Source organism: Stenotrophomonas sp. (assembly GCF_059505245.1).
This window is the reverse complement of sequence record NZ_JCACKF010000015.1, coordinates 1-97,975: the sequence shown is the minus strand read 5'-3', so window position 1 is coordinate 97,975 and position 97,975 is coordinate 1. Positions and strand designations below refer to the sequence as shown.

93 protein-coding genes are annotated in these 97,975 nt (G+C 67.4%); 51 read left to right on the top strand and 42 right to left on the bottom strand.

Going from position 1 to position 97,975, the window contains the following annotated elements:
• Positions 1-104: 104 nt before the first annotated feature.
• Positions 105-425: a hypothetical protein gene (locus AC5JLE_RS06300; RefSeq protein ID WP_032960776.1), complete on the bottom strand. Its 321-nt coding sequence runs from the start codon at positions 423-425 to the stop codon at positions 105-107.
• A 153-nt stretch (positions 426-578) separates the two neighbouring features.
• On the opposite strand from AC5JLE_RS06300, the gene AC5JLE_RS06295 reads away from it, so the two are divergent.
• Positions 579-1,526, top strand: coding sequence for a nucleoside hydrolase (locus tag AC5JLE_RS06295; RefSeq protein ID WP_024956998.1), 948 nt, complete (start codon positions 579-581; stop codon positions 1,524-1,526).
• 4 nt (positions 1,527-1,530) lie between these two features.
• Here AC5JLE_RS06295 and AC5JLE_RS06290 read toward each other — a convergent pair whose 3' ends face one another.
• The 6 genes from AC5JLE_RS06290 to AC5JLE_RS06265 all read right to left on the bottom strand — a co-directional run bounded on the left by AC5JLE_RS06290 (position 1,531) and on the right by AC5JLE_RS06265 (position 7,453).
• Positions 1,531-2,790 (bottom strand): MFS transporter, encoded by a 1,260-nt coding sequence (locus AC5JLE_RS06290; RefSeq protein ID WP_262216611.1) that lies wholly within the window; start codon positions 2,788-2,790, stop codon positions 1,531-1,533.
• A gap of 78 nt (positions 2,791-2,868) precedes the next feature.
• Positions 2,869-3,882 (bottom strand): hypothetical protein, encoded by a 1,014-nt coding sequence (locus AC5JLE_RS06285; protein WP_262216610.1) that lies wholly within the window; start codon positions 3,880-3,882, stop codon positions 2,869-2,871.
• 125 nt (positions 3,883-4,007) lie between these two features.
• Complete coding sequence (locus AC5JLE_RS06280) at positions 4,008-5,321, bottom strand: sensor histidine kinase (protein WP_262216609.1); 1,314 nt, start codon at positions 5,319-5,321, stop codon at positions 4,008-4,010.
• Positions 5,318-6,058 (bottom strand): response regulator, encoded by a 741-nt coding sequence (locus AC5JLE_RS06275; protein ID WP_032960784.1) that lies wholly within the window; start codon positions 6,056-6,058, stop codon positions 5,318-5,320. The genes AC5JLE_RS06280 and AC5JLE_RS06275 overlap by 4 nt, the downstream gene beginning before the upstream one ends.
• Positions 6,059-6,115: 57 nt before the next feature.
• The gene (locus tag AC5JLE_RS06270) at positions 6,116-6,661 is read right to left on the bottom strand and encodes a redoxin family protein (RefSeq protein ID WP_481478724.1); all 546 of its coding nucleotides are present in this window, start codon (positions 6,659-6,661) and stop codon (positions 6,116-6,118) included.
• Positions 6,662-6,664: 3 nt separating this feature from the next.
• Positions 6,665-7,453, bottom strand: coding sequence for an alpha/beta fold hydrolase (locus AC5JLE_RS06265; protein ID WP_197562040.1), 789 nt, complete (start codon positions 7,451-7,453; stop codon positions 6,665-6,667).
• Between the two features lie 341 nt (positions 7,454-7,794).
• On the opposite strand from AC5JLE_RS06265, the gene AC5JLE_RS06260 reads away from it, so the two are divergent.
• The 5 genes from AC5JLE_RS06260 to AC5JLE_RS06240 all read left to right on the top strand — a co-directional run bounded on the left by AC5JLE_RS06260 (position 7,795) and on the right by AC5JLE_RS06240 (position 11,360).
• Positions 7,795-8,439 carry an HvfX family Cu-binding RiPP maturation protein gene (locus AC5JLE_RS06260; protein ID WP_496065128.1) on the top strand — a complete coding sequence of 215 codons (645 nt, stop codon included), beginning with the start codon at positions 7,795-7,797 and terminating at the stop codon, positions 8,437-8,439.
• A gap of 95 nt (positions 8,440-8,534) precedes the next feature.
• The gene (locus tag AC5JLE_RS06255; RefSeq protein ID WP_100449598.1) at positions 8,535-9,011 is read left to right on the top strand and encodes an HvfA family oxazolone/thioamide-modified RiPP metallophore; all 477 of its coding nucleotides are present in this window, start codon (positions 8,535-8,537) and stop codon (positions 9,009-9,011) included.
• 54 nt (positions 9,012-9,065) lie between these two features.
• Positions 9,066-9,911, top strand: coding sequence for an HvfB family MNIO-type RiPP peptide maturase (locus AC5JLE_RS06250; RefSeq protein WP_496065127.1), 846 nt, complete (start codon positions 9,066-9,068; stop codon positions 9,909-9,911).
• Positions 9,904-10,638, top strand: a complete 735-nt coding sequence (locus AC5JLE_RS06245; protein WP_496065126.1) for an HvfC family RiPP maturation protein — start codon at positions 9,904-9,906, stop codon at positions 10,636-10,638. Before AC5JLE_RS06250 ends, AC5JLE_RS06245 begins: the two co-directional genes overlap by 8 nt.
• 83 nt (positions 10,639-10,721) lie before the next feature.
• Positions 10,722-11,360 carry a ferric reductase-like transmembrane domain-containing protein gene (locus AC5JLE_RS06240; protein WP_496065125.1) on the top strand — a complete coding sequence of 213 codons (639 nt, stop codon included), beginning with the start codon at positions 10,722-10,724 and terminating at the stop codon, positions 11,358-11,360.
• A 55-nt stretch (positions 11,361-11,415) separates the two neighbouring features.
• On the opposite strand, the gene AC5JLE_RS06235 is transcribed toward AC5JLE_RS06240, so the two are convergent.
• The 5 genes from AC5JLE_RS06235 to AC5JLE_RS06215 form a co-directional block, all read right to left on the bottom strand.
• On the bottom strand, positions 11,416-12,552 hold the full coding sequence (locus AC5JLE_RS06235; RefSeq protein ID WP_496065124.1) for a metallophosphoesterase: 1,137 nt from the start codon (positions 12,550-12,552) through the stop codon (positions 11,416-11,418).
• Positions 12,553-12,672: 120 nt separating this feature from the next.
• Entirely contained in the window at positions 12,673-14,214 is a 1,542-nt protein-coding gene (locus tag AC5JLE_RS06230) for a TerC family protein (protein WP_032960799.1), read from the bottom strand.
• A gap of 43 nt (positions 14,215-14,257) precedes the next feature.
• Positions 14,258-14,482, bottom strand: coding sequence for a helix-turn-helix domain-containing protein (locus tag AC5JLE_RS06225; RefSeq protein ID WP_012479411.1), 225 nt, complete (start codon positions 14,480-14,482; stop codon positions 14,258-14,260).
• The gene (locus tag AC5JLE_RS06220) at positions 14,482-14,949 is read right to left on the bottom strand and encodes a DUF2975 domain-containing protein (protein WP_041864087.1); all 468 of its coding nucleotides are present in this window, start codon (positions 14,947-14,949) and stop codon (positions 14,482-14,484) included. Before AC5JLE_RS06220 ends, AC5JLE_RS06225 begins: the two co-directional genes overlap by 1 nt.
• Positions 14,950-15,158: 209 nt before the next feature.
• Positions 15,159-15,740 carry an NMCC_0638 family (lipo)protein gene (locus tag AC5JLE_RS06215; RefSeq protein WP_046429431.1) on the bottom strand — a complete coding sequence of 194 codons (582 nt, stop codon included), beginning with the start codon at positions 15,738-15,740 and terminating at the stop codon, positions 15,159-15,161.
• Between the two features lie 129 nt (positions 15,741-15,869).
• Between AC5JLE_RS06215 and AC5JLE_RS06210 the strand changes: the two genes are divergently transcribed.
• The gene (locus tag AC5JLE_RS06210) at positions 15,870-16,181 is read left to right on the top strand and encodes a metalloregulator ArsR/SmtB family transcription factor (protein WP_004147836.1); all 312 of its coding nucleotides are present in this window, start codon (positions 15,870-15,872) and stop codon (positions 16,179-16,181) included.
• 24 nt (positions 16,182-16,205) lie between these two features.
• Positions 16,206-17,600 carry a DUF2867 domain-containing protein gene (locus tag AC5JLE_RS06205; RefSeq protein WP_496065123.1) on the top strand — a complete coding sequence of 465 codons (1,395 nt, stop codon included), beginning with the start codon at positions 16,206-16,208 and terminating at the stop codon, positions 17,598-17,600.
• 38 nt (positions 17,601-17,638) lie between these two features.
• On the opposite strand, the gene AC5JLE_RS06200 is transcribed toward AC5JLE_RS06205, so the two are convergent.
• Complete coding sequence (locus AC5JLE_RS06200) at positions 17,639-18,070, bottom strand: pyridoxamine 5'-phosphate oxidase family protein (protein ID WP_032961543.1); 432 nt, start codon at positions 18,068-18,070, stop codon at positions 17,639-17,641.
• A gap of 285 nt (positions 18,071-18,355) precedes the next feature.
• Between AC5JLE_RS06200 and AC5JLE_RS06195 the strand changes: the two genes are divergently transcribed.
• Both AC5JLE_RS06195 and AC5JLE_RS06190 read left to right on the top strand, forming a co-directional pair.
• Positions 18,356-18,793, top strand: coding sequence for a hypothetical protein (locus AC5JLE_RS06195; protein WP_049418964.1), 438 nt, complete (start codon positions 18,356-18,358; stop codon positions 18,791-18,793).
• A gap of 36 nt (positions 18,794-18,829) precedes the next feature.
• A complete protein-coding gene (locus AC5JLE_RS06190; protein ID WP_262216606.1) occupies positions 18,830-19,336 on the top strand; it encodes a PaaI family thioesterase in 507 nt (168 codons plus the stop codon).
• Positions 19,337-19,345: 9 nt separating this feature from the next.
• Here the strand turns inward: AC5JLE_RS06190 and AC5JLE_RS06185 are convergent, their stop codons facing one another.
• From AC5JLE_RS06185 to AC5JLE_RS06170, 4 genes are all read right to left on the bottom strand, one after another.
• Positions 19,346-21,088, bottom strand: coding sequence for a GGDEF domain-containing protein (locus AC5JLE_RS06185; RefSeq protein ID WP_049418973.1), 1,743 nt, complete (start codon positions 21,086-21,088; stop codon positions 19,346-19,348).
• 164 nt (positions 21,089-21,252) lie between these two features.
• Complete coding sequence (locus AC5JLE_RS06180) at positions 21,253-22,278, bottom strand: AI-2E family transporter (protein WP_072168658.1); 1,026 nt, start codon at positions 22,276-22,278, stop codon at positions 21,253-21,255.
• A 116-nt stretch (positions 22,279-22,394) separates the two neighbouring features.
• Positions 22,395-23,447: a sensor domain-containing diguanylate cyclase gene (locus tag AC5JLE_RS06175; RefSeq protein ID WP_312546838.1), complete on the bottom strand. Its 1,053-nt coding sequence runs from the start codon at positions 23,445-23,447 to the stop codon at positions 22,395-22,397.
• A 148-nt stretch (positions 23,448-23,595) separates the two neighbouring features.
• A complete protein-coding gene (locus tag AC5JLE_RS06170) occupies positions 23,596-24,600 on the bottom strand; it encodes a LacI family DNA-binding transcriptional regulator (RefSeq protein WP_111191525.1) in 1,005 nt (334 codons plus the stop codon).
• Positions 24,601-24,695: 95 nt separating this feature from the next.
• On the opposite strand from AC5JLE_RS06170, the gene AC5JLE_RS06165 reads away from it, so the two are divergent.
• The 5 genes from AC5JLE_RS06165 to AC5JLE_RS06145 are packed head-to-tail and all read left to right on the top strand — an operon-like array spanning position 24,696 to position 29,331.
• Positions 24,696-25,748 (top strand): sugar phosphate isomerase/epimerase family protein, encoded by a 1,053-nt coding sequence (locus AC5JLE_RS06165; RefSeq protein ID WP_164282915.1) that lies wholly within the window; start codon positions 24,696-24,698, stop codon positions 25,746-25,748.
• Positions 25,749-25,775: 27 nt separating this feature from the next.
• A complete protein-coding gene (locus AC5JLE_RS06160) occupies positions 25,776-26,993 on the top strand; it encodes a nucleoside permease (RefSeq protein WP_049416508.1) in 1,218 nt (405 codons plus the stop codon).
• Between the two features lie 12 nt (positions 26,994-27,005).
• On the top strand, positions 27,006-28,130 hold the full coding sequence (locus AC5JLE_RS06155) for a Gfo/Idh/MocA family protein (RefSeq protein WP_496065122.1): 1,125 nt from the start codon (positions 27,006-27,008) through the stop codon (positions 28,128-28,130).
• A gap of 19 nt (positions 28,131-28,149) precedes the next feature.
• Positions 28,150-29,016, top strand: a complete 867-nt coding sequence (locus tag AC5JLE_RS06150; RefSeq protein WP_496065121.1) for a sugar phosphate isomerase/epimerase family protein — start codon at positions 28,150-28,152, stop codon at positions 29,014-29,016.
• Between the two features lie 18 nt (positions 29,017-29,034).
• Positions 29,035-29,331 carry a c-type cytochrome gene (locus tag AC5JLE_RS06145; protein ID WP_032961525.1) on the top strand — a complete coding sequence of 99 codons (297 nt, stop codon included), beginning with the start codon at positions 29,035-29,037 and terminating at the stop codon, positions 29,329-29,331.
• Between the two features lie 30 nt (positions 29,332-29,361).
• Here the strand turns inward: AC5JLE_RS06145 and AC5JLE_RS06140 are convergent, their stop codons facing one another.
• From AC5JLE_RS06140 to AC5JLE_RS06115, 6 genes are all read right to left on the bottom strand, one after another.
• Positions 29,362-30,120, bottom strand: coding sequence for a 3-keto-disaccharide hydrolase (locus AC5JLE_RS06140; RefSeq protein WP_046429464.1), 759 nt, complete (start codon positions 30,118-30,120; stop codon positions 29,362-29,364).
• Complete coding sequence (locus AC5JLE_RS06135) at positions 30,120-30,695, bottom strand: gluconate 2-dehydrogenase subunit 3 family protein (RefSeq protein ID WP_197561530.1); 576 nt, start codon at positions 30,693-30,695, stop codon at positions 30,120-30,122. The genes AC5JLE_RS06140 and AC5JLE_RS06135 overlap by 1 nt, the downstream gene beginning before the upstream one ends.
• Positions 30,695-32,380, bottom strand: a complete 1,686-nt coding sequence (locus tag AC5JLE_RS06130) for a GMC oxidoreductase (RefSeq protein ID WP_046429409.1) — start codon at positions 32,378-32,380, stop codon at positions 30,695-30,697. Before AC5JLE_RS06130 ends, AC5JLE_RS06135 begins: the two co-directional genes overlap by 1 nt.
• 26 nt (positions 32,381-32,406) lie before the next feature.
• Positions 32,407-33,303 (bottom strand): hydroxypyruvate isomerase family protein, encoded by an 897-nt coding sequence (locus AC5JLE_RS06125; protein ID WP_049404955.1) that lies wholly within the window; start codon positions 33,301-33,303, stop codon positions 32,407-32,409.
• A gap of 210 nt (positions 33,304-33,513) precedes the next feature.
• Positions 33,514-34,296, bottom strand: a complete 783-nt coding sequence (locus AC5JLE_RS06120; RefSeq protein WP_496065120.1) for an SDR family oxidoreductase — start codon at positions 34,294-34,296, stop codon at positions 33,514-33,516.
• Positions 34,293-34,619, bottom strand: a complete 327-nt coding sequence (locus AC5JLE_RS06115; RefSeq protein ID WP_496065119.1) for a nuclear transport factor 2 family protein — start codon at positions 34,617-34,619, stop codon at positions 34,293-34,295. Before AC5JLE_RS06115 ends, AC5JLE_RS06120 begins: the two co-directional genes overlap by 4 nt.
• A 98-nt stretch (positions 34,620-34,717) precedes the next feature.
• On the opposite strand from AC5JLE_RS06115, the gene AC5JLE_RS06110 reads away from it, so the two are divergent.
• On the top strand, positions 34,718-35,629 hold the full coding sequence (locus tag AC5JLE_RS06110; RefSeq protein WP_049404958.1) for a LysR family transcriptional regulator: 912 nt from the start codon (positions 34,718-34,720) through the stop codon (positions 35,627-35,629).
• A gap of 121 nt (positions 35,630-35,750) precedes the next feature.
• Here the strand turns inward: AC5JLE_RS06110 and AC5JLE_RS06105 are convergent, their stop codons facing one another.
• Entirely contained in the window at positions 35,751-36,326 is a 576-nt protein-coding gene (locus tag AC5JLE_RS06105) for a single-stranded DNA-binding protein (protein WP_006423759.1), read from the bottom strand.
• 291 nt (positions 36,327-36,617) lie between these two features.
• Here AC5JLE_RS06105 and AC5JLE_RS06100 point away from each other — a divergent pair, with 291 nt between their 5' ends.
• The 3 genes from AC5JLE_RS06100 (at position 36,618) to AC5JLE_RS06090 (ending at position 42,279) form a co-directional block, all read left to right on the top strand.
• Positions 36,618-37,649, top strand: coding sequence for a LacI family DNA-binding transcriptional regulator (locus AC5JLE_RS06100; RefSeq protein WP_329856218.1), 1,032 nt, complete (start codon positions 36,618-36,620; stop codon positions 37,647-37,649).
• A gap of 130 nt (positions 37,650-37,779) precedes the next feature.
• Complete coding sequence (locus AC5JLE_RS06095) at positions 37,780-38,682, top strand: ABC transporter ATP-binding protein (protein ID WP_046429400.1); 903 nt, start codon at positions 37,780-37,782, stop codon at positions 38,680-38,682.
• Positions 38,683-38,694: 12 nt separating this feature from the next.
• Positions 38,695-42,279 carry an ABC transporter permease/M1 family aminopeptidase gene (locus AC5JLE_RS06090; protein WP_496065118.1) on the top strand — a complete coding sequence of 1,195 codons (3,585 nt, stop codon included), beginning with the start codon at positions 38,695-38,697 and terminating at the stop codon, positions 42,277-42,279.
• 115 nt (positions 42,280-42,394) lie between these two features.
• Here AC5JLE_RS06090 and AC5JLE_RS06085 read toward each other — a convergent pair whose 3' ends face one another.
• The 5 genes from AC5JLE_RS06085 to AC5JLE_RS06065 form a co-directional block, all read right to left on the bottom strand.
• Complete coding sequence (locus AC5JLE_RS06085; RefSeq protein ID WP_032960678.1) at positions 42,395-42,712, bottom strand: hypothetical protein; 318 nt, start codon at positions 42,710-42,712, stop codon at positions 42,395-42,397.
• 142 nt (positions 42,713-42,854) lie between these two features.
• Positions 42,855-43,241 carry an SseB family protein gene (locus tag AC5JLE_RS06080; RefSeq protein WP_262216596.1) on the bottom strand — a complete coding sequence of 129 codons (387 nt, stop codon included), beginning with the start codon at positions 43,239-43,241 and terminating at the stop codon, positions 42,855-42,857.
• A 121-nt stretch (positions 43,242-43,362) separates the two neighbouring features.
• Entirely contained in the window at positions 43,363-45,078 is a 1,716-nt protein-coding gene (locus AC5JLE_RS06075) for an alpha-amylase family glycosyl hydrolase (protein WP_262216595.1), read from the bottom strand.
• Positions 45,078-46,565 (bottom strand): MFS transporter, encoded by a 1,488-nt coding sequence (locus AC5JLE_RS06070; protein WP_069117476.1) that lies wholly within the window; start codon positions 46,563-46,565, stop codon positions 45,078-45,080. The genes AC5JLE_RS06075 and AC5JLE_RS06070 overlap by 1 nt, the downstream gene beginning before the upstream one ends.
• Positions 46,562-48,754 carry a glucosidase family protein gene (locus tag AC5JLE_RS06065; RefSeq protein WP_495229828.1) on the bottom strand — a complete coding sequence of 731 codons (2,193 nt, stop codon included), beginning with the start codon at positions 48,752-48,754 and terminating at the stop codon, positions 46,562-46,564. Before AC5JLE_RS06065 ends, AC5JLE_RS06070 begins: the two co-directional genes overlap by 4 nt.
• Positions 48,755-48,991: 237 nt before the next feature.
• On the opposite strand from AC5JLE_RS06065, the gene AC5JLE_RS06060 reads away from it, so the two are divergent.
• Both AC5JLE_RS06060 and AC5JLE_RS06055 read left to right on the top strand, forming a co-directional pair.
• A complete protein-coding gene (locus AC5JLE_RS06060; RefSeq protein WP_496065117.1) occupies positions 48,992-51,046 on the top strand; it encodes a glycoside hydrolase family 97 protein in 2,055 nt (684 codons plus the stop codon).
• A 275-nt stretch (positions 51,047-51,321) separates the two neighbouring features.
• On the top strand, positions 51,322-54,078 hold the full coding sequence (locus AC5JLE_RS06055) for a TonB-dependent receptor (RefSeq protein WP_241884098.1): 2,757 nt from the start codon (positions 51,322-51,324) through the stop codon (positions 54,076-54,078).
• Positions 54,079-54,289: 211 nt separating this feature from the next.
• Here AC5JLE_RS06055 and AC5JLE_RS06050 read toward each other — a convergent pair whose 3' ends face one another.
• Positions 54,290-55,903 (bottom strand): alpha-glucosidase family protein, encoded by a 1,614-nt coding sequence (locus tag AC5JLE_RS06050; RefSeq protein WP_032957799.1) that lies wholly within the window; start codon positions 55,901-55,903, stop codon positions 54,290-54,292.
• A gap of 214 nt (positions 55,904-56,117) precedes the next feature.
• Here AC5JLE_RS06050 and AC5JLE_RS06045 point away from each other — a divergent pair, with 214 nt between their 5' ends.
• Positions 56,118-57,116: a polyprenyl synthetase family protein gene (locus tag AC5JLE_RS06045; RefSeq protein WP_005408451.1), complete on the top strand. Its 999-nt coding sequence runs from the start codon at positions 56,118-56,120 to the stop codon at positions 57,114-57,116.
• 129 nt (positions 57,117-57,245) lie between these two features.
• On the opposite strand, the gene AC5JLE_RS06040 is transcribed toward AC5JLE_RS06045, so the two are convergent.
• The gene (locus AC5JLE_RS06040) at positions 57,246-58,037 is read right to left on the bottom strand and encodes a dienelactone hydrolase family protein (RefSeq protein WP_126411811.1); all 792 of its coding nucleotides are present in this window, start codon (positions 58,035-58,037) and stop codon (positions 57,246-57,248) included.
• A gap of 133 nt (positions 58,038-58,170) precedes the next feature.
• Here AC5JLE_RS06040 and AC5JLE_RS06035 point away from each other — a divergent pair, with 133 nt between their 5' ends.
• Positions 58,171-58,764 (top strand): SMI1/KNR4 family protein, encoded by a 594-nt coding sequence (locus AC5JLE_RS06035; protein ID WP_496065116.1) that lies wholly within the window; start codon positions 58,171-58,173, stop codon positions 58,762-58,764.
• A 111-nt stretch (positions 58,765-58,875) separates the two neighbouring features.
• Here the strand turns inward: AC5JLE_RS06035 and murD are convergent, their stop codons facing one another.
• The 3 genes from murD to AC5JLE_RS06020 form a co-directional block, all read right to left on the bottom strand.
• Positions 58,876-60,285 (bottom strand): UDP-N-acetylmuramoyl-L-alanine--D-glutamate ligase, encoded by a 1,410-nt coding sequence (gene murD / locus AC5JLE_RS06030; protein ID WP_496065115.1) that lies wholly within the window; start codon positions 60,283-60,285, stop codon positions 58,876-58,878.
• The gene (gene murL, locus AC5JLE_RS06025) at positions 60,266-61,618 is read right to left on the bottom strand and encodes a UDP-N-acetyl-alpha-D-muramoyl-L-alanyl-L-glutamate epimerase (protein WP_014646280.1); all 1,353 of its coding nucleotides are present in this window, start codon (positions 61,616-61,618) and stop codon (positions 60,266-60,268) included. The genes murD and murL overlap by 20 nt, the downstream gene beginning before the upstream one ends.
• Before the next feature lie 76 nt (positions 61,619-61,694).
• Complete coding sequence (locus AC5JLE_RS06020) at positions 61,695-64,289, bottom strand: bifunctional aspartate kinase/diaminopimelate decarboxylase (RefSeq protein WP_046429381.1); 2,595 nt, start codon at positions 64,287-64,289, stop codon at positions 61,695-61,697.
• A gap of 75 nt (positions 64,290-64,364) precedes the next feature.
• Here AC5JLE_RS06020 and AC5JLE_RS06015 point away from each other — a divergent pair, with 75 nt between their 5' ends.
• Both AC5JLE_RS06015 and AC5JLE_RS06010 read left to right on the top strand, forming a co-directional pair.
• Positions 64,365-65,237 carry a PhzF family phenazine biosynthesis protein gene (locus AC5JLE_RS06015; RefSeq protein ID WP_014646278.1) on the top strand — a complete coding sequence of 291 codons (873 nt, stop codon included), beginning with the start codon at positions 64,365-64,367 and terminating at the stop codon, positions 65,235-65,237.
• Positions 65,238-65,367: 130 nt separating this feature from the next.
• Entirely contained in the window at positions 65,368-66,246 is an 879-nt protein-coding gene (locus tag AC5JLE_RS06010) for a PhzF family phenazine biosynthesis protein (protein ID WP_100449582.1), read from the top strand.
• Between the two features lie 166 nt (positions 66,247-66,412).
• On the opposite strand, the gene AC5JLE_RS06005 is transcribed toward AC5JLE_RS06010, so the two are convergent.
• Entirely contained in the window at positions 66,413-66,844 is a 432-nt protein-coding gene (locus tag AC5JLE_RS06005) for an OsmC family protein (protein ID WP_014646276.1), read from the bottom strand.
• A 371-nt stretch (positions 66,845-67,215) separates the two neighbouring features.
• Here AC5JLE_RS06005 and AC5JLE_RS06000 point away from each other — a divergent pair, with 371 nt between their 5' ends.
• The 4 genes from AC5JLE_RS06000 (at position 67,216) to AC5JLE_RS05985 (ending at position 69,458) form a co-directional block, all read left to right on the top strand.
• Entirely contained in the window at positions 67,216-67,614 is a 399-nt protein-coding gene (locus tag AC5JLE_RS06000; RefSeq protein ID WP_010483539.1) for an HU family DNA-binding protein, read from the top strand.
• Positions 67,615-67,868: 254 nt separating this feature from the next.
• Positions 67,869-68,177 (top strand): DUF3861 family protein, encoded by a 309-nt coding sequence (locus AC5JLE_RS05995; protein WP_014646275.1) that lies wholly within the window; start codon positions 67,869-67,871, stop codon positions 68,175-68,177.
• 56 nt (positions 68,178-68,233) lie between these two features.
• Positions 68,234-68,779 carry a hypothetical protein gene (locus AC5JLE_RS05990; RefSeq protein ID WP_414614207.1) on the top strand — a complete coding sequence of 182 codons (546 nt, stop codon included), beginning with the start codon at positions 68,234-68,236 and terminating at the stop codon, positions 68,777-68,779.
• A gap of 82 nt (positions 68,780-68,861) precedes the next feature.
• Complete coding sequence (locus tag AC5JLE_RS05985; RefSeq protein WP_014036282.1) at positions 68,862-69,458, top strand: YceB family lipoprotein; 597 nt, start codon at positions 68,862-68,864, stop codon at positions 69,456-69,458.
• 72 nt (positions 69,459-69,530) lie between these two features.
• Here the strand turns inward: AC5JLE_RS05985 and AC5JLE_RS05980 are convergent, their stop codons facing one another.
• A complete protein-coding gene (locus AC5JLE_RS05980) occupies positions 69,531-70,073 on the bottom strand; it encodes a type 1 glutamine amidotransferase domain-containing protein (protein WP_032957815.1) in 543 nt (180 codons plus the stop codon).
• A 127-nt stretch (positions 70,074-70,200) separates the two neighbouring features.
• Positions 70,201-70,668, bottom strand: a complete 468-nt coding sequence (locus AC5JLE_RS05975) for an SET domain-containing protein (RefSeq protein WP_012479369.1) — start codon at positions 70,666-70,668, stop codon at positions 70,201-70,203.
• A gap of 209 nt (positions 70,669-70,877) precedes the next feature.
• On the opposite strand from AC5JLE_RS05975, the gene AC5JLE_RS05970 reads away from it, so the two are divergent.
• The 5 genes from AC5JLE_RS05970 to AC5JLE_RS05950 all read left to right on the top strand — a co-directional run bounded on the left by AC5JLE_RS05970 (position 70,878) and on the right by AC5JLE_RS05950 (position 76,180).
• On the top strand, positions 70,878-71,333 hold the full coding sequence (locus tag AC5JLE_RS05970) for an SUF system Fe-S cluster assembly regulator (RefSeq protein ID WP_005408436.1): 456 nt from the start codon (positions 70,878-70,880) through the stop codon (positions 71,331-71,333).
• A 17-nt stretch (positions 71,334-71,350) separates the two neighbouring features.
• Positions 71,351-72,826, top strand: a complete 1,476-nt coding sequence (gene sufB / locus AC5JLE_RS05965; protein ID WP_111205821.1) for a Fe-S cluster assembly protein SufB — start codon at positions 71,351-71,353, stop codon at positions 72,824-72,826.
• 74 nt (positions 72,827-72,900) lie between these two features.
• Positions 72,901-73,665 (top strand): Fe-S cluster assembly ATPase SufC, encoded by a 765-nt coding sequence (gene sufC, locus AC5JLE_RS05960; protein ID WP_032957818.1) that lies wholly within the window; start codon positions 72,901-72,903, stop codon positions 73,663-73,665.
• On the top strand, positions 73,665-74,927 hold the full coding sequence (gene sufD / locus AC5JLE_RS05955) for a Fe-S cluster assembly protein SufD (protein ID WP_049405940.1): 1,263 nt from the start codon (positions 73,665-73,667) through the stop codon (positions 74,925-74,927). Before sufC ends, sufD begins: the two co-directional genes overlap by 1 nt.
• Positions 74,924-76,180: a cysteine desulfurase gene (locus tag AC5JLE_RS05950; RefSeq protein ID WP_032957821.1), complete on the top strand. Its 1,257-nt coding sequence runs from the start codon at positions 74,924-74,926 to the stop codon at positions 76,178-76,180. Before sufD ends, AC5JLE_RS05950 begins: the two co-directional genes overlap by 4 nt.
• A gap of 269 nt (positions 76,181-76,449) precedes the next feature.
• Here AC5JLE_RS05950 and AC5JLE_RS05945 read toward each other — a convergent pair whose 3' ends face one another.
• Positions 76,450-77,100, bottom strand: coding sequence for a transposase (locus AC5JLE_RS05945; protein WP_032957823.1), 651 nt, complete (start codon positions 77,098-77,100; stop codon positions 76,450-76,452).
• A 208-nt stretch (positions 77,101-77,308) separates the two neighbouring features.
• Between AC5JLE_RS05945 and AC5JLE_RS05940 the strand changes: the two genes are divergently transcribed.
• The 13 genes from AC5JLE_RS05940 (at position 77,309) to AC5JLE_RS05880 (ending at position 90,734) form a co-directional block, all read left to right on the top strand.
• A complete protein-coding gene (locus tag AC5JLE_RS05940; RefSeq protein WP_014646266.1) occupies positions 77,309-77,848 on the top strand; it encodes a GNAT family N-acetyltransferase in 540 nt (179 codons plus the stop codon).
• Positions 77,845-78,177 carry a non-heme iron oxygenase ferredoxin subunit gene (locus tag AC5JLE_RS05935; RefSeq protein WP_014646265.1) on the top strand — a complete coding sequence of 111 codons (333 nt, stop codon included), beginning with the start codon at positions 77,845-77,847 and terminating at the stop codon, positions 78,175-78,177. Before AC5JLE_RS05940 ends, AC5JLE_RS05935 begins: the two co-directional genes overlap by 4 nt.
• A gap of 176 nt (positions 78,178-78,353) precedes the next feature.
• The gene (locus AC5JLE_RS05930; RefSeq protein WP_262216586.1) at positions 78,354-78,755 is read left to right on the top strand and encodes a hypothetical protein; all 402 of its coding nucleotides are present in this window, start codon (positions 78,354-78,356) and stop codon (positions 78,753-78,755) included.
• Between the two features lie 151 nt (positions 78,756-78,906).
• On the top strand, positions 78,907-81,201 hold the full coding sequence (locus AC5JLE_RS05925; protein ID WP_496065114.1) for a TonB-dependent receptor: 2,295 nt from the start codon (positions 78,907-78,909) through the stop codon (positions 81,199-81,201).
• 68 nt (positions 81,202-81,269) lie between these two features.
• Positions 81,270-81,989, top strand: a complete 720-nt coding sequence (locus AC5JLE_RS05920; RefSeq protein ID WP_329858580.1) for a tetratricopeptide repeat protein — start codon at positions 81,270-81,272, stop codon at positions 81,987-81,989.
• Between the two features lie 10 nt (positions 81,990-81,999).
• A complete protein-coding gene (locus AC5JLE_RS05915; RefSeq protein WP_100449577.1) occupies positions 82,000-82,677 on the top strand; it encodes a Fe2+-dependent dioxygenase in 678 nt (225 codons plus the stop codon).
• A gap of 163 nt (positions 82,678-82,840) precedes the next feature.
• Positions 82,841-83,242, top strand: a complete 402-nt coding sequence (locus AC5JLE_RS05910) for a hypothetical protein (RefSeq protein ID WP_495233375.1) — start codon at positions 82,841-82,843, stop codon at positions 83,240-83,242.
• A 145-nt stretch (positions 83,243-83,387) separates the two neighbouring features.
• Positions 83,388-85,808, top strand: coding sequence for a TonB-dependent receptor domain-containing protein (locus AC5JLE_RS05905; protein WP_496065113.1), 2,421 nt, complete (start codon positions 83,388-83,390; stop codon positions 85,806-85,808).
• Positions 85,809-85,999: 191 nt separating this feature from the next.
• Positions 86,000-86,638, top strand: coding sequence for a PepSY-associated TM helix domain-containing protein (locus AC5JLE_RS05900; protein ID WP_014646258.1), 639 nt, complete (start codon positions 86,000-86,002; stop codon positions 86,636-86,638).
• Between the two features lie 26 nt (positions 86,639-86,664).
• Positions 86,665-87,183 (top strand): DUF2271 domain-containing protein, encoded by a 519-nt coding sequence (locus AC5JLE_RS05895; protein WP_005408420.1) that lies wholly within the window; start codon positions 86,665-86,667, stop codon positions 87,181-87,183.
• 122 nt (positions 87,184-87,305) lie between these two features.
• Positions 87,306-88,109, top strand: a complete 804-nt coding sequence (locus tag AC5JLE_RS05890; RefSeq protein ID WP_014646257.1) for a DUF4198 domain-containing protein — start codon at positions 87,306-87,308, stop codon at positions 88,107-88,109.
• A gap of 52 nt (positions 88,110-88,161) precedes the next feature.
• Positions 88,162-89,133, top strand: coding sequence for an FAD:protein FMN transferase (locus AC5JLE_RS05885; RefSeq protein ID WP_069117612.1), 972 nt, complete (start codon positions 88,162-88,164; stop codon positions 89,131-89,133).
• The gene (locus AC5JLE_RS05880; RefSeq protein WP_496065112.1) at positions 89,130-90,734 is read left to right on the top strand and encodes a sulfite reductase subunit alpha; all 1,605 of its coding nucleotides are present in this window, start codon (positions 89,130-89,132) and stop codon (positions 90,732-90,734) included. Before AC5JLE_RS05885 ends, AC5JLE_RS05880 begins: the two co-directional genes overlap by 4 nt.
• Before the next feature lie 147 nt (positions 90,735-90,881).
• On the opposite strand, the gene AC5JLE_RS05875 is transcribed toward AC5JLE_RS05880, so the two are convergent.
• From AC5JLE_RS05875 to AC5JLE_RS05860, 4 genes are all read right to left on the bottom strand, one after another.
• The gene (locus tag AC5JLE_RS05875; protein ID WP_100449572.1) at positions 90,882-91,490 is read right to left on the bottom strand and encodes a HutD/Ves family protein; all 609 of its coding nucleotides are present in this window, start codon (positions 91,488-91,490) and stop codon (positions 90,882-90,884) included.
• 34 nt (positions 91,491-91,524) lie between these two features.
• Complete coding sequence (locus AC5JLE_RS05870) at positions 91,525-92,250, bottom strand: murein L,D-transpeptidase catalytic domain family protein (RefSeq protein WP_032957373.1); 726 nt, start codon at positions 92,248-92,250, stop codon at positions 91,525-91,527.
• 17 nt (positions 92,251-92,267) lie between these two features.
• Positions 92,268-93,350: a L,D-transpeptidase gene (locus AC5JLE_RS05865; RefSeq protein ID WP_041863141.1), complete on the bottom strand. Its 1,083-nt coding sequence runs from the start codon at positions 93,348-93,350 to the stop codon at positions 92,268-92,270.
• 351 nt (positions 93,351-93,701) lie between these two features.
• The gene (locus AC5JLE_RS05860; RefSeq protein WP_024958219.1) at positions 93,702-94,028 is read right to left on the bottom strand and encodes a ComEA family DNA-binding protein; all 327 of its coding nucleotides are present in this window, start codon (positions 94,026-94,028) and stop codon (positions 93,702-93,704) included.
• 199 nt (positions 94,029-94,227) lie between these two features.
• Between AC5JLE_RS05860 and AC5JLE_RS05855 the strand changes: the two genes are divergently transcribed.
• The 4 genes from AC5JLE_RS05855 (at position 94,228) to murU (ending at position 97,857) form a co-directional block, all read left to right on the top strand.
• On the top strand, positions 94,228-95,721 hold the full coding sequence (locus tag AC5JLE_RS05855) for a M20 family metallopeptidase (RefSeq protein WP_032957377.1): 1,494 nt from the start codon (positions 94,228-94,230) through the stop codon (positions 95,719-95,721).
• A gap of 69 nt (positions 95,722-95,790) precedes the next feature.
• Positions 95,791-96,060 carry a GlsB/YeaQ/YmgE family stress response membrane protein gene (locus AC5JLE_RS05850; protein WP_005415577.1) on the top strand — a complete coding sequence of 90 codons (270 nt, stop codon included), beginning with the start codon at positions 95,791-95,793 and terminating at the stop codon, positions 96,058-96,060.
• A gap of 64 nt (positions 96,061-96,124) precedes the next feature.
• Positions 96,125-97,150 carry an aminoglycoside phosphotransferase family protein gene (locus AC5JLE_RS05845; RefSeq protein ID WP_164111233.1) on the top strand — a complete coding sequence of 342 codons (1,026 nt, stop codon included), beginning with the start codon at positions 96,125-96,127 and terminating at the stop codon, positions 97,148-97,150.
• Positions 97,147-97,857, top strand: coding sequence for an N-acetylmuramate alpha-1-phosphate uridylyltransferase MurU (gene murU, locus AC5JLE_RS05840; protein ID WP_496065111.1), 711 nt, complete (start codon positions 97,147-97,149; stop codon positions 97,855-97,857). Before AC5JLE_RS05845 ends, murU begins: the two co-directional genes overlap by 4 nt.
• Positions 97,858-97,975: the final 118 nt, after the last annotated feature.

Sequence of the window (97,975 nt, the reverse complement as noted above, 5' to 3'; positions counted from 1 at the left end):
CGCGGTTTTTTTTGGTTTTTTCTCTGTTGTTTTTTTTTTTCCGCCGGGGGGGGGGGCTTTGTTCCTTGGGGCTGCGCGGCGGCCCCCCCCCCGCTACAGGGACCTCAATCGCCGCAGCTGCCGCCGTCCCCCCCACCACCATCACTGCTGCAGTCGGAGCTGCTGTAGCTGTGATGGCTGTGGCTGTCACCGGAATAGCCAACGGAGGTGTCATGGCTTGCGCCGCCATCCCCCCGGCTGCCCGAGCCATCGGCCGTGGCCACTGCCAGGCACAGGATGGCGCCGACCAGCGGCAGCAGCCAGACCAGCAGCAGCTGCACTGCGCGGCCACCCGCCGACAGGCCATCACGCCTGACGATCACCACGGTAGCCGCCACGTTCAGGCCCAGCACCAGCAGGACCAGCAGAAGGGCAACGATCAGCATTCGGTGGCTCCATGCCTGGACTGGAGGGCATTATGGGCCTGCCAGCCCGGCAATGGCCCTGCCCGTCATGAAGATGGGACAATGCAGGGCGCGCCGGCCTGCTTCCAGGCCGCCGGCGCCCCCCGCACCACACGGAAGAAGAAGAACAACAACATGCTGAAAGTCATTTTCGATACCGACCCGGGCGTCGACGACGCCCTGGCCCTGCTGTACCTGCACAAGCACGCCCAGATTGACCTGATCGGCGTCACCACCACCTTCGGCAATGCCTCGGTGGAGTCGACCACGCACAACGCGCTGTACCTGAAGCAGGCCTGGGGCTTCGCCGCCCCGGTCGCGCGCGGTGCCGGTGGCCCGCTGCAGCCGGAAGCCACCCCGGAAGCCTGGCCGGTGCACATCCACGGCCACAACGGCCTGGGCAACCACCCGGTGCCGGCCGAACTGGACGTGGCCGCCGACGCGCGCCCCGCTCACCAGCTGATCATCGACCTGGTCCGCGCCCATCCGGGCGAAGTGACCCTGGTCGCGGTCGGCCGCATGACCAACCTCGCGCTGGCCCTGCAGCAAGCCCCGGACATCGCCGGCCTGGTGCGCGGCGTGGTGATCATGGGCGGCGCCTTCCACGTCAACGGCAACATCACCCCGGCCGCCGAAGCCAACATCTGGGGCGATGCCGAAGCGGCCGACGTGGTGTTCACCGCCAGCTGGCCGGTGACCGCCATCGGCCTGGACGTGACCACCCGCGTGGAAATGGACCGTGACGGTCTGGACAAGCTGGCCGCCATCGGCGGTGCCGATGCCGAACTGGTGCGTGCGCTGTCGCAGGATTACGTGGACTTCTACCTGCAGGCCGGCCACAAGGGCATGGTCGTGCACGACTGCTGCGCCTGCATCGCGCTGACCCGTCCGGAGCTGTTCCAGTTCGAGCGCGCCAGCGTGCGCGTGGCCACCGACGGTGTTGCCCGCGGCATGACCATCCCCAAGCCGGAAGGCCTGGCGTTCGGCCCCAGCGTGTGGGACGGCCACGTGGTGCAGTCGATTGCCATCGGCGTGGATGCGGCTGCAGTACTGGCCGACATCGAGCAGACCCTGAAGGTCTGACCGGCTAGCGCCTGGCCCTGCCCGGGACCGTCTCGGGCAGGGTCCACAGCACCGGCAGCACCAGCACCGCCACCAGCGCGATCATCGCGCCTGGCGCTGCTGCCCACCCGCTGCGTTCCACCCACCATTGCGCCAGCCATGGCGTTGCCCCGCCGAAGAAGGCCGTGGCCATGGTCACGCCCAGTGCCAGCCCACTCACCCGCCCTTCGCCGGGGAACTGCTCGGCCGTGGCCGGGGCCGCCACCGCGCTCACGCCACCGGCCACGCAGGCCAGCAACACCGCGGCCAGCGCGATGCCCAGCGGCGTCGCCTGCGCCATCCACGCGAACAAGGACAGCGGCAGCAGCGCTGCCAGCACGGTCAGGCCCAACAGCACCGGCCGTCGTCCGACACGGTCGGACAATGCGCCGCACAGGGGCGTGATCGCGATCACCGCCACGGCCGCAATCGTCGACAGCCACAGCGCATCGCCCTCATCGTGGCCCCGCGCATGCAGGAATGCGGGCACATAGGTGATGCCGACGTAGTAAGTAATCGAGCCCAGCGCCGAGATCGCGAACGTGCGCGCCACCGCCAGCGGATGGTTGCGCAGCACATGCTTCAGCGGCGTCGCGGGAATGCTGCCCTCGCGGCGCTGCCGCTCGAACTCCGGCGACTCGTGCATGCCCGAGCGCGCGACCAGGATCACCAGTGCCAGCGCAGCGCCGACGAAGAACGGAATACGCCAGCCCCAGCTGTCCAGCTGCGCGGGCGCGAGCAGCGCCACGGTGACCGCCGAGATCGCTACCGCCAGCAGTGCGCCTACTTCACTGGCGGCCGAGGCCAGCGAGGTCACCAGGCCACGCCGCCGCGCCGGTGCGCTTTCCAGCAGATATGCCACCACGCCGGTGTACTCACCGCCCACCGAAAACGCCATCACGCAGCGCAATACCAGCAGTAGCACGCCCGCCGTGGTACCTGCGGTGGCCGCGGTCGGCAGCAACGCAGTGGCCAGCATCGCCGCCGCCATCAACGCCATCGAAGCCAGCAGCATCCAGCGCCGGCCCAGGCGGTCGCCCAGGTGGCCGAAGCACAGCGCGCCCAGCGGGCGCATCAGGTAGGACACCGCGAAGCCTGCCAGCGTGACCAGCAGCGCCTGTTCGCCGCCGCCGAAGAACACCCGCGACAGCACCGTGGCGAAATACAGGTACAGGGTGAAGTCGTACCACTCCACTACCGTGGACAGGCCCGCCACCCACATCGAGCGCTGCCGCGCCGCGGTCATTGCGTGTTCGCCTTCAACAGCCTCGGTCCCGGTTGCGCAGGTTCGGGGCAGGATGTCATGGCCCGGGTGAAATACCGGTCATCGGCCATCCGCTGCCTGCATGTACTGGGTTTCATGGCCGGTGAAGCGCTCACCGTCAAAACCGAAGCAGAAGCGCCCTTCCTCGAACACGCGGTAGACCAGCAACGCGCCATCGAGGCAGAACTGCTGCCGGTCCACGCCCGTCTCCAGTGTCCCGTAGCCGGTAGCATCACCGCCCTTTCCCGCCGGCCCGGTGGAGGCATCGAACGGCAGTGGCGTCGCCCTGCCCGTGCGGGTATCGACCAGCACCAGCGTGCGCTGGAAATACTCCGGACGATCATCGACCTGTACCAGCAGGTAGTGCCGGTTGAAATTGGGTTTCTGATGCTGGAGGGCATCTTCGATGGCTGCGCGGTGCCGCGCATCGCAGAAGTCGACCGGGCTGTAGCGGTAACTGCAACCGTCGTGGTCGTAGGGCAGGTTCATGCCGGAATAGCTGATGCTTCCCTCGCTGTCCACGTCGTGGCCCAGTTCCGGGGTGCTGCACAGCAGCCACGAACGCTGCGCATCTTCGGGATCGGCCATCAGCTTCGGCTCGCGGCCCGCCTCGTAAGCCGCATCACCCGGGAAGTCCTGGCCGAAACGCTGGCGGACGATGGGACGTGCCTTCTCCAGCGGCAGGCCGATCCTGGCCCCACGGAACGAAACGAATGTCATCGTCGGCAGGATCACCTCTTCCACCGGCAGCCCCTTCCACTGCCCCTGCACGCAGAACGTGGCGATCTCGTTCTCCACGTCTTCCTTGCAGGGCTTCGGCGCGTTCGCCGCCAACCAGGGATGGGCCGGGCGCCCGGTCTGCTGATCGATGTACCAGCCGTCCAGCGCGCAGGTCGGCAAGGCGTCGAGCAGCGGAGAGAGATCTGTTGCGGTGGCCGGGGCGGCAGGCGGTGTGCCCGCTGCGGGTGCGTCGGTCGGTGCGTCCGGTGTGCGCTGGCAGGCCGCCAGCGCGAGCAGACCGACCAGCAGCGCGACGTGGCGCGGGCGCTGGATTGAATGCTGCGTTCCCTGCATTGCGTGCTTCCTGGTTTCGACACTCCCTGCAGATGATCGCCGATCCCAAGGCCGTGCAGGAACGTCACAGATCCCACATCGGGGTCAGAGCCCTTCGCTCCCGCAAAGGGATCCGACCCCGCCCGTTACCCCGGCAGCTGCAGCTCAGCCATCAGCCCGCCACCCTCGCGGTTGCGCAACCGCAGCGAGCCGCCCAGCGACTGCGCCAGTTGCACCGCGATGGCCAGTCCCAGGCCAGTGCCACCGGTATCGCGATTGCGCGAGCTTTCCAGCCGATGGAACGGCGCCAGCACTGCCTGCAGCTGGTCCTCGGGGATGCCCGGGCCACGGTCGGAAATTCCGATCCATACCCTTCCGGCCTCGTCACGGCCGGCCTCGATCTCGGCAGCGCCGGCGTAGCGGAGTGCATTGTCGACCAGATTGCCGACCACCCGGCGCAGCGGCTGCGGCCAGGTCTGCACGACCAGTCCAGCGGGTGCTCCGCCACTGACCGGCTTGCCCATGTCCTCGTAATCGCCGACCACACTGGCCAGGAACGCGCCCAGGTCCATCGACACCGGCGCGCCACTGGCGACGTGGCTGCTGCGCGCATAGGCCACACCCTCGCGCACCAGTTGCCCAAGGTGGTCGAGGTCGGCCAGCAGCCGCTGCTGGGTGCTGTCTTCAGGCAGGGTCTCCACCCGGAGCTTCATGCGCGTGATGGGGGTCTGCAGGTCATGCGAGATCGCGGCCAGGATCTGCAGGCGTTCACTGACATGGCCACGAATGCGTGCCTGCAGTGCGTTGAGCGCGGCTGCTGCGCCGCCCACTTCCGCCGGGCCATCTTCAGGCAGTGCAGGCCCGTCCTTGCCCGGCTGCAGATGCTCCACCGCATGCGACAACTGCTGCAGCGGGCGCATGGCCAGGCGCACCGCCAGCCACGCGCACACCAGCAGCAGCGCCAGCTGCACCAGCAGCACGGCGGGCAGCCAGCGCGCCAGCGGCAGGCCCGACGGGGTGACTTCAATGGTCAAGGGAGTGCCGTCGTGCAGGCGCAGTTCCACCTCGAACCGCTCCGGCAGGCGAGCCACCTGGCGCGCCTGCAACGGATAGCGGTGCTGCAGGCTGTCATCGATGATCGCCGTGACCTGGCGTGCACGATCGGTCTGCAGCCCCGGTCCGGCCGCGGCCGGGCGCAGCAGGTAACGGTAGGTGCGCCGCTCCAGCCGCGGCACCCAGGCATCGCGCTGGTCCGCGGGCAGGTGCTCCAGCAGCGCGACACTCACGGCCACGTCTTCGTCCAGATTGCGCAGCATCATGCTGCGGGTGGACTGGTAGCGTTCGAAGAACAGCAGGCCGAAGGACAGTGCGTGGGCCAGCGCCAGTCCGCCCAGCAGCACCAGCAGCAGCCGCGCCGACAGCGTGCGCGGCCAGCGTGGGCGGCGCGCGGTGGTGTTCATTCGTCCGGCCCCAGCAACTGCACCGGCACGCTGAACACATAGCCTTCGCTGCGCACGGTCTTGATGTAGGTCGGCTCGCGTGCGTCGTCACCCAGGCGCTGCCGCACGCGGCTGACCAGCAGGTCGATCGAGCGATCGAACAGTTCGGCATCGCGGCCCTGGGTGAGGCTGAGCAGCTGGTCGCGGCTGAGCACCCGATTGGCGTGATCGAGGAATACGCGCAACAGGCGGAATTCGGCGCCACTGAGTGGATACGCGGTGTCCTGTGCATCCAGCAGATGGCGTGCGGTGGTGTCCAGGCGCCACTCGCCGAAGGCCAGCTGGCGACCGGCTTCGCTCACCTGCAGATTCGGCGGCAACATCCGGGTGCGGCGGATCACCGCATTGATGCGTGCCAGCAGTTCGCGCGAAGAGAAGGGCTTGGTCACGTAGTCATCAGCGCCCATTTCCAGGCCGATGATGCGGTCGGTTTCGTCGTCGCGGGCAGTCAGCAGCACCACCGGCACCGCACGATGCTTGCCGGCGCGCAGGTTGCGGCACAGGCTCAGTCCGTCCTCGCCCGGCATCATCACGTCCAGCACGACCAGATCCACGGCATGGGTATCCATCAGCGCGCGCATGGCCCGGCCACCGTCGGCCTGGCTCACGCGCAGGCCGTTGCGTTGCAGGTAATCGGCCAGCATCTGGCGGATCTCGCTGTCATCGTCGACGACCAGGATGTGCGGTACGTGGTTCATTGCGTTCTCGATGAGGACGAAGGTCAAGGCCGCGCGGTGCGGCCATGGTAGCGCGGCTCAGGGGTTGGCCAGCAGGCGCTGGATCTCGCTTTCGGTACGTGCGTAGTCGCCCTCGCCGTAATGGCGGTAGACCACCCGCCCCTGCCGGTCGAGCAGGTACAGTGCGGGCCAGAAGCGGTTGCCCCAGGCGTTCCAGATCCGGTACTGGTTGTCCTGCACCACCGGCCAGGCGATGTCCAACCGTGCGATGGCCTTGCGCACGTTGCCAGGCAGCCCTTCATAGGCGAACTCCGGCGTATGCACGCCGATCACCCTCAGGCCCTGCGACGCGTAGCGTGCATGCCACTGGTGGACATACGGCGCCACGTTGAGGCAGTTGCTGCAGGTGTAGGTCCAGAACTCGACCAGCACCACCTGCCCCCGCAACTGCTCCAGTGTGAGCGGCGGGCTGTTGTGCCAGGGCCCGCCACCGTCGAACCCGGCGGCGGGAACGGCCTGTGCCGGCTGCGCATCGGCCTCCGGGCTGGGCCAGGCCATCAACAGCGCAGCCCCACCCAGCACGCCCATCAGCAACGGCAGCACGTACGCACGCAGGCCGGCCATCGCTCAGCCCCCCTGCTCGGCCAGTGGCAGTTCCGCCGGCTTCACCCCCGCCGCTTCCAGGATACTGTCGGCCACCTGCGCCGGATGCGAAAGCAGCGACACATGGCTGCTGCCGATCGATTGCAGCTGCGCGCCAATGCGCTTTGCGGTGGCGGCCTGCAGCTGCGGCGACAGCATGCGATCGTCACGGCTGAGCACGTACCAGCTCGGCTTGCTGCGCCACGCCGCAACGTTCACTACTTCGCCCAGCGCGCTGGCCTTCAACGGGACCTGCGTGCTGTACAGCAGTGCGGCCGACTTCTTCATCACGTCCGGCGCGAAGTCCTGGGCGACAGCGTCAGCCGGCAACGTCAGGTAGCCGTCCCTTTCCTGCAGGCGGGCCAGGCCCGGACCGACCGGGAAGCCTTCGCCCTGTTGCGCCGATGATTGCCCTGCATCCGGTGCGAACGCCGCCACATACACCAGCGCCTGCACCTTCGGGTCATTGCCCGCTTCGGTGATGACCGTGCCACCCCAGCTGTGGCCGACCAGCACCACCTTGCCAGGCGCAGCGGCAATCGCACGACGGGTGGCGGCGACGTCGTCGGCCAACGAGGTGAGCGGATTCTGGACGGCCACCGCCGGCAGCTTCCAGTCATGCAGGGTGCTGATGACCTTGCTCCAGCTGGAGCCATCAGCGAACGCGCCGTGCACCAGGATGACGGTGGGCGGTGCAGCGGTATCGGCCCGGGCAGCGAAGGCAGGGGCGGCGGCAAGGGCGAGAGCGGCGGCCAGCAAGCAGGTACGGATCATGGGGGCACTCCGGAGTTGGGAGTGGCCATTTCCGCCTGCCGGTGTATCGGCGCTGTTTCTCCGCAGCGCGGAGTTGTACCGGACTGTAGGGCGCAGGCGGGTTTCTACAGTGGGATACATTCGCGCGCCGGTCCTGGCCGGGCGCTTTCGGGTGGATATCGCTGCCCGCACGCGGGCGCGCAACGCCCCGATGCGCATCAGCGCATCGTCTTTGTATCTGACTGTACGAAACCCCGGCCGCGGCCACAGTCGCTGACAAAACCCCTGGCAACGGCACACGTTGCCGATACCTGCGCCGCCTGGAATGGCTTCCATCGACCACTGGCCCGCAGGACACCAACATGATCAGCATCGCTTCTTCCGTGTATACGCCCCGCCTGGACGCCGTCGGCCGCTGGCTCTCGCCGTTGGCGCTGCGCACCCTGCCGGCCTGGGAGTTCTTTGAATCCGGCCGCGAGAAGCTGGGCGGCCAGAACTGGTTCGCCGACCTGGAAGGCCGCTTCCCGTTCCCGTTCTCCACACTGCCCGCGTCGCTGAACTGGCAGCTGGCCACGTGGCTGGAACTGGTGGGTGCAGTGATGCTGCTGCTCGGCCTGGCCACGCGCTCGGTGGCCTACGTCTTCTGGGTACTCACCATCGTTGCCATCGCCGCCGTGCACTGGCCCGACCAATGGAACGGCCTGGGTGAACTCTGGCAGGGCTATGCGATCACCGACCAGGGCTACGGCAACTTCAAGCTGCCGTTGCTGTTCCTGGCCATGCTGCTGCCACTGATCCTCAACGGCGGTGGCGCACTCAGCGTGGACCGGCTGCTGGCCGGCCCCGGCCGTGCCACGGCACGCGATGACGGCCTGGGTTGGGGCGTCAGCCTGATCGCCCTGCTGCTGCCGGTTGCCGCGCTGTTGCCCGGCATCGGCTTCGGCGGTGCCCTGCTCGGCGGTGTGCTGGTGCTGGGCCATCTGCTGCGCCGTCGCCGCGCCGCCTGAGCCGACTCCCCTGTTCCCGCGCGTTTCGCTTTCCGTCGCCTCTTCGGCGGCGTCCATCCCGCACGCCCCGCGTGCTTTCCCAAGGAGTCACCACCATGTCCATCTCGACCAAGAACACCTCTTCCTCCCGCCAGCCGCGCATCGGTGCCATCGGCATCGCCCTGGCCGGTGGCCTGCTGCTGGCCGGCCAGGCCGCGGCGATCCAGCCGCTGGCGATCAGCGCGGTGGCCATGAGCGCCGCCGCCGAAGGCAAGTGCGGTGAAGGCAAGTGCGGGGCCAACAAGGCCACCACCGGCAAGCCCGCCGGCAAGGCCAAGGTGGCCGAGGGCCAGTGTGGCGAAGGCAAGTGCGGCGACGCCTCGTTTGCCCGCACTGATCGCGACCACGACGGCAAGGTCTCGCGTGCCGAGTTCAATGCTGTGGCCGCCAAGCGTGCCGCCGAGTTCGACCGCATCGACACCGACCACGACGGTTACATCAGCGAGCAGGAAGCGCACGACTACCTGCGCAGCGTCTACACCGCCAACGGCAAGCCGATGCCGAAGGGCCTGTTCTCCCGCGTTGCCGATTGATCGACGTTCACCCGGCGCCGCCTTCAAGGCGGCGCTCTCTGTGGAGCATCCGCCATGTCCCTGCCCCTGCCCACCCATGCCGCCGGTCTTGGCCTGCGCCGTGGCCTGATCGACGAACTGCTGGCCATGCCGGCCGGTGCCATCGACTTCCTCGAAGTCTCCCCCGACAACTGGATCGGCGTCGGCGGTGCACACGGCGACGCGCTGCGCCAACTCAGCGAGCGCCACCCCTTGACCTGCCACGGCCTGTCGCTGTCGCTTGGCGGTCCTGATCCGCTGGACCGCACCCTGCTGGCACAGACCCGTGCCTTCCTCGACCTGCACCAGGTGCAGCTGTACAGCGAACACCTGAGCTACTGCGCCGCCGGTGGCCATGTCTACGACCTGCTGCCACTGCCGTTCACCGCCGAGGCCGTTCACCATGTCGCCGGCCGTATCGCCCAGGTGCAGGACATGCTGGGCCGACGCATCGCCGTGGAGAACATTTCCTACTACGCCGTTGCCGGCGCGGACATGAGCGAGATCGACTTCATCAACGCCGTGCTCGCCGAAGCCGACTGCGACCTGCTGCTGGACGTCAACAACGTCTTCGTCAATGCCTGCAACAACGGTTACGACGCCTTCGAATTCCTGGCCCACGTGCCGTCCCACCGTGTCGCCTCGCTGCACGTAGCGGGCCACTTCGATGAAGACGACGGCTTCAAGATCGATACCCATGGTGCGCCGGTGAAAGGCGTGGTCTGGGCGCTGTTGCGCGAGGCCTACATGCGGGTGGGCGTGCGTCCCACGCTGCTCGAGCGCGACTTCAACTTCCCGCCGCTGGCCAGGTTGCTGGCCGAGGTCGCGCAGATCCGCCAGGCACAGGCTGAGGCACGTTGGCCGGAGGTGGCCCATGGCTGAGTCGCTGGCTACCCTGCAACGGCGCTGGGCCGATCATGTGCGGGACCCTGCAAAGACCGCACCCGATGGCGTGGAGGCGCGCAGGCTGGCGGTATACCGCCGCCTGTGCATCGACAGCCTGGACACCCTGCTGGCCGGCAGCCTGCCGCGCCTGCAACAGCAGTTGGGCACGTCGCGCTGGCGCGACACCGTGGCGCACTACTACGCCCACCACACCTGCCAGACCCCGTTGTTCCCACGGATCGCCGGCGAGTTCGCGGCCTGGCTGGCAGTGCAGGACACGCTGGCACTGCCGGGCTGGGCGGCGGAACTGGCGCACTACGAGAGCACGCAGCAGTCGCTGCACATTGAACCGCGTGGCGCTGGGTGTTTGCTGCAGCGCGTACCCGAGGACAGTGATGTGCTGGCGGTTTCGCCGCTGGTGCGGGTGCTTGGGTACCGGTGGCCGGTGCATGAGGACGAGGGGCTGGAGCCGGTGTTGGGCGCAGCTCCCACGCTGCTGGTGATCCAGCGTCGCGCCGATTTCAGCCTGAAGGTCGAGCAACCGTCACCGCTGGCCTACGCGCTGCTTTCGGTCTTCGGTGACGACGGCGCGCGTGTGGATGAGGCACTGCAGGCGCTGTCCGAAACACATGACGTGGCAGCGGACGCATTGCGCATGGCCTGCGTGCCTGTTCTGGGCGAGCTGTGCGCGGCGGGCGTGCTGGTTGCATTGCCCGCTTTCTGAGGTTGCCGGCCAGCGGCCGGCACTACCCGTTCCTTGGCCGGCCGGCGGCCGGCACGACCCGCCCCCTACTTCGAGGTCTCACCATGGCTGCATCCAATACTCCCTTCCTGCACGGCTGGCGCCTGTTCGTGGCAATCGCCGTGGTCCTGATCGCGTTCGCGCTGGCTGCCTTCGCCCTGTATCCCGATGCAGCCGAAGGCAGCCGCGCGGCGATCCGGCTCACCGCCCGCACATCGTTCCTGCTGTTCCTGGGGGCATTCACGGCATCCTCCTTCGCCACCCTGCTGCCCGGCCCGTTCACCCGGTTCCTGCTGCGCGAACGGCGCATCATCGGTCTGTCCTTCGCGTTCTCGCACCTGCTGCACGCAGTCGCCATCACCAGTTTCGGCATCCTCAACCCGGCGTTCTGGCCAGCACGCTCCGCGCTGGCCAACCTCCCGGGCACGGTGGGCTACATCGCCATCCTGGCGCTGGCCATCACCTCGCACCGGGGGCTCGCCCGGCGCATGGGACCCACCGCCTGGCGTCGCCTGCACGTCACCGGCATGTGGATCATCGCGGCGGTGTTCACCTACTCGTACTTCAAGCGCGTGCCCGGCAACTTCTGGTATGCGGTGCCGTCGGCGCTGCTGTTCACCGCCTTCGTGGTGCGCTGGATCGCCAAGCGGGCGCAGGCCCTGCGTCGAAGTGCGCATGCGCGGCCGCCGCTGCGGGCGGCCTGACGGGCCGGGGTCAGATCCCTTTGCCAAAGGCAAAGGGATCTGACCCCACTTCAGGTCACGGCGCGCGGCGCAGCGTGATCAGGGTGATCTCCGAAGGCACGCCGATGCGCGCCGGGAAACCGGCCCAGAGGCCCGCGCCGTTGCCCACGTACAGCGTCATCCCATCCACGTCGTAGCGGCCGGACACGAAACCGCCATTGGCCCGCTTCACCAGCTGGTCCATGCCAATGATCTGCCCGCCATGGGTATGCCCGGACAATTGCAGCTTCACCCCGCGCGCCGCCGCCTCGCGCGCGTTGCGCGGGCGGTGGTCAAGCAGGATCACCGGTGCAGAGGGATCGGCACCGGCCAGTGCAGCGTCCAGATCCGGCAGCGGCAGGCCGTAGCGTGCGGCCACCGGATCGGTGACACCGGCGATGGTCAGCGCCGCATCGCCGCGCCGCACCTGCAGGTGGCTGTTCTCAAGCACCTGCATGCGCAGCGCGCGGAACGCCTGCATCCATTGCTGATACTGCGCGTAGTACTCATGGTTGCCGGTGATGGCAATGACGCCGTCCGGCGCCTGCAGATCGGCCAACGGGCGCGCGTCGTCACGGCGGGCCTCGACGCTGCCGTCGATCAGGTCGCCAGTGATCACGATCAGGTCCGGCTTCAGCGCGTTGCTCTCGTCCACCACGCTGCGCACCCAGTCGCCGGTCAGCAGGCGGCTGGCGTGGATGTCGGTCAGCTGCAGCACGCGATAGCCGTCGAACGCAGCAGGCAGATCCTTGATCGCCACGTCGATCTGCCTGGGCTGGGGCACGGCCATGCCCTGGCTGATGCCATAGCCACTCACAAGCAGCGCCAGCAGGCCGGCCAACGGCCGCAGCTTCGAGGCGCGCAGGGCCGATACGATGCGCGGCCAACGCAGCAGGCGCGAAAGCAGCAGGCCCACATCCAGCACCAGCATCAGCAACGCCAGCAGCAGCACCGCCGTGGAGCCGGTGGCCAGGACGGCGATGGCCATCTTCGGGATTTCCGGTGATGCCATCGTGCCCCAGAAGGTGGCCACGATGCGCAGCTGCACGGCCATGGCCACCACCAGCAGCGACAGCACGACCTTCAACCCGATGGGCATGCGCAGCGGCCAGAACAGGCGCCAGGCCACATACAGGCCCATCAACAAACCGATCGTACTCAGCACTGCAACCATCCATGACAGAAAGCGGGCCCGCCATGGTGACGGCTGCGGGCCGTGTTGTGTAGCGCCACGCCCATGCTCGGCTTCTCGACACGCAGCCGGGCATGGGCCTGGCTCTACAACAACGGGTGGTCAGGCCATTCCGTCGAGGCGCTCCACCCGCAGGCGGGCGATACGGCGCTTCTCCATTGCCAGCACGGTGATGCGCACGCCGGCCACCTCCACCGCGTCGCCGACGTCCGGCAGGCGGCCCAGCTGCTCCAGCACCAGACCCGAGATGGTCATGTAGTCGGCACTGCGGGGCAGCGACACGCCCGCCAAACGCTGCAGGTCGTCCAGGGTCAGCGCACCATCGGCCTCCCATTGATCCTCGCCCTGCGCCACCACGCCATAGCGCTCGTCCTGGGTATCGACCAGGTCACCGGCAATCGCCGCCAGCAGGTCGTTGGCGGTCACCAGGCCCTCCACGCTGCCGTACTCGTCCACCGCCACCGCCAGCGGCACCGGATGCTGGCGGATCAGTTCCAGCGCCTGCAGCGCACTGGCAGTGGACAGAACGTACTGCGGTTCGCGCAGGTTGCCCTCCAGCTGCAGTGGCTTGCCCTGCAGCAGGTCGGCCAGCACGTCCCGGCTCTGCACCACGCCACGCAGGCTGTCCAGGTCACCGTCGCCGACCAGCAGGCGCGTATGCGGCGAGGCCACCAGGCGCGCCACCACATCCTCCTGACCACGCGCCAGGTCGATCCATTGCACGTCGGCACGCACAGTCATCACGCTGGACACCGGACGATCGGCCAGGCCCAGCACGCTGCGGATCATTTCGTGCTCCGCCGGCTGCAGGCGCTCGTCGGCGTCCACCTGCTCGTCCACGCCTTCGTCCTCGTGGCCGTTCGCTGGACGCGCGCCCAGCATCCTCAGCACGGCATCGGCGGTGCGCTGGCGGAACGGCTGGCGGCGCTCGTTGCGCTCACGGTTGAAACGCACCCACTGGTTGAACGCCTCGACCAGGATCGAGAAAGCGATCGCTGCGTACAGGTAGCCCTTCGGGATCTTGTAGCCCAGGCCTTCAGCCACCAGGCTGAAGCCGATCATCAGCAGGAAGCCCAGGCACAGCACCACCACGGTGGGATGCTTGTTGACGAAGCGGGTCAGCGGCTTGCTGGCCAGCAGCATCAGCGCCATGGCGATGGTCACGGCCGCATACATCACGCCCAGGTTGTCGACCATGCCGACGGCGGTGATCACCGAGTCCAGCGAGAACACCGCGTCGAGCACCACGATCTGTGCCACCACCATCGCGAAGCTGGCATAGACCTTCTTGCCATCCTCGTGATGCGCGCGGCCTTCCAGCCGTTCGTGCAGTTCCATGGTGCCCTTGAACAGCAGGAACAGGCCACCGCCCAGCAGGATCAGGTCGCGCCCGGAGAAGCTGTGGTCGAACAAGGTCACCAGCGGCTCGGTCAACTTCATGATCCAGGCCAGCGCCGCCAGCAGCACCAGCCGCATCAGCAGTGCCAGCGCCAAGCCGATCACCCGCGCGCGGTCGCGCTGGTGCGGCGGCAGCTTGTCGGCAAGGATCGCAATGAACACCAGGTTGTCGATGCCGAGAACGATCTCCAGCACGACCAGGGTTGCAAGGCCCATCCATATCGAGGGGTCAGCCAACCATTCCATTTCAGGTCCGTTTTGTCAGTGGGTAAGGGAAAAGGGCGTCCACTCAGTCGGCATCCTGCGCCTGCGCCGGGTCATGCCCAAGCAGGTCGCCGGGCGTGCACTGCAGCTCGCGGCAGATCGCATCCAGCGTGGAAAAGCGGATGGCTCGCGCCTTGCCGGTCTTCAGGATCGACAGGTTCGCCAGGGTGATGTCGATGCGCCCGGCCAGCTCGGACAGGGTCATGCCCCGTGCCTGCAGCATGCGGTCCAGGGTGATGACGATCGCCATCAGATGACACCATCAAGGTCATCGCGCATCGCCGCGCCCACGGCGAACACGCGTGCGAGCACGAACAGCATCAGCACCGCCACCAGCCCGGTGATCGACATGCCGCCGCCCACCTCCATCCAGGTGAAATCCGGGCCCATCCAGGCCGCGTAGGCACCGATCAGGATCGACAGCAGTTCCATTGCCAGCATCAGCCAGGCCATGCGCTGCAGGCGCTGTGCATTGGCATGGGTGAACGGCCGCTCGCGCGCCGCCGACTTCAGCAGCCTCAGCAGATGGCGCAGGAACAGCAGGCACAGCACCAGCAGCGCGACGATCGCGCCCAGGCCCAGGCAGAAGTGCAGGAACAGGTCGTTGCCATGCGCGGCGGCGGCCTCGGCGTCATGCACGCTGTCGAGCAGCCAGCGGCGGTCATGGGCGACCAGTGGCACCGCCAGCAGTGCGGCCAGGATGCCCAGCCAGCACATCGCCCGGACGGCCTGTACGGCGGCCTGGGCCAGGGTGAACAAGCCTCGCGCGGGTCTGGCGCGGGCGGGACGAGCGGTCAAGCGGCCTCCGGCATTGGGGTGGCCTCGCCGCCCCAGGGTGGATTTATCGATAAACGATATACCACATCCTGCGTGAAAGGCTGAATCGCGGGCATGGTCCACCGGCTGGGCGCGGGCCCCGGCAGGCGTTACGGGGTGGGAGCCGCGGGTTCGAGCATCGCGTCCCCCGGCGTCACCGAGGCCATCGCCTGTACGCCGGCCTCGGCCGCCTGCCGCGTCACCAGCCGGAAGCGCACCTGCAGCTTGGCCTGCCCCGGCGTGGCCCAGCCGTATTGGATCGCCACCTGGTCGGCCGACAGCGGACCACGGCCCGGCAGCGAGCGCGCCTGCAATGGCTTCGGTGCCGCCTGCACCAGCCGTGCGAAGCCCTTCTGCACCACCGCCGCATCGGCCTTTTCCGCATACACCGAGCAGGTGCCGTCGTCGGCCCAGCTGACCGCATAACGGCCGCTGGCCAGCGGCACCATCCAGGCCACGCCCGACTGCCCCTGCAGCAACGTTGCCGCTTCGGCAGGCTGCAGCGGTGACAGCCCGTTGGATTCCATCAGCGACTGCAACCGCGCCGGCGCGCCGATGTGCTGCATGCAGGCGGTATCGAACAACTCGCTGAAGGGATCCTGCGCCGGGGCCTTGGCCTTGGGAGTACGCGCGGGTTGCGCCACCGCCAGGGTGGGCAGCAGGGCCAAAGCCAGCCAGAACGCAGGACGCATCGGGATTCCACGCTACGGAAAACAGCAGGGAGGATGGCAAAGCCCGGGCGCGCCGCGCAATGGGTCATGGCTTGACAGTCCTAAGCTGCGGGAGCAACATGAATTAACGAATTAGTTAACTAGCTCTCCATGGACCGCATCTTCGAAGCCCTTGCCTCCACCGCCCGCCGGCAGATCCTGGCCTATCTCAGCGCCGGCGAGCTCAGCGCGGGCGAGCTGGCCGAGCGCTTCGACTTCAGCAAGCCGGCGTTGTCCAGCCACCTGCGCATCCTCGAGGAAGCCGGACTGATCGAACGCGAGAAACGCGGCCAGTTCGTGTACTTCAGGCAGGTACCCGACCGTTTGGCCAACACGTTGTTCTCGTGGGCGGCCGAAGTCTGCCCGGTCGGCGGCCCGCTCAAACGTGAAGCCCGCGCCCGCCGCAAGTCCCCCGCCCGCTGATCCGCCCCGCCAAGGAGCATGACCATGCCTGGTTCGACCCGCGATCGCCGTTCGTTTCCAGCAGTGCAGCTTCCGGCACAGGACGGCGTCAGTCCGACCGAAGTCACCCTGATCGCGCAGCTCGGCATCGGTGCCGGCGACGCGCTGGTGAGTGACGCCGGCCAGCGTCAGCGCCACCACCCGGCCTTCATCGATGCGTTGGATGAACCTTCGGCGCGACTGGGTGGCATGCACCTGCAGCACGGGGATGCCTCCTCGCTGTACAGCTTCACCGTCGGTGCCGGTGGCCACCCGTTTCATCGCCATGCAGGCCCGCGCATGTTCACCGCCATCGCCGGCAGCGCGGGAGCCGAGCTGCGTTTCGCTACCGCCTCCGACGCGCAGCTGGCAGCAGGTCCTGGTGCCTTCGCGCGCACGCTTCGGCGCGTCCGCATCCCACCGGACTGCCTGTTTACCGTGCGCTTCGGCGGCGGCACCTGGCACCAGTTCGCGTCGAACCATCCTGCACATCCGGCGCTGTTTGCGCTGTCCTGCCACAGCGATGAACTGGCAGGCCGAATGAGCGAGCAGACCCGTGCGCAGGTGGAGCGCAATGCCGCCGATATCCCCAGCCTGACCGAGGTGCTTCCGGAATCGCACTGGCCTTCGTGCACCTCGCTTGCGGCGGCACCGCTGTTGCAGCTGTCGCTGCAGGCGGCACCTCCCAGCGTGTGCGCGCTCCTGTGCGCGCGTACCCGTGCCGTGCTCGGCCCGCTGCGCCGCATCCCAATACGGCCGCTGCGCGGGTTCGTCGAACGTGCCACACCGGCCTATCCCATCCATTCGCGGCCCGCGCCCACCGATGGCCTGCTGACCACAGCGCTGCCGCACAGCCACTACCAGGACCTGACCACCCTGTGCCTGGAACCCTCGCAGGTGGTCCACCGTTCCGCGTCGGCGCTGCTGGCCGACGTACTGGAGGGCTTCCTGCGCAATCCACCCAGCGGCGTAGGCCATCTGATGGCGCTGCGAAACCGACTGGTGGCACCGCTGCGGTTGCGCACGTCGCCGCTGGGATGCCCGGTGTCGTCATTGCTGTCGACCGATCGCAGCCGGTTGTTCGCTGGTCGATTCCCGGTGCTGGATTCGCACATCGATACGCAGGACAACGACGCCGAAGTCCTGCTCGGCGCCGACGATCGGCACCTGCGTTTCCGCAGCAGCGTGCGCGTGCAGCGGCATCGCGATGGACACGTCGAGATCAGCCTGGGCTCACGCGTGCAGACCCTCAATGCGTTCGGCGGCATGTACATGGCCCTGATCGACGCCGGGCACCGGCACTATGTCGCACCGGCACTGCTGCGGCGCGCGGTGGAGCACGCCTTGGCACCGGAACTGGCCAACCTTGAGGGTCCGGCAGCACACCCTGCGCACTGCTGACCCTGGAACGCGATGCGCCGGGCGCTGCGCGGTTCCGGTCAGATCACGATTTCGCCCTCGTCCTCGCCATCCCAGTAGTGGATGCGGCTGGCGCGCACATGGATCAGCACCAGTCCCGGTGTATCCACGCCCTGTTCGAACCAGCGCTCCAGGTCCTTCACCCAGTGCTGGCTCATCGTGGCCCGGTCGCGCACCAGCACAGCCCTGCCCTGCACGTGCACGAACAGCGGCGGCTTGCCCAGCAGCGACTTGCTGCCGGAAAAACCCAGCGCAACGGCGGGGTCAGCTTCAATCTCGCGCACCATGTCGGTGTCTTCGGTGGTGAAGAACCAGCTGTCACCGTCATAGTCCACGTCGCCATTGTTGCTCATCGGACGGCCGGCAATCTCTCCACCGGCGTGGGTCTGCAGCAGGGTGAAATCAATGCCGGCCATTTTCCTGGCCAGTTCGGGCAGGGTGAGCTGGGTCATGGCGTCGTCCTTCATGGAATGGGATCCCAGCGTCTGCGCAGCGCGGTGACCTGGGCGTGGACGGGTAGTTGCGGCCTCTTCACAGGAAACGAGATAGAGCGCATGGCGCGTACGTGACGCATTCCTCACCACCACACTGGCGTTAACGGCAGATGGAGGAACGGCCCTGCAAGCCGCGACACGCCCCTAACGGCGTGCTGCCCCAGAATCGCGCAACCCCGTGGCGCGACCGGCATGGCTGCCGGTACAAACGCGGCCTTTCCTCCGCAACCGCATGGCCTCCACATGGACCTGTCCGCCTGGCTCGCGTTCGGCTGCTACCTGTTGGCGTTCTTCATTGTCTCCCTGTTTGCTGCGGCCTATCTGAAACGCTCCGACTTCATGCCCTACCACGGCCAGGCCGTGGACAGGCCGTGGGCACAGATCGACCCCCGCATGCAGGTGCTGCTGATGGCACTCATCCGCGTGGTCGGCGCTGCCTGGATCGCACTGGCCGGTGCCGGCGTGATGCTGGCCTGGTTGATCTTCTTCGGAGGTCACTTCGCACTGCCGCAGCTGCTGGCGTTCCAGCTGTTCTGCCTGGTCGCCACCCTGCCGCCGGTCCTGGTCGCTTCCGGCGTGCGGCGACGCACCGGTGCGCGTACACCGGTGCCCGCCGGCGCCGCGGTGGTGCTGCTGTCGGTCATCGGATTCGTGCTGGCCCTGTTGTCGCTACCGCAGTGAGTTCTTTTTCTCTCCTCTCCCCCGCGAGGCTCCACGATGAATCCCGAATCGATCTTCTACAGCGTGGTCAACGGTGATCTTCCACGCTCCCAGGCCGGCACCCTGCTCGGCTGGCGCTTCGTCGGTTACGACGATGCACTGCGCCGCATCCAGGTCGAGTTCGAGGCCGGGCCGGTGCTCACCAACCCGATGGGCAACGTGCAGGGCGGTTTCCTGTCAGCGATGCTGGACGACTGCATGGGGCCAGCGATCTACGCCACCCTGCCTGCCAACCGCATCGCGGTCACGGTCGAATCCAAGGCCAGTTTCGTCCGCCCCGCTCGGCCCGGGCGGATCATCGGCTGGGGCGAAGTCGAGCACAGCAAGGGCAGCATCGCCTTCACCCGCGGCTGGCTGACCGACCCGGCCGGCAAGGTGCTGGCCACTGCCAGCGCCACCTTCCGCGTGGGTGCGCTGCGCTGGCGTGGACTCTCGGTGCCGCGTCCCATCGCACGCCGGATGATTGCGCGCACGCTGCGGCGCGTGCATGCGCAGATCGGCTGATGGGTGCCGTCAACGTGCGTTGCGGCCGCCGCCGGCCACGCGCACGCGGTCGCGGCCCTGCGCCTTGGCCTGGTACATGGCCGCGTCGGCGGCACGAAGCAGGGTGCGCCAGCCCAGCGCGTCGGTGCCGCCCTCGGCCACACCGAAGCTGGCGGTAACCCGCAGCACCTTGCCACCGACCAGGGCGATGTCCAGCCGCTGCAGCGCCACCCGCAGCGACTCGGCCAGCTGGCGGCCACCGGCCAGATCACCGTCGGCCAGCAACACAAGAAACTCCTCGCCACCATAGCGGGCAATGCTGTCGCTGCGGCGCAGGTGGCGCTGCAGCAGCTGTGCCACCTGCACCAGCACCTCGTCACCGGCGTCATGCCCGTGCCCATCGTTGATCGCCTTGAAGCGGTCCACGTCCAGCAGGATCACCACCGCGCTGTTGCCGCCGTCGGCATGACGCTGCTGCACCAACTCGTCCAGCGCGCGCCGGTTCAACAGCCCGGTCAGCTCATCGGTGCCGGCCAGCTGGCGCAGCTCGCTGGTCAACGCCGAGCGCTCGCGCGACTTCTCGCGCAGCACTTCGATAGCATCGAACAGGCGCTGCATCTCGGCCAGCGGGTGGGTCACATGCTGCTCCGGGCCGGGCGCTTCCGAGGCGATCTGGATGACCTGCTTCTGCGCCTGCAGCAGCGGCCGCAGGATCTGAAGATGCGCGATGCGCAGCGCCACGCCCAGCACCACCAGCGTGCCCAGCACCGTCGCCACCAGCACCACCAGGCGCGTCGCTTCGCGATTGCGGGTGCGCTCGAAACGGGCGATGGACACGCTCAGGTAGCCGTCCCGCAGCGCTTCCAGCGACCGCAGGGTCGGCACGTAGCGAGTGGTGAATTCGGCGGTGGTCCACGGCGGCGGCACGCCGCGCCGGCCATCCTCGATCAACTGTTCGATCATCGGCAGCGATTCGCCGAAGAACTGCCGGCGCGCCATGTCCCAATGCCAGGACAGCGCCGGATCACTGCGGAACACCGCTTCATGGCTGCCTGCCAGCCGCCACAGCTCCAGCAGGCGGCCTTCGGTCTGCAATGCCGCCCGCACCTGTTCGTCACGCCAGGCCCCCGGTACCGCCACCGGCGCCATCACGTTCGAGGCCAGGCGGCCGCCATGCTCGCGCAGGTCGATCAGCACCTGGCCCTGCATCGCCGGAATCGCCGCTTCGCGGTCGGCGCTGACCAGCACGTTGATCTGCGCCGAGGTCAGCACGTGCAGGCGATCAACCACGGCGAACATGCTGCTGATCGCGCGCTCCACGTCCTCCACCTGGCGCGCGCCATGCGGCTGTGCCGCCACCCGGTCCACCGCGGCCCGCGCCGATTGCAGGCGACGTTGCGCATCGGCCAGCAGCCCGTGTTCGTCGACCACGCCCGGGTCAGCGTTGAACACGGTGTCCAGGCGTTGCAGGGCGGTATCGACCCGCTTGCGCGCGACTGCCAGCTCCGCCGCCAGCCGGGCCTGTTCGCCCGCATCGGCCGTGTCGGCCCCGAGCAGGCTGTTGGCGGGGCCGCGCTCGGCCGACACCAGGTTGGCCAGGTCGAAGGTCTGCCGCAGCTGGCGCAGGCTGACCAGGTTGTCCTCGGCGGCAGTGAAGCGCAGCGTGCCCTGCACCAGCGCGATGGCCATCAATGGCAGCGTACAGACTACGAACAGCCCGGCCAGGATCCAGACCCAGGTCCGCAATCCGATGGGCGACGCCTTGCGGGCCATGCACATTTCCCCTGTAGTGCACAACACTGTAGCGGCCGCCTGCACAGGCGCCAAGCCGCTACCGGATCAATCGTTGCCATGGGTATACCGCGCCCGCCGCGAACGCACCGACAAAGGCCGCACGGGTTGTCGAATCGGGGCAAATTACGTCATGCCCCGCCGCGTCAGATCCAGCGCTGGTCGACCAGTTCGCGCTTCACGTAGGCATAGAACACCGGTGCGGCGACCAGGCCCGGCAGGCCGAAGGCCGCCTCCATCACCAGCATGGCCAGCAGCAGCTCCCAGGCACGCGCCTGGATCTCGCCACCGACGATGCGCGCGTTGAGGAAGTACTCCAGCTTGTGGATCACGATCAGGTAAAGCAGCGCCGCCACCGCCACGTAGAACGAGACCGACAGCGCGACGATGGTGATGATGGTATTGGAGATGATGTTGCCCACCACCGGCAGCAGGCCGGCCAGGAAAGTGATCAGCACCAGGGTCTTGGACAGCGGCAGGTGCACGCCGAACAACGGCAGCACGCCCAGCAGGAAGATCGCGGTGAACACGGTGTTGAGCAGCGAGATCTTCACCTGCGCGAACACCACCTGGCGGAACGCGGTGGCCAGGCGGCTGGTGCGCCCGATCAGCTCCTGCGCCAGCGGGCCCATCTTCGGCAGCGGCAGTTCGTCATACAGCGCGATCATCGCGCCGAGCACCATGCCGATCAGCACGCGCACACCGACCTGGACCACCGAGGTACCGGCCACGCCCAGCTGGCGCTGATGCTCGGCGGCCCAGTCGTTCAGCGCCGCGCGCAGTGCCGGCATGTCCTCGGGAATGTAGGGTTGCAGCAGCGCCGGCACCTGGTGCCGCGAGGTGTTGAGAATCTCCATCAGGCGCGCCAGCAATGCGTCCGGGCCGCCGGTCTCGTTACGGAAGAACGAGGCCACGCCGATCCCGGCCAGTACCAGCGCGCTGATGATGATCGCCGACAGCACGATCACTGCGATCGCCCGTGCGCGTCCCGGCGGCAGCCTGCCTTCCACGGTGGAGGCCAGCAGGTGGGTCAGCTGGAACACCAGCAGGCCGGACAGAAGGGTGACCACCAGGCCCAGTTTCAGCGCCAGCCACATGCCCAGCAGCATCATCAGCCACGCCGCGATCCTTGGAATGGGGGGCTTGGGCTGGGCAACGAGAGCGTCTTGCATGGGAGCGCGTCCGGGCGGGGTGGCCCATGGTAGAGGATTGGCGTGCTGATTCCGCGTGCAGGATGAATGGGCATTTCATCCTCGGCCGGCAGCAGCCGTGCCGTCCCCACGCGCGCTCACTCGCCGTAGCTGGCGGTGTTCTTGCCCTGGCGCTTGGCGTGGTACAGCGCGCGGTCGGCCAGTGCCAACCAGTCCTCGACACTGCCGCCACGCGGCGTGGCCGCAATGCCGATACTGACGCTGAATTCCACACCCGGCGTGGCCTGCCGCGCGGCCTCGAGCAGGTGCAGGCGCACCCGCTCGGCCACGTGCATCGCATCCACAGGCGCGCAGTCGCGCAGCAGCACCACGAACTCATCGCCCCCCAGCCGCGCGGGCGTATCACCGGGCCGGGCAACGGTGCGCAATGTCGCCGCGATATGCCGCAGCACCTCGTCACCGGCGCGGTGGCCATGCGAGTCATTGATGCGCTTGAAGTCGTCCACATCGAGCATCAGCAGGCAGGCAAGGCCGCCCTGGCCCTGGGCCCGGTCCAGCGCCTGCTGCGCACGCTGGATCAGGAAACCACGGTTGGCCAGCTCGACCAGCGGATCCATCCGGCTGAGCCGCTGCAGCTGGCGGTTCTGCGATTTGACCCGGCGCGCCAGCTGCCAGCTGAGAATGCTCAGGCCGATGCCATACACGAACAGGAACGGGACACTCAGCACGATCGTGCGCTGCGAGGTGACCGGCTGGTAAGGGAAGCCGAGCGCCCACCAGGTCAGAGCGAAGCCCAGCAGCAGGGCCAGCGTGGCGCGCATCGCCAGGCGAACGCCACCGGCAGCGATCTTGTCGGCCACCAGCAGTGCGGTGAACAGTGCACTGGGTACCGCGCTCAACGCCATGAAGGCGATCCAGCCACCGCCGAAAAAGGAGTCGGCCACCATGCAGCGGAACTGGACGAGCGCGGGCTGGCCGGAGCGCTGGGTCAGCATCAATGCCAGCGCAGGCCACGCCAGCGCGTTGAGCAGCAGCAGGGCCCATGCCAGCGGCCCATCGTGGCGTTCGAGGATGATCGAAGCGATGGGGATTGCCCCCAGTCCATTGCCGACGAAACGCATCCAGCCGATGCGACGTGCCGCGCCAATGCCTTCGACCGCGCCTTCCGCCGAATCGGTGAAGAATGGCATTGCCCCCCCCTGCGCGATCGCACCTGCTGCTACGGCCCTTGCCGGGCTGCCTGCGATGAGTCTGACAGCTTTGCGTCAATTCGGGATCAAGGTCGTGGCACGGCGCGCGGGCCGGCCGCCCTGCTCCGGCTGCCCTGCCTCGCCTCCGCTACCGCCTGGGCACCGCCGTCGAACCGCGCAGCATGAAGCTGAACTCCAGCGTCTGCTGAAGCGGTACATCGACCTGTTCGATGATCGCGAGCAGCAGGTTGACCGCGCGCTCGCCGATTTCACGCATCGGCTGCCGGACGGTCGTCAGCGGCGGGGTGAGGTAACGCGAGGAGGCCAGGTCGTCGAAGCCGACGATGGAGAGCTCGTCTGGAACGCGGATACCCCGGTCACGGCAGGCCGCCAGTGCCCCCAGTGCCATCTGGTCGCTGAAGCAGAACACCGCGGTCGGCACGGGCGTGCCGTCCAGCAGCGCAATCACCGCCGCATGCCCGGACTCAACGGAAAAGTCCCCCGGCACGATGCTCAGCTGGCGCAGGCGACCCCGCGCCTTGCCGGCGGCCCGGACCCCTTCCAACCGCTGCTGGTGCAGGGGGTTGTCAGGTGGCCCGCCGACCACGGCGATCCGTTCGTGCCCCAGGCCGTACAGGTGCTCCATCACCGCGCGTGCGGCGGCCGCGTTGTCGATGTGGACGCTGGGGATGCCCAGTGCGGGGTCGAACTCGCATCCATTGACCACCGGCGCAGCCGCGCCGCGCTGCTCGACGATCTCGCGCGCGGTCGGTGGCAGGCGATGGCCCAGCACGATCATGCCGTCCGCCTCGTTGCGCCTGAGCATCTGTGCGTAGCGCTCCTCACGATCGGGTTGATGCTGGGTATCGCCCAGCAGAACCGCGTAGCCGACCGCCTGTGCGGCCTCCTCCGCACCCTGCAGGATCTGTGCGAAGAACGGATTGGCGATGTCCGGGACGGTGACCAGGATCTTGCCGCTGCGCTGGGTCTTGAGCGTGCGCGCCACCGTGTTGGGCACATAGCCCAATGCGGCGGCGGCCTGCTCGATACGCGCACGGGTGGCCGGCAGCACCTTGTCCGGCCGGGAAAGCGCCCGTGACACCGTGCCTGCGGAGACGCCGACGTGCCTGGCGATGTCGTAGATGGTGGCGATGGCGTTAGTTCTCCTGTCCGCTGTGCAGTGCACAACAGGTCCTGCGTGCGCCCCTGCTAGGATAATGCAATCGATTGCATCGAGGGCGAATCACGTTGAAGACGCTCAAGGGTCCAGCGCTGTTCCTGGCGCAGTTCATCGGCGACACGGCTCCTTTTGATCGGCTGGACACGCTGGCCGGATGGGCCGCGGGTCTGGGCTATTCTGGCGTACAAGTCCCCACCTCCGCGCCCCACCTGTTCGACCTGGCCGAGGCGGCACGCAGCCAGGCGTACTGCGACGATGTTGCCGGCATGCTGGCCGGGCACGGCCTGCAGATCACCGAACTGTCAACCCACCTGCAGGGGCAGCTGGTCGCGGTCCATCCCGCCTACGACAGCCTGTTCGACGGATTCGCACCCATAGACGTGCGCGGCAACCCGCCGGCGCGCCAGGCCTGGGCCGTGGAGCAGCTGCGGCTCGCTGCGCAGGCCAGCCAGCGCCTGGGGCTGACCGCGCACGCCACGTTCTCCGGTGCGCTGGCCTGGCCCTACTTCTATCCGTGGCCGCAGCGCCCGCCGGGACTGGTGGAAGAAGCCTTCGCCGAACTCGGCCGTCGCTGGCGCCCGATCCTGGATGTGTTCGACGCCTGCGGCGTGGACCTGTGCTTCGAACTCCACCCCGGCGAGGACCTGCACGACGGCGCGACCTTCGAACGCTTCCTCGATGTGGTGGATCACCACCCGCGCGCGAAAATCCTGTACGACCCCAGCCACCTGCTGCTGCAGCAGATGGACTACCTCGGTTTCATCGACCGCTACCACGCCCGCATCGGCATCTTCCACGTCAAGGACGCGGAGTATCGCTCCAGCGCGCGCAGTGGCGTGTACGCGGGCTACCAGGACTGGATCGATCGTCCGGGCCGTTTCCGTTCACTGGGCGACGGCCAGATCGACTTCAAGGCGATCTTCTCGAAGTTCGCCCAGTACGACTTCCCGGGCTGGGCGGTACTGGAATGGGAGTGCTGCCTGAAGCATCCCGAGGACGGCGCGCGCGAGGGTGCCGCCTTCATCCGCGATCACATCATCCATGTGACCGAACGCGCCTTCGACGACTTTGCCGGGAGCGACACGGACGCTGGATCACTGCGCCGCATGCTGGGAATCTGAGCCAAGACCGCCCCGGGAGGGCAAGCCATGACGCACGCCATGTCGCGCCTGGGCGCGATGATGTTTCTGCAGTTCTTCATCTGGGGGGCGTGGTTCGTCACCCTGGGCACCTACCTGGTACAGGGCCCGCTGCAGGCCAGCGCAAGCCAGGTGGCAACGGCGTTTCTCAGCCAGTCGATCGGTGCCATCGTGGCGCCGTTCCTGGTCGGCCTGATCGCAGACCGCTATTTCGCGGCACAGCGCATCCTGGCGGTACTGCACCTGGCCGGCGCGGTGCTGATGTGGCTGGCGTCCACCGCCACCAGCTTCAGCGTGTTTTCCGCGTGCGTCATGGGCTACATGCTGCTGTTCATGCCGACGCTGGCACTGGCCAACAGCGTCGCCATGCGGCACATGCAATCGCCGGAGAAGCAGTTCCCGCTGGTACGCGTGGCCGGCAGCGTCGGCTGGATCGTCGCAGGGGTGCTGATCGGCTGGCTGGGCTGGGAACAGGCGCATCGGCTTGAACTGACCTTCCGGATGGCGGCGGCGGCATCGCTGGTGCTGGGCCTGTATGCGTTCACCCTGCCGCACACGCCGCCACTGGCACAGCAGCGCGATGCCGGGCTGGGGCAGATCCTGGGGCTGGATTCGTTGCGGCTGCTGAAGTCGCGTGCCTACCTGGTGTTCTTCCTGGCCTCCATCGCCATCTGCATCCCGTTGTCGTTCTACTACAACTTCACCAATCCGTATCTCAACGACCTGGGCGTGCAGGGCGCCGCCGGCCTGCAGTCGCTGGGCCAGGTGTCCGAAGTGCTGCTGATGCTGGCCATGCCATTCCTGTTCGTGCGGCTGGGGGTGAAGACCATGCTGGCGGTCGGCATGGCCGCCTGGGTGGTGCGCTACGCCCTGTTCGCCTTCGGCGATGCGGGCAGCGGCTTCCCGCTGCTGGTGATCGGCATCGTGCTGCACGGCATCTGCTACGACTTCTTCTTCGTCACCGGCCAGATCTACACCGACGCACACGCCGGCCCCGCCGCGCGCAGCAGTGCGCAGGGTTTCATCACCCTGGCCACCTATGGCGTGGGCATGTTGATCGGTACCTTCCTGTCCGGTGCGGTGGTGGAGCACTTCACCACTGCAGCGGGCCCGGACTGGCAGCAGATCTGGTTGTTCCCTGCCGGCGTCGCACTGGTGGTGCTGATCGCCTTCCTGCTGCTGTTCCGCGACCGCCCGGTAGCGGCGGCGGCGTCGTCCACACCCTGAGGAGACCAGCCGATGCCCCCGCTTGGAATCGCCATCGTTGGTACCGGCATGATCGGCGCGGTGCATCGCCGCGCAGCACTGCTGGCTGGCGCCGAGGTGCGCGGCGTGGCCGCCTCGTCGCCGCAGCGCGCGCGCGAGGTGGCGCACGTGTGGAATGTCCCGCGCGCCTATCGCGATATCGAGGACGTCGTCGCTGATCCCCAGATACAGGTCGTGCACATCTGCACGCCCAACCACCTGCACCGCGCGATGGCGCAGGCCGCACTGGAAGCCGGCAAGCACGTGATCTGCGAGAAACCGTTGGCGACGACGCTGGACGACGCGCAGGCGCTGGCGGCGCTGGCCGCCTCGACCGGATTGGTCGCCACCGTCCCCTTCGTCTACCGCTACCACCCGGTGGTCCGCGAGGCGCGTGCGCGCATCGCGCAGGGCGACCTGGGGCCGCTGCACCTGATCCATGGCAGCTACCTGCAGGACTGGCTGCTGGACCCGGCCAGCAACAACTGGCGGGTTGACCCGGCACTGGGCGGCACATCGCGCGTGTTCGCTGACATCGGGTCGCACTGGTGCGACCTGGTTGAATGGGTCAGCGGCGAGTGCTTCGCCGAAGTGAACGCGGCGTTTGCCACGGTGATCGCCGAGCGCAGCGCAACCACTTCCCAGAGTTTCAGCACGCCGGCGACAGACGGCGCAAAGCAAGCGGTCGAGAGCGAGGACGTAGCCGCAGCGATGTTCAGGACCGGCGCGGGCACGCTGGCGTCATTGACGGTCAGCCAGGTCTCGGCCGGACGCCACAACCGGCTCTGGTTCGAGATCGACGGCGCCAACGCCAGCGTGGCGTTCAACCAGGAGGATGCCGAGCGGCTGTGGATCGGCCTGCCCGAGCAGCGCGAGGAAATCTTCGTGCGCGGCCCGGGCGCCGGCAGTGCCGAACAACGCCGGTTGTCGCCGCTGCCAGCGGGACACGCGCAAGGCTACGGCCAATGCTTCGAAGCGTTCGTAGCCGACACCTATCGCGCCATTGACGGCGAGCGGCCGCAGGGCCTGCCCACCTTCGAAGACGGCCTGCGCTCGGCGCAGATCGTTGATCGTGTCATTGCATCGGCCAGGTCACGCACCTGGACCGCCATCGGTTGAATCCCGGGAGGATCTGTTGATGAACATCCCTGTCCGTAGAACTGCAACCCTCGTCCTGCTGCTGCTCGCAGTCCTGCCCGCCTTCGCAGGAAACACAGCCGGTGCGCAGAAGCCCATCGCCGTGCAGATGTACACGCTGCGCAACGCCGGCCCGCTCGACCAACAGCTGAAGATCGTCCACGACGCGGGCGTGCGTGCGGTGGAGACCGTCGGTACGCAGAATGCAAGCGCTGCGGAACTGAAACAGTTGCTGGACCGTTACTCGATCAAAGCGGTTTCGTCGCACGTTCAGCTGGCCGAGCTGCGCGACAACCTGGATGCCGTGGTGGCCTTCAACCGCTCGATTGGCAACAGCACGCTGGTGGTGCCCTACCTGGACCAGAAGGATCGTCCGCGCGATGCCGCCGGCTGGACCGCATTGGGCCGGGAGCTGGGCCGGATTGCCAGGCAGGTGCGCGGCAAGGGCATGCAGCTGGCCTACCACAACCACGACTTCGAGCTGGTCGACTTCAATGGCAGGACCGGACTGGAGCTGCTGTTCGCCGCCGCCGGCCCCGAACTGCAGACCGAACTGGACCTGGCCTGGGTCGCGCGCGCGGGACTGGACCCGGTAGTGATGCTGGGTAAGTTCCGCGGCCACGTATTTGCGGTACACGCCAAGGACAATGTGCCCAAGGGCCAGGCCGAAGACGAAGGTGGATTCGCTGCGGTCGGCCAGGGCGTGCTGGACTGGAACGCGATCCTGCCTGCCGCGGCGGTCGCCGGCGTGCATTGGTACATCATCGAGCACGACCAGCCACGCGAGCCGGCCAAGGTCGTCCAGGCCGGCGCCGACTATCTGCGTGAACACCTGACCACCAATACGCCTGCCCGTGCGCGGCGCTGACGCATCAAGGAGCCCCACATGAAAATGATCCTGGCAATGGCGGTGGCCCTGGGCGGCATGAGTGTTGCGACAGCCGCCTGGTGCAAGGGCGACCCGGCTGCGGGAGCAAAGCTCTACACCGCGAACTGCGTGGCCTGCCACGGCGCCGATCGCGCGGGCATGCCGGGCGCGTTCCCGGCACTCACCGACATCGGCAAGCGCATGGCACCTGCACAGATCAAGGAAAAGATCAGCAAGGGCGGCGGCCTGATGCCGCCCTTCTCCCAGCTGTCACAGCAGGAGATCGACGATATCGCCAGCTACCTGGCGAAGTAAGCGGCCGGCGACCACGCCGGCCGTGTTCGGCTACAGCTCGCGCACCCAGATGTTGCGGTAACTGACCCTGGAGTCATGCTCCTGCAGATAGAGCGGCGCACACGCATGGGGCGAATACGAGGGCGCCCCGATGTATTCGGTCTTGCCTGCCAGCACGGTGTCATCCTGCACCAGCACGCCGTTGTGCAGCACCGTGATGCGCGCGGGCGACACAAGCCCACCGCCCACCGAGAAGCGCGGTGCCTTCCAGATGATGTCGTAGGCCTGCCACTGGCCCGGCGCGCGCGAGGCATTCACCCGCGGCATGGCCTGCTTGTAGATGGAGCCCGCCTGGCCATTGGCATAGGTCGGGTTGTTGTAGCTGTCGAGCACCTGCAGTTCATACAGTTCCTGCAGGAAGATCCCGCTGTTGCCCCGGTTCTGGCCGTCGAAGCCCTTCGTGTCAGTGGGCGTGCGCCACTCCACATGCAGCTGGACATCGCAGAAGCGTTGCCGGGTGCGGATGCCCTTGCTGCCCGGAACGACGGTCATGGCGCCCCCGGCAACCTTCCAGGGCACGCGTCCGCCCTGCTCCGATTCCCACGCGGAGACATCCTTGCCATCGAACAGCACGATCGCGTCGGAGGGGGCCTTGCCTGGCGGCGTGGCCACGACAGCGGGCACGGGGGTCCACACTTCGGTCTTCTTCGGGTCGCGCGCAGCGTCGGCACTGTCCTGCGCGAATGCAGATGCAGCGGCCAGCAGGCCAACAGTGATCAACGCAGGGCGGATCATCAGGGTGGTGTCCATCAGCTGGTCCCCCACGCGGGCGTACCGGGGACATAGGCGAGGTCGCCGTCGTAGCGGCCGGGCACCGCGACGTACTGCAGCACGCCGGTCGCCCCGACCTTGGAGGTGAAGAAGCCGAAGATGGCCAGCTGCTTGATCATCGTGAAGTAATGCGGCATCGCCTCGCCCTCTTCAGGCATACCGGTCTCGGTCACGTCGGCAGAGCGCGCCTTGGCTTCGGCGTCCAGCGTTCGCAGCAACTGGGTGCGGGCTTCCGGCGCAAGCGCCACAAACCGGCCGCCGGCGCGCTTGTCGATATCGACCAGGCCTGCCCGGAACGTTGCCTGCTGCCGGGCGGTGTAGCAATCGCTGACGAAGGTCGCCATGAACAGGCCAGCGCCGGCATCCTTCGCCCCTGGCGTCCGGGTCCGCGGCAGGATGGTCTCGGCGATCTCGTCCAGCGTGCCGATGTCGGCATCGGAGAACAGGGTCTTCACCGGTGCCGCGGCGGCGTTTCCCTGCGCGAGCGCAGGCAGGCCGACCATGGCCGCGCCGGTGGCGGCAACGATCATCTTCAACAGTTCGCGGCGATCCATCAGAGGTTCCCCGCTTTCAGTTCGCGTACCGCGTGGTCGGCCGCGCGCGCGGTCAGCGCCATGTAGGTCAGCGAGGGATTCACGCAGGCGCTGGAGGTCATGCAGGCACCGTCGGTCACATAGACGTTGGGCGCATCCCATACCTGGTTGTGCGCGTTCAATACCGAGCTCTTCCGGTCACGTCCCATGCGTGCGGTCCCCATCTCGTGGATGCCCTTGCCCGGGGCATAGTCGTGGTCGTGCATCTTCACGTCCTTGACGCCGGCCGCCTCCAGCATCTCGGCAGCATCGGCGGCCATGTCCTTGCGCATCGCCAGTTCGTTGGCGCGCATGGACACGTCCATCGCCAGCACCGGCAGCCCCCATTTGTCCTTGCGGTCGTGGTCCAGGCGGATCGTATTGTCGTGGTGCGGCAGCATTTCACCGAACCCGGTCATGCCGATGCGCCAGTCGCCCGGTACGGTCAGCGCCTCCTTCAGGTCGGCACCGATGTTGAGCTCGGCGATCTCGCGCGACCAGCCGGTGCGGCTGGCACCGCCCTGGTAACCGAACCCGCGCAGGTAGCCGCGCTTGTCGGCCGCGACGTTGCGGAAGCGCGGAATGTAGAAACCGCACGGACGGCGGCCGAAGTAGTACTTGTCTTCGTAGCCCTCGACCCGGCCCGAGGCGCCCGCACCGAAATGATGGTCCATCACGTTGTGCCCCAGCTCGCCCGACGAAGAACCCAGTCCCCCCTCCCACACATCGGTCGCCGAGTTCATCAGCAGCCAGGTCGAATTGAACGACGATGCATTGAGGAAGATGACCTTGGCGGTGTACTGGTAGGTCTGCCCGGTCTCGGCATCGATCACCTCCACGCCGCGCGCACGCTTGCGATCCTTGTCGTAGAGCACTTCCTTGACGATCGAGAACGGCCGCAAGGTCAGGTTGCCGGTCTTCATCGCCGCTGGCAGCGTCGCCGCCTGGGTCGAGAAATAGGCACCGAAGGGACAGCCCAGGATGCACTTGTTGCGGTACTGGCAGTTCACGCGCCCCTGCTCGGGCATCGGCTGGGTGATGTTGGCGGTGCGCGAGTGGATCATGTGCCGCGTTCCGCCAAAGGCCTTCTTGATCCGCGCGGCCACGTCCTTCTCGACGATGTTCAACGGGATCGGCGGCAGGAACTCGCCGTCCGGCAGCACGTCCAGTCCTTCGCGCGTGCCGGCGATGCCGGCGAACCTCTCTACATGGTCGTACCACGGCGCGATGTCGGCATAGCGGATCGGCCAGTCGGTGGCGATGCCATCCTTGAGGTTCGCTTCGAAGTCCAGGTCGGAAAACCGATAGCTCTGCCGGCCCCACATCAGCGAGCGCCCGCCTACGTGGTAGCCACGGAACCAGTCGAAGCGCTTGGTTTCGATGTAGGGTGAGTCCTGCTCGTTGGCCCACATTCCTTCCAGGTTCTCGGCCAGGCCGTAGTCGCGCATCAGCACCGGGAAGGCGGCCTTCATCGCCTGCGTCGGCCGGTTGCGATGCGGGAAGTCCCACGCTTCCTTCATCGCATTGACGTAGTCCTTGACGTGCTCGATGTTGCGCCCGCGTTCCAGCATCAGGACCTTCAGGCCCTTCTCGGTCAGCTCCTTCGCTGCCCAACCGCCACTGATTCCCGAGCCAACAACAATGGCGTCGTAGTGATTATCTGCCATGGTCTCTCACCTGGGTGGATATCGTTTCAGACGTCGCAGAGGCGGATCGCCTCGCGCAATGAGGCAACGGGATCGGGCGCTGCAGGCGTAAATTCCTGCGCCAGATACCCCTTGAAACCGGTGTCGCGGATCGCGCGACAGATGGCCGGATAGTGGAGCTCCTGCTGGTCTCCAATCTCGTTCCGGCCCGGCACGCCTGCAGTGTGGTAATGCTTGAAGCAGGCGTGATGCTTGCCGATGGTGGCGATGATGTCGCCCTCCATGATCTGCATGTGGTAGATGTCGTAGAGCAGGCCGAAGTTGTCCGAGCCGAGCCGCTGGCACAGCTCCACGCCCCAGGCCGAGTGATCGCACAGGTAGTCGTGGTGATCGACCCTGGAGTTCAGCAGCTCCATCACCAGCACCACGCCGCGCTTCTCGGCATGCCCTAGGATGCGCTTGAGGCCCGCCTCGGCATTGGCCATGCCGTCCTGCGGGTCCATGCCGTTGCGATTGCCGGAGAAGCAGATGAGGTTGCGGTAACCGGCATCGGCGACCAGGTCGATGTGCCGCGTGTAGCGCTCCACCAGCGGGTCGTGGAATTCGCGGCCGGCAAAGCCCTTGGTCAGGCCCAGCTCCGCGCCATTGCACATCGAGCTGTAGACGCCGTTCGCCTTCAGCGTGGGCCAGTCTTCCGGGCCGACCAGGTCGATGGCGGCGAAGCCGATGTCTTTCACCGTCGTGCAGAGCTGGGCGACCGACAGCTGCGGGAAGGTCCAACGCGCCACGGAGTGCTTCAGGTTGCCCTTGAGCGCTGCGGTGGCGGCGAATGCAGGCAACGCTCCCGCAGTACCCAGCGCTACGCCTCCAGCAACCGCCATGCGCAACGCATCGCGCCGCGTGAGGCCCGTCGCCGGAGCCGGTCTGATCGAATGGATGGACATCCACCTGCCGGCCTCCCAACCGACATCAAACACTGAGGATTCACTGCAATGCAATCGATTGCACCATAGGGGAGGAATTTGTGTGTTTGCAAGTCGCAGCGCACGAAAATCAATGCTGCGAAGCACAACTCCGCAACCGACCTGGAAAACAAAAGCCCCGCGTGAGCGGGGCTTTCCTTCTGGCGGTGGGAGCAGGACGACGCCTGTTGGCTACAGGGTCGAAACCGTGCCGCCGTCGATCCGATACTCCGTTCCGGCAATCGACGCCGACCGGGGAGACGCCAGGAACACAATCAGATCGGCCACCTCCTGCGGTGCCGCGGGCCGTCCCACCGGGACCCCGCCGAGCCAGTCCATGACCACCTTCTTGCCTCCTTCATAGTCGGTTCCCGCTTCCGCAGCGATCCGTTCTGCAAATTCCCGGGATGCTTCTGTCTCGATCCAGCCCGGCGCTACGCTCAGCACCCGCACGCCCTTGGGGGTGACCTCTCGTGAAAGCGACTTGCTGTACGTCGTAAGTGCCGCTTTGGCGGCGGCGTAGGCGGTGGTGGACTCCGGCAGAGGCAGCATGCGCTGGATCGAACTGACGTGGATGATCACGCCAGCGCTCTGCGCGAGCATGGATGGCAGCAAGGCACGATCCAGGCGGACCGCCGGCATCAGATTCAGGTTCAGCTCGGCAAGCCAGTGCGCATCACTGATCGCTGCGAAGCCACCGGCAGGTGTCTTTGATCCCCCCAGCACATTGACCAGGATGTCTGCGCCGCCCCATGCCTGCAGCACGGCGTGGGCGAAAATGCCGGTGCCCTCGGCCGTCGACAGATCGGCGGCTACGTAGGCGACTCCTTCCACCGGGCGTGCCGGCAGGCTGCGCGCCGACGTCATTACCCTGGCCCCGGCCTCGGCGAAGGTCCTGACCACGGCCGCCCCCACACCGGCCGTGCCGCCGGTCACCACGGCCCGCAGGCCACCGAGTTGAAGATCGAAGCTCATGCCGTGATCTCCAGCGATGCGATCAGGCCCCGTTCCAGTTCGAAACGGTAGCTCAGCAGAATCGGACTGCCGGGGAAGTTGCCGCTCACGATGGCACGGACAACGTGGTGTTTCTCCTGCCGTTCGATGGCGCTCGGCACGCTGGTGGCGCTGTATTTGGCCGATGCCTCGGCCAGGAAGGCTCTGATGGCGTCGACGCCGACGAGGGTGTGCCCGTCGTCCTTCAGCACAGCCTGGACGGCAAAACAACGCGCCAGCACTTCAGGGTCATGTTCGGCCGCGAAGTACGCGGCAATGGGTTCTGGGAGGGTCAACGCATTCATTCCTGGCTCCTGCAGTGGTCAGGCGCTCAGGATGTGCACGCAGGTCGGTTAAGTGAATGCCCTATAATCCGAATGGGTTATGTCAAGAATCTCACATAATGCGCGGATCCGAGTTCGCTGAACTGAAGGCCTTCGTGGCGGTAGTGGAACGCCAGAGCTTCGCGCGGGCGGCGGAACATCTGGGGGTATCGCCCTCGGCCCTGAGCCAGACCATCCGCCAACTGGAAGGCCGTCTCGGCACCCGCCTTCTCAATCGCACGACACGAAGCGTGGCGCCCTCGGCAAGCGGCGGGCGACTGTACGCGCGCATCGCGCCGCTGTTCCAGGAGTTGGCCGTCGCGGTCGCTGAAACCAGCGAAGCCAGCGGACGGATCAACGGGACCCTGCGAATCAATACGCTGGGCATCGCCGCGAGAACACTGATTGCCCCGCGGCTTGCCCGCTTCCACCAGGCCTACCCTGATGTCGTTGTCGACATCGTGGTCGACGACGCGCTCAGCGACATCGTCAGTGGCCGGTTTGATGCGGGCATCCGCGTGGGTGGTCAGCTCGAGAAGGACATGGTGGCCATCCGCCTCACCCCGGACCTGAACATGGTGGCCGTGGCGTCACCGGATTACCTGGCACGCCGCGGAACACCGCGAACTCCGGCGGAACTGCAGGATCACGCCTGCATCAACTGGCGGCTGCAGAGCGATGGCAGGCAGTACCGATGGGAGTTCAAGAAGCGAGGTCGCCACCTCGAGGTCGCCGTGGACGGTCCTGTCGTCACCAATCACGCTGACATCGGGATTGCGTCGGCCCTGGCCGGCCTTGGAATCGCCTATCACTTCGAACAGGATGGCGTGGGCGAACTGTTGGCCCAGGGACTGCTGGTGCGGGTACTGGCGGATTGGTCGGTCTCGCGGCCCGGGCTTTTTCTCTACTACCCGAACAGGCGGCATCGCCCCGCCCTGCTGGGCGCGTTCATTGACTGCCTGCTGGACCAGGGAATGTTCGGCAATCGGTGACGAGGTCGACGAACGTCCGCATCCTGCCGCCGGGCAATGGGATCCTGCCACGTCGCCTGTAACGAGAAGGGCCCCGGGCACGCGTGCCAGGAGCCCTTGTCGGGATAAACGGAAGGTACGCTTAGAACGGAATATCGTCGTCAGCGAAGTCGTCCATCGGCGGCGCCTGCTGCGGCTGCGGGCGCTGGTTGCCACCCTGGTTGCCGTAACCCCCGCCCTGGTTGCCGCCCTGGTTGCCATAGCCACCGCCCTGGCCACCACGCTGGCCACCGCCGCCACCGCCATACTCCTGGCGCGGCGCCTGCTGGCGCTGCGGACGATCGCCGCCGTAATTGCCACCACCGCCACCGCCGCCGCCTTCACCGCGGCCGCCCAGCATCTGCATTTCATCGGCGATGATGTCGGTGGAGTACTTCTCCACGCCGTCCTGGCCGGTGTACTTGTCGTAGCGCAGGCTGCCTTCGACGTAGACCGAGCTGCCCTTGCGCAGGTACTCGCCGGCGATCTCGCCGAGCTTGCCGAAGAACACCACGCGGTGCCATTCGGTGCGCTCCTGCTGGTTGCCATCCTTGTCCTTGCGGACGCTGGTGGTGGCCAGGCTGATGCGGGTGATCGCCATGCCGCCCTGGGTGTACTTCACGTCCGGGTCGTTGCCGAGATTGCCGACCAGGATGACTTTGTTGATGCCGCGCGCCATAGGTACCTTCGTCCGTTGTCCAGGGGCAGACCGCCAGTGATAGCACAGCCCCGGGCGGGGTGCAGTACGCTGGGCCGCCCCTGGTGAAATTTGGGGGAATGCGAGAACGACGCATCTTACCATTGCCGCCGCCTTCCGCCCGGTCAGGAGACCCCGACCGCACCGAAGGATCACGCTGATTTCCTTGTCCGGCAATAACTTACCTGCGCCCAGGCCGACGCCCGGAGGGGCATTCGCGTCTGCGCATGGCATCATGCCCGGGCACCTCCCACCTGCCCGCTCCGCCCACACATGACGATCAAAGGCAAAGCCACCTCCCTGGACATCGCCCACCTGGCCGGGGTCTCCCAGCCGACCGTGTCGCGGGCCCTGCGTGGCAGCCCGATGGTCAACGCCGAGACCCGTGAGCGCATCCTGCGCATCGCCCGCGAGCTGAACTACAAGGTCGACAAGAATGCCTCCAGCCTGCGCCTGCGCAATGCCGGCACGCTGGCCCTGCTGTTCTTCGAGGACCCGACCAACGACGACTCGCTGATCAACCCGTTCTTCCATTCGATGCTGGGCTCGATCACCCGCGCCTGCGCCCTGCAAGGGCAGGACCTGCTGGTCTCGTTCCAGCAGCTGTCCACCGACTGGCAGGCCGATTACGAGGACAGCAACAAGGCCGACGGCATCATCCTGCTCGGCTACGGCGACTATCACGAATCGCGCGACCGCCTGCAGCGGCTGGTCGAACAGGGCACGCACTTCGTGCGCTGGGGCGCCGCCCTGCCCGGCCAGCCCGGTGTCTCGATCGGCAGCGACAACTTCCAGGGCGGGCATGACATCACCACCCACCTGCTGCAGCAGGGCTGCCGCCGCATCGCCTTCCTCGGCCATGCCTCCAGCCACTACCCCGAATTCCAGGAGCGCTACCGCGGCCACGTCGCGGCCCTGCAGGACCACGGCCTGGCCGCCGAACCGGCGCTGCAGCACGATGCGATCACCACTGAAGCCTCCGGCCAGGAAGCCTGCCAGGCCCTGTTGGCGCGCGGCGAGCCGATCGATGCGATCTGCGCGGCCAGCGACCTGATCGCCATCGGTGCGATGCGCGCCCTGCGCGAGGCCGGGCTGCGGGTGCCGCAAGACGTGGCGGTGACCGGCTTCGACGACATCCCGCTGGCCGCTTCGGTATCCCCCGCGCTGACCACGGTGCAGCAGGACACCAAGCAGGCCGGCCAGCTGCTGGTGGAACGCCTGCTGGCGCTGATCGGCCGGCAGCCGGTGGACAGCCAGAGCATCCCGGTGAAGCTGGTGGTGCGGGAATCGTCGCTGCGCGGGTAGGCCCCCACAGGGCCGGCGCGCCGGCCAACGCACGACGGCGGGATTCTCCCCCCATGACCAACGGCGGATGCGCACGGAGGCGGTTGCGCGGATAACGCGCAGACATTGCCCATGGAAAGGTGTACGTCGCATGCTGAAGATCGATTCGCTGTCCAAGACGTACGCCAACGGCGTGCATGCCCTCAACAACGTCACCCTGGACATCCCGCGGGGCATGTTTGGCCTGCTCGGCCCGAACGGCGCCGGCAAGTCCTCGCTGATGCGCACGCTGTCCACCCTGCAGGAGGCCGACAGCGGCACGGTGACGCTCAGCATTCCGGGCGAGGCGCCGATCGACGTGCTGCGTGACAAGGACGCCGTGCGCCGTCGGCTGGGCTACCTGCCGCAGGATTTCGGCGTGTACCCGAAAGTCAGCGCGCTGGACCTGCTGGAGCATTTCGCAGTGCTCAAGGGCCTGACCCAACGCGCGCAGCGCCGCGAGGTGGTCGATGGGCTGCTGCAGCAGGTGAACCTGTGGGATGCCCGCAAGCGCAAACTGGGCACCTACTCCGGCGGCATGCGCCAGCGCTTCGGCATTGCCCAGGCGCTGCTGGGCGACCCGCGGCTGGTGATCGTCGACGAGCCCACCGCCGGCCTCGACCCGGAGGAACGCAACCGCTTCCTCAACCTGCTGGCGGCGATCGGCGAGAACGTAGCGGTGATCCTGTCCACCCACATCGTCGAGGACGTGACCGACCTGTGCCCGACGATGGCGATCATGAACAAGGGCCAGGTGCTGCTGACCGGCCGCCCCAGCGAAGCGATCAACGCCCTGCAGCACCAGGTCTGGCGCAAGCAGGTCGATCCTTCGGAGCTGGCCGACCATGAAGCGCGCTACGTGGTGCTGTCGACCCGTCTGGTCGGTGGCCGCCCGGTGATCCATGTGCACAGCGCCAACGACCCCGGCGACGGCTTTGCGGCCGTGGCTCCCGACCTCGAAGACGTGTACTTCCAGCGCCTGCGCCTGCAGGCCCGTGCTCGCGCAGCAGCCTGAGCGGAGCACGCCATGATCCTCGATTTCTTCCGTTTCGAGCTGCGCGAGCAGCTGCGTTCCCCGCTGCTGTGGCTGCTGGCCGGGCTGTTCGCCCTGCTCGCCTTCGCCGCTGCGTCCAGCGACGCCGTACAGATCGGTGGTGGCAGCGGCAACGTGCACAGCAACGCGCCCACCGTGATCGCGCAGATGCTGGGCATCTTCACCCTGCTCGGCATGCTGGTCACCGCCCTGTTCGTCAGCAATGCGCTGCTGCGTGACTTCGAACTGGGCACCGCCGAGCTGATCTTCGCCAGCCCGGTGAAACGCCGCGATTACCTGGCCGGCCGCATCGCCGCCGCCCTGGCTACCGGCCTGCTGTTCTACCTGCTGGTCGCTTTCGGGCTCTGGCTGGCACCGTTCATGCCCTGGGTGGACGCCGAGCGCATGGGGCCGATCAGCTGGCAGGGCTATGCCTGGAGTTTTGCGGTCATCGTCATTCCCAACCTGTTGTTCACCACCGCGCTGCTGTCATTGCTGGCAGCGGTCACGCGTTCAATCCTGTGGGTCTACATCGGGCTGGTGGCCTACCTGGTCCTGTTCGGCGCCAGCGCGGCGGTGCTGCGCGACATCGACAACACCTGGCTGGCGGTGCTCAGCGAGCCTTTGGGCATGCGCGCCCTGTCGCGCACCATCCGCTACTGGTCCACCGCCGAGCACAACAGCGGCGTTCCCGGCCTGGCGGGCTACCTGCTGGCCAACCGTGCCCTGTGGCTGGGTGTGACGGCGCTGCTGTTCGCCGCCACGTTCGCCCTTTTCCGCACCGAGCGCAGCGGCAGCGGCCGTCGTCGCTGGGGCCGCCGGCAGGCGCAGCCGGTTGCCGACGCCGCCGCCCTCCGGCCCAACCGCAACCCGTTGCCGCGCGTGGTACCGGCATTCAGCGCGACCACCGCGTGGCAACAGTTCCTGCGCCAGGTGCGCTTCGACACGCGCGGCGTCCTGCGCAGCGTGCCGTTCATCGTGCTGCTGGTGCTGGGCCTGGCCAATTTCCTGCCCAACGCGCTGTTCCGGCAGACCCTGTACGGCACCTCGATCTGGCCGGTCACCTCGCAGATGATCATGGGCCTGCAGGGGGCCTTCAGCTGGCTGCTGGTGATCATCGTGCTGTTCTTCGCCGGTGAGCTGGTGTGGAAGGAACGCAGCGCGCGCATCAACGAAGTGACCGATGCCATGCCGGTGCCGAACTGGGTACCGCTGCTGGCCAAGTTCACCGCACTGCTGGCAGTGATCATCTGCTTCCAGGCCGCCGGTGCACTGGCGGCGATGGGCGTGCAGCTGGTCAAGGGCTACACCCACCTGGAGCCGCTGCTGTACCTGCGCAGCCTGGCGCTGGATTCGGTGATCTACATCCTGATGGGGGGCCTGGCACTGGTGCTGCAGGTGCTCACCAACAACAAGTTCGTCGGTTACGCGCTGCTGATCGTGGTGATGATCGGCCAGGGCGTGCTCGGCATGCTGGACTACACGCAGAACCTGTACACCTTCGGTGGCTGGCCCAACGCTCCCTATTCGGACATGAACGGCTACGGCCACTTCCTGCCGGGGCAGCTGGCATTCCAGGGCTACTGGGCGCTGTTCCTGCTGACCCTGATGTGCCTGGCATCGGCGCTCTGGGTGCGCGGTGTCAGCCAGGGCCTGCGCCAGCGCCTGGCCCTGGCCGGCCGCCGCCTGCGCGGCCCGACCGGCGTCTTCGCCGGACTCGCGGCATTGGCCTTCGCCGGCGTGGGCAGCTGGCTGTACTGGAGCACCAATATCCGCAACGAGTTCATCTCGCCCGACCAGCAGCTGGACCTGCAGGCCCGCTACGAGCGCGAGCTGTCGAAGTACCGCACCCTGCCGCAGCCGCGCATCGTGGCGGTGGACAACCGCGTGGACCTGTTCCCGGAATCGCAGTCGATGGTGATCGATGCGAACTGGACGGTGCGCAATACCCATGCCACGCCGATCCAGGACGTGCATGTCTCGATGGGCGATGACAAGCAGCTGGTCGACGTCGACCTGGGTGGGCAGACGCTGTCGTTGCACGACGCCGATCTCGGCTACCGCATCTACCACCTGCAGAAGCCGCTGCAGCCGGGCGAAACCCGCAGCGTGCATTTCCGGGTGGTGCAGAAACCCAACGGCATCACCGCCGGGCCGGCGCCGAGCAACATCGTGGACAACGGCACCTTCTTCAACAGCCGCGTGCTGCCCTCGTTCGGCTACAACGAGGGCGCCGAGATCAGCGACCGCAACGAGCGGCGCAAGCGCGGCCTGGGTGAGCCGCGGCGCATGCCCAGGCTGGAGGACGAAGCGGCGCGTGCCAACACGTACATTGCCAACGATGCCGACTGGCTCGACTTCCGCACCACGGTCTGCACCGCACCGGACCAGGTGGCGCTGGCCCCGGGCTACCTGCAGCGCGAGACCACGATCAACGGCCGGCGCTGCTTCAGCTACGCCATGGACCGGCCGATGCTGAACTTCTATGCCTATCTATCGGCACGCTGGGAGGTGCGCAAGGCGAAGTACAAGGACATCCCGATCGAGGTCTACTTCGACCCGGCGCACGGCTACAACGTGGACCGGATGATCGAGGCGGCGCAGAAGTCGCTGGCCTATTACGAGGCGAACTTCACCCCGTACCAGCACCGCCAGGTACGCATCATCGAATTCCCGGGCTATGCCCGCTTCGCGCAGTCCTTCGCCAACACCATCCCCTATTCCGAGGCCATCGGTTTCATCGCCGACCTGCGCGACCCGGACAAGGTGGACTACGTGTTCTACGTGACCGCGCACGAGATCGCGCACCAGTGGTGGGCGCACCAGGTGATCGGCGCCAACGTGCAGGGCGCGACCGTGCTGTCCGAATCGCTGTCGCAGTACTCGGCCTTGATGGTGATGGAGCAGGAATACGGCCGCCAGCACATGCGCCAGTTCCTCAAGCGCGAACTGGACGGCTACCTGTCCGGCCGCGGTGGCGAAGCCATCGAGGAACAGCCGCTGGAACGCGTGGAGAACCAGCAGTACATCCACTACCAGAAGGGTTCGCTGGTGTTCTACCGCCTGCGCGAGGAAATCGGCGAGCAGGCGCTGAACCGTGCGTTGAAGCGCTTCCTGCAGGACAAGGGCTACCAGCAGCCGCCGTACACCACCTCACGCGAGCTGCTGGGCTACATCCGCGCCGAGACCCCGGCCGACCGCCAGCAGCTGGTCACCGACCTGTTCGAGAAGATCAGCTTCTACGACAACCGGGTGATGGCCGCCAGCGCCCGCAAACGTGCTGACGGCCGCTACGACGTGACCCTGGACCTGCATGCCGCCAAGCAGTACGCCGATGGCAAGGGCAGGGAGAGCGAGGCGAAGATGGATGACTGGGTCGAGATCGGCGTGTTCGCCACCGGGCCGTCGGGCAAGGAGCGCGACCAGAAGGTGCTGTACCTGCAGCGCCACCACATCACCAGCGCCGCGCCGAAGATCACGGTGACGGTGGATGAAAAGCCGGACGAAGCAGGCTTCGATCCCTACAACAAGCTGATCGACCGGGTGAGCGATGACAACCGGCGCAAGGTGACGATGTGAAGCAACGGGGCGCCGGCCGATGTGCCGGTGCTCCGCGCGACGCGTGCGGGCTTGGCTTGGCCTTGCTGTAATGCCGAGCCCTGCCCCGCACACCGTCCACGACAACCGCGAAGGTTCAGCGCACCGGGGCCTTCGGCCCCAGCAACGCCAGCAGCACGAAGACCACGATCGAGGCGACGGTGCCAAGCACCGCCGGCAACCCGAATGCCCACGCCGGACGGCCCTGCTGGCGCGCCCACTGGCCCAGATGCCAGGCTGCCCCCAGGTTGATCAGCCAGGCAATGGCGAACACCGGCCACAGCACCATGCCCACCGCACGCAGAACAGGCATGGACACCAGTGCGGCGACGATGGCCGCGAACAGGAAGACCAGTGCGGAGCGGGAATGGCGTGATCGTGCCGGTGCGTCGGCGGGTGATTCGCTGAATTCCATGGAGAGTGCCTCGATCCCGATGTAGTCCAAAGGGGATCACGTACGGTGCCCGAAGGGAAGCTCTCTGTAGTATCGAGCCGTGCTCGACTGATCCGGCATTGCGCGAACGGCAGCCGAGCATGGGCTTGGCTCTACATGACAATCAACCCTGGGCGAAGTCCTTCAGGATCTCGCCGACGCCGCTGGGCGAGATCTCGAAGCCCAGCGGGGTACCGGGGTTGATCACCACGCCGTAGCCACCCGGCACCCGGCGCAGCACGTCCAGCATCCGCCAGCGGATCTGGTGTTCGGCCTGCTGGCTGTAGATGCCCACCCGCGACGGATCGGTGAACACGGCCACGTGCAGGGTGGCCTGCTTGTCGAACAGCAGCGGGTCGAAGCCGCTGCCATCGGGGGTCACCAGGCTGCCGGTCAGCAGTACCACCTCGGAGGCGACGAAGGCCTCCATGAAGGCGCGGATCGGCACCGACCCGTCCATCGCCGCCTTCAGCAGGGTTTCGATCGGGGTCTGCGGGGCGAGGTCGGTCATGGCGATACGGCGGGGCGTGAGGGGGGCCTATTGTGCCGGATATGGTCACCCCGGTAGTGCCGGCCGCTGGCCGGCACCTGAAGGTGCAATGGATTCATGGGTTGCCGGCCAGCGGCCGGCACTACCGCCCCAGCCGCACGTCCCGCGCCCGCTGGTCGGCCATCGCCTTGTCCAGCTCGGCCTGCAGCGCCGGCTGCTGCACGGCGGCATCGAGCACGTACACCTTCACCCCGTGCGCCGGCACTTCGGCCTTCAGGGAAGCATCCACCTGCAACGAACCGCCGTCCAGCGCATCACGCCAGCGGCCCGCCTGGACGTACCGCGCCACGGTGAAGGTCTTCGCACTGTCGCCCTTGTTCAGCAGCACCAGCGCGGTCTGCGCCACCTCGCCATGCTGCAGCACGCGGAAGAACACCGCCTCATCACCCTGCAGGCGCTCGTTCACCTGCAGGCCGCGCTGCAGCGCCGGAGTGGCTGCGCGCAGCCGGGCGATACGCTGCAGCGGCGCGAAGATCGGACTCTTCGGCGCAGCATCCACACGCGGCTGGCCGAAGTAAGCGCGATTGCCGGCATGCTCGGCACGGCCACGCATGAAACCCGTCTCCGAGCCGTAATAGACCACCGGAATGCCGCGCGCGGTGAACAGCCAGTTGTGTGCATCAATGAAGCCACTGTCGCTGGCCTGCAGTCGTGGCATGTCGTGGTTGTCGTAGAAGCTCATCAGCTCATACGGGTTGGCATACGGCCCACCCCTCAGGTGCAGCGGCTCGGCCAGGGTCTCGAAACCCTTGCCGGCGGTGCCGAAGGTCTGCTCCAGTGCACCGCGCAACGGGAAGTCGAGCACGCTGACGTTGGCGTTGGCCGGCCAGGTGTGCTCTGCAATGCGCGCGGCATCGTAATCGAACGCTTCGCCGAACATGAACATGCCCGGGTGCTCGGCGCGGATACGCTTGACGAAGGCATGCCACCACGGGTGCGGCAACCAGCCGATGGTGTCGATGCGCAGCGCATCCACGCCCTGCGCGGCCCATTGCAGGTAAGCACCGACCAGGTAGTCCATCACCGCCGGATTGTCCTGGTTGAAGTCGGACAGCTCGGCAAGGTTGCCATCGAAGATCGAGCCGTCCTTGCTGTCGACCGGTCCAATGCTGTTGTAGAACGCGTGCAGCGGGTTGTGCTTCGGATCCAGTTCCTGCGGCGGCAGGTTCTGGTGGTCGGCGATCAGTTTTCCGTCCTTGTCGAAGATCTGCCCGAACTGCGGCTGCCGTGTCGGCATGGTCCAGGCCGGCGAACCGTGGTTGCCTACGATGTCCAGCACCACCTTCAAGCCGGCACCGTGCAGGCCCTTGGTCAGCCCGGCGAAATCCAGGTCTTTGCTGGGCAGGTGCTCATCGAGCTTGTAGAAGTTGATGCCCCAGTACCCGTGGTAGCCGGTCTTGCCGCGGTCGGTCAGCGTGCTGGTGCAGCTGATCGGCTTGCTGCCGGTAAAGGCCTCGTCCGGGTTGTCGACGATGGGCGTGATCCACACCGCGCCGAAGCCGAGGTTGCGGATGTACTGCGCATTGTCGAGCACGCCGCGGAAGTCGCCGCCGAGATAGCCGATGTTGCCGTCCACCTTGTCCGGGCATGGCACCGGAATATCGAAGGTGCGGTGCACGCCGCCCTGGTCACGGTGATCGTTGGACGGATCACCGTTGACGAAGCGGTCGGTGACCACGAAGTACACCGCATCGCTGGCGAACGGTTCGGTGGTGCCCACATAGTCCGGGCGCGGCGCGGCCGCCGCATGGCCGGCCAGCAGCATCAAGGAAACAGCAACAGACAACGCAGCACGCATCACACCACCTCCGGACGGGACGGAACCCACAACACGCACAGGCCGGCAATGAACAGGCTGCAGCCGCCCAGCACCAGCACATGCATCGGCTGGCCGCCCAGCAACGTGCGCAGGGCGAAGCCGAGTGCACTGGCCGCCACCAGCTGCGGGATCACGATGAAGAAATTGAAGATGCCCATGTACACGCCCATCTTCGATGCCGGCACGCTGTCGGACAGCAGTGCATACGGCAGCGAGAGGATGGACGCCCAGGCGAAACCGACGCCGACCATCGACAGCAGCAGCCAGTGCGGGTCGCGGATGAACATCAGCGAGACCAGGCCGGCACCGCCCAGCCACAGGTTGACCAGGTGGCTCCAGCGCAGGCCGATCGCACGCACCATGAGTGGAATCAGCACCGCCGCCAACGCGGCGAACCCGTTGTAGGCGCCAAACAGCACGCCCACCCAGTTGGCGCCCTCGTTGTAGGCCGCCGACTCTGGTTCAGTCGAACCGAAATGGGCGCCAGCCACCGCGGCGGTGGTGTAGATCCACATCGCAAACAGCGCGAACCACGAGAAGAACTGTACCCACGCCAGGCGACGCATGGTGACCGGCATCGCGCGCAGGTCGCCGACGATGGCGGCCAGCATGTGCGTGGCCGGCAGCGTACGCGCGAGCGCCAGCAGCAGGCCATAGCCGGCACACAGGCCGGCCAGCACGTACAGCATCCGGTCGCCCTGCCGCCAGGTAATCAGCAGCGCCAGCAGTACGCCCAGCCCCAGCCATGCAGCCACCTGCACCCAGGGCGCCGGGCCGCTGATCGGCGCCGCTGCGTGATGTGCCGGAGGTTCGGCGTCATCGAAACCGGCCAGCTCCGCCGGTGAGTATTCGCGGGTGCTGACCACCGTCCAGGTGATTGCCGCCAGCAGCACCACCGCGCCGAAGTAGAACGCATAGCGCACGGTATCAGGCACCTCACCTGCGGCGGCCGTATTGGCGACCCCGAAGTGGGCCAGGATGAACGGCAGGAAGCTGGCGACGATGGCGCCCACGCCGATGAAGAAGCTCTGCATGGCATAACCGGCCGGACGCTGGCGCGGCGCCAGCTGGTCGCCGACGAAGGCGCGGAACGGCTCCATCGACACGTTGATCGAGGCATCGAGTACCCACAGCGTGCCGGCGGCGATCCACAACGTCGGCGAGTTCGGCATCACCAGCAGCGCCAGCGTGGTCAGCACCGCTCCGATCATGAAATAAGGACGGCGGCGCCCCCAGCGCGTCCAGGTGCGGTCGGACAGGTAACCGATCACCGGCTGCACCAGCAGGCCGGTCAGCGGCGCGGCGATCCACAGCCCGGGCACCGCGTCGATGTCCGCGCCCAGCGTCTCGAAGATGCGGCTGGCATTGGCGTTCTGCAGGGCGAAGCCGAACTGGATGCCCAGGAAGCCGAAACACATGTTCCAGATCTGCCAGAACGACAGCTGCGGCTTGGCGGAACGATTCATCGTGCGCCCTCTGCCGCGGCCACCGGCGCCACCATCAGCGCCTGCACCTGGGCTTGGTTGAGCACGCCATCGCGTCCGCCCTTGCCCCCGGTGTAGTGCGCGAAGTGCTGCAGCGCGCTCATGTTGAAGCCTTCTTCAAGCGTGACCGTGCATCGGCCCTTGGGCACCGTGAATGTCGCCGAGGTCGAGTCCTGCACGGCCACGCTGTGCGGCAGGGTGACGGTGTGCCGCTGCAACGGCTGGCCCGGGCACTGCAGCACCAGCTGCTTCACCGCAGCGGTGACGCCGGTGTTGATCGGCCCGTTCGGATTGCGGTACTGCAGGCGCAGGCGCACCTGCCCGGCCCTGGCGGAGGTGAACTGCCAGCGCTGCGTACCCTTCAGTCGCTGCTGCGGACCGACGCAGACCATCGGGCTGTGCAGCGATTCAATTGCACCGTCGCGCCGGGTCAGGCTGAGGCAATGCTGCAGGCCATCGTCACCGATGCGTGCAAGGCCATTGCTGGCGGCGAGCGCCCGGCCGTCCTGCCACAGCACCTGGCCTGCAGCGACCACGACATTCCAGCCCCTGCCCTTGCGTTGCACCTGCGGTGCGGCCGGCGTGGCCGGTGCGCGCGCATCTGCGTCGGCCGTCGTCGCCGCGCTGCGTGGCGCCGCTGCGGCGGGCACCAGCTGCACGGTGGTGGTGGCGCCACGGGTCTTCACCTTGCCCGCCACCAGCAGGCCATCACCCACCTGCTTCGGTCGCTCCAGCACATAACGCCTGCCATCGGCCTCCAGGGAGATGCGGCGCTGATTGCCGAACAGTTCGGGCACCAGCACGGCCGGCAGCTTGGGCTGCACGCGGCCATCGTCCTGCACGCCGAATACGCCCTCGACCACCATCGACAGATAGCCGGCCACCGACCACAGCTGGCGTTCGGAGTTGACCACCGGGCCGCTCAGCACGCCCTCGTCAACATGCACCGCCTGGCTGACCAGCTCGTAGTTCTCCATGTTGGAACCGGCCAGCGCGGCGCCCTGCATCAGCGAGCGGATCTCGGCGGCGATGCGCGGTGCATCGTCCAGCTGGCGCGCCGCGCGCAGCGAATAGGCACTGACGAACGGCCAGATCGCGCGGTTGTGGTAGATCGGCTGCTGCGCCTCCTGCGGCCACACCACCGGGCTGCCGGCCGGCCCCATCGGATAGGCGGCCAATGCACGGCGCGCCCGCTCGGGTGGCAGCACTTCGGCCAGGATGCCCAGCGACAGGCCAAGCAGATCGACCTTGGCGTACGGCACCGGGTGCGCGGCCTCGCCGATGTAGCTCATGTACTGGCCGATATCCTCGCGCCAGAAGCGCGCATCGATCTGCTGCGCCAATGCATCGGCCCATGCCCTGTAGTCGGCCGCGCGGGCATCGCCGTGCTGCCCGGCCAGGCGTTCGGCCAGGCGCAGTGCCTGGTAGTGCAGCACGTTGGTGGACAATGCGTAGGAATCACCGATGAAACGCACGTCCTCGCGGGTCCAGTCTGGATAGGTCTGCTCGCGCCAGTCCAGGAAGGAGGTCTCGCCGCGGTACAGGCCCATCTGCGCGTCGAACACCATCGCGCGGTCCTGCGCCAGCGTGCCCTGCAGCGCCTGCCAGACCTGATCGGCAAACGCTCGGTCCTCCAGCAGGTGGCGTGCCGCCAGGAACCACACCACGCGATCACTGCTGATCGGCCAGCTGCCGCCGGAACCGGTGTCCTGCGCCACGAACAGGCCGGGCGTACGCCCGTCACGGGCTGCCGACAGCTTGAACTGCAGCGACTGCCGGGTGCGCTGCGGGTCCAGCCGCGCCAGCGCCAGGTCGGCGGCGAAGCTGACATCACGGGTCCACACATAGGGCCAGCGTGCACCGGTCTGGAAGCACTCGCACGGGACCGGCCGGCCCTCGTCGAACGCCGGATCACGGATCGCGTCCACGCGGTCCTGGGACATCTCCTGCTGGGCCAGCGCGAACAGGGCATCGAACATCACGCTGCCGGTCTGGCTGCGCATCGGTGCGGCTGCGATCTGCACTGCGCCCTTCGGCGCATGCAGCACGAAGCTGCCCTTGGCAGCGGCTTCGGCGCGCGCATGGCGACCGTCGAATTGCAGGTCGGCCGCCTGCGCGGTCGATCCCAGCGCTGCCCCCAGGGCAGCGGTCAGGCAAATGATCTTCAGCATCGAAGCGGCGGACCGGCTTGCGCCCGTCGGCCTCCCTCCCTCTCTGCACGCGTTGTAGGTCCGCACCGTCGTTGCCGGCGGGCGGGCGCGGCCCCTCCCTCAAGGTGCCTGGGCCCCATGGTAGACGCGGGGCTGTCGGCTGCGTCCAGTTGCATACGTATTCATGGCATCGCGCGGTGGCGCGCCCGCCGCGCTGGCTTATGGTCCGGGTCTGCCAACGGCGCCTTGGGAGGGGAATTGCCGATGTCATCCACTGCTGTACGCGCGGTGTTCGCGCACATGCTCGGCCTGGCCCTGATCGGGTGGGCCACGCTGGTACAGGCCGCGCCACAGGTGGCCAGCGTCGAATCGCCGGGCAAGGTATTGAAGGTCAGTCTGCTGCTGGACGGCGGCACCGCCCGCTACCGTGTCGAGCGCCTGGGCGACACCGTGGTGGAGGATTCGAAGCTTGGCTTTGCCCTGCGCGACGGTCGCCTGGACCGCGATTTCGCCCTGCTTGGCCAGCAGCGGCGCAGCGTCGACGACACCTGGGAGCAGCCGTGGGGCGAGCGCCGGCTCACCCGCAACCACTTCAACGAGCTGACCGTGCAGTTGGCTGAAACCACCGGCCGCAAGCGGCGGCTGGATGTGGTGTTCCGCGTCTACGATGATGGCCTTGGCTTCCGCTATGTGTTCCCTGAACAACCGAACCTGCGCGAAGCCATCATCGATGACGAACTGACCGAGTTCGCCATCGCGCCCGAATCAACCGCCTGGTGGATTCCCGCCGGCGAACCGATCCACTACGAATACCTGTATCAGCGCACGCCGCTGCGCGAAGTGCCGCTGGTGCATACGCCGATGACCCTGCGCAGCCGCGATGGCCTGCATCTGGCGATCCACGAGGCAGCGCTGGTGGACTATGCCGGCATGTGGCTGCGGCGCACCGAGGGGCAGCGCCTGCGCGCGCAGCTGTCGCCCTCGGCCGAAGGCTGGAAGGTACGCCGCACCCTGCCCTTCGCCACGCCGTGGCGCACGCTGCAGATCGCCGATCGTGCCGGTGGCCTGGTCGAATCGGACCTGATCCTCAACCTCAATGAACCCAACGCGCTGGGCGATGTGAGCTGGGTGAAGCCGGCCAAGTACCTGGGCGTGTGGTGGTCGATGCACCTGGACAACGAGAGCTGGGCAACCGGACCGAAGCACGCGGCCACCACCGCCAAGACCAGGAAGGTGATCGACTTCGCCGCCGCGCATGGCTTCCGTGGCGTGCTGGTGGAAGGCTGGAACCCGGGCTGGGACGGCAACTGGGTGGGCAATGGCTACGACTTCGATTTCACCCGTGCCACGCCCGATTTCGATATCGAAGCGCTGTCGGCGTACGGCCTGAAAAAGGGTGTGCACCTGATCGGCCACCATGAAACCGGCTGCGCCATCGAGCACTACGAGGACCAGTTGGGCGCCGCGCTGGACCTGTACGCACGACTGGGCGTGGACCAGTTCAAGACCGGCTACGTCTGCGACGACGGCCAGGTCGACCGCCGCAATCCGGCCGGGGGCCCACTGTGGCGTGAGTGGCACGACGGGCAGTTCATGGCCCGCCACCACCTGAAGGTGGTGCAGGAAGCCGCGCGCCGGCACCTGTCGGTCAACCCGCATGAGCCGATAAAGGATACCGGCCTGCGCCGCACCTATCCCAACTGGATCTCACGCGAAGGCGCGCGCGGCATGGAATACAACGCCTGGGGCCAGCCGCCGAACCCGCCGGAGCATGAGGTCAACCTGGTGTTCACCCGCATGCTGGCCGGGCCAATGGATTACACCCCCGGCATCCTCAGCCTGAAGGGCCGCCACGGCCAGGCCATTCCCAGCACGCTGGCCCGCCAGCTTGCCCTGTACGTGGTGCTGTACAGCCCGATCCAGATGGCCGCGGACCTGCCCGAACACTACCTGCAGCATCGCGAGGCGTTCCGTTTCATCGAGGACGTGGCGGTGGACTGGGAGCAGAGCCGCGTGCTCGATGGCGAAGTGGGTGACTACGTGACGATCGTGCGCCGCGACCGCAACAGCCGCGACTGGTTCCTCGGCAGCATCACCGACGAACACGGCCGCGTGCTGCCGGTACCGCTGGGCTTCCTGGAGCCAGGCGTGCGCTATCGCGCCGAGATCTACCGCGATGGTGAAGGCGCTGATTTCCGCAGCAACCCGTTCGCGTTCGCACGCGAAACCCGCGAGGTGACCAGTGCCGATGCACTGACGCTGGTGCTGGCACCGGGCGGTGGGCAGGCCATTCGCTTCACGCCCATCCATTGAACGTTTTCCTACCTGCGCTCCCGTAGCGCCCGAGCCCATGCTCGGGCGGCGGTGCGTAGCACCGAAACGCAGCCGAGCATGGGCTCGGCTCTACCGAACAAGGCACCTGAAAGCGATTACAACCCTGCAGACGCCATTGAATACGTATGCAGGGTGATTCCCGCGAAGAACGCGCTGCCTACCATAGCGGCGACGACAGCGGCCACCGCGTCGCACGTTCACGGCCCCGCCGGAACGCTCACAAATCGATCTGCAACATTGCCTGGGAGGGGAAAATGTTGAACCACAAGCGCAGCGCGCTGAGCATCGCGCTGGCCGTTGTCCTGGCGCCGACGCTGGCGTCGGCACAGTCCACGCAGAACACCACCACGCCGGCCGGCACCGCCGCCACCAACCTGGATACGGTGCAGGTCACCGGCATCCGCCGCGGCATCGAGAGCGCGATCGCGGTCAAGCAGGACGCCACCTCGGTGGTCGAGGCAATCTCCGCTGAAGACATCGGCAAGCTGCCCGACGTCAGCATCGCCGAATCCATCTCGCGCCTGCCCGGCCTGGCCGCCCAGCGCGTGGCCGGGCGTGCGCAGGTGATCAGCGTGCGCGGCCTGTCGCCGGACTTCGCCACCACCCTGCTCAATGGCCGCGAAGTGGTCAGCACCGGCGACAACCGCGGCGTCGAGTTCGACCAGTACCCGTCCGAGCTGGTCAACGGCGTGACGGTGTACAAGACCCCGGACGCGGCGCTGGTCGGCCAGGGCCTGTCGGGCACCATCGACATGCAGACCGCGCGCCCGCTCAGCTTCGGCGAGCGCGTGATCGCGGTCAGTGGCCGCTACCAGAAGAGCTCGCTGGGCCGCGCCGCCAACACCGATCCGTACGGCAACCGCTTCAGCGCCAGCTACATCGACCAGTTCCTGGACAAGACCCTGGGCATCGCCATCGGCTACGCGCACAGCGACATGCCGATCCAGGAGAACCAGGTCGGCCTGTACGAGCCGTGGACCACCGAGCACACCGACAAGGGCGACCGCCCGGGCGTGGGCGCCGGCACCTACTTCTCCGATGGTATCAAGGCGCTGCGCCGCACCGGCAACAACAAGCGCGACGGCGTGATGGCCACGATCCAGTTCCGCCCGAACAACAGCTGGACCAGCACCTTCGATGCCTTCCACACCGAAGCCGAGCAGATCGACACCGCCAACCAGTTCGAGCTGAACCTCAGCAACTACAACGGCAACTACACCCCGGGCCTGCTGGTCAGCAACCCGCATGTCAACGCCAACGGCTCGTTCACCGGCGGCACCGCCAGCGGCGTGTATCCGCTGGTGCGCGGCATGTACAACAAGCGCAAGGACAAGATCGATGCGTTCGGCTGGAACAACGAGTTCAACTTCGGCGGCGTCAAGCTGGTCGCCGACCTGAACTACTCCAAGGCCACGCGCGACGAGCTGAACCTGGAAAACAACCTGCAGCTGACCCCGATGCCGCAACTGGATACGGTCGGCGTGTCGATCCGCCAGGACGGCTTCTCGCAGATCAGCCCGGGCCTGAACTACTCCAACCCCGATGCGCTGTTCCTGACCAACACGATCTACGGCTCCGGCTACGGCAAGGTGCCGCAGGTGGAAGACCGCCTGAAGGGCGGCAAGCTGGCTGCCACCATCGCCCTTCCTGATGCCATCGCCTCATGGGCACCGGACATCGACATCGGCGTGAACTATGCCGACCGCCGCAAGGTGAAGACCCAGTCCGAAGGCAACATCCTGCTCGGCGCACAGGGCGATGCCAACATCGCCTCGGACCTGCAGTACCGTCCGGTGGACCTGGGCTTCGCCGGCCTCGGCACCATTCCGGCCTGGAACGTACCGGCCGCTGTGGGTCGTTACATGACCTTCAACCCGGTCGACAACCTGGACTACCTGATCCCCAAGTCGTGGACGGTCGAAGAGAAGATCACCACCGCCTGGGCGCGCCTGAACATCAACACCGACATCGGTGAAGTGGGCGTGCGCGGCAACATCGGCGTGCAGATGCAGCACACCGACCAGAGCTCGGATTCGCGCTACTGGGACAGCTCGCAGTCAGCCGGCAACAACGTGCAGCCGTATTCGAACGGCCGCACTTACAACGACTGGCTGCCGAGCTTGAACCTGGCCTTCATGTTCCCCCACCAGCAGACGCTGCGCTTCGCCGCCGCCAAGCAGGTCGCGCGCCCGCGCGTGGACCAGATGCGCGCCGGCCTGGAGTTCGGCGTGGATACCGGCACCGGCCGGCCGGGCGGCAGTGGTGGCAATCCGCTGCTGGATCCGTGGCGCGCCACCGCGCTGGACCTGTCCTATGAGAAGTACTTCGGCGAGAAGGCCTACGTGGCTGCCGCGATCTTCTACAAGGACCTGAAGAGCTACGTCTATACCCAATCGGTGGACAACTACGACTTCACCGCGCTGCTGGGCAGCTACGTGCCGCCGCCGGGCATGACCGCGCCGGTGCTGACCACCGGCACCTTCTCCGCGCCGCAGAACGGCAAGGGCGGCACGTTGAAGGGCCTGGAACTGACCGCATCGTTCCCGCTGGACATGCTGACCGACAGCCTGCGTGGCTTCGGCCTGCAGGCCAGCGCGACCTTCAACAAGAGCGACATCACCATCCTGGATCCGGAGAGCGCCTCCAGCGTGGGCAGTGACCCGATCAGCCTGCCGGGCCTGTCCAAGCGCGTGTACAACTTCACTGCCTATTACGAGCGCAGCGGTTTTGAAGCACGCGTCAGCCAGCGCCGGCGGTCGGACTTCATCGGTGAGATCGGCAACTTCAACGGCAACCGCAGCCTGCGCTATGTCGTCGGCGAAAACGTGACCGATGCGCAGGTCAGCTACACCTTCAGCGACAGCAGCGCCCTGCGTGGCCTGACCCTGCTGCTGCAGGGCAGCAACCTGACCAACGAGCCGTACCGCACCTACGCCGGCAGCAAGGACCGCCCGCTGGAGTACATCGAATGGGGCCGCACCTACATGCTGGGCGTGAACTACAAGTTCTGAGGCAGCGCCGGGCCCTGCCCGGCAGCCCGGACCCGGTAGTGCCGGCCGCTGGCCGGCAACAGAAAACAGGGAGCAGGACCGGAAACCCGCTGCGCAGGCAGCGGGTTTTCCTTTGCGCGGATGCCGGCCGCTGGTCGGCAAGGCCCAGCCACAAAAAAGGGACGGGGCGCTTCGGCCCCGTCCCCGCAAGTACCGCCACCGGAGAAAACGGTCAGCTGCGTCGGGCGCAATACACCGCGCGTGGCGGCAGCTGGAGTTCATTGCCCTGCACCGTGCCCGCATCCGGGCCCGGTACCACCACCTGCTGCCAGTTGCCCGGCGGCAGCGGATGGCTCACCGCTTCGGCCGACAGGTTGAAGGCCAGCAGGAGGGTTTCATCTGCAAGCATACGCTCGAACAGCAGCACGGGCTCGGCGCTTTCAAGAAATCTGATGCTGCCATGCAGGAGGGCCGGCTGGGTATGCCGCCAGGCCAGAAACGCGCGGAACGCCGCCAGCACCGAATGCGGGTCGCGCTCCTGCACGGCGACCGCCGCGGCCCGGTGTTCGGCCGGGATCGGCAGCCAGGGCTGGCCGGTGGTGAAGCCGGCCAGCGGTGCATCGGTCCACGGCAGCGGGGTACGGCAGCCGTCACGGCCCTTGAAATTCGGCCAGAAGGTGATGCCATAGGGGTCCTGCAGGGCCTCGAACGGCACCTCGGCCTCGGCCAGGCCCAGCTCCTCGCCCTGGTACAGGCAGACCGAACCGCGCAGCGAGCACAGCATCGCCACCAGCATCCGCGCCAGGCGCGGGTCGGCGGGGTGGCCGCCCCAGCGGCTGACCGCGCGCTCCACATCGTGGTTGGACACCGCCCAGCACGGCCAGCCTTCGGTCATCGCTGCTTCCAGGCGCGAGACCGTATCGCGGATGTAGGCCGCACTGTAGTCGTCCACCAGCAGCTCGAAGCTGTAGCCCATGTGCAGGCGGCCATCGCGGGTGTACTCGGCCGTGGTGGCCAGCGAGTCTTCCGACGAGATCTCGCCCAGGCTGACCGCCCCCGGGTATTCGTCCAGCAGCGCGCGCAGGCGCTCCAGGAACGGCAGGTTCTCCGGCTGCGTGTTGTTGTAGTAGTGGTACTGGTAGGCGTACGGGTTGTCCGGGCTGAAGCCGCGCCCCACCCGCTTGTCGGCGGGCTTGGCCGGGTTGTCACGCAACTGTGCGTCGTGGAAGCAGAAGTTGATCGCATCCAGGCGGAAGCCATCCACGCCGCGGTCGAGCCAGAAGCGCACGTTGTCCAGGGTCGCCTGCTGCACGTCCGGGTGATGGAAATTCAGGTCCGGCTGGTCGACCAGGAAGTTGTGCAGGTAGTACTGCTCACGGCGCGGCTCCCACTGCCAGGCGCAGCCGCCGAACAGCGACAGCCAGTTGTTGGGCGGGGTGCCATCCTCGCGCGGGTCGGCCCAGACGTACCAGTCGGCCTTCGGATTGCTGCGGTCCTGGCGGCTCTCACGGAACCACGCATGCTCGATCGAAGTGTGGCTCAGCACCTGGTCGATCATCACCTTCAGGCCCAGGCCGTGGGCCTTGGCCAACAGGCGGTCAAAGTCGTCCAGGCTGCCGAACAACGGGTCGACATCGCGGTAATCGGCGATGTCGTAGCCGAAGTCGGCCATCGGCGACCTGAAGAACGGCGAGATCCAGATCGCATCCACGCCCAGCGCGGCAATGTGGTCCAGGCGCTGGATGATGCCGGGCAGATCGCCCACGCCATCGCCGTTGGCATCAAGGTAACTGCGCGGGTAGATCTGGTAGATGACGGCTCCGCGCCACCATGGATAGTGCGACATCGACAGCCCCCCTCCGGGCATGCGGGACCCGCCGGCAGCGGGCCGAAATCCTGATCCGGCAAGCTTAGCGGCGGGCTCCCAGGCATGGCGCAACCTGCATACGTATTCACGCGGAGGGCCGCGCAGGCCGGGCTGGAATTGCCGCTCGGGCCGGTTTGCGCCCGAATTCACGGCCAGCGCCTATAATCGGTGGTGAGCCTGAAAGCCTGATCGCATGACCATCACCGAAGACACCCGTCCCGCCCTGGGCCTGCCCCAGATCCAGTCGCTTGCCGCGGCCGACATGGCCGCCGTCGACGCCCTGATCCGGCGCCGGCTGTCCTCGGACGTCGTGCTGATCAACCAGATCGCTGACCACATCATTTCCGCCGGCGGCAAACGCCTGCGCCCGATGCTGGTGATGCTGGCCGGCCATGCGGTCGGCCAGGCCGGTCCGGAGCACCACCAGCTGGCGGCGATCATCGAGTTCATCCACACCTCCACCCTGCTGCACGACGACGTGGTGGACGAATCCAGCCTGCGCCGTGGCCGCAGCACCGCCAACGCACTGTGGGGCAACGCGCCCAGCGTGCTGGTCGGCGACTTCCTGTACTCGCGCAGCTTCCAGCTGATGGTCGAGCTGGAGCGCATGCCGGTGATGCAGATCCTGGCCGACGCCACCAACCGCATCGCCGAGGGTGAAGTGCTGCAGCTGCTGCACGTACACAACCCGGATACCGACGAAGCCGCCTACCTGCGCGTGATCGAGCGCAAGACCGCGGTGCTGTTCGCCGCCGGCACCCGCCTGGGCGCGCTGGCCAGCGGCGTGGATGAAGCGACCCAGCAGGCCCTGTTCGACTACGGCATGCACCTGGGCTACGCGTTCCAGATCGCCGACGACGTGCTGGACTACTCGGCCAACGCCGAGGAGCTGGGCAAGAACCTGGGCGACGACCTCGCCGAGGGCAAGGCCACGCTGCCGCTGATCCACGCGATGGCCCACTCCGACGACGCCACCCGCGAGCGCCTGCGCACCATCGTGCAGGACGGTGACGCCTCGGCGATGCCGGAAGTGCTGGCCGCGATCCGCGCCACCGGCGGCCTGGAGTACAGCCGCGCGCGTGCAGAGGAATATGCCGAAGCCGCCGAGCGCGCGCTCGATGGCCTGGGCGACAACGATGCCGTGGCCGCCCTGCGCGGCCTGGCCCGCTACGCGGTGCAGCGCTCGCATTGACCGGCTGAGGTGTGCCGACCAACGGTCGGCACTGAAGCATCGGTAGTGCCGGCCGCTGGCCGGCATTCCCGATGACATCCGCAGCATCATGAGGTTGCCGGCCAGCGGCCGGCACTACCACTGCACGAATCAACGTTTCTCGAAGCGTTCCTCGAAGAACTCATCCAGCGCCTTCCATGCGCGCTTCGCCGCCCGCTCGTTGTACTGGCACCCCGGCGGACTGTTGGCATCGCGCTCGGCGAAGCAGTGCACCGCACCGCTGTAGTTGGTGAACTCCCACTCGACCTTGGCCGCGTCCATTTCCTTCTGGAAGCCAGCGATGTCCTCGGCGGTCACGCTCCTGTCGTCGGCGCCGTTGAGCACCAGCACCGACGGATGGCTGCCACCGGCCTGCGCCGGCAGCGGTGAACCCAACCCACCGTGCAGGCTGACCACACCGGCCAGCGGCGCACCGGCACGGGCCAGTTCCAGCACCGTGGTGCCGCCGAAACAGAAGCCCACCGCGCCGATCCGGCCGGCATCGAGCGGCACCTTGCCCGCCTGCGCCCTGAGCACGTTCACCGCCTCCAGCGCACGTGCGCGCAGCAGCGGCCTGTCATTGCGCAGCTTGGTTGCCACCGGCCCGGCCTCGGCATCGGTCTTCGGCCGCACGCCCTTTCCGTAGACATCGGCCACCAGCACCACGTAATCATCGCCGGCCAGCTGCTTGGCCTTTTCGACCGCCGATTCGTTCACGCCCTTCCAGTTCGGCACCATCACCAGACCCGGGCGCTTGTCGTTGTCGCCGTCGTCATAGACCAGCACGCCACTGAAGGTCGTGCCCTGGTGTTTCCATTCCACCGGCTGGGTCTTCATCGCCGCCCACGCCGGCATCGCCGCCAGCCCCAGGATCACCGCCACACCGCATCGCCAACGATTCATGCGCCTGCTCCGCAAGAAAAAGGGGACGGAGGGGATTAAGCCGCATTTGCCCCTCCCGCGTCGCATTCTGTATTGGCGACGTGACGCAGGTGTGGTTGGATACGACTTAATCCCCTCCGTCCCCTTTTTCCGTATGAACGTTGTTGACCGCTTTCTGTCTGGCCTGAACCCGCGCCTGCCTGCTGATGGCGCCGCGCAATGGATCCACGTCCAGGGCGCCAGCGCCGAAGACCTGCAGCGCCTGCGTGTGCAGTGGCCGCAGGTGCCGGACAGCCTGGTCGAACTGCTGTCGCGCGTGGATGGCACCCACTTCCGCGAATACCCCGGCGGCGAGGTCTGCGTGCTGATGCTCGGCTCGGACGTTGAGGACGGCGGCTATCCGTACTACCTGCGCTCGGTCGCGCAGATCTTCGAGGACCAGCACCAGTGGGACGACAGCATCCGTTCCATCTATGAAGAGTGGCTGGATGACGAACCGGAGATCCTCGGCGAGGGCATCGACGCGGATCTGCCGATGAGCCGTCGGCTGTGCTTCTCGCACTGCATGAACAATGGCGGCACCTCGATGCTGTACCTGGATTTCGATCCCGCACCGGGCGGTACGGTCGGCCAGGTGGTGCGCTACCTGCATGATCCGGACAGTTACGCGGTGATCGCGCCCAGCTTCGACGCCTACCTGCAGCAGCTGATTGACGGCGCTTACGCGTTCATCGATCAGGACTACTGAAATCCAGCCGAGCATGGGCTCGGCTCTACAGTAGATCCACGCCATGCGTGGATAGCTGCACAGGATCCCGCCGGGGTCAGAGCCCTTTCCTGCGGAAAGGGATCCGACCCCTCACCCGATGCCCAACCCCGGAATCGCGCTGATGCTGTCCGGATCGAAGCCGGCCAGCTCGGCGAAATGACGTCCGCGCGCCACGTAGTCGCGGTACGCACCAAAGCTCGGTGCACCCGGCGACAGCAGCACCACCCCGCACTGTTCGCCCAGCGCGGCGCGCGCCAAGGCCATCGCCTCGGCGAGATCGCCCGCCGCATGCAGGCCGAAGCGACCGGCGTCGGCCAGCGGCTGCAGCATCGCGTGGATGCGCGGGCCGTTGCTGCCCATGGTCACGATCTCCACCGGCGGCACATCGTGCGCCATGTGCTGCATGAAATCGGTCCAGTCCAGGCCACGGTCATGCCCGCCGACCAGCAGCGCGATGCGCTGGCCGGCGAAGCACTCCAGCGCAGCCAGGCTGGCATGCGGCGTGGTGCTGATCGAATCGTTGACGTAGGTCAGGCCATCGGCCACGCCGATGCGCTGCAGGCGGTTGGGCAGCGGACGGAAGTCCTGCACCGCCGGCGCAAGCGCCGCGCCATCCAGCCCCAGCGCTTCCAGCGCGGCCAGCACCGCGCACAGGTTGCCACGGTTGTGGCGGCCCGGTAGCGGCGTGTTGCGGGTATCAAACACGGCCTGCTCACCGCGATGCACGATGTCGCCGCGCATGTGCCAGCCCTGCGGCTGGTTGAACCAGACCACTTCGCTGTCAGGCAACGACAGCGCGGCAAGACGCGGATCGGCGGCATTAAGCACGGCGATGCGCGGTGCGGCTTCAGTCACCAGCCGCAGCTTGTCTTCGATGTAACGCTGTTCGCTGCCGTGCCAGTCCAGGTGTTCCGGGAACAGGTTAAGCACCACCGCCACCTGCGGGCGGGCGCCACTGCGTGCCACCTCACCGGTCTGGTAGCTCGACAGTTCCACCGCCCAGTACTCGGGCGCGGGCTGGGGATCCAGCACTTCCAGCAGCGGCAGGCCGATGTTGCCGACCAGGCCGGTGCGGTGGCCGGCCGCGCGCAATAGATGCGCGACCAAGGCGGTGGTGGTGCTCTTGCCCTTGGTACCGGTCACGCACACGGTGTCGTGCACGATGCCATCGTCGGCCGCGTGTTCGGCGAACCACAGCGCGGTGCCACCGATGAAGCTGGTGCCCTGCCCTGCAGCCGCCAGCGCGATCGGCTGGTAGGGGCTGATGCCGGGCGATTTGATCACCACGTCGAACGCGGCCAGCGCTTCAGCGGAAGGCTCGCCACGCACGTCCAGCGCGCCCTTCGTTTCCGCACGCGCCGCCTCGACCTCGGACGCCGGGCAGAACAGGCTCAATGCCAGCGTGGGCAGGCGCGCGCGCAGCACCGCAAACGCGGCGCGGCCCTCACGGCCCCAGCCCCACAGCGCGACGCGCTTTCCTTCAAGCTTCGAAATCTTCACGCACCCGTTCCCACAGCGCAGCTGGAACACGGTGCTCGCCCTGCAGCTGCAGCAGCGGTGCCAGTTCCAGTTCGGCGGCATCCAGCTGCGGCTGGATCTCGTTGCAGAAGCGCTTCACCAGCACGTCTTCCTTCCACTCCGGGCGCTGTGCCAGGGTCGCCATCGCCGCACGCGATTCGCGGCCTTCGCCCACGCACTCGAACGGCTTGTGGTCCTGGAATTCCAGCAGCGCATCGAAGCCACCGGCCTGCTCGGCATCGTCCAGCAGGTTGCGGCCGAAGATGCGCACCAGGCGCGTCTTGGGCATGAACGGGGCCAGCGCCAGGAACACGAAATGGCATTTCGGGCAGACGCCGCACCAGCGGTTCACCGGGCGCTCGCCGAGGATGTGGAAGTTGCGGTTGCAACTGGAGAAATGCGCGTCGTAGAAGTCACTCTTGGCGAACTGGCGGGCCACCGCTAGCTCGGACATCGGGCGCAGCAGCGAGTAGTACTGCAGGTCCGCCGCCACGTACTTCTGCACATGGCTACCGAAGGCCTGCTCGCAGGCCCACCCCTTGGACCACTGGTGGTTCACTTCGCCGGTGCCTGGAATCTGGCTGCCGTAGCTGGCCGAGCGCTCGTTGGAGAACACGACCTGGTCCACGCCGTGCAGCAACGCGGCCAGCACCATGATCGCCGAGTTCACCACCGTCACCGGGATATGGCCGTTCCAGGCGCCCTGGCGGTTCAACTCGAACAGTTCCGGTGCCAGCGTGCGGCCCAGGTTCAAGGTCGGCAGGCCAGTGCGCTCGGCGCACGCACGGATCAGCTGCGAGCCACCGATCCAGGTCACGGTCTCGTCCACGCCGGCACGGCGCAGCGCTTCGATGCTGACCAGCGAGTCCTTGCCGCCGCCGATGGCCACCAGCGCGTGCGGCTGCAGGCCCAGCGCCGGCGCCTGCGCAGCTACGCCCTGCACCGGCAACCGGAAGCGGCCGCGCAGGTTCAGGCCGTTGCGGTAGGCGAATTCGCCCAGGCCGTTGAGGTAAATGGTCTCCACCAGCGCGGCGGTATCGGCATCGATGCTGTAGCTGTCGATGCTGACCGTATCCGGTACGCCGGCCTTGTAGTAGCTGACACCGGCGATCAGGTGCAGCAGCTGCAGCGCGCGCTGCACGGCGGCGCTACGCGCTTCGTCCAGCACGAACGGGGCGCCGGGCACGGTGATGGTTTCCACCATCTCCGGGCCGTCATCGAAGGCGTAGACCAGCCTGGCCACGCCGGTATCCGCGGCGAATTCGCAGCGGACGAAGCGGAAGCGGGAAACCTGGTGTTTGTCGAAAGCAGTCATGGTGTATCCGGTCAGGCACGGGCCCGCGCGATGGCGCGGGGCGTGTCGGTGGGCGGGTGCAGGGCGCGCGCGGTGGTCATTCGATCACGTCTTCGCGCGGCAGCATCCGCTGGTTGTAGGTGTTGGCCATCACATAGCCGTACGCGCCGGCGTCGGCGATCAGCATCACGTCGTCCGGCGCGGTTGACACCGGCAGCTTGCGGCGCTTGCCGAACACATCGCTGGATTCGCAGATCGGGCCGACCACATCGAACGCCGCTTCGGCATAACCACCCTGGCGGCTGAGATTCTCGATGTCGTGCCAGGCGTCGTACAGGGCCGGGCGCATCAGCGTGTTCATGCCGGCATCCAGGCCCACGCGGCGCACGCCGTCCTTTTCCACCACCTGGGTGGCATGGGTCAGCAGCACGCCCGATTCGGCCACCAGGTAGCGGCCCGGCTCGATCGCCAGGCGGAATGCCGGGTGCAGCGCCTTGACCTCGGCCAGGCCCTCGGCCCAGGCGTCCAGGTCGAACGGCTCGTCTTCGTCGCTGTACGGAATCGGCAGGCCGCCACCGATGTCGATGGTGTGCACGCTGCCGATGCGGCGGGCGAAGCCGGCCAGCTCATCGCACATCAGGCGCCAGTGCTGCGCGGTTTCCACGCCACTGCCCAGGTGCGCATGCAGGCCGACCACGCGGCTGCCCAGCTCGGTGGCCGCGCGCACGAACTCGTCCACGCGGGCGATCGGCAGGCCGAACTTGGACTCCTTGCCGCCGGTGCGGACCTTGGCATGGTGGCCTTCGCCACGCCCCAGGTCGACGCGCAGCCACAGCTCGCGGTTGCGGAACAGGTCCGGCCAGCGCTGCAGCGCTTCGACGTTGTCGACGGTGACGGTCACGCCAAGGGCGAACGCCGCCTCGTACTCGCTGCGCGGGCAGAAGCTGGGAGTGAACAGCACGCGCCGCGGCGACAGCTCCGGCAGGTGCTGGAACACATGCTTCAGCTCGCCGTACGAGACGCACTCCAGCCCGAAGCCCTCGGCTTCCAGCAGCTGCAGGATGGCCGGATGGCTGTTGGCCTTGATCGCGTAGTAACGCTGGTCGATCGGCTTGATCGCGGCCAGCGCGCGGGCGCGGGCGCGCACCGTCGGCAGGTGGTAGACATAGCGCGGCGTACCGGCATCGGCCAGCTGCAGCAGGTGCGCACGCTGGCCGCGCCACCAGGGCGTGCCGCGCGGGCGCACGGTGCCGGCAATCTCGCGCCAGCGCGGGCCGAACACTTCGGTTTCTTCCACCGGCATCGCACCGCTGTCGATCAGCTCGGCATGCAGGATCGGCAGCAGGCCATCGGCATCGGCCTCGTCGATGACGAAGGTCAGGTTCAGGTCGTTGGACGACTGCGAAATCATGTGCACGCGCTCGCGGCCGAAGGTGGCCCACACGTCCGACAGCTTGTGCAGCAGAGAACGCATGCCACGGCCGACCAGGGTGATCGCCGCGCACGGCACGATCACCTTCACCTTGCAGATCTGCGACAGGTCGGCCGACAGCGCGGCCAGCACATCGGTGTTGACCAGGTTCTCGGACGGATCCAGCGACACGGTGACGTTGGTCTCGGCCGAACCGATCAGGTCCACCGACAGGCCATGCTTCTTGAACAGGTTGAACACATCGGCCAGGAAGCCGACCTGCTGCCACATGCCGATGCCTTCCATCGACACCAGCACGATGCCGTTGCGGCGGCTGATCGCCTTGACGCCTGGTACCGGTGCAGCACTGCCGTCAATGCTGGTGCCCGGCAGTTCCGGACGCTCGGTATCGAGGATGGCCATCGGCACGCCTGCATCGCGGCACGGCTTGATCGAGCGCGGATGCAGCACCTTGGCACCAGTGGTGGCGATTTCCTGCGCCTCGTAGTAGTCCAGGCGGGTCAGCAGGCGCGCGTCCGGCACATCCTTCGGGTTGGCACTGAACATGCCCGGCACATCGGTCCAGATTTCCACGCGGCTGGCGCCGAGCAGCGCGCCGAAGTACGCCGCCGAGGTATCCGAGCCACCACGGCCGAGGATGGCGGTACCGCCATCGGCATGCCGCGAGATGAAACCCTGGGTGATCAGCAGGCGGGTCGGCTGCGCGCGGAAGCGCTGCATCCACTCCGCATCGGCACGCCACTGGCAGTTCACCGACAGGCGCTGTGACCAGTCGCTCTGGTTCGGCTGCGGCGGCATCGCGTCCAGCCACTGGCGGGCATCCATCCAGCCCATGTCCAGGCCCGAGGCGTGCAGGTAGGCCGCGCCCAGCGTGGACGACAACAGTTCGCCCTGGCCCAGCACTTCGGCCTGCCACTGCAGCGGACGGGTGGCCGCACGCGGGTCGTCGAGCAGGCCCTGCAGTGCCGCCAGGCGCTCGGCCAGTACTTCGCGGCCCAGGCCCAGTTCGGCCAGGAAGCCTTCATGGCGTTCGACCAGCGCGGCCACGCGATCACGGCTGTCCGGCGCGCCATCGGCGATCGCGGTCAGCTCGTTGGTGACCCCGGACAGCGCCGACACCACCACCAGCACGCGCGAGCCGGTCTCTTCCGCGCGTTTTTTCGCCAGCTTCCCGATCGTGTCCCAGCGGTGACGACGCGACACCGAAGTGCCGCCGAACTTCAGTACGATCCAACGATCGACAAGGGGGGAAGCTGACATGGATTGGCTATGTAGAATGTGGGGAAGCCGCCCTTGGGGGCGGAACCTTTGATTCTAAGCGCAATATCCCCGTAGATGGCCCTCCTCCGTTACCTGCAGCTCGATGTCTTCGCCTCCCGCCCCGGAACCGGGAATCCACTGGGTGCCCTCCTGGACGCCGATGCGCTCTCCGGCGAGCAGATGCAGGCCCTGGCCGCCTGGCTGAACCTGTCCGAGACGGTGTTCTTCCTGCGCCCCAGCGCGCCCGGCGCCGACTACCACATCCGCATCTTCACCCCGACCCGTGAGCTGGCCTTCGCCGGCCACCCGAGCGTCGGCGCGGCCTGGGCGGCGGTGAGCTGCGGCCTGGCCCAGCCTCGCGACGGCGCCCTGCTGCAGCAGTGCGCGGCGGGGGTGCTGCCCGTGCGGGTGAGCGGCCCGGCCGAGGCACTCCAGATCCAGCTGGCCAGCCCACCGGCGCGGCAGCTGGCGACTGGCGCAGATGCGGCACCCGAAACACTGCTGGCCCTCGCCGCCAACGGGCACGTGCCCGAACTCTGGGACAACGGCGCGCGCTGGTGGCTGCTGCCGCTGCGCGATGCCGCCGCTGTGCGCGGCCTGGCGCCAGACATGGCCGCCCTGCGTGACTGGAGCCTTGCCACCGAGGCCACCGGCGTGGCCGTATTCGCCGACGAAGCCGGTACCGACCACACCCGTGTGGTGCGCGCATTCTGCCCCGCCGATGCGGCCAGCGTGCCGGAAGATCCGGTCACCGGCAGCGCCAATGCCCTGATCGCTGCCTGGCTGCGGCAGCGCAACGCCCTGCCCGGCCGCGAGGGCCACTACGTGGCCAGCCAGGGCCGCGAAGTCGGCCGCGATGGCCACGTGCAGGTGCAGGTCGACGCGCAGGGCACGGTCTGGATCGGCGGCCAGGTGCAGCCGGTCATCGACGGCCACCTTCGCTGGTAGCGCACGAAAAAAGGGGACGGAGGGAATTAAGTCGCTTATGGCACTTGGGGCACAAGCGACTTAATTCCCTCCGTCCCCTTTTTTGTGCCCCGCGCTACGCTATGCCGCCTGTTTACTGGAGTCCTGCCTGATGTCCACCCGCCGTTTCCTGCAGCTGGATGTGTTCTCCCCGCGCGCCGGTGCCGGCAATCCGCTGGCCGTGGTGCTTGATGCCGAAGGCCTGGACGATGCCAGCATGCAGGCCATTGCGCGCTGGACGCGCCTACCCGAGACCACCTTCGTGTTCCCGCCGCAGGTCGCAGGCGCCAGCTACCGGCTGCGCATGTTCAGCCCACAGAAGGAGGTCCCGTTCGCCGGCCATCCCAGCGTCGGCACCGCGCATGCGGTGCTGCAGGCGGGCCTGGCCGCGCCAGTCGACGGCGTGCTCGTGCAGGACGGCATTGCCGGTGCGCTGCCGCTGCGCGTGAACGGCGAGGGCGCGCAGCAGCGCATTGCCATTCGCACCCCGCGCGCGCAGCTGGCGGAGATCGCCGAGGCCACCGACCCGCGCCTGCAGGCGGCGCTGAAGGATTGGCCGCTGGGCTCGCTGCCGCCGGCGCGCATGCAGGGCGGGCGCAGCTGGTGGGTGGTGCAGGTGGCCGATGAAGCGGCACTGCGCGCACTGCGCCCGGACTGGGACGCGGTCGCGGCTCTGGCCGAATCCACCGACAGCATGGGCGTGTTTGCCTACGCCTTCAGCGATGGCAGCGAGGGCTTCGATCTTGCAGTACGTGCCTTCGTCGGCAATGGACGCCGCTTCGAGGACGCCGCCTCCGGCGCGGCTAATGCCGTGCTGGCCGCGTGGCTGGACCTGCGCGATGCGCTGCCCCGAGGCCGTGCACCGTTCGAAGTCAGCCAGGGCCGCGAAGTCGGCCATGACGCGCGCCTGACCCTGCGGGTCGATGAAGACGGCGAGGTCTGGTCGGGCGGGCAGGTGCAGACGGTGATTACCGGCACCCTTGATTGGTGATCGCGCTGGCGGGGGGTAGAGCCGAAGGCAGCGGCAGGAGCCGCTGCCAACGTCGGACGCGACGGCCCGGAGGGTGGCGGCCAGGAAGGCCGCCATAATGCTGGCCGGCTGTTACATGGGCCTCGGCATCATGCGGTTGCCGGCCCGCGGCCGGCACTACCGTGGCTCAGCCCAGTTCGGCTTCCAGGCTGATCGGCACCGCGCTCAGCGCCTTGGACACCGGGCAGTTCTGCTTGGCGTCATCGGCAATGGCACGGAACTGTGCGGCGTCGATGCCCGGCACCACGGCCTTCACCTTCAGCCGGATCTGCGACAGCTGCGGCCCGCCCTCCAGGGACAGATCGACCTTGGCCTCGGTGTCCAGCGAGGTCGGGGTGAAGCCGGCCTCACCAAGCTTGGCCGACAGCGCCATGGTGAAACAGCCGGCGTGCGCGGCGGCGATCAGCTCCTCCGGATTGGTGCCCTTCTCGTCGCCGAAGCGGCTGTTGAAGCCGTAGCGGGTCTTGTCCAGCAGCCCGCTCTGCGGCGTGCTCAGCTGTCCCTTGCCCGACTTCAGATCGCCTTCCCAGTGCGCGGTGGCGTGTCGCGAGATTCCCATGTGCTGCTCCTGCGTGGCGGTGATGAACGGCCACTCTCGCACGGGACGCGTTAGCCCTGCGTCGCTCCGCCGCATGCCGCACGTCCGCCGGACATCGGACAGTTGGTCACTTCTTCGCCAGACCGACGTGGACTTTTCCCTTGTTTTCAGTGGTTTCGCACATTCCAGCAACGGGCAGGCAGCAGCCATCGCGCACGCTGCAGCGCCCCCGTCCCCCACCGCCGGCCATGTACTGAATCGGCCTGGATATGAAAAAACATGCACTTTCCGCGCTTCGGGCTATTGGCGGCGCCCGAGAGTTGCCCTACATTGCGCTTGCCGACGGGGTTCGGCGCCGACCACACAACCAACCGTTCACGGAACAGGAAACCATGGCAAAGACCGCTAAGAAGGCTGCCCCGAAGAAGGCAGTGAAGAAAGTCGCGACGAAGGCAGCCGCCAAGCCGGCCGCTCCGAAGCCGATCAAGGAAGTGCTGACCAAGTCCGGCCTGGTTGCACACATCGCTGAAGCCTCCGGCGTCATCGCCAAGGACGTCCGCGCTGTGCTGGCCTCGCTGGAAAGCGCCGTCGCCTCCTCGGTGCACAAGAAGGGCGCTGGCTCGTTCACCCTGCCGGGCCTGCTGAAGATCACCACCGTCAATGTGCCGGCCAAGCCGAAGCGCAAGGGCATCAACCCGTTCACCAAGGAAGAGCAGTGGTTCGCTGCCAAGCCGGCCACCACCAAGCTGAAGGTGCGTCCGCTGAAGAAGCTGAAGGACGCCGCGCTGTAAGCGCGCGCCCCAACGCGGATTCCGACGGGACGGCTCTGGCCGTCCCGTTTTTTTTGTCCGCACCACACCCCGCAACACAGCGTTGCCGCGGCCCCGGCAATCCCCGTACAGGCCCGCCAGCATTGGCTGCCGGTGCGCCGCAAAGGGCGCGGAACGTACCGGGTGGAACACTGCGTGCAGCGCCGGCCGTCGCCGCCAGCCGTGGCCTTGCCTATGGTGGGCACATCCTCCACAGCTACGGCGAGCACACCCTCATGGCCAGCCCCTCCACCCGCTACCGGATCTCGGTAACCCCGATCGAAAAGGACGGGCTGCAGTGCACCGGGCGCTGCACCATCGAACTGGAACACCGCGCCGGCCGCGACCTGATGCGCCTGCTGGAAGCGGCCCCGCGTACCGCCGGCATCAGTGGCGACGAGCGCGCGACCCTGGTGATCGCCACCCAGCTGCTGCGCGACATCGTACAGCGCCACGCCGAGACCGACGGCCACGCACTGGCCGCCATCGCCGGTCAGGTCCTGCCGGCGCTGGACGCGCTGGAGCAGCTGCCCTCCTCCCGCTGATAGCGGCGCAACCGATACACTGCCGCCCTCCAGGTTGCCTCGGGGAGGAGGCGGGCATGCGCAGGATCCTGTTCCTGATCGCACCACTGGTGCTGCTGGGTTGTTCACGCCCGGCGGCACAGACGAATGATCACATCGCGGCAGGGTCCGCTCCCGTCGCCGCAGCAGCGGACACCGGTACCGGCCCCGGTCCCGGTCCCGGTCCCGCAGCATTGCAGGCGAGCGATATGACGCTGCTGTCCGCCGTCGACGACGGCGCAGAGCCGCCCTCGACGATGCTCAACCGCTACGTGACGGCACTGCTCAACCGCGACCGCGCCGCCAGCGATGCTGCCTGGACGATCCCACCCGGCGACCCGCGGCATGCAGACGACGCCGCGCTGCGGCAGCTGCAGGACCTGCGCACGCTGCGCCTGCACAGCGATACCCCGATCGCCCGAGATGACCGGCAGCCACCGCGGCTGCTTGAAGTCCCTGTGCAGATCCGTGCGGTCACCGCCAATGGCACGTTCCGCTTCGGCGGCTGGTACCGCGTGCAGCCCAGCAGTGACGGCAGCGCCTGGCAGATCCAGTCGGCACAGCTGCGTCCAACGCTGGACTGAACCGTTGCAGCGGCATGCACGCGCGATTCAGCCTGCGCGGCTACTCTTTGATCCATCCATCTGCTTCCCACCGGTCACCGACATGCGCCTGCGTTCCCTGATGACCCGCCTCGCGGCCTCCACCGTGCTGATCGCCGCTGCGATCGGTGCTCAGGCGGCTCCCTCCATTTCCGGCCGCGAACTGTCGGTGGGCGCCAGCGACGTGCAGCAGTACCTCGATGGCAGCTTCCCGCGCACCCAGGACGCCCTCGGCGGCCTGATCGCCCTGACCATGAGCCACCCGCAGCTGAGCCTTCCGGCCGGCGAACGGTTGAACCTGGGCATGGACGTCGCGCTGGCCACCGCCGGCGGCAACCCGGCCCGACTGGGCACGGTGAAGCTCAGCAGCGGCCTGCGCTACGACGCGCAGACCCAGGGCTTTCACCTGCAGCAGCCGAGCGTGGATGACTTCACCCCGGCCAACCAGGGCGGCCGCCTCGACTCGCGCACCCGTGGCCTGCTCAATGCGTGGCTGAGCGACTACGCCCAGCGCGAACCGATCTACAAGCTGGACCCGGCCGTGGCCGGGGTGCTCGGCGCCCTGCAGGTGCAGTCGGCACAGGTGAAGAACGGCAAGCTGGTGGTCACTTTCAACCAGAACCTGGGCAACCTGGTACCGGCAGGCGTGCTGGGCAAATGAGGTGGTGCCGGCCGCTGGCCGGCAGCACGTCACTGCATCTGCCGGCCAGCGGCCGGCACTACCGGTAGCGCATCAGGCGGCAAGCGCTTTTACCACCGCCTCGCTGAAAGCCGGAATGTCATCCGGCTTGCGGCTGGTGATGACGTTGCCGTCGACCACCACCTCGGCATCGCGCCATGTCGCACCCGCGTTCGCCAGATCCTGCTGCAGGGAAGGCCAGGAGGTCAGCTCGCGGCCATCGGCCAGGCCGCTGTTGATCAGCAGCCACGGGCCATGGCAGATCGCCGCCACGGGCTTGCCGGCTTCATCCACTGAACGGATGAAGGCCAGTACGGCATCATCGGTGCGCAGTGTGTCCGGATTGATGACCCCGCCGGGCAGAACCACCGCATCGAAGCGTGCAGGATCCGCCTCATCCAACGGGATATCCACCGCGACGGCGTCGCCCCAGTTCTTCTCCTTCCAGCCCTTGATCGTCGCTTCCTTTGCGGGCGAGACCACGCTGACGCGCGCCCCTTCCGCTTCCAGCAAACGCTTGGGTTCGATCAGTTCAGACTGTTCGAAGCCGTGGGTGGCAAGGATGGCAATCTGCTTGCCCTTCAATCGCTCTGCCATGGAGGCACTCCGGTTGGGGGAGCCCACAGGATGGAAGAACGGCCCTTGCGCGGCGGTGACCCTGTCGTGCACGGCAGGTGGAGAGCCTTCAGGCAGTGCCGGCCGGCGGCCGGCACTACGGGCCCGATCAGCGCTTGGGCTGCAGCATCGTGCCGGTGCACTTGGGCGAGCCGCAACGGCACTCCCAGATCTTCTTCAGCTTGGCGGTGTGGCGCTCGGCCAGGGTGATGCCGTAGTTGTAGGTCAGCTCCTCGCCGGCCTTGATATCACGCAGTGCCTCGATGAACACCTTGTCGCCCCGGCTGTCGCCGTCCTCGTCCTCCTCGATCACCGCCTCGCAGTTCGGGTCGCAGCTGTGGTTTATCCAGCGCGCGTCGTTGCCCTTGTAGTTGGCGTCGATCACCCAGTCATCGTTGAGGGTGAACAGGAAGGTATGGCCACTTTCGACGTCGCCGCTGTCATCGGCATCGACATCACCGTGGCTGCGCAGCAGGCCCTTGTACTGGATCACGCGCTCGCCCTGCTTGATCGGGGCCACGGCAAACACGCCGTTGCCATGGATGGCGGACTTGCGGGCTTGGATCTTCTTCGGCATCGGCGCGGGCTGTTTGCAGCGAATGGAATGGGGATTCTCGCCCATTCCAGGTGATTGCGAAAATCACCCCGTTGGCGCAGCATTGCGCCCCGGCAACGGCCGCGGTGTGTCCTCCCGGCCTGGCCCAAGCGCCGGCTGAATGCCCGGGTTGGATGGTGGCGAATAAAAGCGTACAATTTCAGTCCGCTTTAAGAACCACTCGCATCCCCATGTTGCGCGTCACCAAACTCACCGATTACGCCACCGTCGTGCTGACCGTGCTGGCCGCCCGTCCGGGCGAAGTGCTCAGTGCCACCGAGCTGGCCGAATTCACCGGTCTGGAGCCGCCCACCGTCAGCAAGGTGCTCAAGCCACTGGCCCAGGCCGGCCTGGTCGAAGGCCTGCGTGGCGTCCGTGGCGGCTACCGCCTGACCCGCCCGGCCATCGAGATCTCGCTGTTCGAAGTGGTCGAAGCGATGGAAGGGCCACTGGCCCTGACCGAATGCAGCCACGACCACCACCAGTGCGGCATGGCGCCCAAGTGCGGCGCGCGCAGCAGCTGGCGGCTGATCAACGACGTGGTCTCCGAGGCCCTGCGCGATGTCACCCTCGCGCAGATCCTGCCCCCTCTCCCCCTTGCCGATGACGAACAGCGCCGCACCATCGCTGTCGACGTCGTCTCCTGATCCGTAGGCAGCCCCCCATGGCCACCGAAACCATCGAAAACGTCGCCCACGGCGACACCCCCAACCGCGAGATCCACGAGCAGCTCGGCCGCAAGTATTCGGCCGGCTTCATCACCGAGATCGAGTCGGACTCCCTGCCGCCGGGCCTGGACGAGGACACCATCCGTGCCCTGTCGGCCAAGAAGGACGAGCCGGAGTGGATGACGCAGTGGCGCCTGGATGCCTACCGCCACTTCCTGACCCTGCCGATGCCGGACTGGGCCAAGCTGGAGATCGCGCCGATCGACCTGCAGGCGCTCAGCTACTACTCCGCGCCGAAGGGCCCGAAGTACGCCTCGCTGGATGATGTGCCGAAGGAACTGCTCGACACCTACGACAAGCTGGGCGTGCCGCTGCACGAGCGCGCCAAGCTGGCCGGCGTGGCGGTGGATGCGGTGTTCGACTCGGTATCCGTGGGCACCACCTTCCGCAAGGAACTGGCCGAGAAGGGCGTGATCTTCTGCTCGATGTCCGAGGCCATCAAGGAACACCCGGCGCTGGTGCGCCAGTACCTGGGCACCGTGGTGCCGGTCGGTGACAACTACTTCGCCGCGCTCAACTCGGCGGTGTTCTCCGACGGCAGCTTCGTGTTCATTCCCAAGGGCGTGCGCTGCCCGATGGAACTGAGCACCTATTTCCGCATCAACGCCGGCCACACCGGCCAGTTCGAGCGCACCCTGATCGTGTGCGAGGACAAGGCCTACGTCTCCTACCTGGAAGGCTGCACCGCGCCGATGCGCGATGAGAACCAGCTGCACGCCGCGGTGGTCGAGCTGGTCGCGCTGGAAGATGCGGAGATCAAGTACTCCACGGTGCAGAACTGGTACCCGGGCGACGAGAACGGCGTCGGTGGCATCTACAACTTCGTGACCAAGCGTGCCGAATGCCGTGGCGCGCGCAGCAAGGTCACCTGGACCCAGGTCGAGACCGGCTCGGCGATCACCTGGAAGTACCCGTCCTGCGTGCTGCTGGGCGACGATTCGGTCGGTGAGTTCCACTCGGTTGCGCTGACCCATCACCGCCAGCAGGCCGACACCGGCACCAAGATGATCCATGTCGGCAAGCGCACCAAGAGCAAGATCGTCAGCAAGGGCATCAGCGCCGGCCGTGGCCAGAACACCTACCGCGGCCTGGTGCGGGTGGACCGCAACGCCGAGGGCGCGCGCAACTACACCCAGTGCGACTCGCTGCTGATCGGCAAGCAGTGCGGCGCGCACACCTTCCCCTACATCGAGGTGAAGAACCCGGGCGCCACCGTCGAGCACGAGGCGACCACTTCCAAGATCTCCGATGACCAGCTGTTCTACTGCCGCGCCCGTGGCATCAGCCAGGAAGACGCGGTGTCGATGATCGTCGACGGCTTCTGCAAGCAGGTGTTCCGCGAACTGCCGATGGAGTTCGCGGTGGAAGCCAAGAAGCTGCTGGAAGTCTCGCTGGAAGGTTCGGTGGGCTGACCGCCCGCCCCTGCCCCTCGCAAACGCATTCTCTTTACCGGCGGGCCCTGGCCCGCCCCACGGAAACCCCCACCATGCTGAAGATCGAAAACCTCCACGCCCGCATCGGCGACAAGGAAATCCTCAAGGGCCTGTCGCTGGATGTGAAGCCCGGCCAGGTGCACGCCATCATGGGCCCGAACGGCGCCGGCAAGTCCACCCTGGGCAACGTCCTGGCCGGCCGCGACGGCTACGAAGTGACCGAAGGCAGCGTGCAGTTCGACGGCGTCGACCTGCTGGAGCAGGACCCGGAAGCACGTGCCGCCGCGGGCCTGTTCCTGGCGTTTCAGTACCCGGTGGAAATCCCGGGCGTGAACAACACCTACTTCCTGCGCGCGGCACTGAACGCCCAGCGCAAGGCGCGCGGCGAAGAAGAACTCGATTCCATGCAGTTCCTCAAGCTGGTGCGGCAGAAGCTGGCCGTGCTGCACCTGAAGGACGAACTGCTGCACCGTGGCGTCAACGAAGGCTTCTCCGGCGGCGAGAAGAAGCGCAACGAGATCTTCCAGCTGGCCGTGCTGGAACCGAAGCTGGCGATCCTGGACGAGACCGACTCGGGCCTGGACATCGACGCGCTGAAGAGCGTGGCCGACGGCGTCAACGCACTGCGCGGCGCCGACCGTTCGTTCCTGGTCATCACCCACTACCAGCGCCTGCTGGACTACATCAAGCCGGACGTGGTGCACGTGCTGGCCGATGGTCGCATCGTCAAGAGCGGCGGCCCCGAGCTGGCGCTGGAGCTGGAAGCGCACGGCTATGATTTCCTGAAGGACCGGGTCGTGCCCGAGGCGGCGGTCTGATGAGCGCCCTGCTTGACTCCATGGCCCAGGCCTTCTGTGGCAGCGATGCGCGCCGCGAAGTGCTGGATGCAGCCCTGCGCGACGGTCTTCCCGCCGCCCGCAATGAAGCCTGGAAGTACACCTCGCTGCGCCAGCTGGAACGCCGTGCGTTCGCTGCAGCGCCGCTGCAGGGCCCGGCGCTGGACGCCGCGCTGCTGGACGACATCCCGGCGCCGCGCCTGGTGTTCGTCAACGGCCGCTTGGATGCCGCGCTGAGCGATGTGCAGGCCCTGCCGTCCGGCGTGCAGCTGCAGCCGCTGTCGGCCGCGCTGGCCGCTGGCGAAGACGCCGTGCGTTTCCTTGGCCGTCGCTACGAGCGCAGCGAAGAGATCTTCGCCCGGCTCAACGCCGCGCTGGCCGATGAAGGCGTGGTGCTGCGCGTGGATGAAGGCGTGCAGGTCGAAACGCCGCTGCAGCTGGTATTCGCCAGCGTCGCCGGGGAAGCCGACCTGGCCTGGCACCATCGCCACCTGATCGAACTGCGCGCCGGCGCCAGCCTCGGCGTGGTCGAGCATCGCTTCAGCGTGGGTGACTCCGCCCACCTGGACAACACCGTGCTGCATGCCCACGTCGCCCGCGATGGCGTACTCAAGCACGCCCGCGTGCAGGCCGGCAGCGCCCGCCAGACCAGCTTCCTGCGTACCGACGCGGTGCTGGCCCGCGACGCGCAGTACCACCGCGTGGACCTGGAACTGGGCGCCGCGCTCAGCCGCCACGAACTGAACGTGCGTCTGGAAGGCGACAACGCCCGGCTGACCGCCAACGGCGTGCTGCTCGGCAATGGCCGCCGCCACGTCGAGACCCGCCTGGGCATCGACCACATCGCGCGCGATACCGCCTGCGAGCTGCTGTGGCGCGGCGTTGCCGCCAACCGCAGCCGCGTGGTGTTCCATGGCGGCATCCAGATCCGCGAAGGCGCCGACGGCACCGACGCGAACCTGTCCAACAAGAACCTGCTGCTGTCGGCCGATGCCGAGATCGATACCCAGCCGACGCTGGTGATCGACGCCGATGAAGTGAAGGCCGCGCACGGCGCGACCGTCGGCCAGCTCGATGCCAATGCGCTGTTCTACCTGCGCTCGCGTGGCCTGCCCCAGGTCCAGGCGCAGGCACTGCTGAGCGCTGCGTTCTGCCATGAACCGCTGAAGATCCTGCCGGACGCGTTGCGCGAGCAGCTGGCACGCCGCCTGGACAAGGCCCTGGCCGAGGCGGGTGTGGCATGAACCTGTCCACGCCACGCCCGATCGAAGAACGCACCGGCGCCCCGGACTGGGATCGCGTCCGCCTCGACTTCCCGCTGCTGATGCGTGAAGTGCACGGCAAGCCGCTGGTCTATTTCGACAACGCCAACACCGGCCAGAAGCCGGTACAGGTGATCGGCGCGGTGGATGAGTTCTACCGCCGCTACAACGCCAACGTCAGCCGCGCGGTGCATGCACTGGGCAGCGAAGCGACCGACGCCTACGAAGGCGCACGCAACAAGCTGGCACGCTTCCTCAACGTGCGCGCCAGCGACCTGGTGCTGTGCAGCGGCACCACCTTCGCCATCAACCTGGTGGCCTACTCGTGGGCGCTGCCGCGATTGAAGGCCGGCGACGTGATCCTGATCACGCGCATGGAACACCATGCCAACATCGTGCCGTGGCAGCTGGTCGCGCAACGTACCGGCGCCACCATCCGCGTGGCCGAGATCACGCCCGATGGCGCGCTGGACCTGGATGCGCTGCGCGCGGCGATGACCCCGGAGGTCAAGCTGCTGGCGGTCACCCATGTCTCCAACGTGCTGGGCACGGTCAATCCGGTGCGCGAGATCTGCCGTGAAGCGCGCAAGCGCGGCATCATCACCGTGGTCGATGGCTCGCAGGCGGTGCCGCACCGCAAGGTCGACGTCGCCGCGATCGGCTGCGACTTCTACGCCATCACCGGCCACAAGATGTGCGGTCCGACCGGCACTGGTGCGCTGTGGGCGCGCCGCGAGCACCTGGACGCGATGCCGCCGTTCCTCGGCGGCGGCGAGATGATCAAGGAAGTCAGCTTCGACGGCACCGTGTTCAACGATGCCCCGCACAAGTTCGAAGCCGGCACCCCGAACATCGCCGGTTTCATCGGCCTGGGCGTGGCCGCCGACTACCTGCAGCAGCTCGGCCAGGAGAACGTGGAAGCCCGCGAAGCCGAACTGCTGGCGCACTTCACCGAGGAGCTGCGCCGCGTCGACGGCCTGCGCATCATCGGCGAAGCGCCGGAGAAGGCCGCCGTGGTCTCGTTCCTGATCGATGGCGCGCATGCGCACGATCTGGCCACCCTGCTCGACCTGGAAGGGGTGGCCGTGCGCTCGGGGCAGCACTGCGCACACCCGCTGCTGCAGTACTTCGGCGTCGCCGCCACCTGCCGTGCCTCGCTGGCGTTCTACAACACGCACGCCGAGATCGAGCGCTTCATGACCGCGCTGACCAAGGTGCGCAAGCTTCTGGGCTGAGCCGGCACACCGGGGTCAGATCCCTTTCGCGTTGCGAAAGGGATCTGACCCCACCAGTATTCCCGACAGCCGCCGCTGCGACCGCAATGCCCGCCGGATCGCGACCAGATGAACGCGGCATACCGCCCGCAGCACACCGGGGTCAGATCCCTTTCGCCACGCGAAAGGGATCTGACCCCACCAGCATTCCCGACAACCGCCGTTGCGACCGCAATGCCCGCCGGATCGCGACCAGATGAACGCGGCATACCGCCCGCAGCACACCGGGGTCAGATCCCTTTCGCCACGCGAAAGGGATCTGACCCCACCAGCATTCCCGACAGCCGCCGTTGCGACTGCAATGCCCGCCGGATCGCCAGCAGATCCCCCGCCGGAATACCCGCCTCGATGAACTCCACATAGCGCCTGCACCGTTCATCCGCATCAGAACCCATCAGCTCAAATGCCGAATGCGGCTCGAGCAGCGCATTGGGCCTGCCACGCGCATTGGCACGATAGCTCGACCAGCGATAGTCACCGGGATGCGCCACCTTCCCCGCCCGAACCGGGTTGAGCTCGATGTAGCGCTGGCAGGCCAGCAGATAGCGATCCGTATCCACCACCGTGGAGTGGAAGCGCCCTTCCCATAACGTGCCGGTGCGGCCCTGCCGATCATTCACCCGACGTACGTAGGTCCGGTTCACGGCCTGCATCATCCGCGACAGCCCGCCGCAGAGATCAGGCGTTGCCAGAAGATGTACGTGATTGTCCATCAGCACATAAGCGTGGACCCGGCAGTGCTGCTGGTCTGCGTGATGACACAGCAGACGCAGGTAGGCCACGCGGTCGTCATCCGTGAAGAACACGGGCTGGCGATTGTTGCCGCGCTGGACGACATGTTGCGGGTATCCGGGCGCATCGACCCGTCGTGGCCTCGGCATGGGCTGCTCCTGGTAACAGGGGGTCAGAGCCCTTTGCTGCACAAAGGGATCTGACCCCGAGCATCTGCCGATTCCGCACCCGTGCCAGTCGGTCCATGGCCTGCCGTTGAGTCAGTAGATGCCGGGGTCAGATCCCTTTCGCGTTGCGAAAGGGATCTGACCCCACTCCCCCATTTGCGCCCGCCCACGCCCCACCTAGAATGGGGCCATGAGCACCCTGACCTTCCGCGCCGCCACGCCGGCCGACATCCCCGCCCTGATCGCCCTCGTCACCTCGGCCTACCGTGGCGACGCCAGCCGCGTGGGCTGGACCACCGAAGCCGACCTGCTGGATGGCGCCCGCATCGACGCCGAAGGCATCCAGGCCGACCTCGACCGCCCGCGCTCCACGATCCTGCTGGCCGAGCGCGAGGGCCAGCTGGTGGCCTGCGCCCACGTTGCCGACGTCGACGGCAACGGCTACTTTGGCATGTTCTCGGTCGATCCGGCCCAGCAGGGCGGCGGGGTCGGCAAGCAGCTGATGGACGCCGCCGAAGCGCACGCCGCACGCGAATGGAAGGTGCCGGTGATGCAGATGACGGTGATCGACGTACGCGACGAACTGATCGCCTTCTACGAGCGCCGCGGCTACCAGCGTACCGGCATCAAGAAGCCGTTCCCGTATGGCGACGAACGCTTCGGAATCCCCAAGCGCGACGACCTGCGCTTCGAGGTCCTGGAAAAGCCACTGGCCGGAGCCGCCGCGTGAGCGATACCTGGACCTTCGTGTGTGCCGGCAACGAGCTGCTGCCCGGTGAAATGAAGAGCGTGTTCGACGAAGTGACCGGCACGCCGATCGTGGTGTTCAACCTCGACGGCGAGCTGTACGCGCTGGAAGACCAGTGCACGCATGAGGAGTTCGAGCTGTCCTCGGGCGAGTTCAACACCGACGAAGGCAGCGTGGAATGCGTGCTGCACGGCGCGCGCTTCGACGTGCGCGATGGCCGCGCCCTGTGCGCCCCGGCCTATACGCCGGTACCCAAGTTCCCGGTGAAGCGCGAACACGACGCCGTCTGGACCCGCGACGACCGCGATTGAAGCGCCCCCTGGCCGCCGGCGACTCCGCCCAGGGGGTGGAAGCCAGCGGAGCGCGCTGAGAGGCGTTCAGTGGCCTCCCCGGGCCTCCAGACCGCTCGCTCGCCCGCGCATATGCGAATCATTATCGTTGATGTTATCCTACGTAACATCTTCGTAACGACTCCGCCCCCTGCGCCATGGCTTTGCCCGCGCCCGCCGCCACGCTGTGCCAGCTTGCCCGCCATGGGTGGCCGTTGGCTGTGGCCCTGCTGCTGACGCTGCTGCTGGGCTGGTCGGCCCTGCACGAAGGGCGCGATGGACCCGCCACCTACGGCTGGCAGGCACACGCTGAAGATCTTCAGCAGGCCATGCCGATGCCGGCCCCGCCGGCGGACGAGTGCCCGCGCCATGCGGTGCCAGCACCGGAGCCGCCGCTGGATGGCGAGGGCACAACGCCCTGTACCGGACTGGCTCCCCCGCGCGCCGCCCTGGTCGCGCATGTTCCGCTGTGGCGCTCCGATGCCCTGCGCTGGCAGTTGCATGATCCCGCGCTGCGGTTGAACCCCGGCCACGCACCGCCCGCACCGCACGCCAGCTGAGGCGCCCTGCGGCCATTGCCGTGCGCCTGGAGTCGTCCGCCGCGTAGCCGAGCATCGGCTCGGCTCTACAGAAGACGCCCTCTACATGCCGTCGCGCTGTCTGCGCTTCGGCCCTCGCCCCTTTCCGATCCCAGCCACTACCACCCAAGCCATGACCCACATCACGTCCCGCAAGCGCGCCCCGCGCGTTTCCCTGCTCGCCACCGCCACCCTGGCCGCCGGCTTCGCGCCGTTGGCTGCACAGGCGGCCGACAGCGCTGACGCAGCCTCCTCCCGCAAGGCCACCGACCTGGACAAGGTGCAGGTGCGCGGCAGCTGGTTCAATCCGTCCTCGCCGAAGTTCACCGCTGAACTGCTGGACACCCCGAAGTCGGTGTCGATCGTCTCGGAGAAGCTGATCGCCGAAACCGGTGCGACCAACCTGCAGGATGCGCTGCGCATGGTGCCGGGCATCACCTTCGGTGCCGGCGAAGGCGGCAATCCGACCGGTGATCGCCCCTTCATCCGTGGCTTCGATTCGCAGAGCAACGTCTTCGTCGATGGCCTGCGCGACGTCGGCTCGCAGACCCGCGAGATCTTCGACCTGGAGCAGGTGGAAGTAGTCAAGGGCCCGAGCTCGGCCTACGGCGGCCGTGATTCCGGCGGTGGCAGCCTGAACCTTGTGAGCAAGACGCCGAAGCTGAAGAACGAGACCAGCGCCAGCATGGGCATCGGCACCGACAGCTACGCGCGCGGCACCGTGGACGCCAACTACGTGCTGGGCGATGGCATCGCCGCGCGCCTGAACCTGATGAAGCACGAATCGGACATCGCTGGCCGTGACGCCGCCAATGTCAGCCGCTGGGGTATCGCGCCGTCGATCGCGTTCGGCCTGAACGGCCCGGCCCAGCTGATCGCCAGCCACTACCACATGCAGAGCGATGACCTGCCGGACGCGGGTGGCTTCCCGTATGGCAACCCGAACGGTGCGCCGGCCTCGAAGTGGGTCGACGGCCGCCCGATGGTGCTGGACCGCAACAACTACTACGGCCTGGTCGACCGTGACTTCCAGCGTACCCGCGCCGACATCAGCACCCTGGATGCCAGCTACGACTTCGGCGGCCACAAGCTGCGCAACATCGCGCGCCTGGGCAACACCAGCAACGACTACCTGTGGACCCAGCCGGACGACAGCCAGGGCAACCCGAACAACTACGGCACCCTGTGGCGCCGGACCAACAGCCGTGCCGTCGACGTCAAGAGCTTCGCCGACCAGCTGGGCCTGACCGGTGCCTTCCAGACCGGTGCGCTCAAGCACAGCTACAGCGCGGGCGTGGAATACAGCGACGAGAAGATGACCCGCGGCAGCTATCTGATGACCCCGGGCACCAGCAACCCGCTCACCGGCAACAGCAAGTGCCCGACCACCGGCGCGGCCACCGGCTACAACTGCACCGATTTCGCCAATCCGAACCCGCGCGATCCGTGGGCGGCCACCCATTCGGTGTACCGCAGCGACAAGGCACTGGACGTAGAGCAGCGCACCAGGACCACCTCGGCCTACGTGTTCGACACCATCGAGCTCAATGAGCAGTGGATGATCAACCTCGGCCTGCGCTACGACGACTTCCGCACCACCCTGACCACCCCGGTGGCCGGCAAGGCACCGACCCGCGTGCGCAACAGCAACGACTTCCTGAACTACCAGGCCGGCGTGGTGTTCAAGCCGGCCGCCAACGGCAGCATCTACCTGTCGTGGGGCACCTCCTCGACTCCGCCGGGCATGGACGGTGGTGATGGTTCGGACGGCCTGAGCGCCGCCGTGGCCGACCTCAAGCCGCAGGATACGAAGAACCTCGAGCTGGGCACCAAGTGGGACCTGTTCGACCAGCGCCTGAACCTCACCGCGGCGATCTTCCACACGGTGATGAACAACGCACGCGTGACGGTCGACAACGGCACCAGCCAGAATGCCGGCAAGAAGGAAATCAACGGCTTCGAGCTGGGCTTCACCGGCCAGCTGACCGACGCCTGGAGCCTGTACGGCGGCTACACCTACCTGGACTCGGAACTGAAGGACAACGGCTTCGTCTGTGGTGCACCGGTCGGCCGCACCTGCCCGTCCAACGTCTACGTGCCCTCGCCGTACAACGGCAACGTATTCCCGAACACCGCCAAGCACAGCGCCAACCTGTGGACCACCTACCGCTTCCCGATCGGCCTGACCGTCGGTGCCGGTGCGTTCTACTCGGACAAGCAGTACGGTGATGTTGCCAACACCAAGTGGATCGCCAGCTACACCCGCTTCGACGCGATGGCCAGCTACGCGATCCAGGACAACATCAGCCTGCAGCTCAACGTGCAGAACCTGACCGACAAGACCTACTTCACCAAGGCCTATGCCTCGCACTACGCGAGCATCGCCCCGGGTCGCTCGGCCACCCTGGCACTGAACGTGAAGTTCTGATGTAACTGCGCTCCACCACGGCGGCAGGGTCTCCTGCCGCCGTTTTTGTTTCCGGCGATACTCATCCCATGGCAACCCGTACCCCCATCAACAGCGACGCCCTGGCCGAGCTGCTGCAGCACGATCCGCAGGCCGCGTTCGCACGCGTGCGCGACGCCGCACAGGCCGGACAGGTCGAGGCACAACTGCTGCTCGCGCAGATGCACATGGAAGGCAAAGGCACCGCGCAGGACGCCTCGGCGGCGCTGCTCTGGTACGAAACCGCCGCCAACAACGGCGCGCCGATGGCGATGAACATGCTCGGCCGCTGCCATGAGCTGGGCCACGGCACGGCGGTCAACCTGGCGCTGGCGGCGGTGTGGTACCGGCGCGCGGCCGATACCGGCCTGGACTGGGGCCTGTACAACCTGGCCAACCTGCTGGCCACCGGCCGCGGCATTGCGCAGGACCGCGCGCAGGCACTGGCCCTGTACACCCGTGCCGCGCACCTGGGCCACGCCAAATCGATGAACCTGCTGGCCCGCCACCTCGAAGACGGGCTGGATACCGCACCCGATCCGCAGGCGGCGCTGGCCTGGTACCAGCGCGCGGCCGAGGCCGGTGATTTCCGCGGCCAGGCCAACTACGCCTCGATCCTGCTGCAGGCCGGCCAGGTCGAGCAGGCCGTGCACTGGCTGCGGCTCGCACTGGCCCACGGCAGCCCGGCATTCATGGCGCACATCGTGCCGGAGCTGGCCGCGTCACCGCATCCACAGGTGCGCGCCCTGGTCGCACCGCCGTCCCTCTGAGGAGTCCCGCATGCTGCTGCACATCCCCGACATTCTCAGCGCCGACCAGGTCGCCGACTTCCGCCGCCGCCTCGACGCCGCCGACTGGACCGATGGCCGCGAAACCGTGGGGCATCTGGGCGCACAGGCCAAGCACAACCAGCAGCTGCCCGAGGCTTCGCCGCTGCGCCGCGAACTGGGCGAGATCATCCTCGTCGCGCTGGCCCGGCACCCGCTGTTCTTCAGTGCCGCGCTGCCGCTGAAGTACCTGCCACCACGCTTCAACCGCTACAGCGGTGGCGGCACCTATGGCTACCACGTCGATGGCGCGGTGATGAACCTGGCCAATGGCGAGCAGCTGCGCTCGGACATCTCCTGCACCCTGTTCCTGTCCGCGCCCGAGGAGTACGAAGGCGGCGAGCTGATCATCAGCGACACCTACGGCGAGCACGAAGTGAAGCTGCCGGCCGGCGACCTGGTCGTGTACCCGTCCAGCAGCCTGCACCAGGTGCGGCCGGTCACCCGCGGCGCGCGCGTGGCCTCGTTCTTCTGGGTACAGAGCATGATCCGCGACGATGTGCAGCGCCGCCTGCTGTGGGAAATGGATGGCGCGATCGAGCGCCTGCGGCAGACCGGCGGCGACGCCGAGGCGATCCTGCAGCTGACCGGCGTGTACCACAACCTGCTGCGGCGCTGGAGCGAAGTCTGAGCCTTGCCGGGCCGGTCTGCGACATTTTGGCAATCATTCTCATTTGCAACAGCTAACAGCTCTCATTACAATCACGCCCCGTTGATGCCGGCCGCTGCCGGCAGCCCCAAGGAACCCCCGCTTGCTGCGCCCGCTTCGCCCTCGCCCACTCATCCATCGCAAGATGGGCACCGCCATGCGCGGCCAGCGTCCTGCGCTGGCCAGCCTGCTGGCGTGGGTGGCAATGCTGGCGTTGCTGCTGGGCACCCTGCCGCTGCTGCCACAGGCCCACGCCGGCATGGCTGTGCAGGTGCCGTTGGAGGAGCGCGGAGGCGAAGCGCCCCTGCAGGAAGAGGCGCCGGCCAAGCTGCGCCGCTGCGCCTCCGCTCCGGTGAAGTCGGCCGAGAAGGCACGCCCGCCGTTGCTGCTGGCCAGCCACTGGCTGCGCACTGAGCTCGACCTCGTACCCGCCATGCCGGCCATGCCCGGCGTGCGCCCGGACTGGCCGCTGGCCGCTCCGGACACGCCCTGGGCCGATGCGCCCGGGCGCCGTCAGCAACGCGGCCAGGCGCCGCCGCTCGCCTGATCCACGGCCCGACGTGACCGCCTGCGCGGTCGCGCCTGCACGCCGCTGCCTGCTTCATCCCTGCCGCCCCTGACCGGCCCTTCCGTGCCTGCCGCGCCCTTCGCGCACGGCACCGCGCCACCCTGCATCCTTCGAGGTAACTGCCATGGCCCAGCGCCATCGTGTCCGTTCGTCCCTGTCCCGTACCCTGCTGACCAGCGCCGTGCTGGCGGCTTTCGCCAGCCCCGCCTTCGCCCACGGTGACGCCGCAGGCGCGCCGCAGACGCTGGACAAGGTGGTGGTCACCGCCGCCGGCTTCGAGCAGAAGGTGATCGATGCCCCGGCCAGCATCAGCGTGGTCAGCCGCGAGGAACTGAGCAAGCGCCCGTACACCAGCCTGGTCGATGCGCTGCGCGACGTCGAAGGCATCGACGTCGGCCTGGAAGCGACCGACAAGAACGGCCGCGCCACCGTGTCGATGCGCGGCCTGCCGTCCGAGTACACCCTGGTGCTGATCGACGGCCGCCGCCAGAGCAATGTCGGCCAGATCTATCCGAACAACTTCGGTGGCGGCCAGTTCGCCTACCTGCCCCCGCTGGACGCGATCGAACGCATCGAAGTCGTGCGCGGGCCGATGTCCACGCTGTACGGTTCGGACGCGATGGGCGGTGTCATCAACATCATCACCCGCCGCAACCAGGACAGCTGGCACGGTTCGGTCAGCCAGGGCTTCACCGTGCAGCAGGACGACCAGTTCGGCGATGCACGCACCACCGACCTCTACCTCAGCGGCCCTTTGCTGAAGGAGCGCCTCAGCCTGGCAGTACGCGGCAGCTACTACGACGCGAAGGCTTCCAACCCGGAATGGGATGCGTTGTCCCTGCCCGACGGCACCCTGTGGGAGCGCAGCATCGGCTTCGGCGGTGGTGGCAAGTCGGTGGCCAACACCAACTGGAACAGCGGCGTGCGGTTGGACGTCCGCATCAACGACGATCACGAACTGTGGCTGGACTACGACGTGTCGCGGCAGAAGTTCGACAACAGCGATGGCCAGACCGGCACCCTCGACAGCCTGGCCAGCCTGTGGCGCGTCGGCAATGCCGTCATTCCCAACCCGAACGGCAGCGGTACCGTCACCCGTCGCGTGGTGCAGCCGCGCGTGGGCTACACCGCCTACCAGCGCTACGAACGCGACCAGTTGTCGCTGACCCATCAGGGCCGCTACAGCTTCGGTACCTGGCAGACCTCGCTGACCCACAGCAAGAGCAGCAACCTGGGCCGTTCGCTGCCGCTGACCCTGGAAGAGCGCGCCAACCTGCAGACGCTTTGGAATGACGTCTGCCGCCGCACCGGTGCTGCCAACAACTGTGCGGCCGGCCGCGGCAACGCCCTGGCTGCCCTCAACCCGAGCGAGATGGCGCGCCTGCAGGCGTTCCTGCCGCGCCCGCTGCGCACCATGGAACTGGAAGGCTACGTGCTCGACACGATGCTCGACCTGGACTTCGGCGCGCACACGCTGACCGTGGGCGGCCAGTACAACGACACTGACATGGTCGACGGCGTGTTCGGCATGGATGGCGCCGGCTACCGCAGCAACGTCAAGCAGACGCACCGCATGTGGGCGCTGTTCGCCGAGGACAACTGGGCGCTGACCGACACCCTCACCGCCACCTTCGGCCTGCGCTACGACGACCACAACGTATTCGGCAGCCATGTCAGTCCGCGTGGCTACCTGGTGTGGAATGCCAGCGATGCGTGGACCTTCAAGGGCGGCGTCAGCACCGGCTACAAGACCCCGCGTCCGGACCAGCTGTTCCCGGGCATCACCGGCTTCGGTGGCCAGGGCGTGCTGCCACTGGTCGGTTCGCCGAACCTCAAGCCGGAAACCAGCACCAACTACGAGCTGGCCGCTTACTACGAAGGCCAGCGCTGGGGCTTCAACGTCACCGGCTTCTTCAACACGTTCGAAGACAAGATCGCCAGCGGCGGCACCTTTGCGAACTGCGAAGTGGCCCGCGCCGGCAGCGGCTACTGCGTGGACATCGGCCCGGGCTGGGCGGCACTGGGCTACAGCACGTTCACCCAGAGCGTGAACATCGACAAGGCCGAGACCCGCGGTGCCGAACTGGCCGCTCATGTCGACCTGCTCGACACCCTGCAGCTGCGCGGCAACTACACCTGGACCAGGAGCGAGCAGACCAGCGGCGCGCAGAAGGGCCTGCCGATCAGCGGCACGATGCCGGCCAGGCACATGGCCAATGCCAGCCTCAACTGGCAGGTCAACGAAGCGATCAGCCTCTCGCTGATCGGCGAAGGCCGCTACGACCGCTACCGCGACACGCTGCTGGACGCCAACGGCGCCAGCCACACCCGCTACTACGAGGACTACACCATCTTCCATCTCGGTGGCAGCTGGAAGGCCACGCCATGGCTGACGGTGAACGCGCGGGTCAACAACCTGTTCGACAAGGACTTCGTTTCGCAGTCGTGCCTCCTGATCAGCCAGAGCGAGTTCAACTGCGTGGACGACTACGCGACCAAGGACCAGCGCCGCAGCTACTGGATCTCGTTGAACGCGAAGTTCTGATCGCCGCGCCCGGCCCCGGTGGGTGCCGACCTTGGTCGGCACCGCTTCATCCACGCGTGGCGTGGATCTACCGATCGGTAGTGCCGGCCGCTGGCCGGCAATCGCCCTCCAGCGATACAGAACGACACGCAATTGCGAGCTATTCTCATCAATGATGTAATGGGCAGTCCCCGTCCGCCTCGAACCGTGCCGTGAGCCGTCCTGCCTCTTCCACCGTGGCGCAGCAACAGAACCGTGGCTTCTGGCTGCGGACGCTGCACCAGTGGCACTGGATCAGCTCGGCGGTGTGCCTGATCGGCATGCTGCTGTTCGCGGTGACCGGCCTGACCCTCAACCACGCCGCGAAGATCGAAGCCAAACCCCAGGTGCAGAACCAGCATCTGGAACTGCCGGCCGATCTGCTCGGCCAGCTCGGCACGCGCGAAAACGGCAATGCACCGATTCCGCGCCCGGCCCGGCACTGGCTGGACACGCAGCTGGGCATCGCCATCGGCGGGCGCCCGGCCGAGTGGTCGGCCGAGGAGATCTACCTGTCGCTGCCGCGCCCCGGCGGCGACGCCTGGCTGAGCATCGATCGCGGGACCGGCGCGGTGGAGTACGAATCAACCTCGCGCGGCGCGGTGTCCTACCTCAACGACCTGCACAAGGGCCGCAACGCGGGCCCGGCGTGGGGCTGGTTCCTGGACCTGTTCGCCGTGGCCTGCCTGGTGTTCTGCATCACCGGCCTGTTCCTGCTGCACCTGCATGCACGGCAGCGGCGCATGACCTGGCCGCTGGTCGGCCTGGGCCTGATGATTCCGCTGCTGATCGCCCTGCTGCTGATCCACTGACTTTCCTTCGTTTCCGGAGCCGCCCCATGCGCGTCACCCTGACCATCGCCCTCAGCGGCCTGCTGGCCACCTCGCCGGCGTACGCCACCACCCTCGACATCAACGTCGAAGTGCCCAAGCTCAACGTGGCCGAGTACCACCGCCCGTACGTGGCGGTGTGGCTGGAAGGCGCCGACCAGAAGGTCGCGGCCAACCTGTCGGTCTGGTACCAGCAGACCAGCAACAGCGAAGGCCACGGCACCAAATGGCTGCCGGACCTGCGCCAGTGGTGGCGCAAGAGCGGCCGCACCCTGCAGGTGCCGGTGGACGGCGTGACCGGCCCGACCCGCCCGGCCGGCAAGCACGCGCTGTCGTTCAACGACAGGCAGCCGGCACTGAAGCAACTGGCCCCGGGCAACTACACCCTGGTGGTGGAAGCGGTGCGCGAAGTCGGTGGCCGCGAACTGCTGAAGATCCCCTTCACCTGGCCGGCCACCGCCGCGCAGAACGGCAAGGCGCAAGGCGCCACCGAACTGGGCCAGGTCACCCTCGCCGTCAAACCATAACTGCCTGAGCCGGGGTCGGATCCCTTCCGCAGGAAGGGCTCTGACCCCATCGCCCTATCCCTCGGGGTCAGAGCCCTTTCCGCTGGAAAGGGATCCGACCCCTTCCAACTGGAGTCTTCCGCATGAAGCGCACGCTCGTCCTCGCCGCCGCCCTGGCCGCTGCCCTTCCCTTCTCCGCCCTGGCCCACAAGGCCTGGCTGCTGCCCTCGCAGACCGTGATCGCCGGCAACGCGCCGTGGATCACCGTCGACGGTGCGGTCTCCAACGATCTGTTCTACTTCAACCACGTGCCGCTGCGCCTGGAATCGCTGGTGATCACCGCGCCGGACGGCAGCACCGTGCAGCCGCAGAACGCGTCGACCGGCAAGTACCGCAGCGTGTTCGACATCGAACTGAAGCAGTCGGGCACTTACCGCATCGCGTCGGTCAATGACGGCCTGTTCGCCACGTACGAGCAGAACGGCGAGCGCAAGCGCTGGCGCGGCAGCGCGGCTACCTTCGGTGAATTGCCGAAGGACGCGAAGAAGCTGGAAGTGAGCCAGTCGATCGGCCGCGTGGAGACCTTTGTCACCAACGGTGCGCCGAACGACACCGCGCTGAAGCCGACCAACCGTGGCATCGAGCTGGTCGCCGTCGGCCACCCGAATGACCTGTTCGCCGGCGAGGAAGCCACCTTCCGCGTGCTGGTCGATGGCAAGCCGACCGCCGGCCTGCAGTTCGAGATCGTGCGTGGCGCCACCCGCTACCGCAACGCGCAGGACGAGCTGAAGCTGACCAGCGATGCCAAGGGCGAGATCAAGGTGACCTGGCCGGAAGCCGGCATGTACTGGCTGGAGACCGGCACCGAGGACAACAAGACGTCGGTGAAGCAGGCCGCCAAGCGCCGCCTGAGCTACGTCGCCACGCTGGAAGTGCTGCCGCAGTAATGTGGACCGCGATGCCGGGCATTCCCCGGCATCGCCACCGCAACGCATCACCATGACCGATTCCCATCTCGACATCGCCCGCCTCGGTGGCACCACCATGGGCACCACCTGGAGCGTGTCGCTGGTCGCGTCGCGCCAGCGCGACCTGCACCCGCTGCACGCCGGCATCCAGGCGCGGTTGGACGACGTGGTCGCGCAGATGAGCACCTGGGAGCCCGGCTCGGATCTGAGCCGCTACAACCGCGCCGACGCTGGCCAATGGTGCGTGCTGCCGGCGGAGACCCGCCACGTTGTGACCTGCGCACAGGCCATCGCTGCCGCCAGTGACGGCGCCTTCGATCCCACCATCGGTCCGCTGGTTGCACTGTGGGGCTTCGGTGCACATGCCGGTGAACGCCGCCAGCCCGACGCCGCTACCCTGCAGGCCACCCGTGAGCGTTGCGGTTGGCAGCGCCTGCAGTGGCAGGATGATGCGCTGCTGCAACCGGGCCGGCTGGAACTGGATCTCTCTGCGATCGCCAAGGGCTTCGGCGTCGATCACGTAGCCGCCTGGTTGCGTGGACAAGGCATTGCTGCAGCGCTGATCGAAGTGGGTGGCGAACTGGCCGGCTACGGCAGAAAACCGGACGGCCAACCGTGGCGCGTGCTGGTGGAATCCGCACCGGAAGAGGATGTGCACACCGAAACCCCGCCACGGGTGCTGGCGCTGGACGGCAAGGCGGTGGCCACTTCGGGCGATCGCTGGCACCAGTACCAGGCCGATGGCGAGGCCTACAGCCACAGCCTCGACCCGCGTACGGGCAGGCCGGTGCAGCAGGTCGCCGCAGCGGTCACCGTCGTGGCCGACGACGCCATGCACGCCGATGCCTGGGCTACCGCACTGACCGTGCTGGGTCGCGAACAGGGCATGGCGCTGGCCGAGCGCGAAGGACTGGCCGCGCGCTACCTGCAACGCACCGCAGACGGCCCGCAGGAATTTCTCAGCAGCGCCTTCCAGCGCCTGCTCGACGGGCAGGACGCATGAGCACTCGGCCATCGCGTGCGTGGCTCGGCAACACACTTGTACTGATCGTACTGGCGCTGATCGCCTGGGCGCTGCTGCGCCTGCACCTCGGCGAAGCCTGGTGGCAGGGCGCACCGCCGGCACGGCAATCGCAGATCGCCATCATCGCCACCGCGCTGTACGCGCTGGCCTGCGCGGCCCTGTGGTGGCGCACTCGTCCGCGCGATGATGCGGCGTCCGCCGATACCGCACCGCTCCTGCTGGTCTGGTCCAGCCAGACCGGCTTTGCCCGCGAACTGGCCGAACGCAGTGCCGAGGCCCTGCGTGGTGCCGGCGTGCCGGTGCGTGTGCGCGGGCTGCATGAGGTCGACGCCGCATTGCTGGCCGACAGCCAGCGCGCGCTGTTCATTGCCAGCACCACCGGCGAAGGCGATCCGCCCGACCACGCCCTGCCGTTCCTGCGCGGGGTGATGGCCGCGCCGCCTCCGTTGCAGCATCTGCAGTACGGCGTGCTAGCGCTGGGCGACCGCAGCTATGGCCACTTCTGCGGATTCGGCCACCAGCTGGACCAGTGGCTGCGCCAGCACGGCGCGCACCCGCTGTTCGATGCGATCGGGGTCGACAATGCCGATCCGGCGGCGCTGCGACATTGGCAGCAGCTGCTGGGACAACTTGGCGGAGGCGCCACCGAACTGCCCGACTGGAGCCCGGCCGAGTATCAGCCGTGGACGTTGCTGCAACGCCAGCATCTGAATCCGGGCAGCCCCGGCGGCCCGGTGTACCGGGTGCGCCTGCAGCCACCGCCTGGCGTCGATGTGCAGTGGCAGGCCGGCGACATCGCCGAGATCGGCCCGCAGCACCCACGCCACAGCGCGCGCGCCTGGCTCGATGCACAGGGCTTCAATGCAGACACCATGCTGGATGACGGGCAGGCGTTGCTGGCCCGTATCGAGCGCTCGCATCTGCCATCGCTGGTTCCCCCGGGTGATCTGCCCGCATTGCTGGCAACCCTGCAACCGCTGCCGCATCGCGAGTACTCGATCGCCTCGGTGATGGCCGACGGCGCGGTGGAGCTGCTGGTGCGCCGCCAACTGCGCGCCGACGGTACACCCGGCATCGGCAGCGGCTGGCTGTGCGACCACGCGGCCATCGGCGAACCGGTGCAACTGCGGCTGCGCCGCAACGACAATTTCCATGGCGTGCCCGCCGATGTACCGCTGCTGCTGATCGGCAACGGCACCGGCATCGCCGGCCTGCGCGCGCACCTGCACGAACGTGCCCAGCGTGGCGCGCGCCGCACCTGGCTGCTGTTCGGCGAGCGCACCGCCGCGCACGACTTCCATTTCGGCGAAGAACTGCAGGCGATGCTGGCCAGTGGCACGCTGGCACGGCTGGATGCAGTGTTCAGCCGCGACGGCGGCGCGCATCGCTATGTGCAGGACCGGCTGCAGGCCGAAGCGGCGACGCTGCGGCAGTGGGTCGATGAAGGCGCGACGATCCTGGTCTGCGGCAGCCTGCAGGGCATGGCCCCGGGCGTGGATGCAGTGATCGAGCGGGTGCTGGGTACCGCAGGCAAGGAAGCGCTGCTGCTGGCCGGTCGTTACCGGCGCGATGTGTATTGAACGAACCGTCGGGGTCGGTTCCCTTTCCGCAGGAAAGGGCTCTGACCCCAACCACAGCCGCACCATGACGGCGTGCCCAGGCATGGTGGCAACCGCACAGCAGTAGATCCACGCCATGCGTGGATGGCGCCCACCGGCGCCCAGGAATCATGCCCCCGCCGCGCTCACCCGTATCGCCAACAACTCGCCACCACCGCTGAGCGCATGCCGTTGCCTCTCGCCCCCCGCCAACCACGCGGTGTCCCCCGCCTGCAGCGCCGGCAGGCCACTATCGGCACCGAACTGCGCCTGTCCGGCCAGCAGATGCAGCGCCCACGCAACGCCCGGTTCGCAGAAGAAGAACATCGACCCCACCAGCGGCCGGTGCAGCAGTTCGGCCTGCAGCAGCTCGCGCTTCCACATCAGGTTGAAGTCGTGGGTGGTGCCATCGACCAGTTCACCGTGCAGCGTTTCCTCACCGGCAAAGCGCGCCCGCCCGTGTGGCGGCAGCACCTGGGCCACGCGGCCATCCTCGAAACGCAGGCGCACGCCATTGCCCTGCAGCAGCACCAGTTCGCGCTCCACGCCGGGGAAGGTGGAGAACGCAGCGTCCTGCTCGATCTCGGCCACCGACAGGCGCAGCGCCCAGTCATCACCCTGCGCAGGAAGACGCAGGATCTCGCGGGTCCAGCCAAGTCCATTCCGCCAGCGTTCGCGGCGATAGTCCAGGTGGGAGATCACCTGGCTCGGAGTGTGCAACAGGGAGTCGACGTTCATCGGCGCATTGCATCACGCCACGCGCCATCATGCATCACCGCGTAGCGAGCGTGCCCTGGCCACCGCATCCGCCGGCCAGCAGCTGCGAGTGCTTCAGCCAATCCTGGTCAGGGTAGTAAGCAAACACCATCGTGCCGCCACGCAACGCATCGATCAGCGGCTTGGCCACCGAAAGGCGCACCGCCGGGCAACCCAGGCTGCGACCCAAGCGCCCCTGCAGCTGAGCGGTGGCCGGGTTCACGTACGGCGCACCATGGATGACGATCGCGCGTTCGCGCGCACGGTCGTTGAAGCCCGGCTCCAGCCCGGCCAGGCGCAGCGAATATCCATTACCGCCCATGTAGGTCTCCTGCGCGGTGAACGCGCCGAGGCTGGACATGAAACTCCCATCGCGGTTGGAGAAGTGCTGGGTGCGGTTCTCGCCGCTGTTGCGGCCATGCGCCACCCATTCCTCGAACAGCAGGCGCTGGTGGGCCAGGTCGAACACCCACAGGCGCGGCTCGGTGGACGGCCGCGAATAATCGATCACGCTGAGACGATCACCGTTGATGCCCAGCTCCGGACGCTGCAACGCACAGCGCATGGCGTGCGCCGCCAGCTGCAACACGTGGCGGTCAGCCTTGGGCGCACTGCGCGACAGCAAGGCAGCCAGATCATCAGCGCTGGTGGCAAGGGCGGGCGTCTGTGCCAGCGCCGGGGCGCTGGCCGAGGTCGCCAGCAGGCCGAACGCGGCCAGCCGGCACAGGCGGGATGCAGTCATGGGCACAACGAGGGAACTCAGTTGCCTTTGAGGGTGGACCCTGGCGGCTCGGATTCCAAGACCGGCTGCATTCCGGATTCAGCCGGGCTTGGGCGGACCGCCGGCAACGAGGTCACCAGCAGGGTCGTGCCCGGCACCAGCACCTGGTACAGCTGGCGGGCAAAATCGGCCGGCAGCGCCATTGGCAACGAGGGCGTGGCCAGCAGGTCCGGGGTGGCCTGGGCACGATCCTGGCCCAGCAGCGGATAGGCCGTCCACTGGTGCAGGCGCTGGTTCACGTCCAGCGGGCTGGGCGTATCGCTGTAGCCCTGCCCCATCACGAACAGCGTGGTGCCCTGGAATGCCGGCAGGGCGTCGGCCTTCAGCGGCGACTCGCCGATCATCACGCCATCGCGCAGCACGTACAGGCGCTGGTCATGCAGGCTGACCAGGATGCCGACCTGCCCGGCCGGGGCTGCGCTGTCGTCCCACCAGGCCTGCGCCGGGGCCCCGCCCTCGGTTTCCGGCAAAGCCTGGCCGCGCGCGTTGACCGGGGCCAGCACCGAAGGATAGGCCAGGGTCATCGGCGAACTCTTGGCGTCGGCCACCACCACCGTATCGCCGCGCTGGGTTTCGCTGAACAGCTTCTGCGCGAACGCCTGCGGCAGGCGCACGCAGCCATGCGAGGCCGGATGCCCGGGCAGGCTGCCGCCATGCAGGGCGATGCCATCCCAGGTCAGCCGCTGCATGTAGGGCATCGGCGCGCTGTTGTAGAGGTTGGACCTGTGGTCCTTGTCCTTCTGCAGGATGGTGAACACGCCGGTCGGCGTCTCGTGCCCGGCCTTGCCCGAGCTGATCGTGGTCAGGCCGATGGCGATGCCGTTGCGGTAAACGTAGGCACGCTGCTCATCGAGGCTGACCACCAGCACGATCGGGCCGGTTGGCGAGATTTCCGGATGCCACAGGTACTCGCCCGGTTTCAGGTCGGTCGGCCCGCGCACGTCGGCGGTGCTGGCTTCGGCCGCAGGCTTGGCTGTCGGCGTCGGCGCAGCGGCATGGGCCAGCAGTGGCAGGGTCAGTGCCAGGGCGAGCATCAGGGTCGTGGGGCGGTGCACAAGCATCCAGCGGGGTCCTTTCCATGCGGAGCGGCCACCGTACACCATCGGCCCGTGGTGGCCGCGGCAAAACCAGGCGCCGGAAATGAAATTGCCCGGCGACACAGCCATGTGTCGTACCGGGCAATCGTTACGTCCTTGTCGGCCTGCTGCCGCCCCCTCGCATCCTGCGCTGTGGGGGTAGCGTTGCATCCTGCACGCGGCCGCGTCTGTCCTGTTTGTATCTCAGCCCCTTCCACAGGTCTGTGATGCCACCATCCTGGTGATTGGTGCCGCGTCCTGCGGCGGTCGGTGGTCACGGCCTTCCTGTCCGTGACCGGTGAACCAGCCTCCTGCCGGTTCCGACGATTCCTGCTGTCAGCGCCTGGGTACGGTCCGCACCGGTACCGATCCGGGTACCGGATCCGCCGGCAACAACCTGTTGCCTACGGTGATCCGCTGTCGATTCCGTTCGACGATCGCTTTCCCTATCCCCTTCACCTGCGTCAGGTCCTCGACGCGATGAAATGGGCCGTGTCTGCGCCGGTGCTCGACGATCGCCTCGGCCTTGGCGGCTCCGACCATCGTCAATCCCTGCTGCAGCGCCTGGGCATCGGCGCGGTTGATGTCGATCGGTTCGGCGGCATGCGCCCCAGCGATCCCCATTACCAGCACCAGCGCCCTCAACACGACAAACCAAGGCACGACGTGTATCTCCCTGTGATTCTGGCCGCCCCGACCGGCAATCCCGTCGGCAGGAACAGTGTCCGTCACCACATGTGCACAGCCTATCGGTTTCCCGGATTTCCGTAAGCCAGCCAAATACCCGACGTGATGTAGGAAAAACCCTACCCGCGGCACAGGCGTAGAATGGCCGGATCAGCCCATGCAACCGGAGTTTCAGATGGACAGCGCCAAGCTCGGCCAATTCGTCAATGACAAGTGGGACAGCGAAATCGTCCCGCAGTTGGTCGACTACATCCGCATTCCCAACAAGTCGCCGATGTTCGACGCCAATTGGGTGCAGAACGGCTACATGGAACAGGCGGTCACCCTGATGGAGAACTGGGCCAAGGCCCAGCAGCTGCCCGGCCTGAAGGTTGAGGTGGTGCGCCTGGAAGGCCGTACCCCGCTGATCTTCCTGGAAATTCCGGCTACCGGCGCCGAAACCGGCGACGACACCATCCTGCTCTATGGCCACCTGGACAAGCAGCCGGAAATGACCGGCTGGGACGACGACCTCGGCCCGTGGACCCCGGTCCTGCGCGGCGACAAGCTGTATGGCCGCGGCGGTGCGGACGACGGCTACGCGATCTTCGGCTCGCTGGCTGCGGTACTGGCACTGCAGGCCCAGGGCCTGCCGCACGCCCGCTGCGTGGTGCTGATCGAAGCGTGTGAAGAGTCCGGCAGCTATGACCTGCCGGCCTACGTCGACCACCTGGCCGACCGCATCGGCAAGCCGTCGCTGGTGGTCTGCCTGGATTCGGGCTGCGCCAACTACGACCAGCTGTGGTGCACCACCTCGCTGCGCGGCCTGACCGGCGGCAATTTCACCGTGAAGGTGCTCAACGAAGGCGTGCATTCCGGCGATGCCTCCGGCGTGATCCCGTCCAGCTTCCGCCTGCTGCGCCAGATCCTTTCGCGCATCGAGGACCAGGACACCGGCCGCATCCTGATCGACGGCATGAACGTGGAGATCCCGGCCGAGCGCCTGGAACAGGCCAAGCGTGCCGCCGAAGTGGTGGATACCGAGATCTTCGAGAAGTTCCCGATGGTCGACGGCCTGCGCCCCATGAACGAGGACCTGACCGAGCTGGTGCTCAACCGCACCTGGCGACCGGCGCTGTCGGTCACCGGCGTCGGTGGCATGCCGCCGCTGGAATCGGCCGGCAACGTGCTGCGTCCGCAGACCTCGGTGAAGCTGTCGCTGCGCCTGCCGCCGACCGCCGATGGCAAGACCTGCGGCGAGCTGCTGAAGGAAGCACTGCTGCGCGACCCGCCGAACGGCGCGCAGGTCACCCTGGACCTGGAAAAGGCCTCCACCGGCTGGAATGCCCCGGCGATGGCGCCGTGGCTGACCCAGGCCATCGACGACGCCAGCCAGGCCTTCTTCGGCAAGCCGGCGATGTACATGGGCGAGGGCGGCTCGATCCCGTTCATGGGCATGCTGGGCGAGAAGTTCCCGGGCGCGCAGTTCATGATCACCGGCGTGCTCGGCCCGCACTCCAATGCGCATGGCCCGAACGAGTTCCTGCACATCCCGATGGGCAAGAAGGTCACCGCCTGCGTGTCCAAGGTGATCAGCGAGCACTACGCCGCCAGCCTGCGCGGCGAGACCAGCGGCTCGCCGGTGGCTGCCGACAGCGGCACCCGCCACGGCGACCACGGCTGCTGCTGATCCGGCACTCGTGACGGACGCAGCCTGGCCTTGCTAGGCTGCGTCCACACTCAAGCGGAATCCGCGCGCATGAATGGTCTGTTCGGCAGCAGCAGCTGGCTGTACATCCTGCTGGTCGGCTTCTTCGTCGGCCTGCTCGGGCGTTTCTTCATGCCCGGCAACAACCGCATGGGCTGCCTGCTGACCATCGTGCTGGGCATCCTTGGTGCCCTGCTGGCCGGTTGGTTCGGCCAGTACATGGGCTGGTACGCCCCCGGCGAACCGGCCGGTTTCCTCGGCGCGGTGGTGGGCGCGGTGGCCGTGCTGGCCGTCCTGCGCCTGTTCAGCGGTCGCCGCTGACGCCGCTCCCCCTTCCCTTCCTGTTGCCGACGTTGGCGCGCCCGGCGCGCCCGGATATGCCCGCATGACCGAACCCGCCTCCGATCCCCAGCGCAGCGCGCAGCGCCTGCAGTGGGCCCGTACCCAGCTCGATGATGCCAACGCGGTGGTCGAACGCGCTTCGGTTGACGCCGGCATGCGCAGCTACTGGCGCACCACCAGCACGCGCGGCAGCCACATCGTGATGGACGCCCCGCCGGGGCTGGAAGATCCGCGGCCGTGGCTGCGCATGCGCGGCCTGCTGCACGACAACGGTCTGCGCGTGCCCATGCTGCTCGCGCAGGACCTGGATGCCGGCTTCCTGCTGCTGGAAGATCTCGGCGGCCCGACCCTGGCCAGGATCCTCGACGAGCGCAACGCTGACGAATGGTTCGGTCGTTCGATCGAGCAGCTGCTGCGCCTGCAGGCGATCCCGGTGCCGGCCGACTTCGGCCAGTTCGGCGAAGCACTGCTGCAGCGCGATGCCGGCCTGTTCGACGAATGGTTCCTGCAGCGCCACCTGAACCTTGAACTGGACTGCGGCGAGATCGAAGGCCTGCAGCTGGTGCATCGCCGCCTGATGGACAACGCGCTGGGCCAGGCCCAGCTGATGACCCACCGCGACTACATGCCGCGCAACCTGATGCCGGTCGACGACGGCCCCGCAGTGCTGGATTTCCAGGACCTGGTGCGCGGCCCGATCGCCTACGACGCGGTGAGCCTGTTCAAGGACGCGTTCCTTAGCTGGCCGCTGGAGCGTGTGGACGAGTGGCTGGCGCAGTACCACGAGCGTGCCCGCGACACCGGCCTGCCGGTGCCCGACCGCGCCACCTTCCTGCGCGATGCCGACTGGATGGGCATCCAGCGCCACGTGAAGATCCTGGGCCTGTTCTGCCGGCTGCGTTACCGCGACAACAAGGGCCATTACCTCGACGACGCACCGCGCTTCATCACCTATCTGGATGAAGTGCTGCCGCGCTACCGCGAGCTGGCACCGCTGCAGCAGCTGCTGGACGACCGCATCAAGCCGGCGCTGGCCGAGCTGGGTGCACCGATGCGCGTAGCCCGATGAAGGCACTGGTCTTTGCCGCCGGCCTCGGCGAGCGCATGCGCCCGCTGACCCTGCACACGCCCAAGCCGCTGCTGGAAGTGGCTGGCAAGCCGTTGATCGTCTGGCACCTGGAACGCCTGGCCGCACTCGGCGTGCGCGAGGTGGTGGTCAACACCGCATGGTTGGCCGAACAGTTCCCGGCGACGCTTGGCGATGGCAGCCAGTGGGGCCTGCGCCTGCATTTCCTGTACGAAGGGCAGACCCCGCTGGAAACCGGCGGCGGCATCCTCAACGCCCTGCCGGTGCTGGGCGGTGCCCCGTTCCTGGTAGTGAACGGCGACATCTGGACCGATTTCGATTTCGCCACGCTGCCGCGCGAGCCGCAGGGCCAGGCGCACCTGGTGCTGGTCGACAATCCGGTTCAGCACCCGAATGGTGACTACCGCCTGGATGCACAGGGGTTCCTGCACCACGACCGCGAAGGACCATGCCTGACCTATGCCGGCATCGGCGTGTACCGTCCTTCGATCGTGGCCGACTGGCGCGCGGTGATCGGCGATGCGCCGGGCAGCGAGCGGCTGCCACCGAAGTTCTCGGTGGTGCCGCTGCAGAAGCACTTCATGGCGCAGGGGTTGATGACCGGGCAGCACCATCGCGGGCGCTGGACCGACGTCGGCACCGTGGATCGCCTGCGCGCGCTGGATGCGGAGTTGGCGGCGAACGGCTGAGCCCCTCGTGGCTGGACGTTTTGAGAGCAGTAGCCTTGCTTGGCCGGGCGGGGTGGATTCGCGGGGGACGCCGTGAACCCGTCCCTGGGGGCTTGGCCGCGGCATCCATGCCGCGGAC

Bases quoted from the DNA above. Each gene is read 5' to 3' on its own strand.
- AC5JLE_RS06300 (WP_032960776.1), bottom strand. From the start codon at position 425: ATGCTGATCGTTGCCCTTCTGCTGGTCCTGCTGGTGCTGGGCCTGAAC.
- AC5JLE_RS06295 (WP_024956998.1), top strand. From the start codon at position 579: ATGCTGAAAGTCATTTTCGATACCGACCCGGGCGTCGACGACGCCCTG.
- AC5JLE_RS06290 (WP_262216611.1), bottom strand. From the start codon at position 2,790: ATGACCGCGGCGCGGCAGCGCTCGATGTGGGTGGCGGGCCTGTCCACG.
- AC5JLE_RS06285 (WP_262216610.1), bottom strand. From the start codon at position 3,882: ATGCAGGGAACGCAGCATTCAATCCAGCGCCCGCGCCACGTCGCGCTG.
- AC5JLE_RS06280 (WP_262216609.1), bottom strand. From the start codon at position 5,321: ATGAACACCACCGCGCGCCGCCCACGCTGGCCGCGCACGCTGTCGGCG.
- AC5JLE_RS06275 (WP_032960784.1), bottom strand. From the start codon at position 6,058: ATGAACCACGTACCGCACATCCTGGTCGTCGACGATGACAGCGAGATC.
- AC5JLE_RS06270 (WP_481478724.1), bottom strand. From the start codon at position 6,661: ATGGCCGGCCTGCGTGCGTACGTGCTGCCGTTGCTGATGGGCGTGCTG.
- AC5JLE_RS06265 (WP_197562040.1), bottom strand. From the start codon at position 7,453: ATGATCCGTACCTGCTTGCTGGCCGCCGCTCTCGCCCTTGCCGCCGCC.
- AC5JLE_RS06260 (WP_496065128.1), top strand. From the start codon at position 7,795: ATGATCAGCATCGCTTCTTCCGTGTATACGCCCCGCCTGGACGCCGTC.
- AC5JLE_RS06255 (WP_100449598.1), top strand. From the start codon at position 8,535: ATGTCCATCTCGACCAAGAACACCTCTTCCTCCCGCCAGCCGCGCATC.
- AC5JLE_RS06250 (WP_496065127.1), top strand. From the start codon at position 9,066: ATGTCCCTGCCCCTGCCCACCCATGCCGCCGGTCTTGGCCTGCGCCGT.
- AC5JLE_RS06245 (WP_496065126.1), top strand. From the start codon at position 9,904: ATGGCTGAGTCGCTGGCTACCCTGCAACGGCGCTGGGCCGATCATGTG.
- AC5JLE_RS06240 (WP_496065125.1), top strand. From the start codon at position 10,722: ATGGCTGCATCCAATACTCCCTTCCTGCACGGCTGGCGCCTGTTCGTG.
- AC5JLE_RS06235 (WP_496065124.1), bottom strand. From the start codon at position 12,552: ATGGTTGCAGTGCTGAGTACGATCGGTTTGTTGATGGGCCTGTATGTG.
- AC5JLE_RS06230 (WP_032960799.1), bottom strand. From the start codon at position 14,214: ATGGAATGGTTGGCTGACCCCTCGATATGGATGGGCCTTGCAACCCTG.
- AC5JLE_RS06225 (WP_012479411.1), bottom strand. From the start codon at position 14,482: ATGGCGATCGTCATCACCCTGGACCGCATGCTGCAGGCACGGGGCATG.
- AC5JLE_RS06220 (WP_041864087.1), bottom strand. From the start codon at position 14,949: ATGTGCTGGCTGGGCATCCTGGCCGCACTGCTGGCGGTGCCACTGGTC.
- AC5JLE_RS06215 (WP_046429431.1), bottom strand. From the start codon at position 15,740: ATGCGTCCTGCGTTCTGGCTGGCTTTGGCCCTGCTGCCCACCCTGGCG.
- AC5JLE_RS06210 (WP_004147836.1), top strand. From the start codon at position 15,870: ATGGACCGCATCTTCGAAGCCCTTGCCTCCACCGCCCGCCGGCAGATC.
- AC5JLE_RS06205 (WP_496065123.1), top strand. From the start codon at position 16,206: ATGCCTGGTTCGACCCGCGATCGCCGTTCGTTTCCAGCAGTGCAGCTT.
- AC5JLE_RS06200 (WP_032961543.1), bottom strand. From the start codon at position 18,070: ATGACCCAGCTCACCCTGCCCGAACTGGCCAGGAAAATGGCCGGCATT.
- AC5JLE_RS06195 (WP_049418964.1), top strand. From the start codon at position 18,356: ATGGACCTGTCCGCCTGGCTCGCGTTCGGCTGCTACCTGTTGGCGTTC.
- AC5JLE_RS06190 (WP_262216606.1), top strand. From the start codon at position 18,830: ATGAATCCCGAATCGATCTTCTACAGCGTGGTCAACGGTGATCTTCCA.
- AC5JLE_RS06185 (WP_049418973.1), bottom strand. From the start codon at position 21,088: ATGGCCCGCAAGGCGTCGCCCATCGGATTGCGGACCTGGGTCTGGATC.
- AC5JLE_RS06180 (WP_072168658.1), bottom strand. From the start codon at position 22,278: ATGCAAGACGCTCTCGTTGCCCAGCCCAAGCCCCCCATTCCAAGGATC.
- AC5JLE_RS06175 (WP_312546838.1), bottom strand. From the start codon at position 23,447: ATGCCATTCTTCACCGATTCGGCGGAAGGCGCGGTCGAAGGCATTGGC.
- AC5JLE_RS06160 (WP_049416508.1), top strand. From the start codon at position 25,776: ATGACGCACGCCATGTCGCGCCTGGGCGCGATGATGTTTCTGCAGTTC.
- AC5JLE_RS06155 (WP_496065122.1), top strand. From the start codon at position 27,006: ATGCCCCCGCTTGGAATCGCCATCGTTGGTACCGGCATGATCGGCGCG.
- AC5JLE_RS06150 (WP_496065121.1), top strand. From the start codon at position 28,150: ATGAACATCCCTGTCCGTAGAACTGCAACCCTCGTCCTGCTGCTGCTC.
- AC5JLE_RS06145 (WP_032961525.1), top strand. From the start codon at position 29,035: ATGAAAATGATCCTGGCAATGGCGGTGGCCCTGGGCGGCATGAGTGTT.
- AC5JLE_RS06140 (WP_046429464.1), bottom strand. From the start codon at position 30,120: ATGGACACCACCCTGATGATCCGCCCTGCGTTGATCACTGTTGGCCTG.
- AC5JLE_RS06135 (WP_197561530.1), bottom strand. From the start codon at position 30,695: ATGGATCGCCGCGAACTGTTGAAGATGATCGTTGCCGCCACCGGCGCG.
- AC5JLE_RS06130 (WP_046429409.1), bottom strand. From the start codon at position 32,380: ATGGCAGATAATCACTACGACGCCATTGTTGTTGGCTCGGGAATCAGT.
- AC5JLE_RS06125 (WP_049404955.1), bottom strand. From the start codon at position 33,303: ATGTCCATCCATTCGATCAGACCGGCTCCGGCGACGGGCCTCACGCGG.
- AC5JLE_RS06120 (WP_496065120.1), bottom strand. From the start codon at position 34,296: ATGAGCTTCGATCTTCAACTCGGTGGCCTGCGGGCCGTGGTGACCGGC.
- AC5JLE_RS06115 (WP_496065119.1), bottom strand. From the start codon at position 34,619: ATGAATGCGTTGACCCTCCCAGAACCCATTGCCGCGTACTTCGCGGCC.
- AC5JLE_RS06110 (WP_049404958.1), top strand. From the start codon at position 34,718: ATGCGCGGATCCGAGTTCGCTGAACTGAAGGCCTTCGTGGCGGTAGTG.
- AC5JLE_RS06105 (WP_006423759.1), bottom strand. From the start codon at position 36,326: ATGGCGCGCGGCATCAACAAAGTCATCCTGGTCGGCAATCTCGGCAAC.
- AC5JLE_RS06100 (WP_329856218.1), top strand. From the start codon at position 36,618: ATGACGATCAAAGGCAAAGCCACCTCCCTGGACATCGCCCACCTGGCC.
- AC5JLE_RS06095 (WP_046429400.1), top strand. From the start codon at position 37,780: ATGCTGAAGATCGATTCGCTGTCCAAGACGTACGCCAACGGCGTGCAT.
- AC5JLE_RS06090 (WP_496065118.1), top strand. From the start codon at position 38,695: ATGATCCTCGATTTCTTCCGTTTCGAGCTGCGCGAGCAGCTGCGTTCC.
- AC5JLE_RS06085 (WP_032960678.1), bottom strand. From the start codon at position 42,712: ATGGAATTCAGCGAATCACCCGCCGACGCACCGGCACGATCACGCCAT.
- AC5JLE_RS06080 (WP_262216596.1), bottom strand. From the start codon at position 43,241: ATGACCGACCTCGCCCCGCAGACCCCGATCGAAACCCTGCTGAAGGCG.
- AC5JLE_RS06075 (WP_262216595.1), bottom strand. From the start codon at position 45,078: ATGCGTGCTGCGTTGTCTGTTGCTGTTTCCTTGATGCTGCTGGCCGGC.
- AC5JLE_RS06070 (WP_069117476.1), bottom strand. From the start codon at position 46,565: ATGAATCGTTCCGCCAAGCCGCAGCTGTCGTTCTGGCAGATCTGGAAC.
- AC5JLE_RS06065 (WP_495229828.1), bottom strand. From the start codon at position 48,754: ATGCTGAAGATCATTTGCCTGACCGCTGCCCTGGGGGCAGCGCTGGGA.
- AC5JLE_RS06055 (WP_241884098.1), top strand. From the start codon at position 51,322: ATGTTGAACCACAAGCGCAGCGCGCTGAGCATCGCGCTGGCCGTTGTC.
- AC5JLE_RS06050 (WP_032957799.1), bottom strand. From the start codon at position 55,903: ATGTCGCACTATCCATGGTGGCGCGGAGCCGTCATCTACCAGATCTAC.
- AC5JLE_RS06045 (WP_005408451.1), top strand. From the start codon at position 56,118: ATGACCATCACCGAAGACACCCGTCCCGCCCTGGGCCTGCCCCAGATC.
- AC5JLE_RS06040 (WP_126411811.1), bottom strand. From the start codon at position 58,037: ATGAATCGTTGGCGATGCGGTGTGGCGGTGATCCTGGGGCTGGCGGCG.
- AC5JLE_RS06035 (WP_496065116.1), top strand. From the start codon at position 58,171: ATGAACGTTGTTGACCGCTTTCTGTCTGGCCTGAACCCGCGCCTGCCT.
- murL (WP_014646280.1), bottom strand. From the start codon at position 61,618: ATGACTGCTTTCGACAAACACCAGGTTTCCCGCTTCCGCTTCGTCCGC.
- AC5JLE_RS06020 (WP_046429381.1), bottom strand. From the start codon at position 64,289: ATGTCAGCTTCCCCCCTTGTCGATCGTTGGATCGTACTGAAGTTCGGC.
- AC5JLE_RS06015 (WP_014646278.1), top strand. From the start codon at position 64,365: ATGGCCCTCCTCCGTTACCTGCAGCTCGATGTCTTCGCCTCCCGCCCC.
- AC5JLE_RS06010 (WP_100449582.1), top strand. From the start codon at position 65,368: ATGTCCACCCGCCGTTTCCTGCAGCTGGATGTGTTCTCCCCGCGCGCC.
- AC5JLE_RS06005 (WP_014646276.1), bottom strand. From the start codon at position 66,844: ATGGGAATCTCGCGACACGCCACCGCGCACTGGGAAGGCGATCTGAAG.
- AC5JLE_RS06000 (WP_010483539.1), top strand. From the start codon at position 67,216: ATGGCAAAGACCGCTAAGAAGGCTGCCCCGAAGAAGGCAGTGAAGAAA.
- AC5JLE_RS05995 (WP_014646275.1), top strand. From the start codon at position 67,869: ATGGCCAGCCCCTCCACCCGCTACCGGATCTCGGTAACCCCGATCGAA.
- AC5JLE_RS05990 (WP_414614207.1), top strand. From the start codon at position 68,234: ATGCGCAGGATCCTGTTCCTGATCGCACCACTGGTGCTGCTGGGTTGT.
- AC5JLE_RS05985 (WP_014036282.1), top strand. From the start codon at position 68,862: ATGCGCCTGCGTTCCCTGATGACCCGCCTCGCGGCCTCCACCGTGCTG.
- AC5JLE_RS05980 (WP_032957815.1), bottom strand. From the start codon at position 70,073: ATGGCAGAGCGATTGAAGGGCAAGCAGATTGCCATCCTTGCCACCCAC.
- AC5JLE_RS05975 (WP_012479369.1), bottom strand. From the start codon at position 70,668: ATGCCGAAGAAGATCCAAGCCCGCAAGTCCGCCATCCATGGCAACGGC.
- AC5JLE_RS05970 (WP_005408436.1), top strand. From the start codon at position 70,878: ATGTTGCGCGTCACCAAACTCACCGATTACGCCACCGTCGTGCTGACC.
- sufB (WP_111205821.1), top strand. From the start codon at position 71,351: ATGGCCACCGAAACCATCGAAAACGTCGCCCACGGCGACACCCCCAAC.
- sufC (WP_032957818.1), top strand. From the start codon at position 72,901: ATGCTGAAGATCGAAAACCTCCACGCCCGCATCGGCGACAAGGAAATC.
- sufD (WP_049405940.1), top strand. From the start codon at position 73,665: ATGAGCGCCCTGCTTGACTCCATGGCCCAGGCCTTCTGTGGCAGCGAT.
- AC5JLE_RS05950 (WP_032957821.1), top strand. From the start codon at position 74,924: ATGAACCTGTCCACGCCACGCCCGATCGAAGAACGCACCGGCGCCCCG.
- AC5JLE_RS05945 (WP_032957823.1), bottom strand. From the start codon at position 77,100: ATGCCGAGGCCACGACGGGTCGATGCGCCCGGATACCCGCAACATGTC.
- AC5JLE_RS05940 (WP_014646266.1), top strand. From the start codon at position 77,309: ATGAGCACCCTGACCTTCCGCGCCGCCACGCCGGCCGACATCCCCGCC.
- AC5JLE_RS05930 (WP_262216586.1), top strand. From the start codon at position 78,354: ATGGCTTTGCCCGCGCCCGCCGCCACGCTGTGCCAGCTTGCCCGCCAT.
- AC5JLE_RS05925 (WP_496065114.1), top strand. From the start codon at position 78,907: ATGACCCACATCACGTCCCGCAAGCGCGCCCCGCGCGTTTCCCTGCTC.
- AC5JLE_RS05920 (WP_329858580.1), top strand. From the start codon at position 81,270: ATGGCAACCCGTACCCCCATCAACAGCGACGCCCTGGCCGAGCTGCTG.
- AC5JLE_RS05915 (WP_100449577.1), top strand. From the start codon at position 82,000: ATGCTGCTGCACATCCCCGACATTCTCAGCGCCGACCAGGTCGCCGAC.
- AC5JLE_RS05910 (WP_495233375.1), top strand. From the start codon at position 82,841: ATGGGCACCGCCATGCGCGGCCAGCGTCCTGCGCTGGCCAGCCTGCTG.
- AC5JLE_RS05905 (WP_496065113.1), top strand. From the start codon at position 83,388: ATGGCCCAGCGCCATCGTGTCCGTTCGTCCCTGTCCCGTACCCTGCTG.
- AC5JLE_RS05895 (WP_005408420.1), top strand. From the start codon at position 86,665: ATGCGCGTCACCCTGACCATCGCCCTCAGCGGCCTGCTGGCCACCTCG.
- AC5JLE_RS05890 (WP_014646257.1), top strand. From the start codon at position 87,306: ATGAAGCGCACGCTCGTCCTCGCCGCCGCCCTGGCCGCTGCCCTTCCC.
- AC5JLE_RS05885 (WP_069117612.1), top strand. From the start codon at position 88,162: ATGACCGATTCCCATCTCGACATCGCCCGCCTCGGTGGCACCACCATG.
- AC5JLE_RS05880 (WP_496065112.1), top strand. From the start codon at position 89,130: ATGAGCACTCGGCCATCGCGTGCGTGGCTCGGCAACACACTTGTACTG.
- AC5JLE_RS05875 (WP_100449572.1), bottom strand. From the start codon at position 91,490: ATGAACGTCGACTCCCTGTTGCACACTCCGAGCCAGGTGATCTCCCAC.
- AC5JLE_RS05870 (WP_032957373.1), bottom strand. From the start codon at position 92,250: ATGACTGCATCCCGCCTGTGCCGGCTGGCCGCGTTCGGCCTGCTGGCG.
- AC5JLE_RS05865 (WP_041863141.1), bottom strand. From the start codon at position 93,350: ATGCTTGTGCACCGCCCCACGACCCTGATGCTCGCCCTGGCACTGACC.
- AC5JLE_RS05855 (WP_032957377.1), top strand. From the start codon at position 94,228: ATGGACAGCGCCAAGCTCGGCCAATTCGTCAATGACAAGTGGGACAGC.
- AC5JLE_RS05850 (WP_005415577.1), top strand. From the start codon at position 95,791: ATGAATGGTCTGTTCGGCAGCAGCAGCTGGCTGTACATCCTGCTGGTC.
- AC5JLE_RS05845 (WP_164111233.1), top strand. From the start codon at position 96,125: ATGACCGAACCCGCCTCCGATCCCCAGCGCAGCGCGCAGCGCCTGCAG.
- murU (WP_496065111.1), top strand. From the start codon at position 97,147: ATGAAGGCACTGGTCTTTGCCGCCGGCCTCGGCGAGCGCATGCGCCCG.